The sequence below is a fragment of the Bacillus sp. IBL03825 genome, from assembly GCF_024712505.1.
Taxonomy (GTDB): domain Bacteria; phylum Bacillota; class Bacilli; order Bacillales; family Bacillaceae_G; genus Bacillus_A; species Bacillus_A wiedmannii.
In genome coordinates this window covers 3,031,690-3,147,032 of record NZ_JAMXKE010000001.1, presented here as the reverse complement: position 1 = coordinate 3,147,032, position 115,343 = coordinate 3,031,690, and the positions used below count along the sequence as shown (strand labels likewise).

The following is a 115,343-nucleotide window of genomic DNA, read 5'->3' as shown; positions in this document are numbered from 1 at the left end:
AGTTGTAACTACATACTCCATTATATATGATATGGTGAAGCAAATTGGTGGAGATAAAGTTGAGATTCATAGTCTTGTTCCAATTGGAGCTAACCCACATGAATATGATCCACTACCAAAAGATGTTATGAAAATGACAGATGCAGATATGGTGTTTTACAATGGGTTAAACCTAGAAGAGGGCGGAGCATGGTTTAAAAAACTATTAAAAACGGCAAATAAATCAGAGAAAGATGCACCTGTTTATAAAGTAAGTGAAGGTGTAGAAGCTATTTATTTAGAAACAAAAGGATTAGAAAAAGAACCAGATCCACATGCTTGGATGAATATTAAAAATGGTATTGTATACGCTGAAAATGTGAAGAAGGCATTAATTAAAGAAGATCCTAAAAATAAAGAGTTCTATACTAAAAATGCCGACAAGTATGTAGCGGAACTTCAAAAATTACATGATGAGACAGTCAACAGAATTCATCAAATCCCTGAAGAAAAACGTTTCTTAATTTCTAGTGAAGGTGCATTTAAATATTTTGGAAAAGCATATGGCATTAAGACGGGATACATTTGGGAAATCAACTCAGAAAATCAAGGTACACCAGATCAAATTAGAGATGTTGTAAGTGTAATTCAAACAAACAAAGTGCCAGCTTTATTTGTTGAAACAAGTGTAGATCGACGTAGCATGGAAACTGTTTCAAAAGAAACAAACGTACCAATTGCAGGTACAATTTTTACAGATTCACTAGGTAAATCAGGTGAGGATGGAGATACTTACTTGAAAATGATGAAATGGAATACAGATACCATTATTAAAGGGTTACAAAAGTAAAACTTAGCTAGTGTAACTATTGAAGTTTTATACGATAAGAAAGAGCCAACTCATGTGAATTGGCTCTTTTTTTATGTACCATGTTTTATTAATAATTGGACTGAATATGACCTAGTTTTATTCCCTTCGTGCCAGCTTCCAAAATGAGAGGAGTTCAACATAATGGACATAAACGTTGCTTATACATGTAAAGTAAGATGTCATAAAATGAATAAAGACTGCTAATTTTTGCGCACTTTGATTATGTAGAAATAGGGGGGATGACATGAAAGATAATACGCCTAAAAAAATTTTATTTATCCAATCAGGAATTCCTTTTTATTACCCAATGATCGAAGAAGCAATTTTGAATAGTTTACAAAAGGTAAACAGTAATACAATTATGGTGAACCCAGAACGAGCGGTAGAAACTGCATTAAAAATGAAACCGGATTTTATTTTGGTACTAAGTGGTTTAAACGAGGGATGTATTAGTGTCATGCCAGTCCTAAAGAGTGCAGGTTTTACTACTGGACTTTGGTTGACAGATGATCCGTATTATACGGATGTAACACAAAATCTTGTTCCGTATTATGATTACATATTTACGCAAGATTTAAATTGTATCAAGTTTTATAGGGGGTTAGGATGTAATAATGTGTTTCATCTCCCGTTAGCAGCAAATCAAGATGTGTTTAAGCCTTCTCAAAAAGAAGATACATATAAGTATGATCTTAGTTTTATAGGTACAGCATTTGAAAATAGAATTAACTTTGTTGATTCTATTTCAGAGTATTTAGTAGAAAAAAACATAAAAATTGTGGGATTCGGTTGGGAGAAGTTAAAGAATTATGAAAGGTTAAAGAATAAAATACAAATCTTGCCACTTGCAAAGTATGAAGATGCATTACAATTTTACGTATCAACTAAAATCAATATAAATTTACACCGTTCACCAAATGATCAGGAATTGAATTGTAATGCTGCAAACATCCAAGCATATTCAGTAAACAATAGGACGTTTGAAATTAATGCTGTAGGTTCTTTTCAATTAACTGATATACGCCCAGATGTAGCAAAGCATTACATACCAGGTGTTGAAATAGAAACCTTTTACAGTGCACCAGATTTTATACAAAAAGCAGAGTATTATTTGGAACATGTACAAGAAAGAAAACAAATTGCAAAAAATGGACTGGATAGAACTTTAAAAAATCACACATATGATAAACGCATATTACAACTATTAAACTATATTAATTTCATAGGCGTGAAGATGTAGTTTAACCATTAACTGAAATGATAAGCGTTTCGTGCTTTCAACGAGAGTTAACTCTCGGATTCTATAAAATCATTTACGAAAAAGGGATTTGGATAATTTTGCTGAATTTATTCATTTAGAAAAAACAATTTTGCATTCAAACTAATTTACATCTGATAATTAGAGGAGATTAAAATGAATTACTTTTTTGTAGAATTTGGTGAGTATGAAGCAAGTGTTTGTGAATGGGGAGATAAAAGTAATCCTCAAATCATTTGTTTTCATGGTTTAGGAAGTACAAAATTAAGTTTTATCGAAATAGCGGAACTTTTAAAGGATGATTATCATATTGTATCGTTTGATCTACCTGGACATGGGAAAACACGAAGTTTTGAGAAGGATGAAGATTACGGTGCATCTCATTTAACAAAATGGGTAGTAGCATTACTTGAAGGGATAGGAAAAGAAACATTTCATATAGTAGCACATTCATGGGGAGCAAGTGTTGCGCTTCACTATGCAGCAGAATGTACAGAAAAAGTGAATAAAATGGTTTTGTTAGATGGTGGTTATCATCATGGTAAAATGAATGCAAATTATTTTGCGGAGCTATATAAAGGTGCGAAAGAAGGAGAGTGCCCACCTCGGTCATTAGAAGAAGAAATCACCCATTATGAGAAAGATTTTGATGAATATATTTTTGACAGTAAAGAAGCGTTCATCCAATCAGAAAAAATGGTTTACACTAGATGGTCGCCATTAATAGAGCGTGCGGTTTATGATTTAATGAGAGAAGAAGATAATAAAGTGAAATGGCATGCTACTGGCGATACCGCTAGAAGTGTAATTAAGTTTCAATATACAGTGTATAAGACATTGAAATCTCATAAAATTAAAAGCGATATTTTACTATTGTATTGTGATCTTCCACATAATTATTTAGAAATAAGAGAATTGCAGATTGCGGAATTTAGGAAGCATATTGATATTACGACTAAGCTTTATACAGATACAGGGCACCTAATGCATTGGGATAGACCGGAAGAGATTGCCGAGGATGTTTTACATTGGTTCATATAAAGGAGGTCCGTTGTTCGAATTTGAGCAACGGATTTTCTTTTGAAAAATTTAATGTAGTTGTCATAATCAGTTCCTTGTAAATAGACATAATAAAAACTAGTTATAAGTTCAAAAGGAAAAAAGTGATGAAAATAAAGAATTAACAAAGCAAGCCAATGCATTGCAAGGTGAGATTCAACAAGAATTTTTAGCTACATTTAATAAGTTGAACATGAATGATATTACTGGCGATGTAAAAGAAGCCCGTAAATCTTTAGATGATCTTATGGCTTGGATACAACAATCTGACCTATTAAAATCTCAAAAGGATTTTGTTGATACGTTACCTGAAAAAGAAACAAGTATCTCTAAACTAGAGGAAAGTAAAAAATAAAGAAAAGAGGTTGCCTAAAAGTAACTACTCAGCGACTTTTGGGACAACCTCTTCTTTTTGTTGTAGATTTTCAAGAAAAATTTAGAATAAAATAAAAAATATAATCACCTACCTATTATTCACTAATGAAAAGAGGCTAGCGAAATGCAACTGAAGTATGGGAAGCACATTAATATATTATCTATTGTTCTAACTTTGTTCTCTTTTTCTGTAATTGTAAGTTTCTCTACCTGGTTGAGTGGATATTCAATTCCCAACCTTTCTACAATGCTTAAGGTAACAATGTTGAGTGCATTTATTCTTGGCATTATAGGGTTTAGACAAGAGAAAAGCGCACTAGCGATTATAATTATGGGAATATGTGCCTTTGCTCTAGTCGTTCTATATACTTATGCGGTTATAAGTTTTCTTGAGCATTAAACACCATAAAAAAGAAACGAACATTTTTGTTCGTTTCTTTTTTTGGGATGATTATTATAAAATAGCCTCTTCTAATGATTGAGTGCTGAATCCAAGAATTAATTTTTGAATGTTATTTTCATGATCTTTTACAATGATATATGGAACGCCCTGTACGTTAAAGGGTTCAACCTCTTCTTTTTCTTATGGGGTATTAGGGGTACCACCCCATGCCCATCAAGCTAATATTTTATAGTACCCCCAGAACCAAATTTTTATCTCTCTACAGTTATTTATGTGAATTCAACTCGATTTTTTGTTTTGTGGGATAATTAGTTTTTTAACTTGATGGCGATAGGGAAAATGCTTTTCGTGTAAGCGTCAAATATTCCCCACCTACTATTTTTATTGTATATTTTAGAGTTACTTGATGTTTACTCTATTCGGGGTACCGCCACATCACCATCAAGCTAAGAAAAGCAAATACCCGAAAATGAGAAAATTGACGTCTCCAGATTAAAACGTACAATTTTCTCGTTTTGGGGGTATTTTAAAATTTCAACTTGATGATGGGGTATGCCCTACTAAACATAAAGTTCGATTCTCTTTTTATCACTTTTTTTAAAAGTACTCGCTGCAATTGTTTTTCCTATTTTTAATTTTTACTAAACAAAGATAACATTATAGCTTTAACTCTTTAAACACTTTGTTACCTGTATACTAATTTTAGTAAGATATTCCTCCTTATTATTAGTTCTTAATGGATTGTAGAAGTAATCTTCATAGGCATTTCCTTCAATAACATAGCCCTCTGATTTGATAAATTCCGTGATATTGTGGTATGCGGATTCAATATCTTTATAAGATCCTTGGTGATAATATATGACATAAATTCCTCCTGGTTTTGATTGACCTGTTTCTAAATCACTATAACAAAATAAGTGATCTACCTCCTCATATCTTTCTTGAATCAGGCTCTCTCTTGTTATCACAGATCCAATAGGAGCAGGAACAAACAAGCCTATTTGCTTGCTAAAATGTTTTACCCAATCGAAATCGGTCATGCTATTTTTCGAATTTACATCGCTTAAGAAAATAGATTTTTTCTGTGTCTTTTGGATATAAACCTTCCCAACTTCAACGTTTTTTCTTTCTTCTTCCATTGAAATAATACCCTTAAAGAAACGACGAATTTGAATTAATTTCTCAATTTCTTCTTCCACCAGAACTGTCTGCTGTTTTGCCATTTCAACAAGTTTGTAAGTGTTGGGAGAATTAAGATATTCTTTTAGTTCCTCAATCGAAACTCCCACTTTCCGAAGAGATTGGAGTGTTGAGAATGTATTAATTTGATCGTAGGTATAATATCGATAACCATTGGGAAGTTTACCGGCAGGTTTAAAAAGATTGATTCTATCATAATAAAACAAGGTGTCTTTTTTCACCCCAAAATAACTAGCAAATTCTCCTGTACTTAAGGTTTTAAGGTTTTTTCTCTCCAAGTTAAAAACTCCTCTTGACTATAGACTAACTCCACACTTCATACTAGCATAAGCAAACGCATGTTAATACAGGAGGTTTTTATTATGGATTATTTTCACCCCCTCGTCTGGCAGCTGCTCGGTGGTACGACCTTCGCCCGCACAGCTAGCTTTATGACGATACCATTTTTAGCACTTTATTTACAAAATGATTTACATGCCTCACCAATTATGATTGGTTTAGCAGTCGGTATTTCACAATTGACTGCGACATTTGGTGGCTTCTTCGGTGGTTTCTTTACTGACCGGTTTGGCCGAAAAAAAATTATCATCATATCGATGTTCTGTTGGAGTATAGTCTTTTATGGCTTTGCATTCGCAAACTCTGTTTGGATATTCGTTCTATGCAATGCTCTCAACGGTATCTGTCGTGCATTTTTTGAACCAGCTTCACAAGCTTTGATGATTGACTATACTGACGAAGATAGGCGTCGTCGCCTATTTTCAATTCGATATACTGCCATCAATTTATCAGCTGTGATCGGCCTTTTGCTCGGTATTGTCATTTCAAAAGCATCATCAATAAGTTTTCCATTCCTTATTACTGCAACGATGTACTTATTGTATGCGATTTTCTTAGTCATCACTTTACGACGTATAGAGGAGCAGAATACGGTCAATGTTACGCAAGATATTGGCGACTTGATGCGTGTTCTTTTACAAGATAGCACACTTATGTTGCTCATTATTGCGAGTGTTATTTGCAATTTCGTATATATGCAAACAGAGGCAACAATGCCACAATTGCTTAATTTAACTATGGCAGACGGAGTAGCATTATATTCAGTTCTAATTGTGATTAATGCTGCAACAATCGTAATTCTTCAATTGCCACTCGGCATTTTAAGCGAAAAAGTAGCAATCAAAACAAGTCTTATTTTCGGGGGCGGACTATTAGCACTTGGTATGTTAATCTTCCACTTCGCTGATAATTGGACACTTTTTATTGTCGGTATGGTTGTGTTCTCACTTGGTGAAATTTTTGTTTTCCCAATGACGAGTGCTATAGTCGAAATGATTGCACCCGCGCATCAAAAAGCAACATATCTTGGTTTTATGCAATTTCAAAACTTAGGTGGCTTCTTAGGCCCAGTGCTTGGTGGCTGGTTGATTATCCATTTTGCACCACAATTGTATTTGGTGATGGTTAGCCTATGCTTAGTAGTTATTATTTGCTACATAGCAGCTTTACGTGGCAAATCATTTCGAATGTCTTAATACAAATAAAAACTGTGACTACATGAGGTACGGTCACATTACCATAAAGCTAAGGTTTCACACTATTCATTAAGCAAAAAAGACGTTATTCTTACTGTAGAATTATAGGAAAGGATGGCGTTTTTTGTATGTCTAATTCTGTATCTGACGACTTACAATTATTTGCACAGGAGATAAAGAGTCTTTTATCCCCAAATACCTTACAGAATCTAGCTAGAGATGTTGGATTTGTACAGCGAACAAGTAAGTATCAAGCACAAGAGTTAGTAGCTTTATGCGTATGGCTAAGCCAAAGTGTAGCAAAAACTTCCTTAACCCAGTTATGTAGTTGTTTAGAAGTATCAACAGAAGTACTCATCAGTCCTGAAGGACTAAATCAAAGATTTAACGCCGCAGCCGTCCAGTTTCTACAACAAGTTTTAGCCAAACTTCTAAACCAAAAGTTATCTTCAGCTAAGCTAATTTCTTCTCCATATACTTCTATTTTCAAGCGTATTCGTATCTTAGATTCAACTGCATTTCAACTCCCGGATGTATTTTCATCGGTTTATCCAGGTGCAGGAGGATGCAGCCATACAGCTGGGATAAAAATTCAGCTTGAGTATGATTTGTTAAGCGGACAGTTCCTACATATTCATACAGGTCCAGGTAAACAACATGATCGCACTTACGGCTCTCTGTGTGCCCCAACTGTGGCAGCGAATGATTTATGTATCCGAGATTTAGGTTATTTTCATTTAAAAGACCTTCAATATATACAAGATCAAGAGGCCTACTATATTTCTCGTATCAAGTCGAATACACGTATTTATCAAAAAAATCCTAACCCTGATTATTTTCAAGATGGAAGAATTAAGAAAGGTACAGAGTATATACAGTTAGATATGGAGACGGTAATGAACTCCCTTCAGCCAGGACAAACATGGGAAATAGCTAATGCTTATGTAGGAATGATTGATAAAGTGTCAGCTCGTGTAATTGTCCATCGATTAACAAAACAACAGCAACAAAAACGATTACAAGATCAAGCTGTAAGAGAAAAAAAGAAAGGAATGAAGTATTCTCCTCGTAGTAAACGACTCAGTGGTATCAATGTATATATGACAAACACTTCTACAGATATTGTCCCGATGGGACAGGTACATGACTGGTATTCTTTGCGTTGGCAAATCGAAATTTTATTTAAAACGTGGAAGTCATTCTTTCAAATCCATCATTGTAAAAAGATAAAATCAGAACGATTGGAGTGCCATTTATATGGCCAATTGATTGCCATTCTACTCTGTTCTTCTATCATGTTTCAAATGCGCCAATTGCTCCTCATGAAGAAAAAACGAGAGCTTAGTGAGTATAAAGCCATATATATGATTAAAGACTATTTTCTTCTTCTATTCCAAACTATACAAAAAAACACCCAAGAGCTATCAAAGGTGTTACTCCGCCTGTTCAATCTCCTACAGCAAAACGGGCGGAAATCTCATCGATATGAGAAAAAAACGGTCTTTGATATATTAGGTGTCGTTTACAATTGTACCATGTCTGATAATCAAGCCGCTTAATTCAAAAAAGTGAAACCCGTTAGGGTTTATTTCGTATGCAAATCTTTCAATCACCTACACTTGCCCTTTAGAAAAAGAAACAATCTCGCCTAAAATTGACTTTGCATAAGCTTAGCTTGATAGCGATGGGGTACCACCCCATATTAGAAAAAACGATATTTTGATGCAAAGTTATCGTGCAAGCAAGAGCATTAAAGTTCTATCGCCAATTCTTTTTTTGATATAATAGATGTGAAGCAGAAAATAGATAGAAAGATACTGCTAGTCATTTATACTTAAAATGTAGGGAGCTTGAACAGAGTTATGGGGACAGAAAAAGAAATTAGTTCCGCTAAATTAATATGGAAGATGACGCGCCCGCATACATTAACGGCGACGTTTTCTCCTGTAATTTTAGGAACAGTAGCATCACTGTATGTTACAGACATTCATTGGCTTTTATTTATTGCGATGATGGTTGCATGTTTAGCATTGCAAATAGCAACGAACTTATTTAATGAGTACTATGATTTCAAACGTGGATTAGATACCGCTGATTCTGTTGGCATCGGTGGTGGAATTGTCCGTCATGGATTGAAACCAAAAAATGTGTTAACAGTTGCGCTTTTATTGTATGTAGTAGCAGCACTTATTGGAGTTTATATTTGTATGAATAGCAGCTGGTGGTTAGTCGTTATTGGTTTAATTGGGATGGCGGTTGGCTACTTATATACAGGTGGTCCATTACCAATTGCGTACACTCCGTTTGGAGAATTAGTTTCTGGATTGTTAATGGGGACATGTTTTGTACTCATTGCTTTCTTTATTCAAACGAATACGATAACGATTGAAAGTGTATTGATTTCCATTCCAATTGGAATTTTAGTCGGTGCAATTAACATGTCTAATAACATCCGAGATATCGAAGAAGATATTAAAGGTGGAAGAAAGACATTAGTAATCCTCCTCGGGAGAGAAAAAGCAATAGTAACACTAGCTGTAGCCTTTTTCATTGCTTATTTATGGATCGCGGTGATTGTATTGATGGGTTATATAAGCCCTTGGGCATTAGTTATGTTCCTAGGTTTGAGAAAGCCAATCTCTGCTATTCAAAGCTTCCAAAAAGGAGCAAAAGATCCCGGGTATATGCGCATCGCAATGAAATCAACAGCGATGACAAATACGATTTTCGGCTTCTTATTATCAGCAGGATTATTAATTAGCTACTTGTTTTAAATGAAAACTATTGTTAAATAACTTAACCCCAATTTCTCAATTTTAATATGGAGAGATTGGGGTTTTATTTTGAGTTTTTTAACGTTATAAACTATTCTCATTTGAAATGCATATACCAATAAATTGCAATTTCATCACTTGTCATATCCAAACCTTTATAAACAAGAAAATCAAATCCGCCTATTACAAATCCACATTTTTCATAGAACTTACATGCTGCGACATTATTATTTTGCGTTTCAAGCATGATACCGGGCATGTTGCCTTCTTTTGCCCATTGCTTTGCTTGATCAACTAATCTTTTACCAACCCCGAGTGTACGATGTTTTTTATCCACCGTTATATCTTCTATGTAAGCATAGTGATTCCAATTCTTTTTCAATACTATTAATCCGATGATTTGGTTATGTAACAGTGCTATGTAAATTACTTGATTGGGCTTATTTATATATTCATTGTACGCCAGTTCTTCATTATCATTTTGTAAATAACTTTTTTCATAACTCGGAACGTCTTCTACTGTATATTCTATGCGTCTACTTACTTTTGAAAGAGAAAGAATTAACCGAGCATTCACTATAAAACTGTCATCAATCTCTGGGTGATTGTCTAAATCATTTGTTTCTAACTTTCTAATTAAAAGGCTCATCGTGATACCTCCAAATCATATTATTTTTTCTGGCTCTTTATGTGATTCAAATTTATTCCAATTACAAAATTATAATGGAATTTCAATAGTAAGGCTATCTCTGCATTTTATCTTTATACCGTCATGCTATTATCTAGATATAACTATGTTGTATGTAGTAGTGACGGAAATAGTGAAAGATTTCTAATTGGTTAACATATAAAATGAACTATTTCTTCCTAACCATAAAATGAATCGTGGAGAAGATAAAGGATGCAAAAAACAATATTAATTGTAGAAGATGAAGATATTTTACGTGAGATTATGAAGGATTACTTATTAAACGAAGGGTATAACGTCTTAGAGGCGATTGATGGGAAAGAAGCATTATCTATATTTGAAGAGCATGAGGTACATTTAATTATTCTAGACATTATGTTACCAGAATTAGATGGTTGGGCGGTCTGTCGGCGAATTCGGAAGAAATCTAATGTACCTATTATTATGTTAAAGGCTCGGATAGATGAGGATGATACTCAACTCGGATTTGAACTAGGAGCAGATGATCGCACTATTAATAGTCATATTCGTAATTTTTGTCATAAATTAGGACAAAAAGCAGCTTGTATTGTAACTGTTGTGCGTGCTGGTAATAAATTTGAGGGACAAGTATGAAAAAAGGAATTGTATTAAAGTTATTTATTTTAACAACAGCATTATGCACACTTATTTTAGTAACTATTTTTATTGGACAAACTATATTTTTTAAGCAATACTACGCAAATCGAAAAGTTAATGATATTAAAACAAATATTCAATCCTTTGAAAAAGCATATGTAAAAGCTGGAGATGATGCGAAAGCAATTCAAGAATTGGAACAAAATTTCTATCAAGAGAATGCGACATGGATTACAACGTTAGATCGTGTAGGTAATATAAAATATGCAAATGATTTTTCTATAGAAATTCAATTAGACCCTAACGAAAATAAGAGATTTTCTGAACGTTCCATTCACATACCGTTGTATAGTTTTATCAATTTAGAAGATATACAAAGGATGAAATATAGTTTAGAACAAGGGAGTCATATTATTATCGATGGAGTACAGAAGGGGGATATAGTAGTCCCTGCGATGTTAACAATAAAAGAGAAGAATGTCGGGCTAGAGAACAAGCAACTGTCAGAAAGATTGTATGGGCCAAAAGCTGTATCTTCAAAAGAAAGTTCACAATTATATTTAGCAGGAATCATTCAAAACGTGCAATTACCGGAGGGGACTGTAGGAACGAATTTTATATATGGAAATCGTGTGCTTATAGATAGAATAAAACAATTTCAGGTTGATTTATTATTGGATCAAAAATTTAATGATGTTACTTCTATAGAAATAATGGATTACGAAGAAAATGATATTAAATATAAACTATTAATCAAGCCGACAAAAGACGCAGAGGGTAAGATAAACTATATATTTGCTATGACATCATTGCAACCAGTTGATGAAGCAGTGCAAATGATAAAGGATTATTACGTATATTTAATTATCTTTGTACTGATTTTAATTGTTTTAATATCGTTCTATTACTCAAAAAAAATCGCCAAGCCATTATTACAAATAAATGATACTACAAAAAAAATTGCGGGTTTAGATTTCTCAGAGACGATATCTATTACTACAAGGGATGAGATAGGTGATTTATCACAAAATATTAACACACTTTCTAAAGCTTTGCATTCGTATATTCATCAATTACAGCAAGATATAGAGAAAGAAAAGCAATTAGAAAATACACGTAAAGAATTTATCGCGGGTGTTTCACATGAGTTAAAAACACCTTTAAGTATTATGAAGAGCTGTATTTCAATTTTGGAGGATGGTGTTGCTAGTAATAAAAAGGAGTATTACTTTAAAGCAATGTCAAAAGAAGTAGATAAAATGGATATGCTCATCATTGATATGCTGGAGTTAGCAAAATTCGAATCTGGTACGTATAAAATGGAAATGGATGTTTTCTATATTGATGAGATGATTGATTATATATGTGAACAATTAAGCCCGGATATAACAGCTAAGCAATTACATGTTTATAAAGAACTTTCTAAAATTGAAGTTGTTGCAAACCAACATCGCATAGAACAAGTTATAACTAACTTTATTACGAATGCAATTCGTTACACACCAGAACAGGAGACTATCATTATTTCTACAATAGAAGAGAATGAACGTGTAAAAGTATGTGTAGAAAATAAAGGAGCACATATTGAACTAGAACATTTAGAAAAAATATGGGATCGTTTTTATCGAGGAGATACGTCACGTCAACGTTCAAAAGGTGGAACAGGATTAGGCCTTGCTATTTCAAAGAATATTTTAGAGCTACATGGTGCGGGATATGGTGTTTTGAATACAGAAGATGGCGTATTATTTTTCTTCTATTTGAATAAAAACGTGTAGAATTTCCGTTCTACACGTTTTTATCATTTTTAAACAAAATCGACATTATCTGCATTTTATCTTTATTAGCATTCATTACTATTTTCATTAGAAACGGAATGAAAAGCTGATAAGGAGATTATTAAAATGAAAAAAAGAGTGATATTGCTTTTGCTTATTATAATAATAATGGGTACAGGCGTTAGTTTCATACATGCTAAAGGGTACAAAAATATATCAAAAGAGAATCTAAGATTAAAAGGAAAAATAATTGTAATTGATCCGGGACACGGTGGAGGAGATAGAGGGACGAAAGGAAAGAAATTTGGAACGATTGAAAAAGAACTTAATTTAAAAGTAGCACAAAATATAAAGAAAGAATTAGAAGAAAGAACGGATGCAAAAGTTATATTAACACGTGAAAAAGATACGAGTTTACTTCCAGAAACAAAACAAAGGGAAGAATTGCAAGCTCGTGTCAAAGTAGCGAAAGAATATGCGGCGGATCTTTATATTAGCATTCATCATGATGCTTTTGAGGATACAAATGTAAAAGGAATAACAACTCATTATGGATCTAATAAAAGGAAAGATAAAAAATTAGCTAAGATCGTACAAGAAGCCATTTTTGATCAAAATATAGACAGCCGAGATAGAGGCGTTCATGGCAGTGATTTTCTTGTCTTACGAGAAAATCCTTCTCCATCTATCTTAATTGAATTAGGATTTACATCTAATGCGAGTGATGAAAAAAGAATGAATTCAGAAGAATTCCAAGCGAAATCGCAAAAAGGTATTGTGGACGGCATTATTAATTATTTTATTATGTAATAAAATAGGCAAATAGAAAATTACTATTCTTTCTAAATCTTAATTAGGAAGAGTAGTATTTTTTATTTTGGGTGTATATCCATTTTTCAAATTAGAAACAAATATTTTTCTAAAGAGTGAATGCAATATGCTATTCTTTAACTGATTTCGACATTATCTGCATTTTATCTTTATCCGTCTCTATTAATCTATTTATTGTAAATACCGGTTGAAACGAATGATTCAGTCGAGTAAAGGCTCAACCTTTTAAATAATGAATATGAAAATTAATAGGGAAAGGATCGAAAAATAATGAAAGAATCACAAAGTAAGAAAAAAACAAGTCGATTAACTAAGGTAATAATATCTCTAGGAGTTGTTTTAGCAACGACCTTTTTCACATTCTTTTTAATAGGGGAATGGAACTCTATCTCAGCGAAGGGAGTAGCTAAGGAAAATATGAAACAAGTTAATACGCAACAACAAGAAAAGAAAAAGGAAACACCACCGACAAAACAAAAAAGACCTGATGGAAAACCGGTAGGAAAAGTTGTTTATTTAACATTTGATGATGGTCCTAGCGAATTAACTGGGAAATTTTTAGATGTACTAAAAGAACAAAATGTTGCCTCTACATTTTTTATGCAAGGTAGCAATTTACAAAATACAGGTTTTCAGGAAAATGTAAAAAGAGCGGTAAAAGAAGGACATTATATTGGTGCTCATAGTATGACACATAACAGTGATAAGCTATACAAAAAAGGACAATTTGTACCGGAGATGAAAGAAACGTTAGCTCTTATCCATAATATTACGGGTACAACTCCTAAACTAGTTCGTCCGCCATATGGATCTGCACCAGGATTAAAGGGTGAGGAAATTCGTAATCAAATTGTAGAAGCAGCAATAAAAGTTTGGGATTGGACAATAGACTCAAATGATTGGAAATTAAAAGATAATCCAACTCAGATTATCGAAAATGTAAAGAAACAAACAACAGAAGAAGTAGAAGTTGTTTTAATGCATGAAAAGGCGCAAACATTACAAGCTCTTCCTGAAATTATTAAATTTTATAAAGAGCAAGGGTATGAATTTGGGGTATATAATGATGAAGATCATTTTCGTTTAAACTTCCAGAAAGATCAACGTCTATAGTATAAACATAGTTATCTTAAAAGGTGTTTTCTATTACTAAATCAATAACTAAAAATAGAGCCGATTTCCTATAAGATAAAGAAATCGGCTCTATTTTTAGTAGTTGCTATTATTTTTTATGTATGCCCAGATGTTTAATGGATAAATTTACTTAATAGCATCATGGACAAAAACGGAAAAAGATTTTAGAGATAAAATATCTTATCGCTGATGCTGAAACAAAGACCACCCTTTGGACTGGAGAAGATAAAGGAATGAAAAAAATAAGCTGATTGAATCAACTTATTTTTTATTTACTATCTTCAATTGTCCTATTATTTCTTCCGGAATATCCCCTTCAGAAATAATATCGTAAGAATACTGGGAAATATAAGTGTGTAAATTAATTATGAATATATTTTATTCACTAAAAATAATCCCTTGATAAATAAACAGAATTATTGTAAAGTAGTGATAATTAAAATGTATATTGTTTGAAAGCGATGAAAGGAAATAGTAACAAGTATTTTTTCTTTTAGAGAGTCGGTGGGTGGTGTAAACCGATAGAAGGAACTTGTGAATCCGTCCTTGAGCGAAATGTGGAACACTTCAATGTGAAGTTAATAATCGTTTCCGGATAAAAGCCGTTAATAATTTAAGTGGAGAGCATATATTTTTGTGCTTTCAACTAGGGTGGCAACGCGGGTTAACTCTCGTCCCTTTTATAGGGACGGGAGTTTTTTGTGTTTTTGTAGTACACAACCTAATTTTAAAAAGATTAGTTACTTAATTAGAGGAGAGATAAGCCATGTTAGATGTAAAAGTATTACGTACAAATGTAGAAGGGGTAAAGAAAAAATTAATTACTCGTGGTGGAGAGTTTCTTGAATTAAATAAATTTGAAGAATTAGATCTAAAGCGTCGTGAATTGTTAATAGGAGCAGAAGAGTTAAAAAGTAAACGTAATGAAATATCTGAACGTATTGCGAATTTAAAGCGTGAAAAACAAGATGCCGATGAACTTATTAGTGAAATGCGTGAAGTGGGAGACAATATTAAATCGTTAGATGATGAATTGCGTTATGTAGAAGAAGAGGTAAATACAATATTGTTAGCATTACCAAATCTACCTCATGAAACAGTGCCTGTTGGGGAATCAGAAGATGATAATGTTGAAATACGTAAGTGGGGAGAAATAAGTGAATTTTCATTTGAAGCAAAACCACATTGGGAAGTTGCTGAAAAATTAGGATTACTAGATTTTGAGCGTGCAGCAAAAGTAACGGGAAGCCGCTTCGTCTATTACAATGGATTGGGAGCACGTTTAGAGCGAGCGGTAGCCAACTTTATGTTAGATTTACATGTTGAAGAACACGGATATACAGAAGTGATTCCGCCATTTATCGTAAATAGCGATAGTTTATTAGGAACAGGACAGTTCCCAAAATTTAAAGAAGATGTATTCACCTTAAAAGACACAAATTATTCTTTAATTCCAACGGCGGAAGTACCATTAGCAAACTATTATCGTGATGAAATTTTAAAAGGTGAAGAGTTACCTATTAATTTTACGGCGAATACTCCATGTTTCCGTTCTGAAGCCGGTAGTGCAGGACGCGATACGAGAGGGTTAATTCGTCAGCACCAATTTAGTAAAGTTGAAATGGTTAAATATACAAAACCTGAAGATTCATACGATGAGTTAGAAAAATTAACAACAAATGCCGAAAAGGTTCTGCAATTGTTACAGTTACCTTATCGTGTAATCGTATTATGTACTGCTGATATGGCATTTCCAGCTGCAAAAACTTATGACATTGAAGTTTGGTTACCAAGCTATGGCGTATATCGTGAAATTTCTTCTTGCTCAAATTGTGAAGATTTCCAAGCGCGTCGTGCAAGTATACGTTTCCGTCGTACAAATGGAGCTAAACCAGAATTGGTGCACACACTAAATGGCTCTGGATTGGCTATTGGACGTACAGTAGCAGCTATTTTAGAAAACTACCAACAAGAAGATGGCTCTGTTATAGTTCCAGAAGTATTGCGTCCATACATGAGAGGAATAGAAATTATTAAATGAGAAAGACATTGATTTGAGATGAAGTTTAATAGCTTATAAAAGTTTTGGGGAATAAAGAATTATTTAAGATGATGAAGCCGGGAAGAGATTCTTTTAGAAGGTCACATATCAAGATTAAATAATTTTACTGTGTAAATACTTTTTCATAATAAATATAAAAGGTTAAGGAGATATTGTTAATGTGCAATCGATATAGATTAATAGAGGAATTTAATAATGTAGAATTTGATAAAAGTTTAAAATGGTTTTCTCCACCTAAAGATTGGGAGATTAATAGGAATAAATCGAAGTTAATAATCAAACCTGATAAAGAGACAGATTTCTGGCAAAAAACACACTATGAATTTCAAGTTGATAATGGTCATTTTTTATACTATGAACTAAATGGAGATTTTAGATTGATCACGAAAGTAAACTCTAAACCAGCAAACAGATATGATCAAGCAGGTTTAATGGTTCGATTTTCAAAAGATACGTGGTTGAAGACATCTGTTGAGTATATACCGGATGACAATAGTAAATTAGGTGTTGTTGTAACAAAAAATGGATACTCTGATTGGTCTAGTCAGGAATTTTTGGAAGATTTGAATTCCCTTTACTATCGAATAACAAGAAAGGGTAATAATTACTATGTTGATTATTCAATAGACGGCGTTTCATGGAAGCAAATAAGAATGACTCACCTTTTTGAGGAAAAAGATTATATGAAAGTTGGTATTTATACTTGCAGTCCACAAGGAGAGGGATATGAAGCTGAGTTTGAATTTATTAGGATTGAGAATGTAGATGATAATACAAAGGTATATTAAAGGTATAAAGCCATCATAATTTTTATAGATGTATTGAATAAAAAGTTAATTCAATCGGGAATTGAAAAGTAATTAAATTTCTGTATAAAATACAATGAGTATACAAAAACGAAGAAGGTATTTTGAACAAAACAATTACAAATATTTGGTTTAACTGTTATGATTACGGGTGTTATTTTAATCCGGATAGTTTAAAATATTCATCAATATGTTTTTTAGGAAACAATGAATTCTTCCATAAAAGAAACCCATCCATTTTGTTTAATCTTTTTTCAAAATGGATGGGTTTTTTATCGTTTTTATTGCATTTGCAACAAAAATACGTAATAAGGAGCTACTTATGAAGGGAATTCTTCGCGAAATTGGAATGATAGCAAGGGCTTTAAATTCTATAAGTAATATAGAATTTAAAGAATATGAGCTGACAAAAGGGCAGTATTTGTACCTTGTACGAATATGTGAAAACCCAGGTGTCATTCAAGAAAAGCTATCTGAGATGATAAAAGTGGATCGAACAACAGCATCTCGTGCTATAAAAAAACTTGAAATGAATGGTTTTATTGAAAAGAAAGAAGATGAACATAACAAAAAAATAAAAAAACTCTTTCCAACTGAGAAAGGGGAAAATGTGTATCCCTTTATAAAAAGAGAAAATGATTATTCCAATGCCGTTGCATTGGAGGGATTTTCCGAAAAAGAAGTAGAAACTATTTTCAAGCTTCTTCAAAGAGTAAGAGGAAATGTAGAAAAAGACTGGGATTTTGTAAAAAAGGGGAACAAGAGAATTTATTGATTATATAAAGGAGTGACATATGTAGATGACTATAAAAAAGTGTACTCTTGAAGATTTACATAAGCTTCAAGAAATTAGTTATGAAACATTCGATGAGACATTTAAGCATCAAAATTCACCCGAAAATATGAATGCCTATTTAGAAAAGGCATTAAACTTAAAACAATTAGAAAAAGAATTAGCCAATCTTTCTTCGCAATTCTATTTTATGTATTTTAATAATGAAGTCGCTGGATATGTAAAGGTAAATACGAATGACGCTCAGTCTGAAGAAATGGGTGATGAATCACTTGAAATCGAGAGGATCTATATAAAAAGCACGTTTCAAAAACATGGGCTTGGTAAACATCTATTAAATAGAGCGATTGAAATTGCAATTGAACATAATAAAAAGAAAATCTGGCTAGGCGTTTGGGAAAAGAATGAAAATGCTATTGCTTTTTATAAGAAAATGGGGTTTGTCCAAGTTGGAGCCGACTCTTTTTATATGGGTGATGAAGAACAAATAGACTTTATAATGACTAAAACACTTAAATAACTTTGTTAAAAGGGGGTATATTCCAAAAAAATTTAAGATCAGAGATTTTGATGAGATTTTTTAAAAAAACTCTTTTGGTACGATTGTCATAACAGAACAAGGGAAACCAATTGCCATTCATTTGCCTTTGGGGTTAAATAAAAAAGGTGATGATTACTATATTATTGGGCATATGGCCTATGGAAATAATCGGTTGGAAATATTCGGGGATCATGGAGATGTGCTTGGTGTGTTTCAAGGACCACACGCTTATATTTCCTCTTTTCGGTATAGAAAGGAAGAAGTTCCAACATGGAATTATCAGGCCATTCATGTATAGGGTACAGCAAGCATTTTAGAGATAGATGAATTAATAGAAGAACTAGCAATGATGCTAAAAAAGTATGAAGAAAATCGTGAAAATATAGTTTTATGGGATGAACTTTCTCCTTAGTTATTAGAACGAGAAGTAAAAGGAATTGTTGGATTTAAAATTAAAGTGCAAGAAGTTCAAGCTGCATATAATTTAAGCCAGAATCGTAAGGAGAAAGATTATTCTAATATCGTTGATAAATTGCAAGCGAAAAAATCCTGATTCTCAGTAAATGGCAAAGGTGATGAAAAAGAGGGTTAAAATTATAAATCAGTGCTATAGGACACTTTATGATTTTTTAAGATATAGTTACTTTAATTGAATGAGAAATATAAAAAGTAGATTTCCTGTACGTTAAGTGAAGTGGCATTTCATTCACATAATCCGTATTATCTGAAGTTAATAAAGTCTATTACACTCTCTTCTTTAAGAACGTTTCCATAATATCTTTCTTGAATCTTTCATAATCAAACTGAAAAGCTACATTATGCGTTTTATAGCCTGGATTAGTAACAAAACGAAAGTCTGCAATACTTTGACCAAATCCTTCTCCTTGATCAGGAATTACTTTAATGGGTACTCTTGAAAGACCAACAGCCTCTTGATTCAGCAAATACCACACTGTTACAAAATCATGCATAGGGCTTCCACTTATACCAGGATTAGACTTGGAATAGAAATTATAATAATAGTCTAACATAGGTTTGAGGATGAGCCCTGCAAGATCCTGTGTATTTCGATGAAATGCATCGATTTGTTGGACCATTTCGGGTGTAACAATCGCATGTTGAGTCACATTTAACGGGATAATTGTCAAATTCTGTGCATGCTGCAGAATTAAGTTTGCTGCATAAGGGTCGGCGTAAAAGTTAGCTTCAGCTACAGCAGTTACGTTACCTGGATAGAAAAAAGCTCCCCCCATGCAAATGCATTCTCTTACGTTTCGCATTATTTCTAAATTCAATACAAAAGTCGTAGCTAGCGAAGAAAGTCTTCCTAAATTGATAATTGTAAGATCTTCCAAATTTGATTCTATAACTTGATAAATATCATTTAAAGGATAAACTGGATATGAAATTTCAGGTGGAATAATAGGCCCTAATCCAACTTTTCCATGTACCTCAGGGAAATACTGAATCAAGATACCTGTCAATGGTACAGAAGCACCAAGGAATACAGGTATCTCTTCTCTTCCCGCAATGTATTTCAAATAGTTAATATTTCTTATTACATTTTCTCTTGATACATTTCCATAATCGGCTACAATTCCTACAAGTTGAATATCTTTACGAAAAAAGGTGTACAGTATAGCAAACGCATCGTCAATCCCCAAATCTGTAAACAGGAGAACCTTTTTTTGCATAACTTTTCCTCCAAAATTTATATAATCCTACTTTCACTAATGATGAAGTAATCAGGCTAAGCTTGTGTATATATATTTTATGTATTCTGAAAGAGTACATTCTATTCACTTGAAATAGTCTTGCTCATCTAAATTTGATATTATGTTCAAACGTAAGCTTCCGTTCTTAAGTTGATAGTCATCTGGTACTATCCCAATATACGTAGCGAAATAGGAATTAAATGCTAGATAGTTATTTATTTAGCTCCATTTGTATTAATCGTCATTATTCTTGCACTGAAATATTTAATGAACGTTGCAGATACGACAAAAGCAAGATTGGATATTTGTAAGTGTCATTTTATCAACGATTGATTTTGGTTGTATTTTATTTGAATTTAGTAGTGCAGGAAGTAAGGGATGGGATCATCCGATTGTTATTACAACAATTATTACCGGGGTACTTGTTACACTTTATTTTGCTTACGCCAAATAAAGTGTAACGATCCACTATTAAATTTATCCGTATTTAAGTATAAAATTTTTACTCTTACATCAATGATAAACGTACTCATCACGATGATTATGTATGCTGATTTAATTCTTTTACCGATATACTTACAAAACGGAAGAGGCTTTACCGCATTTGAATCAGGTTTACTTCTATTATCTGGAGCTGTTATTAATGCATTCTTATCACCTATTACAGGTAAAATGTATGATAAATACGGAGCAAAACCACTCTTTATTACAGGGTTAATATATTATTTCGATGTGGGGTGTAATTGATTTAACTGAATCCACAACGTATATGTATGTAATGGTGCGCACTATTATTTTACGAATTGGGTTAAGCTTTATTTCGATGCCATTAAATACAGCAGGACTAAATGCTTTACCTAGAGAATTAGGTTCACATGGTTCAGCGGTAAATAATACGATTCGTCAATTAGCCGGTGCTATTGGAACAGCAGTTGTTATTACTATATATACGACTCAAGCAACTTCACATGCTGCAGAGTTATCTTTGGAAAAAGGAAACATTACAGCTATTCAACTAGCGAAATTATCTTCTATTTTCGGCTCAAGTGATGCGTATCTATTTATGTTATTCTTATCTTTCGTAGCATTAATCTTTGCATGTTTTATGCCTAAAAAAGTGGCAACTCAAAAATTTGAAAGTGAAGCACATAATTAGAATAGTTTATAGAGTTGTTTAGAAAGTATATGATGAGAGAAAAAGCAAGTGATCTAATATGGAGGTCATTTGCTTTTTCTTTTTATTTGTTTAGGAATTTAACTTTATCTTGTAGAGATATCAAAGGAGAAATGAAAAATTACACCTACAACAATTAAAAGATTGATTATGCATGTAGAGCTCTTATTATTTGTCCTAATCTCATTTTAGAATAAATAACTTATAGAAAAAATTGAATAATTTTCATGTGGAGGGAGATTTTAAGAAGGATGTCGAGGGTATATTTTCCTGTTGTTTTTTAGATAAATGATTACTTAGCCAGAAACTACTTAGTGGAACGGTTTGTAAAGATTTTCTGTCAAGAAATCACTAACACTTAGCTCCAAGTATAAAACATAAACCATTCGATAAATGGGGTAGTGTGATGAAAAAACTTAGTAGAAAACATTTGAGAAAAGATATTCAGGAACTTGAGAATGCAAGTATGCAGATACACTCTAATCAAGATCGTGAGCTTGATCAGAGTGTATCTGCGAATGAAGAAGTTTTGAAACAAGTTTTTGACAATTGTTCCGATATTGTTTTTCGTCCAATATTTATAAATAGCCAAATTAAAATTCTTTTTATTTATATAGATGGATTGGTAGACACCGGTATTGTGGAACAAGTTGTTTTGAAACCAATGATGTTCGAGGGGATGCCTAGTGGACTAAAGGTTATGGATTCAGTAGGAGAAATTATACAAAATCAGCTTATTGCAGTTTCTCAAGTAAAGACGATTTCTAAAGTTCGTGAGGTTATAGAAGCAGTATTGAAAGCGAATATCGTCATTTTGACAGAAGGAGAGAGTCAAGCTCTGGTCGCTGACTTAAAAGGGTTTGAAAAACGGAGTATTGAAGAGCCAGCTGCCGAGATTTCTGTTCGTGGCCCTCGGGACGGGTTTACGGAAACTTTAAGGGTCAATACGAGCCTTATTCGCCGAAGAATTCGGAGCCAAAAACTAAAAATGGAACCTTATTCGATTGGGGAATTGTCACAGACAGATGTGGTGATTACCTATATTGAAGGAATTGCTCCCGATTCGGTTTTAGATGAAGTTCGCCAAAGGGTACAGCGAATTCAAATTGATGGGGTGTTAGAGTCAGCTTTTATTGAAGAGTTTATTGAGGACCAACCTTTTTCTCCTTTTCCACAAATTCAAAATACTGAGCGACCAGATGCGGTGTGTGCAAGTTTATTAGAAGGGAAAGTGGCAATTTTAGTGGATAACACACCTTTCGTTTTAATCGTTCCTATGACATTTTGGACTGGTCTCCAGGCAGCAGAGGATTATTATGAACGATCCATCTACACAACTTTTGTTAGATGGATACGTTTAATATTAATCAATATTTCATTATTTCTCCCTTCTCTCTATGTCGCTATTACAACCTTTCATCCGAAACTAATCCCAACAAATTTGCTTATTAGTATTGCAGCTGCAAGAGAAGGTATTCCTTTCCCAGCTGTTATAGAAGCGCTGATGATGGAATTTTTATTTGAAGGTTTGAGGGAAGCGGGCGTTCGGTTACCAAAACCCGTTGGATCAGCAGTTAGCATTGTAGGGGCACTTGTTATCGGACAAGCTGCGGTGCAAGCAGGTATTATTTCAGCACCATTGGTTATTGTTGTGGCGACAACCGGAATTGCTTCGTTTGCGTTCCCGCGCTATAACTTAGGAACAGCTTACCGGATGCTGCGCTTTCCGATGCTACTATTGGCAGGGATGCTTGGGCTGTATGGTATTGCTATAAGTACCCTTGCGATTTTAATTCATTTAACAAACATACGTTCATTCGGCGTTCCGTATTTAAGTCCGGTTGCGCCTCAGACTCCGCGTGATTTAAAGGATGTTTTGCTTCGAACACCTCGTTGGAACATGACACATCGTCCTATAATGGTATCTGGTAAGGAGAAAATCCGTTTTCCAGATGGACAACAACCAGGTGCAAAACGGGGAGGGGAAACAGAATGAGCCTACACAAGGCACTTTGTATGATACTAGTAGTTTCTTTATGTTTCTTGACGGGATGCTGGGATCGTACAGAGTTAAATGATCTGGCAATAGAATTAGGATGGGGACTTGATCAAGCGAAGAATAATAAGGTTGAAATTAGCGCCCAGTTTATTATCCCTTCAAAAATGGGAATGGGACAGAGCGGAAGAAGTAATGCAGGAAAATCAGTTTTTCTTGAATCAGGAACTGGAAAGGATACACATGAAGCTGTACAAATGATGCAAACAAAAATGTCGAGGGAAATCTTTCGAGGGCATCAGCGTGTAATATTAATTGGAGAAAAATTAGCTAAAAATGGTCTCGCTCCAGTTTTGGATGCATATAGTCGCGATCCTGATATTCGGTTACGAGCAGATGCGTTAGTAGTAAAGGGAAATACTGCAAAAGAGTTCCTGAAAGCATCTATCCCTTTAGAGGCTATCCCGGCACTTGGGGCACTTAAAGAGCATATGCAAATAGAGGCATTGGGAGATACATCGTTATTAAATTTTCTTATTGCTGGTACGAGTGATGGAATCACCCCAATCTTGCCAGTTATTAAACTAAATATGTCTCATAAAAAAGGTGAAAACGAGGTCAAAGGGTTTCAAATTGTAGGAGGTGCTATATTTAACAACGATCTTAAGTTGGTAGGATACTTTAATATGCAGGAATGGTTAGCTACTCTTTGGATAGTGAATCGTTTAAGTAAACAGACGATTACAGCAACTGCCTCTAAAGGGAATGGTAGTACGAGTTTATATATGACAAAAATCAAAAGAAAAATTATACCGACTATAAAAGGGGCCACAATTAAGTGTGACGTTGTTTTTTTAGGTGAAGGAACGATTCAGGAGAACAATACGAATTTAGATCTTTCGCAGCCAAAAAATCTTACTTTTTTAGAACGTGTAATGGAAAAACAATCTGAAAAACAAGCTCTCCAAACTATTAAAAAGGTTCAAAAACAATACGGAACCGATATCTTTGGATTTGGAGAAGCTATTCATCAAAAATATCCATCCGAATGGAAAGAGCTAAAAAAGAATTGGAGTAAGCAGTTTCGAAAAGTGCAGGTTTCTGTTCATGCAAAGCTTACTATTCGGCGAGTAGGACTGACTGGACAGCCGTTGCAGTTAAAGAAAAATGAAATAAAAAAATAAGGAGGAATATAGCGTGTGAGAAATTCGATGAAAATCTCTGGCAGACAAATCTTTTGGATGATGTTCACATTTGAAGTGGGCCAATCACTCCTTCTAGTTATTCCAGCGACGATTCGCACTGCCAAACAAGATGCTTGGATCTCGCTCTTTATTGCAGGGTGTGTAGGGATTGCTCTTACTTTTTTGGCAACTACACTTGGCTCGCTTTATCCGAAGCAAACCCTAATTGAATTTAGTCAAACCATTCTTGGCAAATGGCTAGGAAAACTACTGATGATTCCTTACTTCTTTGGATGGTACATGATAATTTGGATAACGGTCCGTGAATTTGGTGAGTTCATTAGTATCGCTTTGTTTCATAATACACCTTTGTGGATTATTGTCTTTACTGCTATGTTATTGCTCATTTTTATCATTTATCAAGGTGGGGTGGAAGGTATTGGGCGCTTAAGTGAAATCATTGGGCCAATGGTACTTTTAATGATAACGTTTGTAATCATTTTGAATGTTGGCAATATGAATTTGGATTATATGCTTCCTATTTATCATGATTCTGGATGGTTTCCCATCCTTAAAGGTTCCTATACTCCTGTAGCCGCGTTTTTTGGAGAGGCTGTCATGATGACAATGTTTGTTTTCTTTATGGACAAACCCGAACAAGCGCCATCACGGGCGATGTGGGGAGTAGGACTGGCTGTTTTTATGGTAACGATTGGAACATTAGCGGTCATTTTAACATTCGGTCCGAATTTGCCTTCAAGTTTTTTGTATCCGGTTTACGATTTGAGTCGGTACATATCCGTCATGGAATTCATTCAAAATGTAGATATTCTGATTGTTATTATTTGGTTTTTTAGTATTTTTGTTAAACTGGCGTTATACATGTTTCTCGCTTGTTATGGAACAGCACAAATGTTTCATTTGAAGGATTGGCGAAAAGTAGCTTTGGTTCTTGCTCCTATTTCGTTCATCATAGCTGTGTCGGTTAAAAATATCCAGACATTTACTCATTATTACTACATATTTTTCGTAATTCCTATTGCATTTCCTATCTATGAACTAGGAATTCCCTTACTGTTATTGGTGGTTGGCAAAATTCGAAGGAAATATGCATAAATCCAATCGGTAATATGTTCGAATGAAGATATGCTTCGTTTTTTGACTAAAATAAAAGGAGAAATAGTCTGCTCACAAGCGTAGGCTATTTCGTTATTTATGCATTGAAAGAACATGCGAACCATATAGAATTTCTAAGACTTTCTATTGAAAAAAGGGAGTGTTTATGAAAAATCCAGTTTCATAGTATGTTTTATGTTTGGAGTAATTTAATCACTATTGATCGTATTTAGTATGATGCGTTAGAAAAACGGTCTTGGAAACCTTCTAGTATGACAATCAGAATTATATGGGCTGTATTTGCTACGTACTTATCCTAGAAAATATAGTATAAATTAAAGACGTAAATGAAAACTTGAGCATAATAAAAATGCTCGAGTTTTTATGTTGATTAATGATAATCTAAAATATAGAATATACACATCTCAGGGAGGTCATACATATGAAGAAATGGATGAAAATTATTTTGTACTCTTTATTAGGTATTTTACTTATGGGGAGCATTACTTTTTTTACTTGGTCCCAATTTACTTACAAACCAACGAAAGAGGCTTTGTCGTTAGTAGATGATAAAAAAGATGAAGATAATATAGTATTTGGACAGAAGGATGCTAAGGTAGGGATTATTTTTTATCAAGGAGCTAAAGTAGAAGTAGAGGCTTATAGTTACTTAGGGGAAGCTCTTGCAAAAGATGGTCATTTTGTAGTAATGCCTAAGTTACCACTAAACTTAGCGATACTCGGAATCAATGAGGTAGACATTGTAATTGAACAGTATCCGGAAGTTCAAAAATGGTACGTTGCTGGACATTCAATGGGGGGAGCTATGATTTCTAAATATGCCTTTCACAATGAAGACAAGGTAGACGGGATCATTTTCTTAGGTTCGTATCCTGCAGATGACTTCTCTACGAAATCGATTCCGATGTTATCAATTTATGGAGAAGTAGATGCTTTAGCAACAGTAGAAAAAATAGAGAACAATAAAAAGTTAATGTCAAAGAATACAACTATGCACATGATAAAAGGGGGAAACCATGCTCATTTTGGCATGTATGGTGAGCAAAAAGGTGATAATGCGAGCTTAATTACATCAAAAGCACAACGAGATGAAACAGTGAAAGTAATTGAACAATGGTTAGTGAAACAATGATAAGGAATTTAATAAATTTACTGAAAGAATTCTTCTTCCTTAAGATAGCCCAATGGTAGGTGGGAGAGGTGATCAAGAGCCAGCTCATACGAGTAGGCTCTTTTTATTTATCTGCTATCTCCAATTGTCCCTTTACTTTCCCTGGTATATCTTTTTCTGAAATAACGTCGTAAGAATACACATACTTTCCTTTTACATGAATTTTTAAGTAAGTTTTTTTTATAAAATCATTAGGGGTGCTAGTGCCTACTGTATATTCTTTCTCATTCCTTGCTTCATCTACACCTTTTAGGGCGTACATAGCTCGTCCTTTATGATGATAATCTGGAACACCATATCCTTTCGCAATGGCATATACATTTTTTTCTTCAGCAATCGGATTAAATCTATCCAAATCCCCGCGTAATATGAAAGGTAATAAATATATCGGTAGGCCTAATCCTATTATGCAAAGTACAAATTTCTTCATGATTGTTTCTCCTCTTATTGTATTTACATTTTTGAGTATAGAAAAAAATTCTTATAAATATAGAGGGGAATTTCTTAAGGTTTTCTTAATAAAGTTTAACCGTGTGAAAAAAGATTAACTTGAGTATTAAGCTTACGGAATGAATAGCCAAATAACCTGTTTTCTTTATTTTTTGATGGTAGGTTATTTGGTTTTATATTGGTATGAGTGAATTGAGAAATAAGTGAGATTTAGGAACTAGAATAAATGTATCTTACAGTAATAAGAGAATTATCTAAATAAATTATAGTGAGAACAATTAAAGAAAGCATCTAGTGGGGTGCTTTTTCTTTTGGAATAGAGAATCCAGTGGGGCAGTTACATGTAATGCAGCGCTGTGCTTCTATGTCATTGGAAAACCCAATGATAAAAAAGAGGCTTGCCTTCCAAACAAATTGTTATTTGTAACACTGTTATCAAAGCAAAGTTCTCATGACATCTCTTTGATATTCAAAAATATTAATAACCTATTGCATGAAGTTTTTTGAAAATTTAGGTTTAACATCTTTAAAATAGGTGTATTACATATTACATAACAACTAAATAAAAAATCTAAAGGAGGAAAAATACAATGCATAAGAATGAAAGAAAACCGGTGGTTCATGAATATCAAAATGAACAGGAAGTAGTTATGAAAGTAAAAGAGCTAGAATTGCAAGGGATTCGCCAAGATGACATTTATGTCTTGGCACATGAAAAACATCTAACAAAAAAGATTGCAGATGATACAAACATAAATACGATTGGAGTAAAAGAACAAGGAATGGGCACAAGTATTATCAACTTTTTCTCCAAAAAAGGGGACGAACTTCGAAATCAAATGGAGGAAATGGGGTTGTCGAAGGAGGAAGCTAACTTATATGAAGAAAAATTAGATCAAGGGAGAATTTTACTCCTAGTAACAGCTGAAACACCAACGGCGAGTGATAGGCAGCCACAAAATTATCATTCTCTCTAATAGATTGCAACATCTGATAAATAGATAAGTTAATTATTTTAGGTTGTAGCATGGAAGAAAATAAAAGTAGAGAAGGGTGAGAAAAATGAAACATACAATATTTAAATATGCTGTGATTGGGATTACGACCGGAGTTATGGTCTCTCTATTAAAAAAAGAAAATCGGAAAGCTATACAAACAAAAGGAAAAAGCGTAAAAGACAAACTACAAGAAGGAAGCATAAAGGAAACATTGGGGAAGGTAACTGAGACAAGTAAACAATTCTCTGTAATTGCAGCTAATGTTGCAAAACAAACATTACCACAACTGCTTACAGCCACACCAGTTGTCATTTCTACTATTAAAGATTTAACAGAAAACGAAAATGACAAAAAGAAAAAAGATGAAAAGAATTACGAAATCAATCAAAATAGTAAGGACATAGACGGTGAAAAAAAGAAAAATGAAAAGAAATATATGAAAGAAGGGAAAGAAGAGAGTGCTTAGATTTAATTCTAAAAAGAGAAAGTGAGGAAAAAAGTATGAAATCTCTGTATGCAATTGATGTAGGAATTGGCTTTACCAAACGGGCATATCGAAAGGATGTAGATTCTGAGGTGACGATTAAGAGTGAAGCTTCCACACTAGCCCGTGTACCTAATCATGCTGAAAGTGAAGATTTAACAAAGGTAAGTTTTATAGACTTAGACTTTGCATACTACATGGGAAATGAAGCACATCAATCTGACGCTTCATTTCTTCCTCCATTTGACGAAGAAATAGAAAATTATTATGAAAGCGAACAGTTTAAACAACAAATATTTGGTTGCATTGCAAAGGATTATAAAGAAAATGTCGTGTTACCTTTAGTTGTTACCGGGCTTCCCGTTACTTGTTTTGGTAGTCAGCATGAGCAATTACAAAATGTATTAAAAAAAGAAACTTCCGTGCAAATTGATGGGAAATTTATTAATATTACGGTGGAAAATGCTTTGATTCTTCAGCAACCGGTCGCTTTACATGCCTATTTCTTAAAAGAGGGAATCATTCAGGAACAAGATCGTATCTTAATTATTGATGGTGGATTTCGTACATTAGAAATGACAGATATGAAACAGAATGTCATTTTAAATCATTATGAGACGGAACTAGGATGTAGCAAGCCTTTGAAAAATATTAAGAATATCCTGCAGAATCATGCGGGGGAAAGTAATCACTTGCATATTAACGACATGCCAAAAATATTAGAAAAAGGATATGGAGGTCGAGAAGAAAATCCTCAGACAAGTCAGGTTGATACTTTGATTCAAAAAGAGTTGGATACACACTTCCAAGACGTTATGCGTGTATTACAAGAACAATTTAAGTTAGACCAGTATGAAACTATTATTTGGACAGGAGGAATAGTAGATATCCACAAAAAACGAATTGAAAAAATGCAAGGTGAAATTTCTTCTTTCCGTATGGTAGACGCTTCGAAAGAGGCTGCACTTCATGGATACTATATGATTGGAAGTCAAGTATTTGACGACATCACCAATCAATCTGCATATGAATCCAAATTGTAATAACGACCAAAATGGAGTTCGTTGAATAGACGTGCCAAATTATGTGGCTTCTTTTCCACATATAAATAAGAAAAGATAAAAAGTGCTTGTATAGAGGAAATGTTTAAAATTTAGAATACAAATAACTAATATATAGGGGGTCTTCCTTGTAACAGAATAAGACCTCCTATATATTAGTTTGTAATTTAGATGATCTAAAAAATTTTCCTCGAAGACATGAATACCTACATACAAATTTCATATTACGGATATTATTCGATCAAACATAAAACTATTCAGAAAGGAAGAATAATATGGAATGCATAAAAATGCCGAAATGGAATTGGTATCATGTGAAAACTAGTGAGCTTGAAAAACTTTCTTCTATAATCCCTCGTGATGTAACATCTTATTTCTCTCAATTTGTAAAGAAAATAAGTTCTCCTTGTGAAAATGGATTATATGTTTATACGTTATCACCAAGTCAAACTTGTGTATATGGTTCGTTTTTATATGATCAAGATAAAAAGGACGCCAAAATTCAAAAATTTCTTCATTATTTCGTAGCTCATGGAATATTGATAACAGTCCAGGAAAAAGAGGAAGAGGATTTCCAAAAGTTAATACATAATTTCCCTATGGGTACAAAAAATTGTAATAGTTCCGCTGAAGGATTATGTGCCATCTTATCAATGTTTATATCTCACTATTTGCGAGAGGTTGACTATTTTGAAAACCATTTTAAAAATGTATTATGGGATTTTTATCATCATAATAACATAGCAGTTTTAGAAAAAATTTATCATATTCGTCATGAATTATTTATGAACACACATGTGTTTCGTTTAATACAAGAGGTATTACAAGGCTTGGAGGAAGCTTGGTTAGAAAATATAACAAAAACTCTTTGTTATAAACAAACACACTTGAAATTAGAGCGTGGATTACAACTTGTTAAAGAGTATCAAGAAGAATTAGACACGATGATTCATTTACAAGAAGTGGTTTCTTCTCATCGTGGGAATGAAATTATGAAAGCTCTTACTGTATTAACTGCTGTGAGTACGCCTTTGACAGCCTTAGGAGCATTGTGGGGTATGAATTTTAAATACATGCCTGAACTAGAATGGAAATATAGCTATTTAATCGCTCTCTTATTTATTATTTTCACAACAGGGGGTATGTATTTATATATGCAAGTCAAAGGATGGACAGGTGATTTATTACGAGTAAAGAAAAAGAAATCTTTTTTTAAATCTAATTAGTCCTGTTTTTAAAAAATATGATAGATATTAACCTAGATATATGGTTAGTAATATTTATTAATTGGGGTAGTGCCATATATCCACCAAGCTAATATTTTGATGTCCACCAAAACAAAAATTTTATCTCTTCACAGATAGTTGTCTATGAGAATTGAGGTCATTATTTTGTTTTTGGATATTTGCTTTTCTTAGCTTGATGGCAATGTGGTTCTACCTCTTATAAATGTTACAAAAATCCTTCAAATAGCTCTAACTTGCACAATGCTTCCCGTTAATATAATACGCTGATTCTGTGAAAACCGTAAATACAACCTCTACTTCTGGAAGTCCAAAATCCATTACATATGTAGTAATGGCCTTGGCAAATCGATCACGAATTTCCTGTCCACGCTCGAACCATTTCACTTCAATAAGAGGAAACGCTTCTATTTCTTCTCCATTGAATACAAACGTAGAACTTGGTAGTTCCAACGTAAAATTATCCGTACCACACTCACAGATCTCTGCGAGCTCTTCTACTAATGGCTTGCTTATGCGTTTTAATTGTTCAGTAGTAATTCCACAAAACACAACATGCGGCATGTAAATCCCTCCGTTAGATAGCTTTATATTTGCTCACATCATAACACAATTTATTTTGCTGTACTAACATCTATTGGTACATTTCAATGACATTCTTAAGAATAATCATATGTTATTGAAACAATACATGTATTGTAACTATTTAAAATATTTGAGAGCTCGGTAATGGGGTAAATAAAAAAAGCCTTATCATTCTCCCTGTAAGGAGGCATGAGGGGAGGCCTCTATTAGGAAAGGGATGGTACGCTTATATATTTTAAAAAGAAAAGACACCCTAAGATGCCTTCCTCCGACTTGATAACCACTTTAATTTTAATAACATTGGATTCCCATCCGAATACTATTTTACCACGTTAAGTAATGTTGGTCATTGAGAAAGTCAAATACGTAGCGTTCATATATAGTGACCTCTAGGAGTATGCAAGATTTAATACAGTTTTTTTATTGATCCAACAACAAAAAAGAACCATAAAACCGTGCCAGGATAGGAATGTATAAAAAATGCATAGATCGATAGAAAAAGAAAGGAGGTTCCCTTGTAAGGGGAAGATTCCTCCTTGTCCTTACTACTGATAATAGGACATTATGTCGACTCGATATGAATAGAATATACACTCACAGATCATAACAAATTATTCTTACGAATGGTATAATTAGGAGAAGAAGGTTGAATTTCTAACTTTCAATAAAGCTGCTTAACTGTAGACTAAATAAATGAAAAACAATATATTTATAGGTTAGTAACCAGATCTTGTTAAGTCGTATGTCCTATTTTTAGTTTAGCGTTGCCCAGAATGTACACCAATTAATCTCGCGAATTACAAGAAAACTATTATTGAAATGAGGCGTGCATTGTGAAGTTGGACGTGAATGAGTTAGCAGAGTATCTTGCCAATACTCCTTTCCGAGTAGAAGGAGTATATCGTTATGCTAAAAATCCAGGTGTGCCTTATGCTGAGTCTACAGATTATTTCCCCGGATTTGTATTTCCGCTTACAGGGAAGACGCAATTTCAATTTAATGGTACGCCGTATACCCTTTCCCCAGGAAAAGTTATACATGGGGGTGCAAAAATGACATTAGCCCATAAAATGCTTGGTGAAATAAACTGGGAATATATTCTTGTTTTATATCGGATAAGCAATTCAGAACGAGAAGACTCTGGCTTTACTCATCAGCATTTTGAATTATTAACAGGACAATCTCCTCGTCTTGTCGAATTACTTATGCGTCTTTGGGATGTGTCTAATCAGCGTGGAGGCATTTCGATGTTTCAGACAGAAATGCTGTTTCGCGAAGCGTTGAATGAAGCTTTATTAAGTGTTGTCAATAGAGAAAACAACCATGAGTCGCATACTTTATTCGAACGAATATCTAGTTACGTTCATAAATGCTATTATAAAGATATTACAATACTCGAGCTTACAGAACAAAATAATATTAATCGAAATCGTCTTTCTTACGTGTTTAGAAAGCATGCAGGTATGGGGCCAGCAGAATATTTATTGAACTATCGTATAAAGATGGCTCAAAAAATGTTATGTACAAGTGGTGTGCCTGTACAACAAATTGCGCAGGCTGTTGGAATCGCAGACCCTTTTTATTTTAGTAGAGTTTTCAAGAAGCGAGTTGGCATTTCGCCTACTAAATATCGCGAGAAGTTCATCAATAATCCATACTAATGTCAACAGGGGTCCATTCTTATTTGAAAATCACTGTTCTATACTTATGGAGAGTTAAAGGAAACATTGGATTGAAAGAACTTTCATTGAAATCACTCTTTTGAACTATCTGAATGAAAAGTTCTGGCCTGAGCATTTTCTTTTTAAGCGTAATGACGACTTTTTTACTTAGATTACTGTAATATAGTGGAAGTTAAAAGTGAGGAGGGATTATTATCCATTACCAACCTATTAAACTAAATGACGAGTTATCTAAAATTAACGATTATTGGTATCCACGAGTGATTGGTGAAATGAATGATGATCAAATTCAGCTTTTTAAGGCCAATGGAGATTTTATATGGCATGAGCATCCTAATACGGATAAGCTATTTATCGTGCTTGAAGGGGAGATGTTCATCGATTTTCGTGATGGACAGGTGAAAATTTCTAAGGGCGAGATGTTCATTGTCCCGAGAGGCGTTGAGCATAAACCTTTCACTGAAAAGGAATCCCACATCATGTTGGTAGAGCCTAAAAGGGAAATGGATTGATAATTGTATCTAATGTTTCGTTGGCAGATAAGAAAGTGTAGATAAAATTGAGAAGTTAGGATTTAAATGCTCTATTATGGAATAAAGCATGCATCTTTAATTGATACCCTATTATAGAAATATTATGCAGTAACCTTTTCCTTATTAATTCGCCCGTATTCCTATTCTAATATCTAACATAAAAATACATCACTATTAAATAGTGATGTATTTTTATGTTAGAAAGAATCGTTATACGCAACCGTAACCTTTTGAATCTTCGCATCATTAATTGCAGCTTCTGCTTTTGTTAAACTTAATTCTGGAAAAGACAAAGTTGTTATACCTAAAGTTCCCAAAAGAATAGTACTAGATAAAATTATTTTTTGAACATTACAAATCCTCCTAATATTGGTATTTTACATACGTTTAAACATTAATATATTATGTTAAATAATTACATATTCAGAATTTGATAAATAAACATCTGATTATTCTTATGATTCAAAAATACCTTTATATAATAAATGAAAAAACAGCTGACTTCTTACATAAAGTAACTAACTGTAGAGAAAGAAAATTTTAGCTTGATGGGCATGGGGTAACGCCCACATTTTAACCAAAATATATGCTAAGCAAATTTTGAAACAAAAAAGCCGATTTTTACTCAGTTAAGAGTACATCGGCTCGTGAATATTTAGCAGTAATTTCGTACTGTGTGCATAAAGATCTTTCCGTTATCGCTCACTTAGATAGAATTCAGTTTCACTTAGTTTTCTACCAATAATTTTTAAAAAAAGTTTAACGGCTTGATAATTAAAGTTAAATGATTTATATTTGTATTAAATGATAGTATTATCTATCAAAAATGACTTTATACAGAGAAAGGTGTGATTGAAATTGTTAAACGCCTCATTGGTGGAAAGCCTTTAGGTGCAGCAGCATTGAAAAGATTGGGAAGAAATGAGTGAGCTTATACAATAAAGAACGCTATAAATTTAAGTAGTGCTTGATACCCTTGAATTGGATTATTTGGTAAAAACATCGAAACTCATTGAAATATTTTCTCGTCTAGTAACTAAATTAATTTTAAGAGATAACTAATGAATTGAAAAAATCCATTAGTTGTTATCGAGTCTTGATGAAAAACGTAAAAATAGACAAGAGAAAATCCTGAAAAACCTATTCACAAAGTATGGTATGAAGGCAAGCTAGTAAGGGGAATTCAAAAATTATTGGATAAAAGCGAGGTAAATAATATGACTTTTGAAGAAAAATTACAAGCATATGCAGAACTTACGGTGAAAATTGGTGTCAATATTCAACCAGGACAATACTTATTAGTCAATACATCAGTGGATGCATTGGATTTCGTTCGTTTAGTTGTGAAAGAGGCCTATAAGGCTGGGGCAGGGCGTGTTCATGTTAATTTTTCTGATGAGGAAATGGATCGTGCTTACTTTGATTATGCCTCAGATGAGGAATTTAATCGTTTCCCAGAATGGATAGTCAAAATGAATGATGAGCTGATTGAACGTAAAGGCGCACTATTAATAATAGATGCTACAGACCCTGATAAATTTACAGGTATTTCAGCTGGTCGTCTAGCTACCTATCAAAAGGTATCAGGAGCTGCTCTAGGAAACAATCGCAACGCCGTAATGAAGGATTTAATAGCTTGGTCGATGGTAGCAGTTCCTTCATCAAAGTGGGCATCGAAGGTGTTCCCAAATTTAGCAGCTGAGGATCAAGTACCAGCATTATGGGATGCTATTTTTAAAGCTGTTCGTATCGGTGAAGGAAATGCGGTTGAAAAATGGCGTGAACATGTAACAAATTTAGAGTCTCGTGCGGTCATATTAAACAATAAAAAATATGCGATGCTTCACTATACAGCGTCAGGTACTGATTTAACAATTGCATTAGCACCACAGCATAAATGGATTACTGGAGGTGGTAAAACGCCAGATGATACTATCTTTATAGCTAATATGCCGACGGAAGAGGTTTATACGTTACCGATGAAACAAGGTGTAAATGGCTATGTAAGCAATACAAAACCATTAGTTTATCAAGGGAATATTATCGACGGCTTTAAACTGACATTTGAAGAAGGAAAAATTATTAAAGCTGAAGCACAGATAGGACATGATTTATTACAGGAGCTTATTAATGTGGATGAAGGCTCTTGCTATTTAGGTGAGATAGCACTTGTACCACATGAATCGCCAATTTCAGCATCGGGGATTTTATATTTTAATACATTGTTTGATGAAAATGCATCGAACCATTTAGCGATTGGTAAAGCTTATCCAACTTGCTTAGAGGATGGAAGGGATTTAGAAAACGATCAACTCGAAACGTTAGGTGCAAATATTTCAGTAACACATGAGGACTTTATGATTGGCAGCAGTGAGATGGACATCGATGGTATTTTACCAGATGGAACTGTAGAGCCAATTTTCCGTAAAGGTAGCTGGGCATTTTAAGTTTTTAATTTGAAGAAAGGAGTATATGAAACAATTATTAAGGATAATTGGTGCAACTATATAGGCGTTTCATCTGTTTTTGCTCAGATTGAAAATTACCTCTTTAATTAGATGTAAAATGCATTCAAAGGAGATAGGCCAATGAATTTCTGGGAAATCGTTTTGATAGTTGTGAATTTTAGTCTTTTAAGTTGGATACTGTTAGTAGGTAGAGAAACGAAAAAGTGGTCTAAATTAGCTACTTTGCTTGCTGTTGTAATGGTTACAGTTCAGCTATTGGTAGAAGGTTTTAGATGGCAGATGATTCCGGCATATGCATCCCCAGTTATCTTGATTTTATGCTATTTATTAGCTGGGCGGAAAAAGGGCTTTAGAAGCCGGGGTATATTCATAGTTAAAACTTTGTTGTTGTGCATCTATTTGTCTGTAGCAGTTGCACTACCTTTACTTATGCCAGTATTTTCATTTCAAGAACCTACTGGCCCACATAGGGTCGGTACGAAGCTATATCATTGGGTTGATCATCAAAGACATGAACCATATTCGAAAAATCCAACAGATCGACGCGAATTGATGGTGCAAATTTGGTATCCTGCAGCTGAAAAAAGCAAGGGGGATCAAGAACCTTATATTCGTAACATAAATGAACTCTCTAAGGGATTGGAAAAAACATTGTCCATTCCTGCATTTGCATTCAGCCACTTAGAATTGGTAAAATCTCATTCGTTTATGGATTTACAACTCTCAGACTCAGAGAATCAATATCCTATATTACTTTTCTCTCATGGTTTTAATGGTTTTCGTAATCAAAACACGTTTGAAGTTGAGGAGTTGGCTAGTCAAGGCTATATTGTTCTAAGTATCGATCATACCTTTGATACTGCAGCTACCGTCTTTCCAGATGGTCGAGTTGCTTACGTACAGCCCTTCAATTTAACTGATGACGCAGGGGATAGCCACATAAAATTATGGGAGGAAGATGTCACCTTTGTGCTTAATCAGATAGAGAAACTTAACCAAAACGATGAGACCGGCTTCTTTACAGGAAGGCTTGATACCTCGCGAATTGGAATGTTTGGGCACTCTTACGGTGGAGCTACCGCAGCACAAATACTTGCAAAAGATTCTCGTGTCAAAGCAGCTATCAATATGGATGGCGCTTTGTATGGGGAAATTTTACCTGAAAGTGGGATTGGAAAACCATTTCTGCTCATGAGTGCCGTAGAGCCTGATGAGGCAGATCCCGATAAAGTGACGGAGCGATATGGGCGTGGGTTAGCTGGCGGTGGTATGTCAATGGTCATTCCTCATACAGATCATACAAGCTTCACTGATTTACATTTGTTCTCCCCACTGTTGCAGAGCCCAGGTGAAAATCCAAAGGAAGTTCATCGCATTATCAACGAATTCAGCCTGGCATTTTTTGACCAGTATGTAAAACAGAAGGATGATGGCTCAACCCTTAAAAGGCTGATGACCAAATACCCGGAAGTGAATTTTAAAGTAAACCGATAACTTTATGCAGAAAGTACCTTCATTATAAAATATTCAGTAATTAAATGAAGTGCAAATAGATTTAATATAAGTAGAAAAATTACTGTAATTATTAATTATTCATGAAAAAATGCTGGAAAAATTAGCGAGAAGGATAACTGTATTAGTGAAAAAATAAAATATCACAAGGGAACATCGTGATAAATAGCTTAAGAAACCCAGCTAATGTGATCATTTTCTCTACTAAGAAAGCGACTCGTACCATTTCCTTTGGCTTTTGTATTTATTACATCAAAAAATTAATTTCTTCATCGGCATCTAAATAATGAAATGCTAAAAATGAAACATTCAAAGTACTATCAGTTTCAGTAATATAATTCTTTTGGAAAGCTACATTCAGCAGCTGGACACTTTGTTTGAGATTGTTTATCATAATATCAAATGATATATTTATCTATCAAAAAATGACGACTTTATATATAAAAAGGGAGAGATTGACGATGAAGAAAGACTTATCAACGTTAAAGGAAGCGAGATTTAACGCAATTCTTGATTCGGCTACTATATTGCTTGTTGAAAATCCTACTGCTTCGATGAATGAAATTGCGGAATATGCGGGAATTGGCATTGCTACACTCCATCGCTACGTCGAAAGCAGAGAGAGATTGATGCTATTCTTGGGCCATCGAGCTATACAATTGGTAAGTGATACCGTAAACCAGATTCCACTGGATGAGGATAGAAGCGAGAACTATATTCCAGAACTCATTGAATCGTTAATCCCTTTAGGTGACAAAATCTATTTTCTAGGTCATGATGCATCTGTATTTAACAATAAAGAATTAGGTGAAGCCGAAGAGAAGCTGAGGGAACCCTTACGACGCGTTATTGAGCTGTTACAACAAAAAGGTTACTTTCAGCAAACAGTTAGCAGCGAATGGATTTTGAATACGCTTTATGCTCTGCTTTTCCATACTTGGGAACAGGTACATGAAGGAAATGTGGCTAAAAAATCTGCTGCAGAGCTTGTTTTAAATACATTTTATTATGGTTTCAAAGCTAAGGATGAGTCGAGAGGGAAGTGAAATGATACAAATCCATGATAATTAACATCAATAATATAGAAAGCGAAAAGGAGTACTGGGAAATGAATAAAATATCTATTGTAAAGGCTGTTCATCAATCTATGGTCGGTGCCCAGCTAAATGTAATGGCATTGGAATACATGGCATTTGCACTTGCAGGATCTGAGGAGAAGAACACAGTCGAAGGGACTTTTTGTAAGCTATGGTGGCAGGGGAACAACCGTTTTAGTCATCAATACGCTTATGAAGCTCAAATGGACGGGAAAACTTTAGGGATGATTACTTGCTATCCCGTACCCGTTTTAAATCGTCTTGCCTGGCCCACTTTTAAACAGCTGCTTTCATTCCGAAAGTTGGATTTTGTTGTTTATAACATTCGGAATATCAAAATGCTTTATTCCATGATTACCTTGAAGGAGGGAGAAGATGACGAGTTTCACATCGGAACAATCGCTTTATTGCCCGAAAGTCGTGGACTGGGGATAGGTACCAGACTACTTGAGTTTGCCGAGGAACAGGCTTCCCTGCAAGGCTTTGCCAAATGCTCTCTGACGGTAAAGAAAGAGAACCAACTTGCTATTAAATTGTATCAGAGGTTAGGCTACCAGATTACAAGTGAAATTAATAAACCAAAGTTATCGTTGTACAGAATGGTCAAAAACGTAGGACGTTAAAACCTTTTATAAAAAAGTTTTAACGTATTAGTATAGTACCAGGGGCACCGCCACATCACTATTAAGCTAAGCTCATTCAATGTTAATTATAGTAGAGGCTGTTTCTTTCGAAATAGAGTAGATAAGTGGTTAAAAGAAGCAGGCATTTATCCAAAGCGAGTGATAGAATTTGGTACAATTGAAGCGATTAATGGTTGTGTGAAGGCTAGAATGGGCATTGCTGTCATGGTCAAATCAATTTTGAAAGACCATGAGCAATCTTTAACCATGACTGATTTACCTGAGAAATATTCTAAAGTACCAACTTTTTATATTATGAGAAAAGATGTATTTTTTTCTGCTGCTTTACAGAGATTTGTTGAGATGATAAAAGAAAAAACTGTGTAACCTAATTTTGATTATTGAAGATCGTTTTAGTGCGGCATAAAATGTAGAACCCCACATCCATCAACTTAAAAAGTTTTTTACGACCCCAAATAAGATTTTTGTACATTTTTACCCAGAAATATCAATTTTACTGTTTTTGAGGTGTTTTTTTCACTAGCTTGATAGCGATGTGGCAGGACCCCATCACTATCAAGCTAAGATTAAATAAAAATCAATTAAACTAGACCTTTTTTCTGTTTTCTAAAAATTCAATATAAACTATTTGAATATTCTTACTATTAATTTAAAAATAGAAACAATCTCACCTGAAATTAAACGTATATAACCTTATGTTGATGGGCATAGGGTCCCACCAACATAACGAGAATTTCGTACGCTAAGGATTTTCTAAGTTGAAAAACTTAAGTTTACCGCGAGTTAGGAGGGTTCCTTAAACGACCATTTTTGGTGTGAAAAGAATTTCTTTTTATTTCTTGACTATGAAGTAACCACATAGTTTATAGTATAAATATTATTCCTTAATAGGAGGCAATATAATTAGATGGATAGCTATAAGTTAACTAAAAGTGATGTAATTAAGATTTTTAATACAACGAAAGAAACACTTCGATTCTATGAAGAAAAAGGATTAGTTCAGCCAAAGGTAGGTAAAAATAAGTATAGGCTTTATGGAAATGAAGAACTACAGAGAATTAGCCAAATCTTCTTTTGTAAAGATATAGGTTTTTCAATTGAAGAAATTGATTTAGTAATAAATAAGAGAAAAATAATAAACAATATAAATATCTTACAGAACAAAAAAGATGAAATTGAAACTGAAATTTATCGATATATGGAAATGCAAAAGAAAATTACTAGGATCCTCGATCTCCTACAAAATAGAAGTAAAAACTTCAATGAAATTCAGAGTGTCTATTTTGAGGAAAGAAAATATTATCACATCAAAGGAGAAAATTTTAATAGTGTAAAATCCTTTTTTGATAAATTCCGTTCTATTTTTAAGCAAGGTGAATTTTTTCAAGAACAATTTATAACAATGTGTCCTATTAAGAATTTATTCAATGATGATCTGGGACTATCAGTTTATTATCCTGTTTTGAATGATACAGAGATAGAGCATGTTGATATTCTTAGTATACCTGCAGGTAATTATCTTTGTGTTGATTACGTATGTACAGAAGAGCATATCGATGAAGTACGACATCAAATATATACAAATATTACAGACTATATAGAGAGAAATGGTTTACAGTTTAGATCATGTAATGTAATTGAATCAGATTTACATGAATTGAATCTGTTTTATTCAGAAGGACAGATAATTATGAATATGCAGATTCCTGTTGAAGAAAAATCAAAACACCAAAAGAAGTAAGCATTTATATATTCAACACTATTTACAAGGAAGGCGTAAAAATCGGCTCAGTAAAAAATGTCCGCATTTTACAAACTATAATCGACGATTAAATACAAAAATACATTGCTAGTAGAATATAAAGCATGAAAAGCACACATTTCGATAGGACGGAGCACTGAAAAGTGGAATTAATTTTACATTATGCGGGGGTTAATTTAAACGATAAATATTTTGGAATGTTACATATAGAAAAATCTAAATAGTCATTCAAAAAAACTGTGCATAAAAACCCGCATTATAACAAGTTTTTAGCACAGTTTTTTTTATTTTATGCCTTTCATTAAAACTTGAATCTTTGGGGCCATAAAATATAAAATTACACTTAAAATGATTGAAAGGCCACCAATTGCACCGAAATAAATAATTTCTGTTTCAGGATTATATAATCGAACTATTTGAGCATTTATAGCTTGTGCAGCTGCACTAGTTAAGAACCACAGACTCATTGTTTGAGCAGAGAAGGCAGCTGGTGCTAATTTGGTTGTAATTGATAGACCTACAGGTGATAAACAAAGTTCCCCGATTACTACTAATAGGAAGCTAATCGCTAACCACATAGGGCTTACAAGGGATTCTGTACCATGGATATATGCAGGGATAATCATAACTAAGAAGGATAAACCAGCAAATAGTAAACCAATAGCAAATTTATTAGCCGTACTTGGTTGACGTGAATTAAGCTTTATCCATAACCAAGCAAATACTGGTGCTAACAAAACAATATAAATTGGGTTTAATGATTGAAACCATGAAGATTGAAGTTCAATCCCGGCCAATTTTAATTGAGTACGCTGATCAGCATAAGAAGCTAAAATGATAGCTCCTTGTTCTTGAATGGCCCAAAACATTGTAGCAGCTATAAATAATGGTATGTAAGCAATTAAACGAGACTTTTCAATTTTTGTAGTTTTCGGGCTACGATACATAAAAATAAAGTAACCAGTTGGAATGAGAATACCTAAGATACTTACTAATAAAGTGAATCTATTAATAGTTAAAATACCTGTTGGTATCGTTAAAATACAAAATAGTACTATAGCTATTGTACCAATACTAAACTGTATAATAACTTTTTTTCTTTCGATGTCTGTTAAAGGATTTGGTACTTGTGTTCCTGCTAAACCAAGATTTTTCTTTTTTGTAAGAACGAAAATAATTAAGCCTAATAGCATACCAATTGCAGCAACACCAAAACCTAGGTGGAAGTTATACTTTTGACCAAGTGTCCCTATAATAAAAGGAGATAAAAGAGCTCCTAAATTAATACCCATATAGAAAATACTGAAACCTGAGTCACGTCGAGTATCTGTTTCACTATATAAATCACCAACAATGCTAGATACATTAGGTTTTAATAAACCTGTACCAAGTACTAAAAACACCATAGATATGAATAAAGTACTTATAGTCCCTGGTAGTGCTAAAATCAGGTGACCTATCATAATTAAAACTCCACCCCAAAAAATCGTTCTACTTGAACCTAATAGACGATCTGCAATCCAGCCACCAATAATGCCAGACATGTAAACGAGAGATCCATAGATGGCCATAATTGACGCTGCGGTCGCATGATCCATCCCTAAACCACCTTGTGAGATTGAATAATACATATAGTAAAGTAATATTGCTCTCATCCCATAGTAAGAGAATCGCTCCCAAAACTCTGTAAAGAATAGGGTAAACAGCCCCTTAGGGTGTCCGAAAAAACCGCTTTGCGGAACAGTACGAATAATATCACTTTTACTAAGCTTCTCCATACGAATGCACTCCTTATATTTAAATATAACAATACTAAATTAGTATAAACTAATAATTAGAAAATTAAAATAAAAATTTACTTATTTAATTATTAGAATTTTTATAAAAAACAAATTTTGTGTTGATTTTAATTTGGGTTTTAATTATATTATTTAATATAGATATATTGATTGAAAATGATGATAGTGTATAAATATTAATACAAAATGTAGGAGGATTTATATATTGTTAATGAAAGAAGTTGCTATAGAAGATATTTATCAGGAAATATTAGATGGAAAAAGAAATAAATTCCCTCCAAATACATGGAAAGAAGATAAAGATAATAAAATGGCGCGGAGGGTAATAACATATTTGCTTTACAGTATTTTAAAATGGAATAAGGAAGACATAAGAATAAAATGGAACACTAAATTACTTGTAAAGTATAGGCTACGAGGATTACTCAAACATAGGTATGAAAATAGCCCGTTTAAAGCAATTAATGATTTGTATCCAAATCAGTTCAAAGAATGGGAATTTGGTATGACTCCTTTAAATTTTTGGACTAAAGAAAAAGCATTAACAATTTTGAAATGGATTATTGAGGAAAAAGAGGGCCTTTCACAAGAAAAGATTTTAGGAGTATACGGGAAAAAATGGTTGAAACAAAATAAGCTTAGTGCACCTCTGGCTATGTATTGGAATAGTAGCCCGTATGCAATGATTAATGATCTTTATCCAAGGCGTTTTAAAGAATGGGAATTTGGTATGACTCCTAATAACTTCTGGACTAAAGAAAAAGCATTAGAAGCATTGAAATGGACCATTGAAGAAAAAGAGAGAGTAACTCCTAAACAATTGCTTGATATATACAATATAAAGTGGTTAAAAACCCATGGATTAGCATCAGTATGTCAAATGTTTTGGGGGAATAGTCCGTTCAGAATGATTAATGATTTGTATAGAGACCGTTTTAAAGAATGGGAATTTAAAGTTACTCCTGTTGGATATTGGTCTAAACGTAAAGCATTAGAGGCGTTAAGGTGGACTATTGAAGAAAAAGAAAAATTGGATGAAAAACAGCTATTAAAAGTATTTAATCAAAAATGGCTAATAAAACAAAAATTATGGACACCGTTAAAACGCTATTGGAAAGGAAGTCCATATGAAATGCTTATTGCTCTATATCCTAATCGTTTCTCAAAAAATATGTTAAAAGGATATATTTAAAAGTAATGTTTAAATTCATAATAATTGAGAAAGTTTATGATATAACATTCGGTTATTAATTTGGAGGAAGACACCTTAAAGGTGTCTTTTTTATATATATAAAAGTAAAATATCACTTTGTGTAAAAATTTCAAAATACTAGAGGGATTTCTATTCGTAATTAAATAAAATCATTCATTAATTGTTCTATCTCTTTTCCTATTAGAACCAAATTTTTGCTAATTCAGATACTCCTTTTATTATCTCTTCCTCAGATAAATTACCAAATCCAAGTTGAATATGCGGATATTCTGGTGAATATTCTGAGAAATATTTTGAACAAGGATATACTATAATGCCGTGATTATGTGCTCTTTCAATTAGCATTTTTTCACTCATTTTTGTTTTCACTTCAATAATAACGAAAATGCCGGAGCTACCACCTTTAATCTTGACATATTTCTTAAAGTGCTTTGATAATTCCTTATTTAATAGATTCATTTTACGTTTATACAAAGCTTTCATCTTTCTTAAGTGCGAGTACCAATATCCTTCATCCATAAAAGTTGCCAATGTTTGCTGATGAATAGATGAGGATGTTTGTTCAAGTAAAGGGAGTATCTTTTTATATTCATTAATTAGCCGCTTAGGCAAAACCATATAACTGACACGGACAGAGGGGAGGAGTGCCTTTGAAAAAGTTCCTAAATAAACCACCCTATCATTAGAATCCAAACTTTGAAGAGACGGTATAGGTTGATGGATATATCGAAATTCACTATCATAATCATCCTCGATAATATAGCCTTCCATCTTTTTGGCCCATTCAATTAACTTTAGTCTTTCATTGACAGGGATAGTCACCCCATACGGAAAGTGATGAGTAGGAGTCACATATAAAAGTCTAGAAGGCGATTTTAAAAGTAGATCGACTTGGATACCTCGTTCTTTTACAGGAATTGGATCAATAATAAATGATTGAAGAAAAAAAAGTTCCCTTGCCATGTTATATCCAGGGTCTTCTACGGCCAGATAATTATAGTCTTGCTTTAACATCAGTGACAAAAGTAATAACAAATGTTGTGTGCTACTACCAATAATAATTTGTTCTGTAGAAGTATTAACTCCTCTTGATTGAAATAAGTAATCTGCTAGTGCTTTCCTTAATTTAATGTCGCCTTGCTTTTCTCCGTATGAAAACATGCTAGAGTCTTTAATAATTTTGTTAGTAATCATTCTCCATTTTTTCAAAGGGAAGTTTTCTTGATCCACTGTCCCAATCTTAAAATCAATAGTTTTCATGGCAGTATGCTTTGTTTCATGATGCGGTTCTCTGATAGGTTGAAAATTTAGTGTTTCATCCGATATAATAGCCTCTACAAAAAATCCTTTTTTGTTCTCACTTCGAATATATCCTTCTGATTGTAATTGTTCATAGGCAACCTGAGTTGTGTTTCTGCTGACCTCTAATTGGATAGCAAGTTGTCTAATTGATGGCAACTTTTTACCTTTTTCTAATTTTCCAGATAAAATCTGAGTTCGTATATATTGATAAACTTGTTGATACATAGGATTTTCACTTTTTCGATTTATATTAAATATTAGTTCCTTCATTATTGGAACACCTCATCTGTCATTTGTATTTATTGTAAACTGTCCCTTTTAGAAATGACAGTATAAATAAATAATGAATTCATACAAAATTTAATCTAGGAGAAAGTTTATGACAATATTTATGTACATATTTTGTTTGATTGTATGGGGAATCAACTTTATTGCGGTAAAAATTCAAGGAACTCCTGTCAGCTTAGAACTATCCTTAACTTATCGTTTGGTTATGACAGCTTTTTTATTTTTGATTCTTATTTGGTTCCTTCGCCCAAGAGGGATGCCAACAAAAAAAGATATTCCATTTATAATGATTTTTGGTGTATGTAACTTTGCATTAAGCTATTTATGCCTTTATTACGCTACAATTTTAAGTTCTGCGGCAATTGTAACGTTAATTTTTTCATTAAAGGTGATTTTGACCCCAATCGCTCTTCGAATTTTTTTAAAAGAAAAGTTACATTCACGCGTTTTGGTTGGAGGAATTTTAGGTGTATTAGGAGTATGCATTCTCATCTATCCGAATTTAAATAATTTTCAAGGTTTTAATGATATAAAAGGAATTATGGTCGCAATCTTAGGTACGCTTCTTACAGCAATAGGTGATGCGAGCTCGGCACGAAATGCAAAACACAAGGTGAATCCTATCTATGCAAATACAATTGGATTTACAGTAGGTAGTATATTGATGGGGGGAATTGTATTATTTCAAGGGGAAAAATTTACGTTTCCCACATCGTTTTCATATGTATGTATGTTGCTATATTTAACTCTGTTTGCTTCTTTTGTAGCATGGTTATTCTATTTGAAGCTTGTAGAAAAAATCGGAGGAGCTCGAAGTGGGTATATGGTGGCGCTATTCCCTGTAATTGGAGGAATAGCTTCCGTTTTAATCGGTGAGTCAGATCCATCCCCGTATTTGTTTGTTGGTTGTTTTTCTAGCTGTATTGGAGCTGCTATTGCATTAGGGTTTAGAACTCAAAAGCAAGATCCGAAATTAACACCAAAAAGGGTTAATTAAGAAAGGAATAAGTATAATGGATTTGAAAATAGAGCCCATATACTTTTTGTTTTTTATGTATGAATTGTGTACGTTCTTTTGAAAAAAAGACATTATAAGACGATCCAAAAATGGGCAGATAGGGATTTGTTTTTTCAAATCTAAAGAAATTATGTATCAGCTTTTTGCAAATATAGCATATTATCCGTTTGATTTAATATATATTATTTCATACTCTTTTTTTAAACTTTTATTTTTAAAAAAATTTTAGATTGAGTGGATACATAATAGTGGAGATAAAATTCAGGGAGCGTACAAGAAGTAAATACGTTTGTTAATCGAAAAAGCCCTACAGAGGACGTAGGGCAAGTCTAAGGGTATTCAAGAATTGTCGATTCTAAAAGTAAAGGACTTCTTGGAATATAATAAGTCTAACATATAATTCGTTAAAACCCTATATAATAATGTTGCAGAAATGTGAATTGTTGATTCTAAAGTACCGGCATTTAAAGCTGAAAAAAATTAAGAGAAGCGGTGAAATAATTATACATAGTAAAAAAGGATTTGATATTCATATCAGATCCTTTTTTCATTATTGGTTTTGTATAATTGCTCATCGAGGCTACTTAACAAAGGTTTAGAAACTAGATATTTTTCAGGTACTACAATCTAAAAATAATAATTTTCTTTGTTGGTGGTATTCACTTTTCCTAGCTTAACGGATATGGGTGCACTATAGCATAAAAAGAAAATTAGCTGTTTAGTATTAAATAAAATTAGTATCAATACAATCTTGGTCCTTTAAGGAAACCAAATTAGAGAGCAACATTTCAAAGAGTATCCTGTGATATAACTAAGTAGAATTTTAAACAAGGGGATGATGAGATGAATAAATTGAAGGGGAAAGTTGCATTAGTAACAGGGGCTAGTAGGGGAATAGGACGAAGTATTGCCTTACATTTGGCACAGGCTGGTGCGTTAGTTGTAGTTCACTATAGTAAAAGAAAAGAAGAAGCAGAAAGTATAGTGGATAAAATTAAACAAGATGGCGGTGCCGCATTTGCAATCAGTGCAGATTTAAGTACTTTTAACGGCATTAATAACTTGTATTTAATGATGGATCAATCTCTTCAAAAACATATAGGTAATACTACATTTGATATTCTTGTAAACAATGCTGGAATTGGGCAGATTTTAACGTTAGAGGAATCTACAGAGGAGTCTTTTGATGAGGTTATGAATATTAATGTGAAGGCTCCATTTTTCATTATTCAAAAGGCTTTGCCACGTTTAAAAGATGGAGGAAGGATTATCAATATTTCATCATTTGTTACACGAGTAGCCACCCCAAGTGTTTTTGCCTACAGTATATCTAAGGGGGCAATTAATACACTCACTCATACTTTAGCACAACAACTTGGTGCTCGTGGTATTACAGTAAATGCAATTCTCCCGGGTATAATTAATACAGAAATGAACGCTGAGACATTGAGGAATAAAGATGGCCAAAAATATGCTGCAGGTTTATCGACTTTTAATAGGTGGGGAGAACCTAATGATATAGCTGATATTGTAGGTTTTCTTTCTTCATCAGACAGCCGTTGGATAACTGGTGAGTTAATCGATGCAAGTGGTGGATCTTGCTTATAATGCTAGAAGAAAAGCCGGCTTAAATAGAGTTGGATTTGCAACTTTATTTTTTATTTGCTAAATAACCGAACTACGCACCATTTATTAGCTCTTACAAAAGCCACCTTGAAACGAGTCCAAGTGTTGAAAGTCCATAAAGGTAGAGAACCAATTATGCTGTAGTAGGATTAATGGTAAGTGCAAATAGTAAAAATGCAATGAATATGCACAATTTCATATATAAATAGGTACTTTTTGTTAACTCTTTCACAGGGAAGAAAGTATATGAAATTAGTATGATAGAATCAATTTGTATTAAATATAAAGGGGATGATTGTATGCTAAAAAGGATGATCCTAGGGGTTTCGTCATTAGTAGTGGGGGCAACAGTTGGCATAGCGACAGATGTATCTGCGGCACCTGCACCACCATTAACATCATTAAATGTAGTAAAAGTTGAATCTCAATTAGGCGGAGTTGAATTTATCGGTCCAAACAATTTTAGTACAGTTAAAGATCATGGAGGAAGCTATTTATACATTTATACAAATGAAATGGGATATGGTAGAAATCCGATTGCTCAAATGAGTGGTCAAAAACTAAAAAAAGTAGATTCTAAGATGATTGATATTAATGGTGATAGAACAGTTGATGGATGGGAATATAAATGGGATGCTTCGGGACAACAAAATGGACAATTCAAATATCAAAACACATCTACAAATACACCTTGGAATACATTATCTACTTCATTAAATATTAAATAAGCTAACAGAAGAATTTAATGTTAATTTTTGGTCGGTTGCAATATTTAATGTTTAGGTAATTAAAGGAGTCTACGTTTTTTGTGGGCTCTTTTAATCTATTGAAAAGACACGTGCAAATTGATAAGCTATTTTATCTAATTATCACGATGTATGTTTACATAATGTTATTTCCGTAAACAAATTTATAGTTAATAGCGCGAGTAATTAAGGAAATAAATCTATTGAAAAATCATGAAATATCAAAGGAGTCTTTCAGCATAAAAATCTAAAACTATATATTTATGAATTTTTATAATATTTTTAGCCAACATTTAGTCACAAATCATACGATTTTCTTACTAAATACTATAATTTAATTAGTAATAGTAGTGAAAAAAACATTAAACATAACTAGGTAGTATAGCTAATGTTATTTTTTTACATAATTTGTTTAATAGTATGTACATCGTTATTATTCAATGTAACTAAAATAATTTAAAAGGAGATAGGAAGTTATGTTTAAAGAACAAACAAATAGAAGACTAAAAAAGATTGTTATAATTACTGCGGCTTGCACCATGATGTCAATGTATGGAGCACCAATTTCTAGTACAGAGGCAGCAATCCGATCTCATGCTCCATCGGTTTATGTAACACCACAAAATACTGCTGCTTCAGATATCATTAGCATAGACTGGTCACCAGTCCAAACAGCACCTTATACGTATTGGGCTGTGCATAACTGGAATCAGGGGGGAGAGGGTGGTGGTTATGCTGGCTTCCAACAACAAAGTGGCTTTGATCAAACCGGTAAACGTACTCTTCATTTTGCGCTTTGGGATCCAATAGCATCAAACCAAGCAATAAAAGCTGAATATTTATCGCCGACTTCAGAAGCCGGTAGATTTGGTGGAGAAGGAACAGGTCTGAAGGTACAAACAACTTATAATTGGAAAGATAGTGAATGGTATCGAATGACTCTACGTTCTTGGCAAGAAGATGGCCATACAAAGTTTGGCCAATGGATAAAAGATAATAAATTAAATCAATGGAAGTTAGTTGCTATTATGGATCATCCAGTTGCAAATGTTGCATTTAACTATGGTCTATCGATGTTTCAAGAGGACTGGGCTGGTAATGGACAAGATGTAAGAGAAGCACGCCTTAAAAATGGATACAGCAGAAAAGTTTCAGATCAACAATGGAATTCTTGGAATAATCAGCGTATCTCTGGGCAACATGATACGTCCTATCAATACGATGGAGGTGCAACTTCAGAATATCTCTGGGTTAAGGCAGGAGGAAATACTCAATCAACTATTGGTACTGGAAAAAGTTTCAATCTAAATCAGCCTAGTCAACCAGAAATGGGAATTTTAGATTTTGATATTCAAAATATTCGCTTTGAAGATGAGAAATTAAATGTTTCTTGGAAATTGAAAGAACAAAGTACTCCACAATTTAAAGGGAAAATTGAAATCTATGACAATGAAAAGTTAATGGGACAACCTTTGAAAGTAATTGATAATATTAAGTCCTACGAAACTGAGATAAGTCAAACTATGCAATTACCTCAAACGGCTTTTGCCAAAATTACATTAACAGACATATTTGATCGAACTGTAGAGAAAAAAGTAGGAATTACAAATGGAAATTCTGATATTTTAGTAGGGAACCAATTTGCATGGTCCCTAAAAGGATATAGTGATCGAGAAATTGCAAAAGTAGATTATAATAAGGCGGCAGAAGAGTTGAAAATTAAATTAGAAGCTGGTGTACCGCATTCTTACTTCAATAGCACATATGCAAGTATTAAGGTCCAAAACTCATCTGGTAGCGTATTATACAATAAGGAAATCGTGGGGAATAGACAACAAAATACCGAAAGCCAAACTGTGTCTGTAAAAGTGGGGGATTACATTGAATTAACTCATCTAGAAGGAGACGCAGTAAAGGAAAAGACACGCGCAACATTAACGAATCTTGAAAATAACAAAAATGAGACTATTGGAAAGACAGCAAGGTATCTGGTTACTAAAGAGGGATTAAAGAAAGTTGAAAAAATGCCAGAGACAACAATTCTAGATGGAAAACAATTTGCATGGTCATTAAAAGGATATAGTGATCGAGAAATTGCAAAAGTAGATTATAATAAAACAGCAGAAGAGCTGAAAATCAAATTAGAAGCTGGCGTACCGCATTCTTACTTTAATAGTACATATGCAAGTATTAAAGTCCAAGGCTCATCCGGTAGCGTTATGTACAATAAGGAAATCATGGGAAATAGACAACAAAATGCTGAAACCCAAACAGTACCTATAAAAGTGGGAGATTATATAGAATTTACTCATATAGAAGGGGAAGCAGCAAAGGAAAAAACGCGAGCGACTTTAACTAACCTTGAGAATGGAAAACAGGAATATATAGGTAAGAAAAGAACATATCAGGTCACATCCACAGGATTAATAAGAAAATAGATGTATAAAAAAGTTGGGGGAATCCCCAACTTTTTCTATAGAAATGGAAGAATAACAGTTTCTGTAACATCAAATGGCCAATACTTCTCAAAATACATAAAAAGCATCACAATACTGTGATGGAAAAATAGAAAATAATAACCGGAATTGTCAAAAAATATGTGTAAGTTTTTGAAATGAACAAATAGAATAGCAAATATTAAGATTAGTTTTATCTTATTTATCTTCTTTTGACTTTTGACTTTCGGCTTGTGTAATAATTAAATCGAAAGGTCGTGAAAGAATGAAGATAGCTGTGATACAAGCAAGTACCCAAACTAGCAAAAATGAACTGATATTTGAAGAAACAAAAAGGGCTGTGGCGAAGCATGGATATGAAGTGTTGAATTTCGGCGTTACTATTGAGGAATCGGAGTTAAGCTATATCCAAGTGTCCTTAGCTGTTGGTCTACTTTTAAACTCAGGTGCAGTTGATTTTGTCGTCACTGGATGTAGTAGCGGTGTTGGTATGTCGATTGCCTGTAATATACTTCCGAATGTCATTAGTGGTTATCTGCCAACTCCAACAGATGCGTTTCTGTTTGGTAGGATAAATAACGGAAACTGTGCATCACTGCCACTTGGATTGAATTTCGGTTGGGCGGGCGAACTAAATCTTCGCTTCACGCTTGAGAAACTTTTTGAAGAACCGTTCAATACTGGGTATCCTCAAGAATCCGCCGAACGAAAGAAACGTGATGCAGAACTTTTTAAAACAATCAAGAGTGTTTCACATCATGGCATCGTTCAGATTCTGAGTCAGTTAGATGTAGCAGTTATTAATCCTGTTCTTCAAAAACAAGATTTAGTGGAATTCCTCTTGCGGAATGGCACCAACACAGATATATCAAAGTTTCTTATCGAACAAAGGACGGATTTAAATCACGGTAGATAAATACTGTATTTTTTAATAAGTTTGGCAATTTTAATGTTAACCATAAGTTGATTCAATACCATTGGCCAATTGGGGAATATGACTGCCATTCCATTTGTTTTGGGGTTCTTTTACAGTCCTTCTCCAACGAAAAAGCCCATCGCCTTTAGGCATGGGATGAAAGTGAGGTTGGATACGGAGTGCTACTAAATAACCGCAAGGTTTGTGGTACTTTAGGTATCCAAAGTGTGGATATCCATTACGACGATTTTCCTGTTCTTTTCACTTTTTGAGTTTAAATCTAAACCAAGAAGGTGATTCATTTCGCCTTGAACCATTGCCTCAAACATAGGTCCAACAACGTCTTTCAAAGCCTCTTACATATCTTCAACAGTTTCCGATTGGTAAGCTTTAAAAATTGATTGAGCTAAATTTACGGATTTTGGATCTCTTTTCTATCTAACAATAAGTGTAACCATTTCCTCATAGAAATTTTAGAAAAAGAAAAACCGTGAAGCGCCCCTCTATCTAGGATAGTAGGTTATTTACACGGTTTATATTACACTCTCCAATAATCGATGATTATTTATTCGTAGCTTTTAAAGTATCTAACACGACTTTGGTTGTGTCTGCAATAAGTTTATCATCGTATTCTGCATCTTCTTTATCATGATTAGAAAGGATGGCAAGAACAATTGGCTTTTTATTTGGTGGCCAAATAATTGCAATATCATTCCTTGTCCCATAAGACCCTGCACCAGTTTTATCAGCTACATCCCATCCTTTTGGTACGCCTGCACGAATTAATTTATCCCCAGTTGTGTTTCTCTTCATCCAATCTACTAATAGTTCACGTTTCTCAGATGGTAGTACAGTTCCTAATGTAAAAGATTGAAGCGTCTTAGCGATTGCTTCTGGTGTACTCGTATCATGTGTTTCTCCTGGATTTACTTCATTTAATTCAGGTTCAAATCTCTCGGAATTAGTAACAGTATCACCAATTTCCCTCAATATTTTTTCAAATGCGGATGGACCACCTAACTTTTTAAGAATTAAATTATGTGCCGTACTATCACTATATCGAACAGAAGCATCTGCAAGTTCTTTTAACGTCATTCCTGTATCCAAATGCTTTTCAGTAATTGGATTATAATTAGAAAGGTCTTCTCGCTTATACGTAATCCTTTCATCAAGAGCTTCTATTGAGTTCTGACGTAAAAGAGCTCCCGCTGCTAATGATTTAGATGTAGAGGCAAATGCAAAGCGATCATTTGCATGGTAAGCAACGGTTTGATTCGTACCTGTGTCCAGTGCATAAATACCAAGCTTAGCGTTATATTCTTTTTCAAGTTTAGTAAAAGAATCATTACCAGTATTTTCTTGTTTAATTTGATTTGTTTGTTTAGGTGATTCAGATGGAGTATTACTATTAGAACAGCCTATTAATGTAACGCATGAAAGTAATACCACAGGTGCAATCTTTTTGTAATGTGAAATGGTAAAGAACTTGTTTAAAACGAACATAAATTTTCAACCTCTTTCAAGAATATATGGTTTTTGTTTTGGTATTTTAAATACCGATGTTATTTAAAGTGTGTATAGGATAACAATACTTTTGAAGTTGAATTTTAATAGGTTAAGCAGAATTTAAATATTCAGACGAATGAACAGACGTTGTTTGGATTGTTTCTTTTTTTAATTACACTTGTAATCGTTCACCTGTGAAAGTATTAAACTCGTAACATTTAAATACAGTATTTCAATACACACTTTTTTACATCACTTTACTTTTGGTAATAATATGTCCTTTCATATTTTTAGGAATACACGTAATAGACACTCTAAATAATAAATTTGTTCCATTTTAAGAATAGGAAGAACTTGTTGAATGGTAAAGAAAATACGATGAATTGCAAATGAAATCTATACGGAAATCTAGTAGCAAATAGTCCAGTGCATATGAAAAATTCCTCAATGCTATCTCTCAAAAAAATTATGTTTCTCGGCCTAATAGACTGTATTTTCAGAAACATTTCAAGTGTGTAAGAAAAATGAAAGATAATTCAATATGAGAAAACCAACCATACTACTACAATGAAAAACAGAAACATGTTTAAAAATCCTGAAGTACGATAGCAAGTTATTTTAGCGCTTAATACATTCGACCAAGTATGACAGCCTTAAATAATAAAAGCTGAAACAAATTATTAATGAGTAGTACATTAATCGTATTTTAAATAAATCAAAATGTAGGAAGGCAATAGTTATCAAATCTCATTCTTAGTAAATAAAAATGGAGGGAATTTCTCATATGAAAATAGTAGAAGTAAAAGAACTTAGTAAAGAATACACAGGAAATGTTTCACACACGGCACTTTCAAATATTAATTTAACAATAACAGAGGGAGAATTTGTTGGGGTCATGGGTCCTTCGGGTAGTGGAAAAACAACGTTATTGAATATGATATCTACTATTGACTCGCCAACATCAGGTAATGTATTTATTAATAGTAAAAATCCATATCAGCTTTCGGTCAATGATTTGGCCTTATTTCGCAGACAGGAATTAGGGTTCGTCTTTCAATCCTTTAACCTGCTGCATACATTAACAGTAAAAGAGAATATGGTTCTTCCGCTTGTATTAGATGGCATGAATGTGAAAAGAATAAATAAACGAGTAGAATCTATTTCGGAAAAATTAGGTATTAACGAAATTTTAAATAAACGAACATATGAAATATCAGGAGGACAAGCGCAGCGAACAGCGATAGCCCGTGCACTCATTCACTCTCCTAAATTAGTTCTTGCCGATGAACCGACAGGGAACTTAGACTCTAAATCCTCTCAAGATGTAATGGAGATATTAACACTATTAAATAAAGAAGAAAAGGCAACAATGATGTTAGTAACGCACGATCCAGTTGCTGCTAGTTACTGTGAGCGCATTATATTTATTAAAGATGGACAGTTATACAATGAAGTTTGCTGCAACGGTGATCGCCCACTATTTTATAAAAATATTGTGGACAGTCTTTCTAGGTTAGGAGGTAATAAAAATGACATTTCGACAGCTCGCATTTAATAATGTTATACGGAATAAACGAATATATCTTGGGCATTTTTTTAGTAGCACATTTGCGGTAATGATTTTCTTCACTTATGGCTTACTTGTCTTTCATCCAAACCTACAAGGCGAGCTGACTCATGTAAGCACCATATTGAGTACGTTTGGGAAGATAGGATTTCAACTATCGTATTACTTAATCTTTGTCTTTTCATTCTTATTTATTTTCTATTCAGTTAGTGCCTTTTTAAAAAATAGAAAAAAAGAGTTTGGATTATTAATGTTACATGGAATGTCTCATCGGCAGCTTCATCAATTAATTTTTTTCGAAAATATGTTGATTGGAATTCCTTCTATACTAGTAGGAATTGGGCTTGGGGTAGTTTTTTCTAAATTGTTCTTACTAGTTACTGGGTCCTTATTGGGAGTAGGGCATAGGTTAGCATTTTACTTTCCATTAAAGGCTATGGGAATAACAGCTATCTCCTTTTTTGTTCTATTTCTACTTATTTCATTATTTACATCGAAAATGATGAAAATAAATGAGCTTGTAGAACTCATAAAATCAGAGGAAAAACCAAAAGCTGAGCCGAAAGTTTCCGTCTGGATATCCATGTTGGTCCTAATTTTATTTGGGGCAGGTTACTCCTGTGTTCACCACAGTATCGTTGCAGTGAATTACATGGATTTAGATCAATTATTACTACTTGTAGGGGTAGGTGTCTTATTAATTGTTTTTGGAACCTATTTTTTCTTTAATCAATTGTGTGTATATGTGTTATATACTTTAAAAAATAGAGAAACTACATTCTTTAAAAGAACCAATCTTCTTGTTATTTCAGAATTGATGTATCGAATGAAAGATAATGCGAGAACATTCTTTATCGTTACAATTATATCTGCTGTTTCTTTTACAGCAATTGGAGTTTGTACAGCTATTGGAAATCCAGAACTAGCAAAACATGAGACCCCATATGCATTTACGTATCGATCGGATAAGGGGAATATACAAGAAAAAGCCCATATTGAAGAGATAAAGAAGCAATTAAAAGAATATGGATTTTCTTATAAACTTGTTGCAACAGAATTTAAAAGGACACTAAACGGATTGGCGTTAATTAATGTATCTACGTATAATGAATATGCAAAACAATTAGGGTATGAAATAGAGAAATTAACAAATGAAAATGATAGTATTGCTATACGACAAAATAAGAACGAGAAAAGCGCGGAGGATATAAAAACTTTTGAAATAATACATGGTGAAATAGAGGTCCCACTCTCTGTGCAAAAAACAATTTATATCCCAGAATTATCGTTAATCGAAAAGCCTATTATTGTCTCTGATGATGTTTATAATAAGGTCAAAAATGCTCAACAAGAAAACGTACTCCGAGATTACACCATATACGGTTTTATCGTTAAAAATTGGTCTGAAACGAATGAAGTTTCTACTAAACTTATGAAGATTATTGGTAAGAATCAAGAGGATTATTATATGTTTTCATCTTTGTATTTAAGATGGCTTGAATTGAAACAACAAAACGGATTACTTTCTATCTCAAGTATAATGGTGGGGATTGTATTTTTCGTATTTACGCTAAGCTTTTTATATTTCCGTCTATTTACTGATTTAGAACGTGATCAAGAGCAATATCAAATGATTTCAAAATTAGGATTAAGTCAAAGTGAGTTAAAGCAAATCGTGACAAGACAAATGATGCTACTATTTTTCTTACCGATTATAGTGGCTATGGTTCATAGTAGTTTTGCATTTCTAACGTTTCATCAATTAGGACAAACAGTAAGTAAGCAAATGTCCGTTATTCAAAGTTCAATTGTTGTATTAATAAGCTTTATTTGTATACAAATTATTTACTTCTTTATTATTAGAAATCACTATTTAAAACGCATATATACAAAAATGTATTCATAGAAAAAGAATGTATAAAATATAAGTAAAAGCATCCTTATATTGTAAGGATGCTTTTGTATTTACTTCAGTACAGAAGGCGTCGTCTTTTCTAACCAAAGAATGCCATCATATTGTTCTGTGAGAATCAGGATTTCTTCTTTATCTTTTATTCCCCAATAACTTGCTGCAGTAGGAGTAAACATCCATGAAGTTTCTGGTAGGTTACTTTCTCCCTTTAGGTTAATAAAAACATGGGGACTTCCCACCGTGCTGATAATTTTTTCAACGCTTTGTTCTTCATGTTCATTATGTACAGGAATAATATCTTCATTACCATCATCCCAACTGCTTCCACTATACGCAAATACACCAATCGTGTACATTTGGTCTTTGATGCGTTGCGGAAGATAATCCATCATATTTGGGCCAACATAATTGTATTGCTGCACCTTCGTAAAGTCTAATATCATTTTTGAATTTTGTTTTCGAATATGATAATTATGCCCTCACACAATAATTTTTTTGTTTTTATACTGCATTTCGGTGAGCCATGCAAAATTTTGTGCCATTTTTTGATCTCGGATATAGGTGGCGTAGTCTGCAATTTTAGGTGAGTAGATACCTCCTTTAACTTTCATTAAAGCATCTAAATGCGTTTTAATCGCATCAATCCGTATACTTTGTCTACATTTAAATATATCTAGTTAATAAACAGCTTTATTAACGTTATGCAGGGACAACTAACAATGCAACCAGGAGCAGTGGTAGATCATAAAAAACATGAGCAATTACGCTTGCCCATATAGAATTGGCTTTAAATGCAATCCAGTTGAAGGGCAATCTTCCTAGACCAAGTTACAAAAAGAATTTGAATTAAATTCCCCTCATAGGTAGAGTAATGCGCCATACCAAACAAAAATACACCAACAAGTGTTATAAGAATCATCGACCATTTTTCGCATACCCCTTGTTTTTTCAAAAAGTATATCCCCAGGATAGATGGAACTAAAATTAAACATTCTTCTCCTAACAAACTGCATATAATTTGCAACAGGTGATACATAAATTGGAGTGGGCTATTATCTAATCAAGGTTTATTTGGTATGCGTATTTTAAAAACAAATAAACAAAATATCAAGCATGTAGGCGACAAGAACGGAAGTTCATAGAAAACCCAACCTTAGCTTGATGGGCATGGGGTCTCGCCAACATAACGCGAATTTCGTACGCTAAAGAATTACTAAGTTAAAAACTGTTTTTTCGGTACGTTAACAAAGTTCCATTTAAAATTGTCGTTTTACACCTTCACGTTTTGAGGAAGAAGTACTTTGTCGGAAAACAATAAAATCTTATTAATTTTTATAATTGGTAGAATTTTTATAGAAATAATCCTCTTAATATATTAAAATAACATTGTATTATGTCAGATTTTAATTAGGGGAGAGAAATTTTATGTTGAAAAAAATTATTCCAGTTGCTTTAGCACTAAGTACAGTTACTTTTACTAGTGTATTTGCTGCGCCTTCAGCCCAAGCAAGTACAGGACCAAACCGCTACATAGATGTGCAAATGCTCGGTATTAACGATTTTCATGGGCAACTAGACACTGTAAAAAAAATTAACAATAAAGATGCAGGGGGAATTGAGTACTTAGGAGCTTATTTACGTGATCGTGAAAAACAAAATCCGAATACATTAAAGGTACATGCTGGCGATGTTGTTGGAGCAAGTACTCCTGTTTCAGCATTATTACAAGACGAACCTACGATTGAATTTCTAAATGATTTGAAATTCGATGTTGGAACTATAGGAAATCATGAATTTGATGAAGGTGTTGCAGAAATGAACCGCCTTATTTATGGTGGGTACCATGAGAAAACAGGGAATTTTAAAGGAGCAAAATTCCCATATGTTGCTGCAAATTTCTATAATAAATCCACCGGTCGCTTATTTTTACCACCATTCACTATAAAAAAGGTACAAGGAGTTCCTGTTGGATTTATAGGAGTCGTAACAACGGATGTTCCTAACCTTGTTATGCCTACTATGCTAAAGAATGTAGAAATTACAGATGAAGTTGAAGCTATTAACAAATCCGTAAAGCAATTAAAAAAACTAGGCGTTAAATCTATCGTTGTTCTTGCGCATAACGGAGGTACAACAGATGGGAACGGCGTAACAAATGGTGATATCGTCCGATTAGCAAATGAGACTGATCCAGAAGTGGATGTTATTTTTGGTGGGCATAGCCACACTTATGTAAATGGAACTGTTAATAATAAACTTGTCGTACAAGCAAATTCTTATGGTATGGCTTTTGCTGATGTTGATGTAAAGATTGATCGTAAAACACAAGATATTGTTGAGAAAAAAGCAGAAATTGTTACAACTTACCATGAAGGCATGGAGCCTGATAAAAAAATAAAGAAGAAGATGGAGAAATATCAAGCGAAAATCGCACCTCTTGTCAATGAAGTTGTAGGTAAGTCTATTGCTCCACTAGATCGCAAACTCAATACGGCTGGTGAATCTACTCTCGGAAATTTAGTTGCTGATGCCCAGCGTACAACAATGCAATCTCAAATTGCACTTATGAATCCTGGTGGTATTCGTAATGACTTAGATGCTGGTGATATTACATGGGGAGAGATATATGGTATTCAACCATTCGGAAATCAATTAATAAAAGTAAATTTAACAGGCCAAGACATTCGTGATATTTTAAATCAACAATGGCAAAAAGACATAACAAGAATGCTTCAAATTTCAGGGATCCAATACACTTGGGATGCGAACAAGCCTAATGGAGAAAAAGTAACAAGTATTCGCTTAACAAATGGAGAAGAAATCATTCCTTCTAAAACTTACAGCGTCGTTGCTAACGCATTTTTAGCTTCAGGTGGAGATGGATTTGTATCCTTTAAAAACGGTAAAGATGCTGAAACAGGACCGACTGATTTTGAAGCATTAGTAGATTATATAAAGAAATCAAAAGAACCAATTCAGTCTATTATTGATGGAAGAATTCAAAAGATAAATTAGTTTTTTATTAATCTCAAAAACAAATAGATTACCTGTACGCTATAATTTTTCGTGTGCAGGTAATCTATTTTTTTGCGCTTTCGGGCACAGATACTACTTCAATCCTATCATTATAGAAACGATTTCGAATGTAAGGAATTCGTAAGGGATAGGTAAGGAAAAAGAGATTTTCATTGTGTAGGATAAAAATATAAGGAGGCGTGAAGGGGGGATAAGTACGGCCTACATATAAAATAATTAGTAACAAGAGTGTTTTGTGAAAATAATGAGTACAATGATTGCAAATGTATTGTTGCTTTTTATCATTGGGAGAATGGATAGCTGTGTGGTTCGTATATGACACTGCTATCAACTATCTATACAATTTTAATAGAAGAGAGGAATACTTTATGAAAACACGCAGTAAAATTACATGTGCAAGTCTAGCACTTTTAATAGCTGGAAGTTCCCTGTTATATATACCACCAGCCTCAATTGTAAAAGCAGAACCCGTGCAAAATGTATCTAGTTCGTTACATACAAATACTCAAAGCGATCGTACTTCCGTTAAGAAAGCAATGCGGGATACACTGCAACTTGGATACCCGGGAATACTCGCTCAAATTTCTAAGGGGGGGAAAACTTGGAGTTATACTGCTGGGGTAGCGGATCTGAGAACTAAGAAACCAATGAAAGAAGATTTTCGCTTTCGCATTGGCAGTGTGACGAAAACGTTCATTGCAACAGTTCTACTTCAATTATCTGGAGAGGACCGTTTGAATCTAGACGACTCTATTGAAAAATGGTTGCCTGGTGTCATTCAAGGAAACGGATATGATGGTAACCAGATTACGATCCGGCAACTATTGAATCATACAAGTGGTATTGCTGACTATATAAATTCAAAAGACTTTGATATTACGGATATAAAAAAATCGTATACGGCTGAAGAATTTGTAAAGATGGGGATTTCCCTTCCTCCAAACTTTGCTCCAGGGAAGGGGTGGTCTTATTCAAACACAGGATACGTAATACTGGGGATCCTTATTGAAAAAGTAACAGGAAACAGCTATGCGGAAGAGGTTGAAAATCGGATTATTGAACCGCTTGATTTGTCAAATACATTCCTACCTGGCAATTCAAACGTGATTCCAGGCACCAAGCATGCACGTGGCTATTTGCAACTAGACGGAGCAAGTGAGCTAAAAGACGTTACTTATATTAACCCAGGTAGCTCGGATGGAGATATGATTTCTAATGCTGACGACTTAAACAAATTCTTCTCTTATTTACTCAGTGGCAAACTACTGAAGGAACAGCAACTAAAACAAATGCTTACTACAGTTCCTACAGAAAGAGAGGGAACTAGATATGGCCTTGGAATCCTTGAAATTAAGCTTCCGAACGGTGTTTCGGTATGGGGACACAGGGGTGCTGTTCCAGGGTTTTCCACTTTTGTTGGTGGAACACTTGGAGGGAAACATACATTTGCTATCAATGCGAACAGTTTAAACATTCATAATCCGGAATTTTTTAAAGATATTTTACTTGCTGAATTTAGCAAGTAGGCAAAAAGGAAAAACGGATAAATTTTGTCATTTATAATTCCAATCGGAATGGATTACCGCTTGAAATGAGTATAGAGGGAATTAAGTATATAGAAACAATCAAACCAACTATAAGAGATGGCTAAGTAAAAGGATTGGTTTATACATTGGTCGATTAAAAGAGCAACACATATAATGAGTGATTATTTTATATACTATTGTATTTGTATAGGTATTGTAACTAATTGTAAATTTATATAAGGTGCGAAGTCTAATTTAAGACTTCGCACTTTTTCCGTTTAACAGTTTTTATTGTGAAGCTATTAACAATAGAAAAAAGGAGGATGTAACTAGCTATGCGGATGAATCTTGGTACATGCGCTATATAGGAGATTTTGCTGAAAAAATATACAAGAAAAAATTAAAATTAGAAGAATATATGCATGAGAGGCAAGAAAGCTGAAGTAAAATAAAAATCTTTGCTTTTTATTTTATCATCTTCACACATATAAGAAACAAAGGAATTTATATAAAGTATGTTTTGAGAATAAAGGTTTAATTGGTTTGTTTTAGTAGTTTTATACTTATGAGTTAATTGGAAATTATAGCGGTTTTGTATACATAGTTTTTCTTGCCTTAATTGATAGCGCATAGATATGACGGTTATTTTAACCAAAATTTTCATGAAAATACCTTTAAAAAGAACGTTAGTTCGTATATAATAAGAACAAACGTTCTTTTGTTAGGAGTGATAACCTTGTATGATTATTCTCTTTTACCGAATCGTATTATTCTTTGTGTAGATCTTCGTAGCTTTTATGCAAGCGTATCATGTATTAAAAAAGGACTGGATCCACGATATACAAAATTGGCTGTTGTAGGAGACGTACACCGGAGTGGATCGATCGTATTGGCAGCAACACCACCATTAAAAGCGTTAGGAATAAAGAAGATGGCAAGATTGTATGAAATACCGAAGCGACCAGATATTATTATTGTGAATCCAATTATGCATACGTATATGAAGTGTTCAACTTATATAACAGGTTTAGCTTTACAGTATGTTGCACCGGAAGATTTTCATCAATATAGTATCGATGAGTTTTTTATGGACATGACCGCAAGTATTCATTTGTTTGCGAGTAATCCGTGTGAGTTTGCATTAAAGTTCAAGCGAGAAATATATGAACGTACACGGATCGAAAGTACGATTGGTATTGGGCCAAATTTATTATTGAGTAAAGTAGCGATGGATGTGGAAGCAAAAAAGAATAAAGATGGAATAGCGCAGTGGACGTATGACGATATACCCGAGAAGTTATGGAGTATTAGACCCCTCAGTAAATTTTGGGGTATATCGTATAAAACGGAAATGAAATTAAATCAAAAAGGTATATATATGATTGGGGATTTAGCGCAGTACCCATTGAAGTATTTAAAACAATCATTTGGTGTAATAGGAGAAGAATTACACTTGCATAGTAACGGAATTGATTTGAGCAGAATAGCAGAGAAATATGTTCCAGCGACAACATCTATAGCGAAAAGCCAAATATTATTTCGTGATTATTCAATAGAAGAGTTCATCGTTATTTTATTAGAGCATATAGAAGAAGTTTGTTACAGGTTGAGAAGAGAAAAGAAATACGCGCAAACGATTCATTTCTCAGTCGGATATAGCAAGGAGTATGGTGGAGGAATAAAAAAGGTACATACGTTAAACAGAGCAACAAATTTAACGATGGATATTTACAATGTTTGTACATATTTTTTACACGAACGGCACACAGGAGAGCCGATTCGATCGATAAGTATTTCCTTAACAAATTTAATACATGAAGGAGAAGAGCAAATTTCACTTTTCGATAACATTATACAAAGAGAAAAAGAAATGCGATTAACGAAGGTGATGGACGAAATTCGAACACGATTTGGTAAGAACAGTATTTTACGTGGAATTTCCTATACAAACGTCGCAACAGCAAGATATAGAAACACATTATTAGGAGGGCACAAATCGTGAAGAATGCTAATATGCCAAAAGGAAGAGGAATGGTAAAGTGGCAACCGTTTGCTAGTATGCCAGAGCAGTTCGCCTGTATTAAAGAAATGATACAGGGGCAAACAAAAGTCACGCGTCCCATCTTAACGCAAGATGCAAAAGAAATGATTGAAAACAAGCTGTTAATCTCATATTTAGGTGAGGAAGAGATTTTACTTACATATTATAGAGGTGGATACTTATATAAAAATTACATAACTGTAGTTGATATAAATCCCTTGAATGGGTTGATTACTTGCACGGATGCTTTTTGTAATAAGAAGATTTTTAAGTTTGGTGATGTAATTGAAATTGATTAGAACTTTTTAGCTGATGTATTTTTGTACTATTTACAAAGAAATGCTCATTTACTTCAAGTGTTATTTCTATTTTTATGCAAAACCCAAAGTTACAAAAGAAGTTCATAATATAAAGTGTAAGTACCATGGGTTTTCAAGTTATAAAACACGTACTTCCGACTAATATATTAAAACTTAAAGAACCTAAAAAATAAGAATGATCACTACTAAATAGGCATTCAAAATACGAATTCATATTTTGAATGCCTATTTGAAAATTTTCGAAGTCAATATAGTTTGTGTCAAACATTGAAGAGTCCTTTTATAGGTGTAAAAATATATATATTTCTCATGTACCTGTCCCTGAAATGAATGGGTATTTTATCTATATTCTAAGTAATATTTTCTGTTAAGTAAAAAAGAACCCTAAGGTTCTTTTTGTTTTTATGTTATTGTTTGTTACTTATAAGTACAATGTAATTTTTTATTTAAAAAGCATTGGTAAAAATCCAATAATGTCGAAAGCAAGGTGGCAAATCCAACTTACCCAAACACTCTTTGAATTTTTCCATATATAATTCAGTAATAACCTAACAGGGACTATAGTTATCAATAATTGCATTGGCACGAAACCATAAGCAGGAATATGCCACAAGGCAAACAGAACGCTACATATTATTGATGCTGTACCAAATTTTAATCCTAATTTCTGTAATGCGATGATTATGTTAGTACATAGCAATTCTTCACCCATTAACATGAATGGTACACGGGTCAAAATCATCGAAACGCTTATTACTTGAGCAACAGAATTTGTAGTTGGAGGTTCAAAAATATAGCTATATAGTGTGCCTGAACCCATGCCCACTATGATTGTTAAAGGTACACCCCAGAGTAATGTTTTAAATTTAAAATGTTTGAATTGCTCTAAAGATATTTTTCCTAAAAAATAGTATCCTATAATTCCACATAATACAAGATTCCATGAAGCTTCAAGAATCATTTCTAATAATTCAGGTATATTACCTACTATAAGTGCAATACATTGATATACAATTCCTGAAATAATTAATAATCCTAAAGCCAAAAGAGATTTTGAATCAATTTTCTTTTTTGTTTCTATAATCTTTGTTTCCACAACAACCCCTTCTTTCTTATTATTTCATTAATTACAAATATATAATAACATATATTATCCCTAATTAATGGTAATTCAGAAGGGTGCCATAACTTTTGTATAATATCGTTGTATAAATGCAGTAAAGCGATTTTTTAAACAAACTTAATAGGCTTATTTAGCATGCCTACTTTTTTATCGTTGCTAGTATGCCAGAGCAGTTCGCCTGTATTAAAGAAATGATACATGAGCAAATGAAAGTCCCGCGTCCAATCTTAACGCAAGATGCAAAAGAAATGATTGAAAATAAGCTGTTAATTTTGTATTTAGGTGAGGAGGAGGTTTTACAATACATAGTATAGTGGTGGCTACTTATATAAAAATTACATAACTGTAGTTGATATAAATCCATTAAATGAGTCGATTACTTGTACCGATGCTTTTCGTAATCAAAGGATATTAAAGTTTGGTGATATAATTGAGATTGATTAAAGTATGTTTTTAGGTAACAGGCTCATCTTTAAGCTTATGCCTAGAACGATTCGTTCATCTACCAATCGTTCTGGTGGGGAAATATGGAATGTTATGCATTTGTATGTTCTTAGAGAAAGGTTAATAATCTTATTTTTAATGAATGTACCGAAATAAATTTTTTCCTTAAGCGTGTGAAAAGCGATAGCCCCACTGTTCATTATTTAAGCTATATTATTAGCTACTTATTATTTTGAGTTTAGGTGTATATCTTTTAAGAGGATATACCAAGTTCTTTTATTTAGATAATTACTTGAAACTTGAATGGGAAAAACATGATCAAGCCCCCATTCTAATTCGTTTATTTCATTTTCAAGTCCTGTTGGATAGAGGAAAAGGATCTTAAAATTATTTTTAACAATATTTGATAAAACTGTTTGTAATTCTAGCGCTTCAGTCAAGTTTCCGCCCCATCTAACAAATAAAATGGATTGTGAATTATGCATTTTTTTGTAAAGATTATCAATTCTTCGATCTAATTTTTGTTTAAAATCATGGTATGTGATGAACCAATCTTCATTTGGAATAACAGGGAAATCATGATAAGATGTCACGTTATATTTTGTATCTTTTATAATATGAGAAAAAACAGGTTGTATCACGCCATCATTAAACACAACATTTTGATCCGGCATTGCGTGCATGTTTTTTAACTCCATAAAGTCTATAAAATTATTTTTCAATAATTCGTTGATAGAAGAAAGATTCGGTGATACAAACCAATCTAGAGGACCTGAATATTTCCGCAACCTATATTTTTTTAGATGAATAGCAGTATAACAATTTTCTCCTAAACTAATAACATCATCATAAATTCCTTGAAGCTTTTTCATTTCCAATACAATCATCCTTTTTCAGAAAAATTAGTAGGTATATATAAATTCTAAAAAGCATTATTATGACACCGAACATGCTTTTGAAAAATAGGAGAACTGATTCATTATAAATAATATATGTATGTATAAAAACTCCTGTGAAAAGGCTCACAGGAGGATAAAATAAAGCATATTTCGGGTTAGATACCATTTGTTGAGGTAAGAATTGTGTGTGATAATGAATGGCGTTTCTATATATAAAGGGGAAAAAGCAGAAATACATTGAAGTTAGTTGTGAATAAATAATAATTTAAAATTGAGCGGAAATAAGAAGCCCCAGTTGCTGTTGTTCAACTGGGGCTTCTTATTAATCTCTTCCTAACTTAATTATATCATGTAAATCAAGTTCGAAATAGACTGTTTATTCGTATTTACTACTGCTACAATCAAGAACACATGCATAGTAAGGAGAGATGGTAAATGAGTTCTTTCGTTCTCGATTTTCAGGAAATAAAAAACGCGCAGCTTTCACTCGTTGGTGGAAAAGGATTAAATTTAGGGGAGTTATCCAAAATTCAAGGGATACAAGTGCCAGAAGGATTTTGTGTTACAACGGTAGGATATGAAAAGGCCATCGAGCAAAATGAAGAGCTTCAAACTTTGTTGCAGCAGCTAACAAAGTTGAAACGTGAAGAGCGAGCTCAAATTGGTGAAATCAGTAAGGAAATTAGAGAAAGCATTATGGCAGTGGAAATTCCAGTTGATGTAGTGGAATCAGTAGCTCATTATCTCTCACGTTTTGGAAATGAACATGCGTATGCGGTGCGTTCTAGTGCTACGGCTGAAGATTTACCGTATGCCTCGTTTGCTGGTCAACAAGATACGTATTTAAATATTATCGGAGAAGAAGCGATTTTGCAGCATGTAAGAAAGTGCTGGGCTTCTTTATTTACAGAGCGAGCAGTTATGTACCGCATGCAAAATGGTTTTGAACATAATCAAGTTTCTATATGTGTTGTCGTTCAAAAAATGGTTTTCCCTAAGGCTTCGGGTATTTTATTTACGGCTGATCCGGTTACCTCTAACCGAAAGGTGTTATCCATTGATGCCAGTTTTGGACTTGGTGAGGCGTTAGTATCAGGACTGGTTTCTGCCGATAATTATAAAGTAAAAGAAGGCGAAATTACCGGAAAGATGATAGCGACTAAAAAATTAGCTATTTATGCTTTAAAAGAGGGCGGAACGGAGACGAAACAGATTGATCCGGCTCAGCAAAAAATTCAAACATTGTCTGAACAACAAATTTTACAACTAGCACAGATCGGAAGACAGATTGAAGCCTATTTTGGTTGTCCACAAGATATTGAATGGTGTTTAGTGGATGATACATTTTATATTGTCCAAAGTCGCCCAATCACGACTTTATATCCAATACCAGAAGTAAATGATGGGGAAAATCATGTGTATGTATCGGTTGGTCACCAGCAAATGATGACCGATCCTTTGAAGCCATTAGGAATGTCTTTATTCCAGTTAACATCTTTTGGACAGAGGTTTCAAGCTGGAGGAAGGTTGTTTGTAGATGTTGCACAAAGATTGGCTTCGCCTACTAGTAGAGAACTTTTATTAAATATGATAGGGAATTCGGAACCACTTATTAAAGATGCATTAACGACTGTAGTCGAGCGAGATGATTTTATTACATTGTTACGAGAAGATGAAAAAGAAAAGAGTGTTGGTAAAAGTGGACCACCTGCAAGTTCGCAACCACAAGTCGAAAACAATCCAGCAATCGTTACGGATTTAATAAAGAGGAATCAAGCATCAATCGAAGAGTTAAAACGAAACATGCAAACGAAATCAGGAGTGGATGTACTTGATTTTATTTTGGAAGATATTCAGCAATTAAAGAAAATATTATTTCATCCACAAAGTATGGCTGTCATTATGGCAGGTATGGATGCTTCAACATGGATCAATGAAAAAATGGAGCAATGGCTAGGCGAAAAGAATGCAGCAGACACACTTTCTCAATCCGTACAAAATAATATTACGTCTGAAATGGGGCTAGCATTACTCGATGTTGCTGATGTGATTCGGCCATATCCAGAAGTTATTGCGTATTTACAACATGTAGAAAATGATAACTTTTTAGATGAATTAGTTCAATTTAAAGGCGGAGAAAAAGCTCGAGATGCCATTCTAACTTTTCTAAATAAATACGGAATGAGATGTAGCGGAGAAATCGATATTACGAAAACGCGCTGGAGTGAAAAGCCAACAACCATGATCCCAATAATTTTAAATAATATAAGAGACTTTGAAGTTGGTGCGAGTAAGCGGAAGTTTGAAGAGGGACTGCAAGAAGCTTTGAAAAAAGAAGAAGAGTTAGTAGATCGATTGCAACACTTGCCGGATGGTACACAAAAAGTAGAAGAGACGAAGCGAATGATTCGTAACATCCGTAATTGTATCGGTTATCGTGAATATCCAAAATACGGCATGATTAATCGTTATTTCATATATAAGCAGGCATTACTGAAAGAAGCGGAGCAACTTGTGCAAAATAACGTTATTAATGAAATAGAAGATATATATTATCTAACTTTTGAAGAACTTCACGAAGTCGTTCGCACGAATAAACTAGATTACGAGCTTATTCATAAGCAAAAAAATGATTACAAATTATATGAAAAACTAACGCCTCCGCGTGTGATGACGTCTGATGGAGAAATCATTACAGGTAAATATAAACGAGAAAACCTCCCAGCTGACGCGATTGTAGGTTTGCCTGTTTCTTCAGGAGTTATAGAGGGAAGAGCTCGCGTTATTTTAAACATGGAAGATGCGAATTTAGAAGATGGAGATATATTAGTTACTGCTTTTACTGACCCGGGCTGGACACCGTTATTTGTGTCTATAAAAGGATTAGTTACCGAAGTTGGCGGGCTCATGACGCACGGGGCAGTGATTGCACGTGAATACGGATTACCAGCAGTCGTTGGAGTAGAGAATGCTACGAAATTAATAAAAGACGGTCAACGAATTCGTGTACATGGAACAGAAGGGTATATTGAAGTGTTGTAATGAAACAAAAGATCATCCGCTATTATAGTGGATGATCTTTTATTATATAGCTGACTTATTTCTTTAAACCAGCTGCATAAAAAGGTCCATGAACTGCGATTGTTGATAAAATACGAGCAATTTCCTCAGGTGTTTCTTTTTGCCCGGTATTTAACCATTGCTGAATGACACCTATATGAGCAGATGCCATATAAGAAGCTAAATATTGGCTTGGGACAAGTAAATTCTCCTTATTAATGAGAGCACCATTTGTATCTTCAAATAGTGTTTTCCACATAAAGTCTTTCAGTTTTGTTTGGAAAGATAAATCACCTTTTGGACTTAATACAGCTTTCATAAAATCACTATTTTCATTTAGAAATTCAAGAATAGAAGTGATAAGTATAAACGGCATTGTTGGGGAAGGATTTGACCCAAGATCAGCAATAACTTCAGGTAATCTCTGTTTGGCAATGCTAGAAAACTCATACATAATTTCTTCTTGGCATTTCGTCATTAAATCAAATTTATCTTGATAATGCGCATAGAAAGTACCGCGATTCATGTTTGCTTTCGTTGTAATATCTTTCACTGTAATGGCGTCAAAACCTTTTTCTTCAATTAATTCGACCAATGCATTTCGTATCGCAGTTTTCGTACGAATAACGCGTAAATCTAAATTACTATCACGCAAAGTATGTCCCTCCTTCTTTTTAGCCAACACATTTCAAAGATGTGTCTTATAACCGACACATTCACGATTTTTGATTATTGTATAAGGTTCAACTCGAACATATAATTCAAATATAAATAAACAACACGTTGTTGGTTATTATAAATCAAATTATAGGAGGAGAAAAGAAAATGTTTAAAAATAAACTTTTATTATTATCACCGGTTATTGCACTACTTGTAGTTTTTATTTTTTCATTAACGTTATTTCCAAACGTTCAACCTCAGCCGAAAAATTTGCCAATCGCAATTGTAAATGAGGATCAAGGAGTAGAAATTCCGAATCAATCGAAGATGAATATGGGGCAAACGATTGTTGATAATATGAAAAAGACATCAAAATCAGAGGAAGAACCTGCGGTGAAGTGGGTAGAAGTAAAAAATAAAGAAGCAGTTCAAAATGGCTTAAATAATCAAGAATATTACGCAGCATTAGTTATTCCGAAAGACTTTAGCACAAAACAAGCATCATTACGAACACCACAGCCATCTTCGCCAGAGATAGAAATATTCATAAACCAAGGAATGAATACAGCGGCATCAACTATGGCAGGACAAATGTTAAATACGATTGTTGATAATATGAACAATACTGTTCGCACACAACTATTAGAAGGATTGAAAGCAAAAGGAGCTACATTAACAGCAGACCAAGTTTCAAATGTAGTCACACCAATTGCAAAGAAAGTGACAAACGTAAATGAAATCGGAAAAAATAGTGCGAACGGTAACTCGCCGATGTCTTTATTCCAGCCGTTATGGATTGCAAGTTTAGCGAGCGCAGCAATTATCTTTATTGCGATAAGTAAAATGCTAGTAGGTACAAGAAAAGAAAACTTCGTATTAAAACTAAAACAAATAATAACAGGAGCTGTCGCGGCACTTGTAATTGGGTTTGGCCTTACATGGATTGCGGATGGAATGGTAGGATTAAACATTTCGAATTTCACTGATACGGCACTGTTTTTATCTATTACATCCTTTAGTTTCTTCTTAATGATATCGGCGGTACTTTCATTAGTTGGACTAAAGGGAATCGGTGTATTCGCTCTCTTACTATTCTTCGGTGCACCGTTATTATCGTTAGCACCGGAAATGTTGTCGCCATTTTACCAAGACTGGGTGTACGCATGGTTGCCAATGCGATTTATGATCGAAGGACTTAGAGAAATATTCTTCTTCGGAAAAGGGCTAAGCTGGAGTACACCCCTTACTGTGCTCGTTTGGATTGGCGTAGTAAGTATCGTTATTATTTTAGCGACTGCTTTCAAACGTAGTGTAATAAAGGAACATAAAACGGAATTACACGCATAAAAGATAAAAACGTTTCACTAGGAGTGAAGCGTTTTTTGATTTTTATTAACTTATAGGGAAATCAGGCAGGATAGGTTTTTCTATATTTTTAAGAGAATAGAAGAATTCAGATTTTCGACTTCTCTCTGTATACATGCTCCTGCTATTTCAAATTGCATAAAATATTATGCGAAATAATGGAGGGGATACGATGTATAATTCGAATTATTATGATTCGTATAGGCAAAATGATAAGTTGATTCGTGATATTGAGAAAGCAATTAATGGAGAGTTTAGTGCTATAAATTGCTATGCGAAATTAGCGAACATGGCTCCAAATGCGGCGGAACGAAATCAAATTCTTGAAATTCGTAACGATGAAATAAAGCATTTTCATCATTTTGTACAAATCTATACAAATTTAACTGGTCAGCAGCCTAAACCACAAATCATGGAAGAATGCCCGAATACGTACTTACAAGGATTAGAATTCGCTATACAAGATGAACAAAAGACTGTAGATTTTTACTTAGAAATTGCAGATGAAACATCGGATGCACATATGAAAGAGTTGTTACGCAGAATAGCTGCAGATGAACAAAATCATGCGGTGTGGTTTTTATATTATTTTGTGAAGTCGAAGTGAATGTTTAAGGAATTAAAACCGTTTCACTAGTAGTGGGCGGTTTTTTTGATGGAATACAAGTTGTAAAATAGATATCTTTGAAGGTGTAGTGGTTAATCTTGGTATATAATGTATAAAACGAAAATTAATAAAGAGAGAAGTAAGCATATGAAAGGAGAACAGAAATATGGAGAGAAATACAGTTAAAGAATATACAATTCGAACTGCTACTGAAGAGGAAAGCAATAGTATCATCACTCTATTAAAAGAAGTAGCACAGTGGCTACAACATAAAGAAGTGAATCAATGGCAGTATCTTTTAGGAGGAGAAGCTACAGTTGAAATATTAGAAGGCATAAGAGAGAAGTATACGTATGTTGTTATGAAAGAAGAGGAAATTGTCGGTACGATTACAGTATCTCCTAAACAAAATGATTGGGATGAACATATCTTTGGTAAAGAGGAAGTTTCTAATTCGTTATATATTCATAGATTTGCGGTGAAAAGAGAGTATAAGGGGAATGGAATAGGAGAACACATTTTACAGTGGATAGATGAGAATATGCAAAGTGATAAACAGTATTTGAAGTTAGATTGTGTTGGACATAACCGTACATTGAATGACTTTTATAAGAAAAATGGTTTTGAATATATCGGTAGTAAGGATGGACATAGTAAGTTTCAAAAGAGAAGAGGGTAGTGAATGAATCAAATTCATACTGATTTAGTTAAAAGGTTGATAGGGGAACAGTTTCCTGAATGGGCATATTTAGACGTGAAGCCTGTAAAGTTTAGTGGGCATGATAATAGAACGTTTCACCTAGGGGATGAGATGAGTGTCAGATTACCAAGTGATGCAGCATATGCACCGCAAGTAGAGAAAGAAAATAAGTGGCTACCTATATTAAGTAAGGAGCTTTCTTTACCGATTTCTACACCAGTTGCGAAAGGTAATCCATCTGAATCGTATCCATGGCCTTGGTCTGTTAATAAATGGATAGAGGGAGAAACCGTTACGAAACAAAATGTTCGTGATTTAAATGAATTTGCAACGGACTTAGGATCATTTTTAGGAGAATTGCAATCCATTGATGCGAGTAACGGACCGATCGCTGGAGCGCATAATTTTTACCGAGGTGGGCTTATATCTGTATATGACGAAGAGGCGAGAGGTGCTATCGAAAATAATAAGGATGTTTTTGATGAAACAATATTAAAGCATCTTTGGGATGTAGCACTTCAGTCAACGTGGGAGCGTAAACCAGTTTGGGTTCATGGAGATGTTACACCAGGAAACTTACTCGTTAAAGATGGAAAGCTTTGTGCCGTAATTGATTTTGGTATTTTAGGAGTAGGAGATCCGGCTTGTGATGCAGCGATGGCATGGACATTTTTTGATAAGAATAGCAGAAACATATTTAAAGACGTATTGCGCATAGATGAAGAAACGTGGAATAGAGCAAGAGGATGGGCACTTTGGAAAGCGTTAATTACATATGATGCAAATAAGACTAGTAATAAAATAGTGGCAGAGGAATCGTATCGTGTTATTCAAGTGATTGTGGATGATTATGAGAGATAGTAGAAAAAGCCTATTTTAAAATAGGCTTTTTCATATGATGAAATATTAGAAATGGAAAGAAGGAATCCAATATGATTATACAGAATATTTAGATAATAGGAGGTGTCGAATTTTGAGTGAAATTGAATTAAAAAGGAATGTAATTAAGACTGGGAGTGAGAAGGGGGGGATTCTCCGGTTTATACTCGCTAGTCTAGTTGGGGTGTTTATGTTTTTCGTACCAGTTACGATAAACGGTGCTTCGTCCATTATGATTGATCATATCGTATCATGGATCAGGACTTCGGTTCCGAGCGTCGTACCTTATTATGCACTACTCGTTATGATAATAGGTGCGATTTATCCGTTTTATACGAAAAAGTGGAATGCATCTATCGTAGACATTTGTTTTTCGATTTTAAAAGTAGTTGGTGTTGTCTTTGGCGTATTGTATTGCTTGAAAGTAGGGCCAGCTTGGTTCTTTGCGCCAGATGTAGGGCCGTTTTTGTATGAAAAACTAGTCATATCGGTAAGTTTACTCGTGCCAATTGGCTCGGCTTTTTTAGCGTTATTAGTCGGGTACGGATTACTTGAATTTATCGGTACGTTTTGCCGTCCCATTATGAGACCGTTATGGAATACACCAGGACGATCAGCAATCGATGCGGTTGCATCCTTTGTAGGGAGTTATTCACTCGCTTTATTAATTACAAATCGCGTGTATAAAGAAGGAAAGTATACGACAAAAGAAGCAGCGATCATCGCTACAGGTTTTTCTACAGTATCCGCAACATTTATGATCATCATCGCAAAAACATTAGACATTATGCATTTATGGAATGTTTATTTTTGGACTACTCTCGTTGTAACATTCATCGTAACTGCTATCACCGTAAGAATCCCGCCTCTTAGTAGAAAACCAGATACATATGTAACGGAAGAAGGGTTTCCAGAACCTGTTTATAAAGAGAAAATGCTAGAACGTGCTTGGGAAGATGCGTTAGAAGTATCAAAGTCTGCACCGAGTATTATGAAAAATATCGCAGTGAATTTAAAAGATGGATTTATTATGACGATGGGAATTTTACCATCCATTATGTCAGTAGGATTAATTGGTATCGTCTTAGCGAAATTCACGCCAATATTTGATTGGATCAGTTATATTTTCTATCCATTTACATGGCTATTACAATTACCAGAAGCAGAACTAGCTGCTAAAGCGGCATCCGTTGGTATCGCAGAAATGTTTTTACCTTCTCTTTTAGTTGTAAGTGCACCACTTGTGACAAAGTTTGTCATTGCGGTTGTTTCGGTATCATCTATATTGTTCTTCTCAGCTTCCATTCCTTGTATTTTATCGACAGACATTCCGTTAAAAGTATCAGAACTTATTATTCTCTACGTACAAAGAACGATTTTAACGTTACTTATTATTACACCGATTGCTTATTTGTTGCTTTAAAGTTTTTAACAGATAAAGCTATAAATAAAGAAGCCTTTTTACAGAAGGCTTCTTTTGTTTAAAAGCGGGCTACTCCCACATTACTATCAAGCTAAGAAAATCAAATATCCTAAAACGTGAAAATATACTATTTTCTGTTTTTGTGATGTTTTTATTTATTTTTTGAATATGACGTCATGCTTCTTAAGAAGATTCCTAGTCCTGCAAAAAAGAAACCTAAGCATAATAAGCTGCCTGGCGTTCCCCAAGTAATTTGATCTAGCATTTTTATCCCCTCCCGTTTATCATTATATAGAATTTATTGGGAATTATCAAAATTTTCCTTTTTAAAGGTTATTGATGAGCCTTCCTACCTTATACGAGAAGATTATATCTGAAAAGGAATTCTTTTAAAAATATTCTATTATTATTATAAAGCGTTTTCGTTTCGTATGATATAGTAACAACAAAGGGGGCTTACAAATGGAAATCATTCACGAAAGAGCAAAGTTACGGATAATAGATAGTGATGATGTCGAAACTTTGTTTTCGATTGTAGAAGGAAATCGGGATATTTGGGCGTATTTAATTTCTAAAATGGATAATGTGCAAGATATGCAACAATACGTTCAAAAAGCGATACAGGGTTATGGGAAGGGTACTCAAATACCTTTCGTTGTAGTGGATCAACAGACGAATACGATTGTAGGAAGTACACGTCTATATAATATTTCAGTAGAAGATAAAACAGTCGAGTTAGGACAAACGTGGTATCATCCAAGTGTGCAACGTACGAGTATCAATACAGAGTGTAAGTATATGCTTCTCCAGTATGCTTTTGAAAAACTGCGTATGCTGAGGGTACAAATTAAGACAGATGCAAGAAACGAAAATGCACAACGAGCAATTGAAAGGTTAGGTGCAGTTAAAGAAGGTGTGCTTAGAAATGAAAGGGAATTGCCAAGTGGACATGTGAGAGATGCGGTTGTGTATAGTATTATCGTAAGCGAATGGCCAGTTGTGAAAGCACGTTTATTAGAAAATTTAGAGTTGTATAAAGAAAAGTTATAATTCGTGTTTTGAAAGGTATATTGTTCGTGATGTATGAAAAATATACCTTTTTTCTTACAAAATGCTACTTTATTTTAATTCCTTTTGTTTCATCGTTCCCTTCTGAGAAAAAATTCGTTACAATGTAGTTGTATGGTAATAAACTTATGAATTTAAAACATGTAATGAAAACCGCAAATAAAAATGAATTGATAATCCTCAATTTTAAATGAAAACCCTTTTATACATAAATAACAAGTAAAGTTCCTTCTTTTAAATAAACTCAAACGAAACGATTTGATATAAATGTTTTTTTATAGAAGTATGGATGATGTACGGAGGCAATTACAAATGAAAGAAAATAAGAAGAGTAAGAAAAGACGAATCTTTCAAGTATTTTTACTAATGATTTGTTCTGCTATTTTATATGTAAGTTATGCAGCTTACGATATTTGGAGTTATCGTTTTAAAACAAATGATGGCGTGAAAACGGATGCTGGTATCGTACTAGGAGCAGCTTCTTGGAACGGAAAACCATCTCCTGTATTTAAAGAAAGAATTAATCATGCGATTTCTTTATATAAGAACGGAGATATTAAAAAGATTATTTTTACAGGTGGTACAAAGTTCGAGGCAGAACTTGAGGAAGCGCGTACTGCAAGAGTATATGCAATGAAACAAGGTGTAAAAGAGGAAGATATTTTAATTGAAACAAAATCCCTTTTCACAGAAGAAAACTTAAAGAATGCGAAGGAAGTTGGAATAGAGAACGGAATACGCACATACACGATTGTAAGTGATCCACTTCATATGAAACGCGCAATGAGAATCGCAAAACATATTAATATTGAAGCGTATGCTTCACCAACGCCGACATCAGCATATAAAACGTTAGATACAGAAATTCCATTCTTCTTTAAAGAATTATTCTCGTACATTGGATATGTAACCTCTTTGCCATTAAAGGCATTGAAGGGAGACTAATATAAGAAAAGAACCTATCTTTAAATAGGAACTTTTCTTATTAGTCAAAAACATTGTATTTTTATCGGAATAGTGAAACAATAGAGAGGTAGCTTCATATAATCATAATGAAAAAGTGAGCGGTTGATGAATCGAGCATAAAGGAGATTATAGTATGGCACTCTCATTTGTTGAAACAGAAGAACAATATTTCATTATTGCACAAATAAATAAATTGCTTCCAAAGTTCATGGAAAGGGAGCATCAACTAAGTGAATTAGGGTCATTTCCGTATGAAAATATGAGTGATTTGAAAGATATCGGATATACGAAATTAACGTTACCAAAGGAATTTGGTGGTAGTGCGATTTCTTTATATGACTTCGTTTTATTTCAAGAGAAAATCGCGGAAGGCTGCGGAGCTACTGCATTATCAATTGGCTGGCATATTGGCATTGTGAAAGAGCTAGCGGAAAATCACTCTTGGAATGATGAGATGTTCAAATGGTTTTGCGAAGAAGTGCGTAACGGTGCACTCTTTAACCGGGCAGCAACAGAACCAAAAACAGGGAGTCCGACGCGTGGCGGTAAACCAGAAACAATAGCGGTTCAACAAGGCGAGAAGTGGATTATAAATGGAAGAAAAACTTTTACAACGATGGCGCCAATACTTGATTATTTTATTATTTCAGCGAGTATTGAAGGCCGAGAAGAAGTTGGTGAGTTTGTCATTCCGAGAAATACGCTCGGTGTATCCATTGAAGAAACGTGGGATAGCGTTGCGATGCGAGGGACTGCTAGTCATGACCTTGTCTTACAAAATGTAGAGATAGAAAGTCGCTTTTTTACAGATGTAAAGGGCGGGAAAGTGAAACAAAAGGGTATTGGCTGGTTGCTACATATACCAGCATGTTATTTAGGAATTGCACAATCAGCAAGAAATTATGCAGTTCAGTTTGCGGGATCATACAAGCCAAATAGTTTAAATCATTCTATTAGTTTATTGCCGAATGTTAGAAGATTAGTTGGAGAATTAGAACTTGAGCTTATGCAAGCTCGCGTCTTTTTATATCAAATTGCGAAAAAGTACGATGAAGCAGAGGATAAACTATCATTGCAAGCCGAATTAGCAGCAGTGAAATATGCTGTAACGAATGCGGCAATATCAATTGTAGATAAAGCAATGCGCATCGTAGGAGCAAAAAGTTTATCAGAAAAAAATCCACTTCATCGCTACTATTTAAACGTCAGAGCAGGATTGCACAATCCGCCGATGGATGATGCAACACTGTCTATGCTGGCGGATGCGGCGTTTCGGTTGTAGTTTTTAAAAATTTACATTTTATTGTTTATGGACAATATAGTTGTTTTGAAAGCACATGTTTGGTTACTAATCGAACATGTGCTTTTTATGTGTACAAAGTACCAAATTGAGATGTAGATTTTTAGTATAAATGGTTATCATGATTTTGGATTGTTATTGGCTGAAAGAATATGTATTGCAATGTTAGTTTGCCAACTTTTAATCCCAGATTAAAGGTCTTTCCAAGTTTACCATTCGTAAATATTGTAAAAATTGACCTGCATGGACCGCATCATGATAGGCAATTCGTAATAGCATGTCGCCTAAATATCTTTCATAGCCAACATCGCTTCGATCAATACGGGTTGAATCTAGCTCAGCTATGCTTATGGATTGAACATATTCTATGAAGTCAGTAAAGTATGATTGTGCCAATTCAATTTCTTTTTTTACACATGTAATGGGCTCGTCATCATACGTAAAATGTATATCATTTATTGAGCCGTTGTTTTTTAAAATCATATGATAATAAAAAGTTGAGCTCCATACATGACGAATCATCTCACCAAAGGACATAGCTTCATGATCAGGCTTCCAATTAAGAAAATTATCGGGAAGAGAATTCCATAATTTTTCTGAGCGCCTTCTCGTTTCTTTCAAATTTAATATACTAAGATCAATTGCATTCATAATACATTCTCCTTTACTATTAAACTTAAAATAATTGTATCAGTTTAATAGTTAGGGTATCATCGAAATATGAATGTATATCCGAATATCTCATATATAGCTAAACTAATTGCTGAACCTACAAGAGCAATTATCTTAGATTGTCTAATGAATAATCAGGCACTACCTGCTAGCGAATTGGCTTATATGGCAAAGGTGTCACATCCAACGATTAGTTCTCATCTTTCTAAATTAGTAGAGGGGAATCTACTTACAGTTGAACAACATGGTAGACATCGTTACTATCGACTTGCTAATCAAGAGGTAGCAGAAGTTCTTGAAAAGTTAGGAACAATTGCACCAACAGTCCAAGTTCGGTCTTTAAAACAATCGGATCAGCTAAAACAAATTCGTTATGCGCGAACTTGCTATGATCATCTTGCAGGCAGACTCGGTGTAGAGATAACTGAAAAATTACTACATGGGGAATTTATAATTTTAAAGGAAGGAGAATACATTGTAACGGAACAAGGTAAGGGGTGGTTTCTGAATTTTGGAATAAATATTGAAACGGCAGAGATAAAAAGGAGAGTATTTGCAAAACCTTGTCTTGATTGGAGTGAACGACGCTACCATATTTCTGGTTGGTTAGGATCTGCAATAGCAAAACTATTTTTTGAACAGGAATTGATTACAAAAACGGATAAGAGTCGGGCTGTCCATCTTACAAAAAAAGGTGTGAAGCTATTGAAAGATCAATTAGACATTGACATGGAAAATAAAAAAGTCAATCAAAATGCAATGCCTCCGGTCAAATAGATAGTATTAAATAACCTGAGTTCTATATTTATATAGACTCAGGTTATTTAATTTCTTTTAAAACCTTTGATGATATTTGCGTACAGCAACTTTAAGCTCATTCACTTTACAGAAAGAGGTTAAATGAAAACATAGTAGTTGAGGCAGTTCTATTAAATTATTAATCATATTACTTAAAAATTATGCGTAAGAATATAGTAAATGAAGGGAGATATAAAATGAATAAAGTGAAACTGAAAGTATTAAATGTAAGGTATATAGTGATATGTATTTTATTCACTATTATATGTATCCTCACTTCATTCTTCATTTCTAGTAATTCAAGCGTATTTAAATCATTTTATATAAATCAGTTATTAGGAACGAATTCTACTAAAGGACTTATGTATATGATAGGAAGTGAAAATCGTTATTTTGCAGAAGAATTTCATAAAGAAAAAGGACGAGCGTCTTTAGAATCTTTTTTACTATCACTTTCTACAAACATTAATGTAAATGATCTCCGAAGTTTATTAACCCGGGAACTTCCTAATATGAATCAATTTTATTCGGAAATATTAATTGCTGGGGAAGGAACGGATTATACGAACATTCCTGAAGAATCCAGTATTCCTTTAGATAACATTAAAGATAAAGGTACTGCTATTGAACACCCAAAGAGTGGGAAAGAAAACAATTCTACTGGTGAAAATTCAAATACACAAAATAAAGTTTTTATTTATCATACACATAGTTGGGAAGCGTTTATTCCTCTTATTCCAGGTGCTACGATACCTGATGATGCTTCCAGTACAAATAATGAAGTGAATATTACGTTTGTTGGAAACTATTTAAAACAAAAGTTAGAAGAAAAAGGAATAGGTGTTTCACATGATACGACAAATATGAGGGATTTTCTGCGAAATAAAAATTTAAATTGGGCCCAATCTTACAAAGGATCCCGTCAAATATTACAAGATAAATTAGCACAAGATAAAAATATTATGTTCCCAATGGACCTTCATAGAGATGATGCCCGAAAAAATATTACAACAAAAAATATTAACGGAAAGAATTATGCTAGGCTCTATTTTATTTTAGGACGAGAAAATCCTAACTATGAAAAAAATAAAAAAATAGTAACGACAATAAATTCATATTTAGATGAGAAGTATTACGGTTTAAGCCGAGGGATTTTTATTAAAGATCGTAAAAGCGGGAACGGAGTATATAATCAAGACCTTTCTCCGAATGCATTACTTATTGAAATGGGAGGGGTAGATAATACACCAGAAGAATTGTATGCGTCAGTTGACGCATTAGTAGAAGCATTTAGCCACTATTATAATGAAGTAACTAAGAAAAATAACTAAAAAAAAGGAGCGATACCTAGTCCGAAGTGCTAGGTATCGCTCCTTTTTTTTGTAGAATATAAAATTACCAATAAACGCAATCAATAAAAAAATCTTTCTTTTCATTCTTCTTTTTACAGTTTTATAGGAGAAAGCTAGGTTTCTTATTTTTACTAATGTTATAATAAGAAAAAAGCACGAAAAGAGGTCATCTCATGCTAGAGGTTATTGCAACATGTTTAGAAGATGTGAAACGAATTGAACGAGCTGGTGGGAAGCGAATTGAATTAATTACATCTTATACAGAAGGCGGTTTAACGCCGAGTTATGCATTTATTAAAAAAGCGGTAGAAGCGGTACATATACCGATTCACGTTATGATTCGTCCGCATGCGAAGTCTTTTACATATACGGAAGAAGAAATTGAAATGATGAAGGAAGATATTATCATTGCGCAGAAGTTAGGTGCAGCTGGTGTTGTATTAGGCGTATTAAACGAACGAAATGAAGTGGATGACGAGAAATTAGCGGATTTACTATCTGTTGTAGATGGAATAAATGTAACGTACCACCGTGCAATAGATGATATAGAAAATCCAGTAGAAGCGATGGAAACTTTAAAGAAGTTTCATAAAGTGACTCACGTTTTAACTTCAGGTGGACAAGGAAATATAGTAGAGAATATACCGGTGCTTACAGAAATGCAAAAGGTAAGCGATGGTCAAATTCAGCTTGTAGTTGGAGCTGGCGTGACGAAAGAAAATATAAAGCAATTGCTAGATGAAACTGGAATCACGCAAGCTCATGTCGGTACAGCGGTAAGAGAAGGGAAATCATGTTTTTCTGAAATTGATCCGAATTTAGTACAAGAATTAGTTCAAATAATAAAATAAGCACATAAGAAAGAGGAGAAACGATGAAGGAAAATACGAAGAAAGAATTATTCTCATGGGCTAAAACGATAGGATTTACCCTTGTCCTAATTGCTATTATTCGCGGTGTTTTATTTACACCCTCATTAGTACAAGGTGAATCGATGATGCCCACTTTAGAAAATAACGAACGAGTTCTTGTGAATAAGATCGGTTATAGTATAAGTGGATTAGATCGCTTTGATATTATCGTCTTCCACGGAAAAGAAGGGTACGATTTAGTAAAACGAGTAATTGGTTTACCAGGCGATACAGTTGAGTATAAAAACGATGTTTTATATGTAAACGGAAAAGCGATGGAAGAACCATATTTAAAAGAGTTTAAAGAAAAAGCAGCAGGCCGTGTATTAACTCCAGACTTTACGTTAGAACAAATCACAGGAAAAACGAAAGTGCCAGAAGGCCAAGTGTTTGTTTTAGGAGATAATCGTGAAGTTTCGAAAGATGGTCGTATGTTCGGATTCATTTCAGAAGATGAGATTGTCGGAAAAGGACAAGCTGTTTTCTGGCCGTTGAAACAAGTAAGAGCGTTATAAAACAAAAAGTATGGAAGAAATATTCTTCCATACTTTTTTTGTGCCTTATTTATATGTTAGGTTTTGCTATAACTTGAACTTTTGAAAGAGAACCATCATTATTTCTAAATTTTATCTTGTATTCACCTTCAGGAAGCCAATCACTCCAATTTATACTAAATTCATTGATCGCTTGTTCCCCAGGTTTTAAAGTTCCGTCAATCATCCAAGAATCTTTAGCATTATATAAAGTGTAACTAAAAGGAGAATCACCTATATTTTTTACAAGAACACTTAATTCATCTCCATGAGAATAGTTAAAGCCAGAAATACTTGATCCGAAAAAATGAATTTCTTCGTTCGCTATTTTATGATGTTGGGCAATTTTAGCGGTTGAATGAGTATCTTCATTTGTCGCAAATGTTACCTTATAACCTATACAAAAAGACAACATAATAGCAGGAATCACTAGCAGCTTTTTCAAAAGAAACACTCCTTACATTTTGTTTTGTGTATATTATAATAATCGAAATATAGTGGAGATGTAATAGTTTGATGTAAAAATTTACAAATGCATTTAATTGTTTACGTTTTTAAAATTACTGACAAAATATATCAGGTCACATACTTAAAAAAATATTGATAGAATTGAAAGAATATTTTATAATTTTAAATTATATGTTTGTTTCGAAAAACGGAATTTAAGTTCCGTAATTCGGAACAAGAGGGAGATAGAATGAGTATAAATAAAACGGCAGTTAAGACAATGGATATTTTAGAGTTGTTTTATGAGCATGAAGAGTTAAGTTTAACAGAGATGGTTCAGCTTACGAGTATGCCGAAAACATCTGTTTATCGTTTAATTGGCTCGTTAGAAGAAATGGAGTTATTACAAAAAAATGAGAAGGGGAAGTATCGTCTCGGAGTCGTTTTTTTACGGTTCGGTCAACTTGTGTCACAAAGATTATCCGTAAGAAATATTGCGATTCCATATATGAAAGAGCTTAGAAATAGTTTAGGGCAGGCAGTTAATTTAATTATTCAAGATGGTAATGACGCGATTTATGTGGAAAAGATGGAAGGCGTTCAGCCTGTACGCGTGTATACCGCGGTTGGAAGAAGAGCACCGCTTTATGCTGGTGCATGTCCGAGAATTTTACTATCGTATTTCTCTGAGAAAGAGACATGGAAGTACATAGAGGAAACGGATTTAAAACAGTTTGCAGATGGAACAATCGTGGATAAGGAGCAATTGTTAGAAGTGTTAAAAATGGCGAAAAAGGAAGGTCACACAATTAGCTACTCGGAGTTAGAAAATCATACAGCGGCTATAGCAGCGCCCATTTTTGCAAGCGATGGAACAGTTATAGCGGGTATTAGTATTTCAGGTTTAGCAATTGAGTATAGCGAAAGTAACATTTCATATTTTATTGCGAAGGTGAAAGAAACAGCACATCGCATTTCGAAAGAACTCGGCTTTTTGGCATAGAAAGAGGGAGTGGGATGAAATTTTCTGCATTAGGAGATCAAGCAATGATTGTTACATTTGGTGAAGAAATTGGGATGGAGACATACGAAAAAGTGCAGCGATTATTTCAAGCGTTGAGACGGCACCCGTTTACAGGAATGGTTGAGTGTGTACCATCTTTCACTTCATTAGCGGTCTACTACAATGTATACGAAGTATGGAAGCGAAATGGGAGAAGTGAAGGATCATATCATTACGTTTGCCAATATATAAAAGAGCTGTGTAATTCGTATAAAGAAGAAGTGAACCAAGATGTGAAACATATTTCTATACCTGTTTGCTACGGGGGAGAATATGGACCTGATTTAGAAGAGGTCGCGCATTGTAGAGGATTACGAGCGGAGGATGTGATTCGCATACATAGCGAGACAACATATTTTGTGTATATGTTAGGTTTTACACCAGGGTTCCCGTATTTAGGAGGACTATCAAAAGAACTAGAAACACCTAGAAAAGAAACACCACGGTTACAAATACCTGCTGGTTCGGTAGGTATTGGTGGAAATCAAACAGGTATATATCCACTTGAAACACCAGGAGGATGGAATATTATTGGCCGAACTCCTATTTCATTATTTAATCCAGAAGAAGAAACACCGACATATATTCAAAGTGGTATGTATTTACGATTTATCCCAATAACGAAGGAAGAGTATGTATCACTTGAGGGGGCTAAAGAATGGATGTAGAGGTTTTGCATGCGGGAATGTTTACAACAGTCCAAGATTTAGGGCGATCTCATTATCAACAATACGGTGTACCAGTTGGCGGGGCCATGGATCAAAGTGCACTTCGGATGATTAATATGTTAGTCGGTAATGAAGAGAATGAAGCGGGACTTGAAATGACAATTATGGGACCTAAATTGTTAATAAAGAAAACGACTTTACTTGCGATTGGCGGAGCAAATATGGAGCCGTTATTGAATGGAGAGCGTATTCCATTATGGCGTCCCATTTTAGCGGAAGAAGGTAGCATGCTTTGTTTTGGGAAAGTGAAAAGTGGTTGCAGAGCGTATGTGACTTTTGCAGGTGGTATACAGATTGATCGTACAATGGGAAGCAAAAGTACTTACATACGTGCTGCGATTGGTGGTATTGAAGGAAGAATGCTGAAAAAAGGAGATTATTTTCAAATTGGTACACACACAGAAATGGCAAGGCGTTTCATTCAAGACTTACAAAAGGATGAGCGAGTCAAAACGAAATGGGCAATTAGCAGCGGCGTACTGCCAAAGTATAAGAAATATCCTAAGCTTCGCGTTATAACTGATTTTGAATATGATCAATTTACAGAAGAAAGTATAAGGGCATTTTTCACGAAAGAGTATAAAGTATCTAATTACGCTGATCGTATGGGCTATAGAGTTGAAGGAGAAGTTTTAAATAGGATTGAAGAAAAAGAGATTTTATCGAGTCCGGTTACATTTGGGACCATTCAAGTTCCTAATGGAGGACAGCCGATTATATTAATGGCAGATAGGCAAACGACAGGTGGCTATCCGAGAATGGGAAATATTATTTCAGTAGATTTACCACTTCTTGCTCAGTTAAAACCGGGGGATTATGTTTCTTTTGAGAAAATTACGCTGGAAGAAGCGGAACAATTGTACATAGAACAAGAAGTAAATATGAATCTATTAAAGAAATTCATCACTTTACGAAGCTGACATTAGGAGGGGAATATCGTGACGACAATCGATTTAAATTGTGATTTAGGAGAAAGTTTTGGAGCTTATAAAATGGGGAATGATGATGAAATTCTTCCGTTCGTTTCCTCTATAAACGTTGCTTGCGGTTTTCATGCGGGTGATCCGACTGTAATGAGGAAAACGGTCGAAAAGGCACTGCAGCATAACGTAGCAATTGGCGCGCATCCTGGTTTTCCTGATTTAATTGGATTTGGAAGAAGAAACATGAATGTTTCAGCGAGTGAAGTATACGATTACGTTTTATATCAAATCGGTGCATTAGATGCTTTTGTGAAAGCGGCAGGCGGGAACATGCATCATGTAAAACCGCACGGTGCCCTATATAATATGGCGGCGACAAATCCGGAAATTGCAGATGCAATCGCAAAAGCAATTTATCATAGTAATCCCAAGCTATTACTTTACGGATTAGCAAATAGCGAGGCGTTTATACAGGCTGCGGAAAAATACAATATAACTCTCGTACAAGAAGCTTTTGCTGATCGTACGTATAAGCAAGATGGAACGTTAACGAGCCGGACAGAAGAAAATGCACTTATAAAAAATGAAGAAGAAGCGATAAAGCAAGTGCTTCAAATGGTGAAAGAAGGCTACGTAAACGCGGTGAACGGAGAGAAAGTAGCAGTTCAAGCACAAACAATTTGTTTACATGGTGATGGAGAGAAAGCAGTCCAATTTGCGAGAAAAATATACAGAACATTCGAATTTAATGGTATTTCTATTTGTGCACCGAAATAAAAAATAGGGGGAAGTGCTGGAATGATTAAATTAATCGGGATACTACTTGTTGCAGTGGGCTTTTTATTTAGATTAAATACATTATTAGTAGTTATGGTTGCAGGTATTGTTACTGGTATGGTTTCAGGATTAAGCTTTTATGATGTGATTAGCATGTTCGGTAAATTTTTCATAGAAAATAGATATATGTCTATGCCGATTATACTAACTTTACCGGTAATCGGAATTTTAGAGCGTTACGGTTTAAAAGAAAGAGCAGAAGCACTTATAACGAAATCAAAAGGCGCAACAACTGGAAGAGTGTTAATGTCATATTTTACGATAAGAGAATCATCAGCAGCACTTGGACTGAATATTGGTGGTCATGCACAAACAGTAAGGCCACTCGTTGCACCGATGGCAGAAGGGGCTGCGCAAGGTAAATATGGTAAGTTACCTGAAAAGTTAAGAGAAAAGATTAAAGCAAACGCAGCAGCTGCGGAAAATACAGCTTGGTTTTTCGGAGAGGATATATTTATCGCGACTGGTGCGATTTTATTAATGAAAGGATTCTTCGATTCAGTAGGTATGCATGTCGGTGTGTGGGATATGGCGCTTTGGGGTATTCCAACTGCAATATCTGCGCTTATTGTCAGCTGGATCAGATTTAGAAGATTTGATAAATATATAGCGAAAACGATGACATCAAAAGAAAAAGAAGAGAAGGAGGCAATATAAAATGAACATCATCACAATGGATACAATTTATTACGTATTAGGTATAATCGTTGCCTTTATCGCTGTTCGTATTGCATTTGATCGTGAACATCCAAATCGATGGGGTTCTAGCTTATTTTGGGCATTATTTGCAGTTACGTTTTTATTCGGAAATATAATCCCTTCGTTTTACGTTGGTTGTATTGTGCTCGCTATGGTCGTGTTAGCTTCACTAAATAAAGTAACAAAATCAGAAGAGAAAGAAGTACCTGTACAAGAACGTGTGAAACATGCTGAGAAATTAAAAAATAAAATTTTTATGCCTGCACTATTAATTCCTATTTTTACAATTATCGGTACGTTAACGTTAGGGAAAATCAAATGGGGAAATGTTTCCCTTGTTGATCCAGATAAAGTAACGCTAGTAGCATTAGCACTAGGGGCATTACTTGCATTCGTTGCAGCGATGCGTATTACAAAATCGAAAATAACAACGCCTGTACAAGAAGGAAGCAGACTATTACAAGCTGTCGGCTGGGCTGTTATTTTACCACAGATGTTAGCGGCACTTGGCGGTATTTTCGCAAAGTCTGGCGTTGGACAAGTCGTTTCTGATTTAGTCGGTCAAGTATTACCGACAGAGTATCCGTTCGTAGCTGTTATGGCGTATTGTTTAGGAATGATGCTCTTTACAGTCGTAATGGGAAATGCATTCGCAGCGTTTGCCGTTATTACTGGCGGAATTGGTTTACCTTTAATTGTTCAAATGCATGGTGGGAATCCAGCAATTATGGCAGCACTCGGTATGTTTGCTGGATATTGCGGAACGCTACTTACGCCAATGGCAGCAAACTTTAATATCGTTCCGGCGATGCTTTTAGAGCTAAAAGATAAAAATGCAGTTATTAAAGCACAATTACCAATTGCTCTTTCAATCTTTATCATAAATATGTTTATTATGTACGGCCTTGTATATCGTTTCTAATTAGGAGGGAAAACTATGAAAACAGTATTACTAACAGGATTTGATCCGTTCGGCGGAGAAAGCATCAACCCAGCTTGGGAAGTCGCAAAAAGTTTACATGAAAAAACAATTGGAGAGTACAAGATTATTAGCAAACAAGTCCCAACGGTATTTCATAAATCAATCAGCGTATTAAAAGAGTATATAGAAGAACTAAACCCTGAAATGATTATATGTATTGGACAAGCTGGAGGCAGACCAGATATTACGATAGAGCGTGTCGCAATTAATATTGATGATGCAAGAATTGCCGACAATGAAGGGAACCAGCCGGTAGATGTACCGGTTGTGGAAGAAGGACCGGCTGCCTATTGGTCTACGCTTCCGATGAAAGCAATTGTAAAAAGACTTCAAGAAGAAGGCATACCGGCTTCCGTTTCACAAACAGCAGGTACATTCGTTTGTAATCATTTATTCTACGGTCTCATGCATGAATTAGAGAAACATGGTAAGAAAATAAAAGGTGGATTTGTTCATATTCCATTCTTACCAGAACAAGCGAGCAATTATCCAGGCCAACCGAGTATGTCACTTTCTACTATTCGTAAAGGGATAGAATCAGCAGTAGAGGTAACGACGACAGTTGAGGTCGATATTGTAGAAATTGGGGGTACGACGCATTAAATAAAACGAATCATACAACACCTCCTGTAAACAACTGGTATAATAAGTATAGCAATATACATAGAGGTGATTTTTGTGCAACAATTTGAAGAAGTACGTTCAATTTTAGAGCAAGCGAAGAAAATTACAGTGTTAACAGGTGCAGGAGCAAGTACGGAAAGTGGTATCCCAGATTTTCGTTCAGCAAATGGATTGTATGCTGATGCGAATGTGGAGATGTATTTATCAAGGGGATATTATAATAGAAGTCCGAAAGAATTTTGGAAGCATTATAAAGAAATCTTTCAAATTAATACGTTTCATCAATATAAACCAAATCGCGGGCATCGCTTTTTAGCTGAATTAGAAGAACAAGGGAAAGATATTACGATTTTAACGCAAAATATTGATGGTTTACATCAACTAGGTGGTAGTAAACATGTCATTGATTTACATGGAACACTTCAAACAGCACACTGTCCGAAGTGTAAAGCGGGATATGATTTGCGGTATATGATTGATCATGAAGTGCCTCGCTGCGAGAAGTGTAATTTCATTTTAAATCCAGACGTTGTTTTATACGGAGATACATTGCCGCAATATCAAAATGCGATACAACGTTTATATGAAACAGATGTGCTTATCGTTATGGGAACGTCATTAAAAGTACAACCTGTCGCTTCATTCCCGGAAATCGCAAAGAGGGAGATAGGGGCAACGACAATTTTAGTAAATGAAGAGTTAACAGGACAAGAATATAACTTTGATTTTGTTTTTCAAAATAAGATTGGTGAGTTTGTTGAAGGGTTAGCCTCAATGAAATAAGTTATCGAAAAAACTGAGGTATCCACCTCAGTTTTTTATTTGGATAATCACAGTTTAAAGCACTTCGATAATGTAGTAACCACATCTCTATAATTAATAAAAAAGCGTTTCGTAGGTAAAATAGCAGAGTAAGAAGTAGTATTACCTTTAACGAATACACAGTCGTCATAAAGTAAGCTAATATGTAGATGTTGTAAAGGCTCTATTTGGTGTTGCTTTACGTATAAAACCAAATCATTATAAAGTTGCTAACTATACTCACTTACAGAATGTTCTAATGAAAGCTGACCTGCTATGCTAGTCCACCATACTTTAAAACTACATACTAACTCTTGAAAGGAGTCCTCATTACATAATTGAGTGTCAAAGAGCTTCTCATAAAAGATATGGTTTTCCTCATAAAAAATCTGTAAATCATATCTCTCATTAGCAATTTGTTTACGGAGTGTATGCCATAATTCTTTGAAATTATCTTCAAAGTCAGTAGAAAAATTTACTTGTTTTGCTATGTAAGGAAACCGCAAATTTTCTTTATTCTCTTTTTGGTTGAGATAAATATTTTGAATATAAATCATAAAGTTTAAACAATATGACGTATTAGTATGTATTGTAAATGAATCTGTCATTTCATTTTCTCCTTAGTGGTGTCTTTTATTGTTAGTATACAAAGAAATGTAAATGAATGGTATGAAAAAACAATTGTATACACTCTTTCTTTTAGAATAACATTCATGTTATTTCTTAATAAGGGAATGGTAATAAATAGGGTATAAAATTAAAATACTGAAAATTAAATCTTTTATTTCTTTAGTAATTAATATAAAATTCTATATATATCATATAAATAAATTTGATACATAATGGTTCTGTGTAGAAATGTTAATAGAATGAAGCGAGGGAGCGAAATGAGACAGAAAAAGGAGCAGAAGAAACAATCGAAAAAGAAAAAGACCCACATTCCATTTCGATTAAATGTACTATTTTTTATCGTCTTTCTTTTATTTTCAGCTATTATAATTCAATTAGGTAAAGTACAAATCATTGATGGAGAAACGTATAGAAATGAAGTGAACAAAAAGGAAGATGTAACGGTAAGCACTCCTGTTCCTAGAGGGAAAATGTTTGATCGGCAAGGTCAAGTGATTGTAAATAATAAACCACTACGAACCGTTACATATACGAAAATGAAAGGAGTAGATTCGAAAGAAGTTTTACAAGTAGCGAGACAGTTAGCTCAGCTAATAGAAATGTCGCCAGAAGATATAGCTAAGTTAACAGAAACAGATAAAAAAGATTTTTGGATGCAGTTAAATGAAAAACGAGCAGCAGAAAAAGTAACGAAAGAAGATGAGAGTACATTTAGGAAGCAAGAGATAGAGGGGAAAGAATTAGATAAAAAAGTTGAAGAGTTGCGCCGTGAAAGAATTACGCAAGAAGAATTAAGCGAACTATCAAAAGAGGATCTAGAAGTACTAGCAATTAAAAGTAGGATGAATGCGGGATATAAAATGACGCCGCAAATCGTTAAAAAAGATGTAAGCCAAAATGAATATGCAATCGTAAGTGAAAGATTGGCAATTTTGCCAGGAGTGGATACGACAGTGGATTGGGAACGTGAATACCCAAATGATAAAATACTTCGTTCCATACTTGGTAGCGTTTCTACTGAAAATGAGGGCTTACCGAGAGAACAGTTAGATTATTATTTAGTGCGTGATTATAACCGAAATGACCGTATTGGTAAGAGCTACATCGAGAAACAGTACGAAGATGCATTACATGGAACGAAAGAACAGTCTAAAAACATTACGGATAAAGCAGGAAATATTATTCGGACGGAAAAAGTGACTGAAGGAAAAAGCGGAAATAATTTAATGTTAACTGTTGATATGGAGTTACAGAAAAAAGTAGAGGAAAGTCTTGAAAAGAATTTACGAGCATTTCATTCTGCAGAGCCGATGATGGATCGTGCGTTTGTAGTAATGATGAACCCGAAAAATGGCCAAATTTTATCAATGGCAGGAAAGAAAATTGTAAATAAAGATGGCGGCATGCAAATAGAAGACTTCGCTTTAGGGACGATGACAAGTTCTTATGAATTAGGGTCAACTGTGAAAGGGGCTACATTATTAGCCGGATATCAAACTGAAACAATAAAGCCGTATACGCATTTCTTCGATGCACCAATGTATTTTAAAGGAAGTGTCAAGCCAAAGAAATCGTGGAAAGATTTTGGTGATATTGATGATTTAAGAGCTTTACAAGTTTCATCAAACGTTTATATGTTTAATACAGCATTAAAAATGGCAGGTGTAAATTATGTACCAAACAATCCGCTAGATATTAAAAAAGAAACATTTAATAAAATACGCTACTACTTTAGACAGTTTGGCTTAGGCGTACCGACTGGAATTGACTTACCGAATGAATCGATTGGTCAAATGGGTAGAACAGATAACATACCTGGCTTTTTACTTGATTACGCGATTGGACAGTATGATACATATACGCCGCTTCAACTTGCTCAATATATGTCAACAATTGCAAACGGTGGTTACCGAATGAAACCACAAATTGTACAAGAAGTGAGAGAGCAACCACATAGACCAGAGGATGTTGGAAAAGTTGTTCGGTCTATTGAACCAGTTATTTTAAATCGAGTGGATATGGACACTTCATACATTAATCATGTAAAAGAAGGATTTAGAAGAGTTTTTCAAGAAACTGACGGAACAGGTACGGCAACGTTTAAAGGATTACCGTATAAACCAGCTGGAAAAACAGGAACAGCTGAAACTGTATATGGTGGAGAAAGTGATATTGGAAGAGATGAAAACAATAACCGAAAAAAATGTTATAATTTAACTCTTGCCGGTTATGCACCATATGATGCTGATCCGGAAGTAGCTTTTTCAGTTGTTGTACCTTGGGTGAATGATGACAAATCAGGAATTAATTCCGCGATTGGTAAAGAGATTTTGGATGCGTATTTTGAATTGAAAACGAAAAGAGCGGGTGGAAATCCAGTCCCAGTAGAACAGCCGAACAAGGCCCAGTAAAAATAGTATCACTGCATGGAGACATATTGTGCAGTGATATATTTTTTGAGTTAAAAAGCGTTTAAATAAGGTGGGAATGGATATGAAACAGGAGATTAAAAGAGGCTGGGGGAAATACATACTCTTCGTGTTTGTTTTGGTAGTAGCCTATCATTCTTTTACTTTATGTAAAGTGGAAGGGAAATCGATGCAACCGACTTTATATGAAGAAGACTACGTATTTGTAAATAAAGCAGCAGTACATTTTTCTAATTTAGAGCACGGAGAAATTGTCATTATAAAGGAAGAGGATGAGTCGAAATATTATGTAAAACGAGTAATAGGACTTCCTGGTGACGTAATTAACATAACGAATGGATCAGTATATGTGAATGATAAAAAGCAAGAAGAACCGTATACAAATAAAGATTTATCCAATAATACGCAAGTGTTTTATAACTTTCAAAAGACAAAAATCCCGCCAAATAAGTTATTTGTAATGGGAGATAATCGTGAACTTAGTAGAGATAGTCGAAACGGCTTAGGATATATTGAAGAAGATAATATAATAGGCAAAGTGGAATTTGTATATTATCCTTTTTCAAAAATGAAGATTATAGAATAAGTGGGGTTATATACAACCCCACTTATTAAAGTTTCACTTTATCTTCTTTAAAAAACCTTTTGGATTAAATGAGATGAAAAACTTATGCTTAGATTCATCGATTATGAAATTGTTATTTTTAGTTAAAAACTCTTCTACAGCTTCCATTGGACCTGCCCCCCAATCGGGCGAAACAGGATTTCCATTAATAGATGTATCCTCTACAATAATATAACTGCCAGTAGTAACGATAGACTTATAAAGTAAAAGTTCTTTTGAGACATGCTCTTTACTATGATCAGAATCTAAAATAACTAAAATTACATCATCAGGTTTGCGCATACTTAAAATGGTTTGGACGGCCTGTACAGAAACAGAAGAAGATGTTACATACGTAATGCGGTCATGAGATGGACGATTTGGTTGTGGGAATATATCAATAGTAAGAACGTGACCTTTTCCAATTAGATCTAATATAGAAGCTAAATACAACGCACTACCACCATAACAAGTACCACATTCAATAATTAAATCGGGTTTTAATTCGTAAATAATTTCTTGATACAAAAAAAGATCAGTGGGAAGTTTGAGAATGGGGACCCCAAGCCAATGTGTATCATATAACCAGACTCGACTATCGTAATATTGTTTTAAAAATTCGCTACTTATGTTATCGATTTTGAACACTCCTTTCTGAAACGAAAGTTGTACAATATATTATGTGAAATATAATTATAAGGAGAATGTTTTTTAATAAAAATGAGCAAAATACCTCATTAAAAACCAATTTTTTGTATAATAAAAAACTTAATTCAGCAAGGTCTAATCAAAATGCAATTTAAATATGTAGATGAGGGGAAAAGGAACGTATGTATAAGTACACAATTTGCTTCATTAGAAAAGGAAATGAAAATGATGTGAAGGAGATAACTTAAATTACGGCATTCAAAAGTGAAGAAGAACTGAATAAAGCTTTCGAGGCAGCTAAAGCGACTCTAGCAATAGAAGGTATGATTATTACAAAAGAAATGGAAAAAGTTATAAAAGAAAAGTTAGCTGGAAAGATAACGCGCAAGCAACTTATTACATTAGCTGATGCGATTGCGAGACGTGAACGTACTTAACAATCTAGAAGCCACCACAAAATTTTTAAAAATAAACGGGAAAAAAGAGATGATAGATCCAACTCTCAGGCTCTAGACAAACTATTTTTTGGAGAGTTCAGATACTAAAAAATAGTTTGTCTCTTGCTTTATGGCTAATTTATCCAACAATATATATATGTAGTACGTTCTATGCTACAATTTATTATAGGGGAGGAAGGTATCTTATGAAAATATCTGTTTATGTTGCAAGTGCATTTAGCAAGGATCATAAAGGCGGAAATAAAGCAGGAGTGGTATTTATAGAGAATACATTGACCACTACTCAAAAAATGGCAATAGCCAAACAACTGGGCTATGCGGAAACCGCATTTATATCAGAATCTGAAATTGCTGATTATAAAATTGAGTATTTTACACCAAAAGAGGAAGTTGATTTATGTGGTCATGCGACAATTGCCTCTTTCACGATACTGATGCATGTAAATAAACTTTTCAAGAATCGCTATACGATTGAAACGAACAGCGGTGTTCTTACTATTACCATAAAAGATGACATCATATTCATGGAACAAAACGAACCGATATTCTATGATGTTATATCTCCAAATGAGTTTATCGACTGCTTTGACATTAAAGATATAGACAATACATACCCAATTCAAATTGTCTCCACGGGCTTAAAAGATATTTTAGTTCCTATAAAAAGCGAAACACAATTACATACAATGCAACCTAATTTTGAAAAAATTAAAGAAATCAGCAAGTATTATAATGTTGTCGGGATGCATCTATATACTTTTAATGACAATCGAATTATATGCAGAAATTTTGCTCCACTATACGACATTAATGAAGAAGCAGCGACTGGAACTTCAAACGGTGCATTAGCTTGCTATCTTTATGAACAGCGCTACTTACAAAAAGAAGTCTATGTATTTGAACAAGGTTATTCTTTACACTCGCCTTCCGAAATATTAGTTAAATTAGCAACCAATAGCGAGAATAAAATAGAAAAAGTTTATGTTGGTGGCAAAGGCTATTACTGTGAAACGAAGTGTTTAAATATAGAAAATATTGAGTGGAAATAAAAAAAGAGATGGTAGATCCATCTCTTTTTCAAATGCTCCATGATTAACTGCGAATCGCCTTAATCATAAAACGATGTTGCTTCACATCAAAATAACCTTTTTGTAAGATGATTTCATGTATACGATATAATTCCTCATAATAACCTTCGACAGTAAAATCAGGAATTTGCCACGGAATCGCTTTTAAATAATAGACGATAGCGCCAATGTCGTAAAAGCGTTGAAAAGGGAACTCTTCTTTTGCTTCTAAAATAGTAAATCCATTTTCCTTTAACTCACTACATACCGTTTCAAGCGACCAACTTGCAAATTCGCTATTTAGCGGTGTGCTAAACTGTTCATTTAGTTCCGCACAATCGAGACCACCAACTTGTTGTGTAAGAAATATTCCATTAGGAGAAAGGATTCTGTTTACCTCAGAGGCAGCATATGATTCATGTTGATTTATGATTAAATCAAACTGACCATCTTGAAATGGTAAAGCAGTATCATCTGTTACCTCTATAACTGTAACCCCTAAAGGTTCTAATTTCTTCCGAGCAATTGGCACGTTTGGAGCATAGCCCTCAGTCGCAAAAATAGTTGATGGGAACGGTTGTAACATAGATAAAAACTCTCCGCCGCCAGTACCCATATCGAGCATTGATTCTGCACGCTGCATAAGTTGAAAAGCAGTGCTGCCGTACGACCATGATAAAGGCTCGCTCTTCATTCGACCAGTTTCTGAAATAAAAGAAAAATCCCAACCGCTAAAATTTGTATTAGCACTTTCTAATAAAGTTAAAAATAATAAATCACGTTTCATAATTATATCCTCCTATTTTGTAAGTAAATGATATGATGAGAAAAGAAAAAAGGAGGACCTCTTATTAAAGTGGAACGGTTTTACGTTTCATGTTCGAATAGATTCATATAAATTCGCTCCTTGTTAGAGTGGTTATTTGTATATTCGGGATAATCGAGTGGAAATCCTTTGAAGTTATAAGGGAAGGCAGTTGTTTAATGGAAAACTGGATGGAGTTTACAGACAAAGAGGACGATCAAATTTGGAAAAGAGCTTATAGAAAGCTTTGAACGAAATAAGCCGGAAATTTTTCGAAATATTTTTAAGACAAGGATAATATTTGAAAGCGAAAACCGCTTATACTTGATTCTTGAAGCATAAGCGGTTTTGTTTAAAATACTCAAAAACAAAAATCTTTTGGCAAAGTACCATTTTTAATAATCGTTCGTAACCCATGTTTTATAATCCAAGGGTTAACAGGATGTTGTTTATCACGTAATTGCTGTAACCATTGAAAAACGAGTTCTTTATCTTCTTTCGTAATATCGTTAATATGATTGGCTACAGATTTTTGGACATATTTAGAAGGATCATTCATTAATGGTTCAAGAAGTTGTAAATTGTTCTTAAAGTCACCCTTCAGAGCTCCCATTTTTTTAGCCCAAGGAAGTCTTGGTCTTGTACCTTCGGAAACTAATCTTCTAATATGGCTGTTTTCGTCATGAATCCACTGTTGTAATATGTGTAGTGTGTCTTCATGGTATGTTTCGAGAAAAGGCCGAATGGCATATTCAGCAGTATTTCTTTTTGTTATTTCATACATGGCGTTACATGAGGCTTCAAAATGGTTAAGTCCATATTTTTCAACGTATTTTGCAATAGGCATGTACATATATCCGTTTGTAAAAGTACCTACTTCTGTTGTATTTTCTGGTCCCAATGTTTTCAGTAAAATATGTATTGCTTCATTAAAATCTTTTTGTAATACATTGTGTAATTCATCTGCTATTACTTCAATACGTTGCTTTAATTCTAATTTTTCAACTTTACATGTTACGGAAGATACGAAGTTTCTTTTCGGAAAATTAGGATCGTGTTTACAAATAGAATCAGCCATACTTTCTGCTAATTCTTCATTAAATAAAAATTTTAACGGAACATATTTACCCATGTTTTCACCTCATTGATCAGTTAAAAACAATTTTTATTTTTTAATCGACAGCCCATAAACTAAAGTCTCACTCGGAGTCGTAATACTAAAACCAGTCGTCTTATAATCAAGTTTCACCGTATCACCAGTATAGTCTTTCGTAAATGAATCCATTTGTACGGTAAAATCAGCATCTTCATATACAACGTCATCTGCATTATATGTATCCCAAATTAAATCCACATCAACGAAAATACTACAAGAGTTTGTCATTGTCCCTCTAATGCGAATAATCTTTTTGTCTTCACGTTCTAATCTATGTATAGCTGCTTTTGCTTCATCAGTAATGCGAATGTTCATCGTATCCCAACCTTTATTTATATTTCCTTTATTATTGCAAAAACAGGAGCAATAGGGAAGGGAGAAGCATTGGAATAAAAAACGAGCAAACATATTTGTTTGCTCGTTTCACTTTATTTCAATTCACATTTATCGAGCGGAATCACTTTCGTTTTCTTCGTAAATTTATATCCTAACCATAGTACTAAGAAGAGTGGTAAACCGATGTAAGAAACGAGTACACCGTTCCAATCGATTGATTCGCCCATAAATGCGCCGTAGTTTTGACCTAAAATTACGATGACACAAAGTGCAAATGCGAAAATTGGACCGAACGGGAACCATTTTGCTCTATATGGTAAGTCTTTCAAATCTTTTCCTTGTGCGATATATGCTTTACGGAAACGGTAATGACTAATTGCAATTCCGACCCATGCGATAAAGCCAGACATTCCAGATGCGTTTAATAACCAAATGTATACAACACCGTCACCGAATAAAGAGGCAATGAAAGCGATACTACCGACAATTGACGTTACGATTAATGCGTTAACAGGTACACCGCGGCTATCTAATTTACCAAGAAACTTTGGTGCTTTTCCTTGGCGAGCTAAGTCCCAAAGCATACGAGTTGATGCATACATACCAGAGTTACCAGCAGACAATACTGCCGTTAAAATAACAGCGTTCATAACAGAAGCAGCAAAGGCAACGCCCGCTTTTTCAAAAATAAGTGTAAATGGACTTACTGTTACATCGCTTGCAGCAAGGCTTTCAGTCGTATAAGGAATTAATAAACCGATAACGAGAATCGCAAGGATATAGAATAAAAGAATACGCCAAAAGATAGAACGAATTGCTTTTGGAATGTTACGCTCTGGATCAGCAGTTTCACCAGCAGCTACACCTAATAATTCAGTTCCTTGGAATGAGAACCCAGCAGCCATAAATACACCGATAATTGCCATAATGCCCCCATTAAATGGTGCATCTGCAACAGTGAAGTTTTTAAAGCCAACAGATTCGCCGCCCATAATTCCGAAAATCATCATAAAGCCGACAATTAAAAAGATAATAATAGTAACTACTTTAATAAGTGCGAACCAATATTCAGATTCACCAAACCCTTTAACAGATAAATAGTTTAAAAGGAAAATAATAGCTAAACATAATCCACTCCAAATAAGAGAAGGGGTATCTGGGAACCAAAATTTCATAATTAATGTTACAGCAGCGAGTTCAGCGGCAATTGTAATGGCCCAGTTATACCAATAGTTCCATCCAAGTGCAAAGCCAAGTGATGGATCAACAAATTTTGTTGCATACGTGCTAAAAGATCCGGTAACAGGCATGTAAGCCGCGAGTTCAGCTAAGCTTGTCATTAAAAAGTAAACCATAATTCCAATTGCGGCGTATGCGACTAGTGCACCGCCAGGACCAGCTGTATGGATGACACCACCGCTGGCAAGAAATAGTCCGGTACCGATTGTACCACCGAGAGAAATCATCGTAAGGTGACGAGATTTTAATCCGCGTTTTAATTCACCTTGTCCTTGTGTAGTTTGCGTTTTAGAGGTAGATTGATTTGTTGCGCTATTCATGTTCAACACTCCTTTTCTTGTAGGTTAGGAAGGAGCGGGGGAGAAAAATACAAAAAACCGCCAAAGGAATTAGGCGGAACGTTTCACAAATAACCACCCCATCATACCCTTCCGTTAAGATAGCACCCCACGTTTACACGGTAATTTTGTAAACGTGACAGTTCTGTTCCTTTCGGAGACAGCCCCAGCTCATATTTCCAGAGAAGAAATATAAACTTCGGCAACTTTTCCTTTCAAACGGAGTTGGTGACATTCTCTGTGTCTCGTCCGTTTTACTCATAAAAGTCGCAACCTCTACCTCATCGGATTGATGAGGATTTGATATATTGCTAAGATTTTTAATATATGGCAATTGTAATGACTTTCTGAATATATTGCAAGATATTTTGTTAGAAAAAGTCAAAAAATATCGGTTATTGTATAGGAAACGCTTGCAAAACTCCACCCGAACCTACTGTTATGTAACAAAAAACAAATAAAGAAATTGTTATACAAATGTTTCGCAAAAAATATTGAAAAACCCTTTAAAAATAAAAGAAAATTCCGAAAATATAATTCGACATTCATAATAAGGTCATATTTTTTGTTATAATTAAAATAACGTTTAAGCAAAAAAGGGGAAATTAACATGAAATTAGAAACAGAAAGACTCTATATAGTACCGTGTACAGAAGAGATTATGCAAGTTGCTAACGAGCAAGGATATAACAGTGGTCCGCATATTGTAGGGCATGTAGAAAATGTAAAACAAAATAAGGTTTTATTACCTTGGGGCGCGTGGTATGTCATTCGCAAAGAAGATGACATCGTTCTAGGTGATATAGGATTTAAAGGGAAACCAAATGAGGAACATACAGTAGAAATTGGTTACGGATTTATTGAGAAATATTGGAATAAAGGGTATGCGAAAGAAGCTGTAAGAGAATTAATAAATTGGGCTTTTCAAACAGGAGAAGTAGAAACGATTATTGCGGAGACACTTCTTGAAAATGAAAGCTCGATTCGTGTATTAGAGAAATTACATATGAAGAGAATTAGCACTACAGAAACGATGATTAATTGGAAAATAGAAAAATAAAAAATACCGCTCGAAGTATATCGGGCGGTATTTTTATCGTTATGGTAGCATTTGTTTTTGATCATTCGGATATCCGGTTGTCGATGCGTTAGAACGCTTGGAATGATTGCGAACAGCAATGAAAATAGAAATAATAACGACAAGACCAACTGCCACGTAAGAAAGTGAAATAATAGTAGGGTCCACTTTAAATGTAGTAAGCAGTGTACGAATGTTTGTAAAGATAATAAGGCCACCAACTAATACGCCAAGTAAATGAGAAGGAACGATGCGTACTAACCATGCAGCGATTGGTGCCGCAACGATACCACCGAGCATGAGAGAAAATACCCAAACCCAACTTACTTGTTCCCAGCCAAGTGAAATGAAGAATCCGATTGTTGCAGCGAGTGAAACCGGAAACTCGCTCGTATCTACAGATCCGATAACTTTTCTAGCTTCATTTCCTCTTGCTAGAAGCACAGGTGTCGTAATCGGGCCCCAGCCACCACCACCAGTTGAATCAACGAATCCAGCAAATAAACCAAGCGGAACAAGTTGTTTTGCAGACATACGTTTTTTTGAAGTGACAATTTGTTTTTGAATGAGGAATCGTAATAAAATATAAACCCCTAAAGTAAATAAAAATACGGAAATGTACGGCTTAATTACATCCCCAGGTAAATTGCTTAAAAAACATGCTCCAATAAATGCGCCAATTGCTCCTGGTAATGTAAGCCTGGAAACGGTATATTTATCAACGTTTCCAAATTTGATGTGAGATGCACCAGAAGCGGCGGTTGTAACGACTTCAGCTAAGTGAACAGATGCGGAAGCTACAGCCGGTGCGATACCAAACATTAATAATAGTGAGGTAGATGTTACCCCGTACGCCATTCCAAGTGCCCCATCAATCAATTGAGCGAAAAATCCAATAATAGCAAAGACAATTAATTTCTGCATAAATAATCCCCCTGTAATAATAAATGAAAAAGGCACTTTTCCCGTATGAGAAAAGTGCCTTTGGTTTTTCCAATCAGCAATAATTAAATTTGTTTCATTATAATACATATTAATCGTATAAATCAACTAGGTTTTAAAGTTTTTTGAATTGAATGAAAGAAAAATAAAATATACAATAAAAGGATGGAGAGAAAGGGGAGAAAGACATGTTACGATTCGATCATCTCGTACACGCGGTACATGGTACACCGGAGGAAGCGGCAAAACAAATGCAGGAGCATGGATTTCATACTGCAGTAGGCGGAGAGCATATTACTTGGGGTACTTGGAATAGTTTATGTTATTTTGATTTATCCTATATAGAATTTTTAGCAGTGCAGCATGAAGAAAAAGCGAAGAAAGCAGACAATCCATTAGTACAAGAAACAGTAGTGAAATTAGAAGACGGAGAAGGAATGCTACAAATCGCAATTCGAACAGATGCCATTGAAGACCTAGCAAATAATTTTAGTAAGCACGGTTTACATACGATAGGACCATTTGAAGGGAAACGTATAAGAAAAGATGGCCGTCTTTTAGAGTGGAAAATGTTATTTGTAAAGCAAGAGGAAAACGGACCGAAATTACCTTTCTTTATAGAATGGAATGAAACGGACGAAGAAAGAAGAAACGATTTACGTAACATAGGGACGATCACTGAACATAAAAATAAAGTACAACAAATTGAAACGATTCATTACGCAGTGAAAAATGTTCGAGAAACAGTACGGAAATGGAAAGAAGTAATGGGGCTAACTGCAAGCTCAATCACAAAGAATGAAGAATGGAATGCGGAGTGTCAAAGCGTATCATTTGGTGATGTTCATGTGCAGTTTTGTGAACCAATAGGAGAAGGGTTAGTACTAGAACGTTTGAAGCGTCATGGCGAATATCCATTTGCAGTGGAGTTTAAAGGTGAAAATAAACGAGAGCATGAAGTGTTAGGTAGTTTGTACATATATTGATAGAGGTGAACGTTGTGAAGGAAATGCTTAGAGAGATAGAGAGACAACTAGAATGGCCTCGTATTGTAAAGTGTACAGCTATTTCAAAAGGTTTTTCACATGAAGAAAAATATAAAGTTGAATTAAAGAACGAAGAAACTTATTTTGTGAAAGTATGTGATGCTGTTCATTTTGAACGTAAACAAGAAGAATATACGTATATGAAACAATTAGAGTTATTACATATTCCAACGCCCAAGTTAATTCATTTCATAAAACTTGAGGAATTAAATAAATGTGTACAAGTATTTGAATGGGCCCAAGGTGTAAATGGTGAAGAAGGTTTAGGGAAGCTATCGGTGGAAGAACAGTATAATGCAGGAAGAAAAGCAGGAGAAGTACTAAAGAGGATCCACTCAATTGGAAGAGAAAGTGCAAGTAATAAATGGGAAACGGTTCGATGGAATAAATACGAAAGATACGTAGAAGCGTTAGCAAACTATGAAATAGACTTCCTTAATTTGAAGCCAGTATTAAGTTTTGTAGGGGAGCATAAACAATTATTGAAAAATCGCCCTATTACCTTTTTACACGATGACTTCCATCCAGCAAATAGTATGATTCATAATAAGAAATTTATCGTTATCGATTTTGGAGGATATGATTTTGGTGACCCAATACACGATTTTTATAACGTAGCGATTTTTACTACAAGAATAAGTAAACCATTTGCGGTTGGACAAGTTCACGGTTATTGCGGAGGCGATCCGTCAATCCACTTTTGGAAACTGTATTCATTATATGCAGCGATGACATTCCCAGCGGATATCGTATGGACAAACCGAACTACACCACATTTAGTAGAGGATATGAAAGAAAGATTGAACCGAATTATAGAAGATCATAATCATTTTTCATCTTATATTCCAAAATGGTATCAATCACAACATGAGGATATAATAAACAATAAATAACGGAGGGATTCATTTGGATAAAATTGCGGTAATTTCAGATATACATGGTAATATTCCGGCATTAGAATCAGTACTGAAAGATATTAAATTAAGAGGAATTGAACGTATTATTTGTCTTGGAGATTTAGTAGGAAAAGGTCCGCATTCTAGCGAAGTAATTGAAATCGTTCGTAAAGAATGTGAAGGAACCGTAATGGGGAACTGGGATGATTTCATTACAAAACCGACTGAATTTGAAGCGTTAAAATGGCATCAAAAACAATTGTCAGAAGAACAAAATGAGTATTTAAGAAGCTTACCATTTTCAATCGAGTTTTATATGAGTGGGAAACTGATTCGTATGTTCCACGCTTCACCGAGAAGTTTGTATGAAAGAATTCAACCACATGCAACAAGAGAAGAGCGTATTAGTATGTTCGAAAATAGTGAGCTCACAGAGAATATAGAAGGGGAAAGAAAACCAGATGTCGTTTGTTACGGTGACGTTCACCAAGCATTCGTTCAAAATTTCAGAGGGAAAACGTTATGTAATGCTGGTAGCGTAGGTAATCCTCTGGAAATTACACAAGCTTCTTATTTAATATTCGAAGGAACTTACAATGAAAAAGAAGCAGCGAGCTTTTCCATTCAACTCGTACGTGTACCGTATGATATTGAATTAGCTATCAGACTAGCAGAAGAACTCGATATGCCAGAAATTGAAGAATACAAACAAGAATTACGGACTGCATTGTATCGAGGGTTTAAGGGAAAGTAAGCCAATCATAATATATCAACGATTCGAAATAGGATATCGACTTACCGACAAATAATGAAACGAATTGTTACCTATAATTATATTATGTAAACTGATTGTAGGAGGAAATATCTTGAACCGAATACAACGCATGAAAGAAATTGTAGATCATATTTTAAAATTAAACTTAACCCATCCAACAAGAGTTGGAGTAAGTGGTATTACAGCTTCAGGAAAAACAACACTTGCAAACGAACTAGCTGAAGAAATAAAAAAACGAGGATTACCAGTAACACGCGCCAGCATTGATGATTTTCATAATCCAAGAGTGATTCGATACGCGCAAGGAAAAGAATCTGCAAGAGGGTATTATGAAGATGCACACGATTATACAGCTTTTAAAGAAAGATTATTAAAGCTTTTAGGACCTAATGGGAATTTACAATATGAAACGATTTCTCATAACTTAATAACGGATATGCCTGTACATAATGAGCCGTTATTGGCTCAACCTAATATGGTACTAATAGTAGATGGGACGTTTCTATTGAAAAAAGACGTAGAGCATTTATTTGACTATAAAATTTTCTTAAATACAGATTTTGAGATTGCGAGAAAACGTGGTACAAAGCGGGAAACAGAAGCTTTTGGAAGTTATGAAGAAGCAGAGAAAATGTTTTTAAACAGATATCATGCTGCCTGTAAGATGTATATAGATGAGCATAATCCGAAAAGTTGTGCGGATGTTGTATTTCAGAATAGTGATTTTCATGATCCCGTAGTTGTATTTAAAGGAATTTAAAATCGTTTATATAGCAAAAAATCGTGAAAGGAGATGTTTTGGATGGATAAAAAAGATAGTCCGAACGATTGGCCTGTGTGGGCGAATGAGTCAGTAGAGATAGTTAATGCAAATCCTGATTGGCAAGATAAAGGCCGATGTGAAGAACAGCAACTTTATGAACTGCTTGCTTCTCTCGGTATAAGCAAAGTAATACATATAGGAAGTACATCCATACCTGGTTTACCTGCAAAGCCTATCATTGATTTAATGGCTGAAATAGACTCATTTGATAGAGTACTACATATTTCAGCGAAATTGGCCATATATAATTGGCATTATGTAAGCCCAGAATTAGATGAAAGACCTTGGAGAAGGTTCTTTGTGAGAGTTAAGAATAATAGGCGTGTAGCACACCTGCATTTAATGGTTAAAGGAACTGAGCGATGGGAGCATCAACTTTTATTTCGTAACCGCTTACGAGAAAATCCACAATTAGTTTATGAGTATTCAAATCTTAAACAAGATTTAGCTAAAAGATTTAACCAAGATAGAGAAGCCTATACAAAAGCTAAAACAAAGTTTATTAAGCAAGTTCTAAAATGATGCAACCTTTGATTGTAACTACGTTTGAATATAAATGAAAAAAATACTTTATTTTATAGCCTAAACTTACATGAAATGCATGTAAATAAAGTGAGAGACTGTGATGTTCTAAAGTATTTCCTTTTATTTATCATGATAAATTTTATATAATTGAATCAAGTTCATATAAGGATAGGCAATTACAGGGGATAAGGCGAAAATATGTTAATAAAGTAAAAAGGGGACAGGAAATATAATGAATGAAGTACTAGAACTAAAAGAAGAACTACTACAAATTAAAAATAATAATTATGCTGTACCAGAAGACGTAGATGCGTATCCATATGCGCAGTGGATGTTAGATTATATCGGTTCACCTGATGCTGAATTACGTGATGATTTAATTTATAGTACGCTTCACACATGGATTACAAATGATGTATTTAGACAAAAAGAGTTACGAGGATTAATGTTACAAGCAATTAGTCCTGATTATTTATTTTATAAAATTGGTGAAAAGGGCACAGACTCTGTATTTAAACGTGCATTCTCCGTATTAATTCCGCCACTTATTTTATCTGTTCATGAAAGAGAACCATTGTTATCCGAAGAACAACTATACAGTGTGGCAGAACAAGTACTGGAATATATATATTTAGAAGAAGATGTAAGAGGTTACGTAGAAGGAAAAGGTTGGGCACACTCTACGGCGCACGCGGCTGATGCACTAGATGCGTTAGCACGTACAATACAAAATCGTGAGTTTTCATATGCAATACTAGCTGCTGTTCGTCAGAAGGTTCGCTTACATGACTACGTATACATCCACTTTGAGGATGAGAGATTAGTAGCACCAATTATGTCGTTACGTAACCAAGATATTTTAACTGGAGAAGAGTGGAGTAATTGGCTACATAGTATAGCAACTGTTGAAGATATCCGACATCCGCAGCATGCTATTTTAGTACAAAATATTAGAACTTTCTTAAGAAGTTTTTATTTTAGAGTTTTAGAGGCAGAAGGTAGTACAGCCTTTACAGATGATATATTGGAGACTTTGAAGGGTTTGCGTAGGTATTAAAAATGGTCCATCCTTAGAAACAATGAATAGATATTAATTTTGAAAATTTATAAGAAATTTATTTTTATATTGTACCCTTTCAATATAGTTTGAAAGGGGTGTCAAATGAAAAAATTATTAAAGTCAGTGAAAATAATATTTTTAATGTGTGTTAGTATGATTTTCTTTGGAACAGGCGCTGTATTTATATATCATAACTATCAATTAAAAATGGAATCGAAATTAATGAACAATGAAGGCGAACTTGTTAATTTCGACAATAAAAAAGTGAATGTTTATAATGAGGGGAGCGGGGAGGATACGTTTGTATTTATGGCCGGATCTGGAATTGCCGCTCCTGTTTATGAATTGAAAGGCTTATATAGTAAATTTTCGAAAGAAAACAAGATTTCTGTAATTGAGAGAGCGGGTTATGGATACAGTGATGTTTTTCAAGATGATAGAGATATTGATACGATATTAGAACAAACGAGAGAAGCGCTTATTCGAAGTGGAAATAAACCACCTTACATTTTAGTACCACACTCTCTATCGGGTATAGAGGCTATTTATTGGGCACAAAAATATCCAAGTGAAGTAAAAGGGATTATTGCGTTAGATATTGGTTTACCTAAACAGTACGTGACTAATAAAATAGGTATGGTTGATTCATTAAAAATAAAAGGGATGAATATTTTAACGAAAATTGGTTTTCAGAGATTAGCTCCCTCTATTACTTATAATCCCGAAGTCATTCGTCAGTCCTTTTTAAACGAACAGGAAAAAGATATTTATAAAGCGCTTACGTATAAGAGGGCTTTTAATGATGATATGAAGCAAGAACTTTTACAAAGCTACAATAACGGTAAAAAATCAAATTCTTTATCGATCCCAAAAGAAACACCTATGTTATTTATAGATGCGATTGCTAGGCGATATAAAGATTCGAAGTATACAAAGCAAAAAAACGAAGATTATAAGGAGTTTGCTAGCAAGTTATTATTAGCTGATGTAAAAATAATTGAAGGTACACATAGTATTTATTTATATGCTCCTGATGAAATATACAAAATTGCTATGGATTTTATTAAGAATAAAGTAGTGAAGAACAAAGCAATTGTTATTTTAGCGATGAAAGGTCTACATAATGAAAGTATATAACATATTAATTGTTGAAGACGATTTGATTATAGGAGATTTATTACAAAAAATTTTACAGCGTGAGAAGTATAATGTGTGTTGGGAGAAAGAGGGAAGGAAAGTTCTTGATATAATTCATGTAATAGATTTAGTCATAATGGATGTTATGTTACCAGGCGAAGATGGTTATCAAATTACAAAGAAAATAAAAAATCTAGGATTAAATATTCCAATTATATTTCTATCAGCTAGGAATGATATGGATAGTAAACTAAAAGGTTTGACCATTGGAGAAGAATACATGATAAAACCTTTTGATCCTAGAGAGTTGTTGTTAAGGATTAAGAAAATGTTAGATAATCAATATGGTACGTTCACGCAAATTAACCATTTATTTATAGATGCAGAATATAAAAGAGTTTTTATGAATGATTTGCGTAATGAAGTTGCTTTTACAGCAATTGAACGAAAAATATTCTTCTATTTATATGAAAATAGAGATAGAATTTTATCTAAAGAACACTTCTATGATTACCTATGGCAACTCGAAGATAGAAATCAAAATATCATGAACGTACATATAAAGAAAATTAGAACCAAAATTGATGATAAAACAGGTGATATTATTCAGAACATATATGGAGAAGGGTATAGATTAAATACCTATATGAAGAAATGAACTTAAAGAAAAAATATCAGTTACTATTATTCTCTGCTATTATTAGCGTACCACTATTATTGTTGTCAATTAGTATCTTTGCATCAGTTATTTATAATGTTGTCTTTAAAATTAAAAATCAGAACATTCCTTTTCACGAATCCTATGCATATCCTACGATGTTAATAATATTTTTATTATCACTATTAATATTAGCTTTTGTATTTTCAAAATCGATTAACACAGTATTAAATAAAATTAATGTATTAAATCAAACGATTCGAGATTTAGCTAGTGATAAGAAAATCCCTAATATAATAAATGTTAAAAGCGATGATGAAATGGGAGAGCTGATTAAATCAGTGAACTTGCTTATAGAAAGAACAACTTATAGAGAATTAGAACTACAACAGCAGGAACAAATAAAAAAGGAACTATTAAATAAATTACGGCATGATATTAATACACCCTTAACAGCGGTCAGATTACAATTATATTATTTAGAAGGTGAGTACAAGGAACAAGCACCAGTACTTGAATCAATGTATGAGCAGATACAATATATAAGTGATTTAACTAACGAATTTAATATTCAATCTACAGAGACTTTAGAGAATACTTATATTGTGAATGATGAAGTTAATATACATAATTTAATAGAAAATATGATTAAAAAATGGAGCTATTTGTATAGCATTCATAAAATTGAATTAGTATATAATCCACAAGATAAAGAGTTGATATGGAATAGTAATGAGTTATGGATTCAAAGGTTATTTGATAATATTTTTCAAAATGTCCTTAAACATTCAAAAGCTAAAAAAATCAAAATTATTATAGATGAAGATATGGTTTCCTTTAGAGATAATGGGATTGGGTTTGATATAAATAGTAAAGGTACGGGACTTGGTTTGAAAAATATTGAAGATATATCAAAGATGTTCGATATAAAATACACTTTACAATCAAATAGTGAGGGTACTATGTTTTCATTTGAAAATACAAAAGTTTAGAGCAAATTACATAAAATCACCCCCTCCCAACCATACTAATAAAATGTGTTGGAGGTGAATGTTATGGATAAAAAAGACTTTGAAAAAGTTTACAATGATTACTTACATCAAGGAGAAGAGCAAGCGCAATTTGAAGTAGACCATGAAGTCAACTCAGGAGCAGAACAAATTGTTGCCGTTCGTAAAAATGATGATGGTGATTTAATAGCGTTTAAAACAAGTAGCGGGAGAGAGTTAGATTATGTAGCTGCTCTTAGTGAAGCAAAATCAGGGAAGTTAGCTCATGTGGACGTATTTCATAAGTATGGTAGAGATATTATACGTAGTGAACCGGATGGAATAAAAGAAAATAACTTAGATAATTTACCTTCATTTTAAAAGGGTAAACTTCAAGAAGAGAATGTTCATTTGGATATTCTCTTCTTTGTTTTGCGAAGTTTTCCTAGCAAATAGACGATTCATTTTTAAAGTGCGATCATACTTTTAAAGAGCTCTCTAAATTTCTCTTTATCTTCTGCTGTAAATGGTTTCGGTCCCTTTGTACGTTTACCACTTTTTCGAACCATTGCACTTAAATATCGTGTTTGTAACAATTGTTCAATGTTATCATTCGTATACTTATAGCCTTTATGATGTAGCACGATACAGCCTTTTGCTAAAGCAAGCGAAGCAAGACCGTAATCTTGCGTTACGATTAAATCTTCTTTTTTTGCTAACTGCATTATGCGGTAATCCGCAGCATCTGCTCCGGAATCAACATAAATTGTTTCCACACCTTTTGGTTGTTCTGCATTAGAATAATGAGAAAAACTAGTAACGAGGGTTACAGGGATTTCTGCATTCGTAGCCTCTAAAATAATTACATCTTTTACAGGACAAGCATCTGCATCAACGTAAATTTTCATTTTTATCACTCCTATAACTAGGTTCGTGTTGATAATAATGGTAGATTTTTCTTTTGTCAAACGATAAAGCTTTATGTAAAGTCATTTTCCACAAACTAAAATAGCTTCTCGCAAACGAGAAATACCTTCCTCAATTTGATTAATATTCACTTTTCCATAAGATAAACGAATATAACCATCTTTCGCACCGAAAATACTACCGGGCATAAAGGCGATTTCTTGTTTTAAACTTTGCATAATGAGTTGTTTTTCGTTTATCGGTTCTTTTAATTTCCCCCATATGTATATACCGCCAGTCGGGTTTGAAAAAGAGATTTTATCGTGAAGTTGCTCATTTAGGGCGCGAACGATAACGTCTCTTTTTTCTGCTAATTGTTTTCGTAACGGTACGATATGAGACTGAAATGGTACAGTTTCGAAAAATTGTTGCATAAGCCACTGCGGGAAAATGCTCATACCTAATTCCATTTGGTGCCTTGCGTCAGATAACCTTTCTACTACAGACTGCGGAGCGACAAGCCAGCCAACTCGTAAACCTGGTGCAATCATTTTAGATAAGGAATGTACATAAATGACAGTTCCGTTTTCATCAATCGATTTTAAAGTAGGGCAAGGTTGTTTCTTTTCTAACGTAAGTAAGCTGGACGGATCATCTTCCACAATCGCAATTCGTAAGTTTGCGCAAAGTGATAACAGTTTTTTTCTACGGTTTGGATGAAGCATTGTGCCCGTAGGATTTTGGAAGTTTGGATTTAAAAATATCATTTTAATACGGTGCTTTCTATATAACTCTTGCACATCGTCTGGGTTAATACCGTGTTCATCGACAGGTAATGGGAAAATACGAATACCTGCTGATTGGAATAACGGTAAGGAATAACAGTGTGAAGGACTTTCGAAAGCAACTGCATCACCTGGATTTAATAAACATTGTACGATAAGGTGAAGTGCTTGCTGTGCGCCAGATGTAATCATTATGGATTGTTCAGTCGCTTCAACTTTTAAATATTCTTTCATATATTTTACGACCGCTTGTCTTAGCGGGAGATAGCCTTGCGGATGATCATAACTTAATGAATGCGTTAACGGTTGTTCTCGTAAAATTGTCTGTAGTTGATCGTGAGGATAAAGGTTACAACCGAGCTCGCCGTTTGCGAAATCAATGATATTTTCATTTTGTTGTACTTCTGCCCGAATATGGCGAAGTAACGGTAAGTTTGGTAAAAAAGTACCACCTTCTACGAAATTTCTCCAATTCGGAGTTAATGTTGGAGAAACGCCCCACATATGTGTACTTACACGTGTCCCTTTACCAGTCGTACTTTCCACAATCCCCATAGCACGTAGTTCATTATAAGCAGTCGTTACCGTACTTCGGTTTACATTTAACTGCGTAGCTAATTTCCGTTCGGAAGGGAGGAAGCTTCCAGGAGGAAGTTCTCCGTATGTAATACGTTTCTCAATAAAGTCAACTACTTGCTGATAAATTGGGATTTTACTGTCGTTATCTAGCTTCCATTCCATACAAACGCCTCCGCATCTCTTATATACATTAAGTATAACAAATTGGCTGGGGAAAAAAACAGCCAATTGGACGGTGCTATATCCAGCCAATTTTACTATGCTAAATATGGAAGGGGAGATTCGGATGAAACGATGGCAAATGGAGTGGCTCCTAGTATCAGTAGCATTAGTATGGGGAGCAAATTATACAATTGGAAAGTATGGCGTGGCATATATGTCATCCATTCAATTTAATAGTTTACGATTTTTAGTAGCATCTCCGGTATTATTACTTATTACATTTTTAATGGAACGCTCATTACGTATTGAAAGAAAAGATTGGTTACGACTAGTAGCAGTCGGTATCGTTGGTACGGCAATGTATCAAACGATGTTTATGCTATCTGTGAAATATACTTCAGCAACGAACGCCTCATTATTAATTGCGATGTCACCTATTTTTACAGGGATATTAGCAGTATTGCACAAACAAGAACGTTTTTCGATGAAAGTACAAATAGGTTCAATAATAGCGTTTATTGGTGCAGCATTCGTTTTATTAACAGGACATATAGGAGGAGCTACTTACGAATATGCGTGGCTCGGAAATGTAATTGGATTAGTCGCAGCAATTGCGTGGGGATGGTATCCAATATTAGCGCAACCTCTTATTACAAAGTACTCCGCAATGAGAGTTACATCATGGTCTACTTTAATTGGAATTGTACCACTAGTTATATACTGTTTATTCAATGTAAACTCTTTAACATGGCCAGTAGATACGCCAAGCTGGGGTTCACTAGCATATTCAATCATCTTTGCGACCATCTTCGGACTAGCAATGTGGTATGTCGGTATTAGTCAAATAGGCTCAACGAAAGTAATGGTTTATATGTATCTCGTACCATTGTTCGCAGTTATCTTTGCGGCAGTTACAATTGGAGAGCAAATTAATATGATGCAGCTCGTTGGCGGTCTTATTATCTTTATCGGTTTATATGTTGTAAAAAAAGGCGGAATCAAAAAGCCTGCACTTAATTTGAAAAAAGTAAGTTAGTAGTAAAAAGGATCTCTTTCATATAGAAGGAGATCCCTTTTGTTTTCGTAATAAAAGAGCTTGCTCAACGGCCCATTTTTGATGATCATGAATGAGAAGCTCTACAGCAAGTAAAGGAGACATCCACCTTAGAACATGATCATCCTCACAGTTTTCAGTTTGTTTCTGCACCATGTTCGCAATATAAAAGAACCCGTCATTTAAATAATATATATCTTCCTTTTCTGCATAAAAATATCGAGCCGCATTACCGATATATTGATCAATTTCAATTGCCCATCCTAATTCCTCTAGTAGTTCACGGTGCAAACACTCTTCTTTTGTTTCATTACCTTCCATACCACCACCAGGTAAAAAGTAACGGTCTGCTTTTTGGATAACAGCAATCATTGAAGAAGATGAATGGAAAATAACTGCATAACAACTAGGTCTTAATACATAATGAACGGTACGCTTTTTCGAGCTAAACGTAAGTTTTGAAATCATAAAACACGACCTTTCTCTATAAAATACATAAAAGGTATATTAAGGTAAATGCAGAATGATATAAGTATAATCTTAATAGATTGGAGTGGTAACAACATGATAAATCGAAAATGTTCAAGGTGTAAAGAGATAACGGGTACAATACATGGGGGTAAAAAAATTAAGGAAGAATTTTTATGTGAGGACTGTTTGCAAAAAGGAATTGCGAGCGGGGAAATCGAATTATCACAAGTGGAGAAAGAACAAACTTCGTATCTTTCTATAAAAATATTAAAAATAATGAGTGTTATTTATTTAATAGTATCAATTATAACTGCTTTTTCTGCTGGAGCATTTATACAGGATCCAGGGCTTGGTGGAATATCTTTTTCAATAACAGGTGCAGTTGGTGTTATGATAATTGGATCGATATTTCAGTCTGTTCTTGTATTTTGTGGAATATGGGTATTCATCCTTTTAGTAGAAACGGTTATTAAAATTTATGAAAAAATGAAGTGAGTGAAAGGGAGAAACATATGCAAGTAAGAAACATCCAAGGGGAAGATTATGTAAAGATTCATTCTGTTTTAAATGATTGGTGGGGCGGTAGAGATATGGCTGCTATGTTGCCAAAACTGTTCTTCGTTCATTTTCAAGAAACGAGTTTTATCATTGAAGAAGATGGCGAAACGTTAGGTTTCTTATGTGGATTCTTTTCACAAACATATAAAGATGAAGCATATGTTCATTTTATCGGTGTCAATCCGAAGTATAGAAGAAGAGGAATCGCATCGACATTGTATTCTTATTTCTTTGATATCGCTCGTGCAAATAATCGTAAAGTTGTAAAAGCAATTACGTCACCAATTAACAAAAAGTCGATACAGTTTCATCAAGAAATCGGTTTTCGAATTGATGCCGGGGATGATGAGATAGAGGGTGTATCGGTACATACAAATTATGATGGGAATGGCGGTAGTAGAGTTTTGTTTTTGAAAAATGTATAAAAGTAGGCTAGCTTAACGTTAGCCTT

At 34.1% G+C, this 115,343-nt stretch carries 106 protein-coding genes, 7 pseudogenes, 1 riboswitch and 1 other annotated feature (1 of these 115 running past the window's edge); of the genes and pseudogenes, 86 read left to right on the top strand and 27 right to left on the bottom strand.

The genetic code is table 11. From position 1 onward, the window contains the following. The 5 genes from mntA to NHG49_RS16095 all read left to right on the top strand — a co-directional run. Positions 1–829, top strand: the 3' portion of a protein-coding gene (gene mntA, locus NHG49_RS16115) for a manganese ABC transporter substrate-binding protein/adhesin MntA (RefSeq protein WP_064475757.1). It extends 107 nt beyond the left edge of the window; only the last 829 of its 936 coding nucleotides appear in the window; the start codon falls outside the window, past its left edge; its stop codon occupies positions 827–829. A gap of 265 nt (positions 830–1,094) precedes the next feature. Beyond that, a complete protein-coding gene (locus tag NHG49_RS16110; protein ID WP_064475756.1) occupies positions 1,095–2,090 on the top strand; it encodes a CgeB family protein in 996 nt (331 codons plus the stop codon). 174 nt (positions 2,091–2,264) lie between these two features. After that, positions 2,265–3,149 carry an alpha/beta hydrolase gene (locus tag NHG49_RS16105; RefSeq protein WP_149174073.1) on the top strand — a complete coding sequence of 295 codons (885 nt, stop codon included), beginning with the start codon at positions 2,265–2,267 and terminating at the stop codon, positions 3,147–3,149. A 160-nt stretch (positions 3,150–3,309) separates the two neighbouring features. Then, complete coding sequence (locus tag NHG49_RS16100) at positions 3,310–3,522, top strand: hypothetical protein (protein WP_064475754.1); 213 nt, start codon at positions 3,310–3,312, stop codon at positions 3,520–3,522. A 144-nt stretch (positions 3,523–3,666) separates the two neighbouring features. Next, positions 3,667–3,942 (top strand): hypothetical protein, encoded by a 276-nt coding sequence (locus NHG49_RS16095; RefSeq protein WP_001176332.1) that lies wholly within the window; start codon positions 3,667–3,669, stop codon positions 3,940–3,942. A 668-nt stretch (positions 3,943–4,610) separates the two neighbouring features. Here NHG49_RS16095 and NHG49_RS16090 read toward each other — a convergent pair. After that, on the bottom strand, positions 4,611–5,423 hold the full coding sequence (locus NHG49_RS16090; protein WP_000440177.1) for a MerR family transcriptional regulator: 813 nt from the start codon (positions 5,421–5,423) through the stop codon (positions 4,611–4,613). 84 nt (positions 5,424–5,507) lie between these two features. Between NHG49_RS16090 and NHG49_RS16085 the strand changes: the two genes are divergently transcribed. From NHG49_RS16085 to menA, 3 genes are all read left to right on the top strand, one after another. Then, positions 5,508–6,680: an MDR family MFS transporter gene (locus NHG49_RS16085; protein ID WP_000384374.1), complete on the top strand. Its 1,173-nt coding sequence runs from the start codon at positions 5,508–5,510 to the stop codon at positions 6,678–6,680. A 128-nt stretch (positions 6,681–6,808) separates the two neighbouring features. Further along, a complete protein-coding gene (locus NHG49_RS16080; RefSeq protein ID WP_000072035.1) occupies positions 6,809–8,239 on the top strand; it encodes an IS4 family transposase in 1,431 nt (476 codons plus the stop codon). A gap of 303 nt (positions 8,240–8,542) precedes the next feature. Then, positions 8,543–9,454, top strand: a complete 912-nt coding sequence (gene menA / locus NHG49_RS16075) for a 1,4-dihydroxy-2-naphthoate polyprenyltransferase (protein ID WP_098102413.1) — start codon at positions 8,543–8,545, stop codon at positions 9,452–9,454. Positions 9,455–9,551: 97 nt separating this feature from the next. Here the strand turns inward: menA and satA are convergent, their stop codons facing one another. Next, the gene (satA, locus tag NHG49_RS16070) at positions 9,552–10,103 is read right to left on the bottom strand and encodes a streptothricin N-acetyltransferase SatA (RefSeq protein ID WP_098102414.1); all 552 of its coding nucleotides are present in this window, start codon (positions 10,101–10,103) and stop codon (positions 9,552–9,554) included. A gap of 252 nt (positions 10,104–10,355) precedes the next feature. On the opposite strand from satA, the gene NHG49_RS16065 reads away from it, so the two are divergent. From NHG49_RS16065 to NHG49_RS16025, 9 genes and pseudogenes are all read left to right on the top strand, one after another. Then, positions 10,356–10,757 carry a response regulator gene (locus tag NHG49_RS16065; RefSeq protein WP_064475752.1) on the top strand — a complete coding sequence of 134 codons (402 nt, stop codon included), beginning with the start codon at positions 10,356–10,358 and terminating at the stop codon, positions 10,755–10,757. Next, the gene (locus tag NHG49_RS16060) at positions 10,754–12,538 is read left to right on the top strand and encodes a sensor histidine kinase (RefSeq protein ID WP_088046756.1); all 1,785 of its coding nucleotides are present in this window, start codon (positions 10,754–10,756) and stop codon (positions 12,536–12,538) included. Before NHG49_RS16065 ends, NHG49_RS16060 begins: the two co-directional genes overlap by 4 nt. Positions 12,539–12,664: 126 nt before the next feature. Then, entirely contained in the window at positions 12,665–13,348 is a 684-nt protein-coding gene (locus NHG49_RS16055; protein ID WP_098102415.1) for an N-acetylmuramoyl-L-alanine amidase family protein, read from the top strand. Positions 13,349–13,639: 291 nt separating this feature from the next. Continuing rightward, entirely contained in the window at positions 13,640–14,482 is an 843-nt protein-coding gene (locus tag NHG49_RS16050) for a polysaccharide deacetylase family protein (RefSeq protein ID WP_064475750.1), read from the top strand. A 473-nt stretch (positions 14,483–14,955) separates the two neighbouring features. Beyond that, positions 14,956–15,185: a binding site (T-box leader), on the top strand. A gap of 84 nt (positions 15,186–15,269) precedes the next feature. Further along, positions 15,270–16,544 carry a serine--tRNA ligase gene (serS, locus tag NHG49_RS16045; RefSeq protein ID WP_064475749.1) on the top strand — a complete coding sequence of 425 codons (1,275 nt, stop codon included), beginning with the start codon at positions 15,270–15,272 and terminating at the stop codon, positions 16,542–16,544. 179 nt (positions 16,545–16,723) lie between these two features. Continuing rightward, positions 16,724–17,353 carry a DUF1349 domain-containing protein gene (locus NHG49_RS16040; RefSeq protein ID WP_098655037.1) on the top strand — a complete coding sequence of 210 codons (630 nt, stop codon included), beginning with the start codon at positions 16,724–16,726 and terminating at the stop codon, positions 17,351–17,353. Between the two features lie 340 nt (positions 17,354–17,693). Continuing rightward, complete coding sequence (locus tag NHG49_RS16035) at positions 17,694–18,146, top strand: MarR family winged helix-turn-helix transcriptional regulator (protein ID WP_064475747.1); 453 nt, start codon at positions 17,694–17,696, stop codon at positions 18,144–18,146. A gap of 25 nt (positions 18,147–18,171) precedes the next feature. Further along, positions 18,172–18,684, top strand: coding sequence for a spermidine/spermine N(1)-acetyltransferase (gene paiA / locus NHG49_RS16030; RefSeq protein WP_258126266.1), 513 nt, complete (start codon positions 18,172–18,174; stop codon positions 18,682–18,684). Between the two features lie 82 nt (positions 18,685–18,766). Beyond that, a pseudogene (locus NHG49_RS16025) lies at positions 18,767–19,268 on the top strand (FMN-binding negative transcriptional regulator). 180 nt (positions 19,269–19,448) lie between these two features. Here the strand turns inward: NHG49_RS16025 and NHG49_RS16020 are convergent. Further along, on the bottom strand, positions 19,449–20,399 hold the full coding sequence (locus tag NHG49_RS16020; RefSeq protein ID WP_064475746.1) for a nucleoside hydrolase: 951 nt from the start codon (positions 20,397–20,399) through the stop codon (positions 19,449–19,451). Positions 20,400–20,627: 228 nt separating this feature from the next. Here NHG49_RS16020 and NHG49_RS16015 point away from each other — a divergent pair. From NHG49_RS16015 to NHG49_RS15995, 5 genes and pseudogenes are all read left to right on the top strand, one after another. Then, positions 20,628–21,576: pseudogene (locus NHG49_RS16015) on the top strand (MFS transporter); the annotation flags it as partial. A gap of 421 nt (positions 21,577–21,997) precedes the next feature. After that, positions 21,998–23,590 carry a spore germination protein gene (locus NHG49_RS16010; protein ID WP_149174194.1) on the top strand — a complete coding sequence of 531 codons (1,593 nt, stop codon included), beginning with the start codon at positions 21,998–22,000 and terminating at the stop codon, positions 23,588–23,590. Next, positions 23,587–24,774 carry a Ger(x)C family spore germination protein gene (locus NHG49_RS16005; RefSeq protein ID WP_258126261.1) on the top strand — a complete coding sequence of 396 codons (1,188 nt, stop codon included), beginning with the start codon at positions 23,587–23,589 and terminating at the stop codon, positions 24,772–24,774. The genes NHG49_RS16010 and NHG49_RS16005 overlap by 4 nt, the downstream gene beginning before the upstream one ends. Before the next feature lie 27 nt (positions 24,775–24,801). After that, positions 24,802–25,890 (top strand): GerAB/ArcD/ProY family transporter, encoded by a 1,089-nt coding sequence (locus tag NHG49_RS16000; RefSeq protein ID WP_064475976.1) that lies wholly within the window; start codon positions 24,802–24,804, stop codon positions 25,888–25,890. 442 nt (positions 25,891–26,332) lie between these two features. Then, entirely contained in the window at positions 26,333–27,043 is a 711-nt protein-coding gene (locus NHG49_RS15995; RefSeq protein ID WP_064475743.1) for an alpha/beta hydrolase, read from the top strand. Positions 27,044–27,146: 103 nt separating this feature from the next. Here the strand turns inward: NHG49_RS15995 and NHG49_RS15990 are convergent, their stop codons facing one another. Beyond that, positions 27,147–27,512, bottom strand: coding sequence for a YxeA family protein (locus NHG49_RS15990; protein ID WP_000714941.1), 366 nt, complete (start codon positions 27,510–27,512; stop codon positions 27,147–27,149). Positions 27,513–27,906: 394 nt separating this feature from the next. After that, a pseudogene (locus tag NHG49_RS31455) lies at positions 27,907–28,011 on the bottom strand (acyl dehydratase); the annotation flags it as partial. Positions 28,012–28,122: 111 nt separating this feature from the next. Here NHG49_RS31455 and NHG49_RS15985 point away from each other — a divergent pair. The 4 genes from NHG49_RS15985 (at position 28,123) to NHG49_RS15970 (ending at position 31,301) form a co-directional block, all read left to right on the top strand. Continuing rightward, the gene (locus NHG49_RS15985) at positions 28,123–28,509 is read left to right on the top strand and encodes a YflT domain-containing protein (RefSeq protein ID WP_000549435.1); all 387 of its coding nucleotides are present in this window, start codon (positions 28,123–28,125) and stop codon (positions 28,507–28,509) included. A gap of 85 nt (positions 28,510–28,594) precedes the next feature. Then, a complete protein-coding gene (locus tag NHG49_RS15980) occupies positions 28,595–28,996 on the top strand; it encodes a peptidase U61 (RefSeq protein ID WP_149174195.1) in 402 nt (133 codons plus the stop codon). 35 nt (positions 28,997–29,031) lie between these two features. After that, the gene (locus NHG49_RS15975; RefSeq protein WP_064475741.1) at positions 29,032–30,057 is read left to right on the top strand and encodes a ParM/StbA family protein; all 1,026 of its coding nucleotides are present in this window, start codon (positions 29,032–29,034) and stop codon (positions 30,055–30,057) included. A gap of 293 nt (positions 30,058–30,350) precedes the next feature. Beyond that, positions 30,351–31,301 (top strand): magnesium transporter CorA family protein, encoded by a 951-nt coding sequence (locus NHG49_RS15970; RefSeq protein WP_258126259.1) that lies wholly within the window; start codon positions 30,351–30,353, stop codon positions 31,299–31,301. A 249-nt stretch (positions 31,302–31,550) separates the two neighbouring features. On the opposite strand, the gene NHG49_RS15965 is transcribed toward NHG49_RS15970, so the two are convergent. Then, complete coding sequence (locus NHG49_RS15965) at positions 31,551–31,883, bottom strand: DUF1904 domain-containing protein (RefSeq protein ID WP_258126258.1); 333 nt, start codon at positions 31,881–31,883, stop codon at positions 31,551–31,553. Positions 31,884–32,737: 854 nt separating this feature from the next. On the opposite strand from NHG49_RS15965, the gene NHG49_RS15960 reads away from it, so the two are divergent. The 8 genes from NHG49_RS15960 (at position 32,738) to NHG49_RS15925 (ending at position 41,581) form a co-directional block, all read left to right on the top strand. Beyond that, positions 32,738–33,565: a helix-turn-helix transcriptional regulator gene (locus NHG49_RS15960; protein WP_064475739.1), complete on the top strand. Its 828-nt coding sequence runs from the start codon at positions 32,738–32,740 to the stop codon at positions 33,563–33,565. A 293-nt stretch (positions 33,566–33,858) separates the two neighbouring features. Further along, positions 33,859–34,098 (top strand): cupin domain-containing protein, encoded by a 240-nt coding sequence (locus NHG49_RS15955; RefSeq protein ID WP_000997182.1) that lies wholly within the window; start codon positions 33,859–33,861, stop codon positions 34,096–34,098. Positions 34,099–35,336: 1,238 nt separating this feature from the next. After that, positions 35,337–36,566, top strand: coding sequence for an aminopeptidase (locus NHG49_RS15950; RefSeq protein WP_064475975.1), 1,230 nt, complete (start codon positions 35,337–35,339; stop codon positions 36,564–36,566). A 141-nt stretch (positions 36,567–36,707) separates the two neighbouring features. After that, a complete protein-coding gene (locus NHG49_RS15945; RefSeq protein WP_064475738.1) occupies positions 36,708–38,081 on the top strand; it encodes an alpha/beta hydrolase family protein in 1,374 nt (457 codons plus the stop codon). Positions 38,082–38,560: 479 nt separating this feature from the next. Then, positions 38,561–39,145: a TetR/AcrR family transcriptional regulator gene (locus tag NHG49_RS15940; RefSeq protein ID WP_064475737.1), complete on the top strand. Its 585-nt coding sequence runs from the start codon at positions 38,561–38,563 to the stop codon at positions 39,143–39,145. Positions 39,146–39,207: 62 nt separating this feature from the next. Next, entirely contained in the window at positions 39,208–39,819 is a 612-nt protein-coding gene (locus NHG49_RS15935; RefSeq protein WP_064475736.1) for a GNAT family N-acetyltransferase, read from the top strand. 54 nt (positions 39,820–39,873) lie between these two features. Beyond that, positions 39,874–40,206, top strand: a complete 333-nt coding sequence (locus tag NHG49_RS15930; RefSeq protein WP_308665615.1) for a LysR substrate-binding domain-containing protein — start codon at positions 39,874–39,876, stop codon at positions 40,204–40,206. A gap of 541 nt (positions 40,207–40,747) precedes the next feature. Next, positions 40,748–41,581, top strand: coding sequence for a MerR family transcriptional regulator (locus tag NHG49_RS15925; protein ID WP_154131982.1), 834 nt, complete (start codon positions 40,748–40,750; stop codon positions 41,579–41,581). 305 nt (positions 41,582–41,886) lie between these two features. Here the strand turns inward: NHG49_RS15925 and NHG49_RS15920 are convergent, their stop codons facing one another. Then, positions 41,887–43,380, bottom strand: coding sequence for a peptide MFS transporter (locus NHG49_RS15920; RefSeq protein ID WP_064475734.1), 1,494 nt, complete (start codon positions 43,378–43,380; stop codon positions 41,887–41,889). A 226-nt stretch (positions 43,381–43,606) separates the two neighbouring features. On the opposite strand from NHG49_RS15920, the gene NHG49_RS15915 reads away from it, so the two are divergent. Continuing rightward, on the top strand, positions 43,607–44,593 hold the full coding sequence (locus NHG49_RS15915; protein WP_064475733.1) for a DUF4046 domain-containing protein: 987 nt from the start codon (positions 43,607–43,609) through the stop codon (positions 44,591–44,593). Between the two features lie 201 nt (positions 44,594–44,794). On the opposite strand, the gene pdxR (NHG49_RS15910) is transcribed toward NHG49_RS15915, so the two are convergent. Beyond that, complete coding sequence (gene pdxR / locus NHG49_RS15910; RefSeq protein WP_258126257.1) at positions 44,795–46,186, bottom strand: MocR-like pyridoxine biosynthesis transcription factor PdxR; 1,392 nt, start codon at positions 46,184–46,186, stop codon at positions 44,795–44,797. Between the two features lie 109 nt (positions 46,187–46,295). Between pdxR (NHG49_RS15910) and NHG49_RS15905 the strand changes: the two genes are divergently transcribed. From NHG49_RS15905 to NHG49_RS15885, 5 genes are all read left to right on the top strand, one after another. Next, positions 46,296–47,201, top strand: a complete 906-nt coding sequence (locus NHG49_RS15905) for a DMT family transporter (protein ID WP_258126256.1) — start codon at positions 46,296–46,298, stop codon at positions 47,199–47,201. Positions 47,202–48,065: 864 nt separating this feature from the next. Beyond that, the gene (locus tag NHG49_RS15900) at positions 48,066–48,830 is read left to right on the top strand and encodes an SDR family oxidoreductase (RefSeq protein WP_064475730.1); all 765 of its coding nucleotides are present in this window, start codon (positions 48,066–48,068) and stop codon (positions 48,828–48,830) included. Positions 48,831–49,147: 317 nt separating this feature from the next. Then, a complete protein-coding gene (locus tag NHG49_RS15895; protein WP_064475729.1) occupies positions 49,148–49,576 on the top strand; it encodes a DUF4879 domain-containing protein in 429 nt (142 codons plus the stop codon). Between the two features lie 494 nt (positions 49,577–50,070). Continuing rightward, on the top strand, positions 50,071–52,032 hold the full coding sequence (locus NHG49_RS15890) for a DUF3472 domain-containing protein (RefSeq protein WP_064475728.1): 1,962 nt from the start codon (positions 50,071–50,073) through the stop codon (positions 52,030–52,032). A gap of 283 nt (positions 52,033–52,315) precedes the next feature. Next, positions 52,316–52,966, top strand: a complete 651-nt coding sequence (locus tag NHG49_RS15885; protein ID WP_064475727.1) for an RpiB/LacA/LacB family sugar-phosphate isomerase — start codon at positions 52,316–52,318, stop codon at positions 52,964–52,966. A 231-nt stretch (positions 52,967–53,197) separates the two neighbouring features. Here the strand turns inward: NHG49_RS15885 and NHG49_RS31700 are convergent. Continuing rightward, positions 53,198–53,364, bottom strand: a pseudogene (locus tag NHG49_RS31700) (IS256 family transposase); the annotation flags it as partial. 163 nt (positions 53,365–53,527) lie between these two features. After that, the gene (gene blaIII, locus NHG49_RS15880) at positions 53,528–54,469 is read right to left on the bottom strand and encodes a class A beta-lactamase BlaIII (protein ID WP_064475726.1); all 942 of its coding nucleotides are present in this window, start codon (positions 54,467–54,469) and stop codon (positions 53,528–53,530) included. A 787-nt stretch (positions 54,470–55,256) separates the two neighbouring features. Between blaIII and NHG49_RS15875 the strand changes: the two genes are divergently transcribed. Then, positions 55,257–56,027, top strand: a complete 771-nt coding sequence (locus NHG49_RS15875) for an ABC transporter ATP-binding protein (RefSeq protein ID WP_064475725.1) — start codon at positions 55,257–55,259, stop codon at positions 56,025–56,027. After that, positions 56,002–57,945 carry an ABC transporter permease gene (locus tag NHG49_RS15870; protein ID WP_064475724.1) on the top strand — a complete coding sequence of 648 codons (1,944 nt, stop codon included), beginning with the start codon at positions 56,002–56,004 and terminating at the stop codon, positions 57,943–57,945. Before NHG49_RS15875 ends, NHG49_RS15870 begins: the two co-directional genes overlap by 26 nt. A 59-nt stretch (positions 57,946–58,004) precedes the next feature. Here NHG49_RS15870 and NHG49_RS15865 read toward each other — a convergent pair. After that, a pseudogene (locus NHG49_RS15865) lies at positions 58,005–58,604 on the bottom strand (erythromycin esterase family protein); the annotation flags it as partial. A gap of 134 nt (positions 58,605–58,738) precedes the next feature. Then, positions 58,739–58,903 (bottom strand): hypothetical protein, encoded by a 165-nt coding sequence (locus tag NHG49_RS15860; RefSeq protein ID WP_241753394.1) that lies wholly within the window; start codon positions 58,901–58,903, stop codon positions 58,739–58,741. A 473-nt stretch (positions 58,904–59,376) separates the two neighbouring features. On the opposite strand from NHG49_RS15860, the gene NHG49_RS15855 reads away from it, so the two are divergent. The 4 genes from NHG49_RS15855 (at position 59,377) to NHG49_RS15840 (ending at position 64,853) form a co-directional block, all read left to right on the top strand. After that, positions 59,377–60,966 (top strand): bifunctional metallophosphatase/5'-nucleotidase, encoded by a 1,590-nt coding sequence (locus tag NHG49_RS15855; RefSeq protein WP_064475723.1) that lies wholly within the window; start codon positions 59,377–59,379, stop codon positions 60,964–60,966. A gap of 389 nt (positions 60,967–61,355) precedes the next feature. Further along, positions 61,356–62,513, top strand: coding sequence for a serine hydrolase domain-containing protein (locus tag NHG49_RS15850; RefSeq protein WP_258126254.1), 1,158 nt, complete (start codon positions 61,356–61,358; stop codon positions 62,511–62,513). A gap of 736 nt (positions 62,514–63,249) precedes the next feature. Beyond that, positions 63,250–64,515, top strand: coding sequence for a Y-family DNA polymerase (locus NHG49_RS15845; RefSeq protein ID WP_242289388.1), 1,266 nt, complete (start codon positions 63,250–63,252; stop codon positions 64,513–64,515). Then, positions 64,512–64,853, top strand: coding sequence for a YolD-like family protein (locus NHG49_RS15840; RefSeq protein WP_064469872.1), 342 nt, complete (start codon positions 64,512–64,514; stop codon positions 64,851–64,853). The genes NHG49_RS15845 and NHG49_RS15840 overlap by 4 nt, the downstream gene beginning before the upstream one ends. A gap of 463 nt (positions 64,854–65,316) precedes the next feature. Here the strand turns inward: NHG49_RS15840 and NHG49_RS15835 are convergent, their stop codons facing one another. After that, positions 65,317–65,970, bottom strand: coding sequence for a CPBP family intramembrane glutamic endopeptidase (locus tag NHG49_RS15835; RefSeq protein ID WP_000448285.1), 654 nt, complete (start codon positions 65,968–65,970; stop codon positions 65,317–65,319). A gap of 188 nt (positions 65,971–66,158) precedes the next feature. On the opposite strand from NHG49_RS15835, the pseudogene NHG49_RS15830 reads away from it, so the two are divergent. Next, positions 66,159–66,441 (top strand): annotated as a pseudogene (locus NHG49_RS15830) (YolD-like family protein). A 227-nt stretch (positions 66,442–66,668) separates the two neighbouring features. On the opposite strand, the gene NHG49_RS15825 reads toward NHG49_RS15830, so the two are convergent. Beyond that, positions 66,669–67,328, bottom strand: coding sequence for a DUF1796 family putative cysteine peptidase (locus tag NHG49_RS15825; RefSeq protein ID WP_064475720.1), 660 nt, complete (start codon positions 67,326–67,328; stop codon positions 66,669–66,671). A 447-nt stretch (positions 67,329–67,775) separates the two neighbouring features. On the opposite strand from NHG49_RS15825, the gene ppsA reads away from it, so the two are divergent. Continuing rightward, positions 67,776–70,382 (top strand): phosphoenolpyruvate synthase, encoded by a 2,607-nt coding sequence (gene ppsA, locus NHG49_RS15820; RefSeq protein ID WP_258126253.1) that lies wholly within the window; start codon positions 67,776–67,778, stop codon positions 70,380–70,382. 55 nt (positions 70,383–70,437) lie between these two features. Here ppsA and NHG49_RS15815 read toward each other — a convergent pair whose 3' ends face one another. After that, positions 70,438–71,055: a TetR/AcrR family transcriptional regulator gene (locus tag NHG49_RS15815; protein WP_098102038.1), complete on the bottom strand. Its 618-nt coding sequence runs from the start codon at positions 71,053–71,055 to the stop codon at positions 70,438–70,440. A 131-nt stretch (positions 71,056–71,186) separates the two neighbouring features. Between NHG49_RS15815 and NHG49_RS15810 the strand changes: the two genes are divergently transcribed. The 8 genes from NHG49_RS15810 (at position 71,187) to NHG49_RS15775 (ending at position 79,350) form a co-directional block, all read left to right on the top strand. Further along, positions 71,187–72,407 carry a YhgE/Pip domain-containing protein gene (locus NHG49_RS15810; RefSeq protein WP_258126855.1) on the top strand — a complete coding sequence of 407 codons (1,221 nt, stop codon included), beginning with the start codon at positions 71,187–71,189 and terminating at the stop codon, positions 72,405–72,407. A gap of 190 nt (positions 72,408–72,597) precedes the next feature. After that, on the top strand, positions 72,598–73,032 hold the full coding sequence (locus NHG49_RS15805; protein WP_000282819.1) for a ferritin-like domain-containing protein: 435 nt from the start codon (positions 72,598–72,600) through the stop codon (positions 73,030–73,032). A gap of 166 nt (positions 73,033–73,198) precedes the next feature. Next, the gene (locus NHG49_RS15800; protein ID WP_064475715.1) at positions 73,199–73,711 is read left to right on the top strand and encodes a GNAT family N-acetyltransferase; all 513 of its coding nucleotides are present in this window, start codon (positions 73,199–73,201) and stop codon (positions 73,709–73,711) included. A 3-nt stretch (positions 73,712–73,714) separates the two neighbouring features. Next, the gene (locus tag NHG49_RS15795; protein ID WP_258126251.1) at positions 73,715–74,593 is read left to right on the top strand and encodes an aminoglycoside phosphotransferase family protein; all 879 of its coding nucleotides are present in this window, start codon (positions 73,715–73,717) and stop codon (positions 74,591–74,593) included. Positions 74,594–74,705: 112 nt separating this feature from the next. After that, on the top strand, positions 74,706–76,034 hold the full coding sequence (locus tag NHG49_RS15790) for a YjiH family protein (RefSeq protein ID WP_001289383.1): 1,329 nt from the start codon (positions 74,706–74,708) through the stop codon (positions 76,032–76,034). Positions 76,035–76,496: 462 nt separating this feature from the next. Beyond that, positions 76,497–77,084: a GNAT family N-acetyltransferase gene (locus tag NHG49_RS15785; RefSeq protein WP_258126249.1), complete on the top strand. Its 588-nt coding sequence runs from the start codon at positions 76,497–76,499 to the stop codon at positions 77,082–77,084. 330 nt (positions 77,085–77,414) lie between these two features. After that, on the top strand, positions 77,415–78,047 hold the full coding sequence (locus NHG49_RS15780; protein WP_000662228.1) for a YdcF family protein: 633 nt from the start codon (positions 77,415–77,417) through the stop codon (positions 78,045–78,047). A 154-nt stretch (positions 78,048–78,201) separates the two neighbouring features. Then, positions 78,202–79,350, top strand: coding sequence for an acyl-CoA dehydrogenase family protein (locus tag NHG49_RS15775; protein ID WP_222659917.1), 1,149 nt, complete (start codon positions 78,202–78,204; stop codon positions 79,348–79,350). Between the two features lie 198 nt (positions 79,351–79,548). Here NHG49_RS15775 and NHG49_RS15770 read toward each other — a convergent pair whose 3' ends face one another. Continuing rightward, entirely contained in the window at positions 79,549–80,019 is a 471-nt protein-coding gene (locus NHG49_RS15770; RefSeq protein WP_258126247.1) for a DinB family protein, read from the bottom strand. 69 nt (positions 80,020–80,088) lie between these two features. On the opposite strand from NHG49_RS15770, the gene NHG49_RS15765 reads away from it, so the two are divergent. The 4 genes from NHG49_RS15765 to lepB (NHG49_RS15750) all read left to right on the top strand — a co-directional run bounded on the left by NHG49_RS15765 (position 80,089) and on the right by lepB (NHG49_RS15750) (position 83,616). Then, positions 80,089–80,817, top strand: coding sequence for an ArsR/SmtB family transcription factor (locus NHG49_RS15765; RefSeq protein ID WP_258126246.1), 729 nt, complete (start codon positions 80,089–80,091; stop codon positions 80,815–80,817). A 218-nt stretch (positions 80,818–81,035) separates the two neighbouring features. Further along, complete coding sequence (locus NHG49_RS15760; RefSeq protein ID WP_064475705.1) at positions 81,036–82,169, top strand: stage II sporulation protein P; 1,134 nt, start codon at positions 81,036–81,038, stop codon at positions 82,167–82,169. 194 nt (positions 82,170–82,363) lie between these two features. Further along, a complete protein-coding gene (locus NHG49_RS15755) occupies positions 82,364–83,041 on the top strand; it encodes a copper homeostasis protein CutC (protein WP_064475704.1) in 678 nt (225 codons plus the stop codon). 23 nt (positions 83,042–83,064) lie between these two features. Further along, positions 83,065–83,616: a signal peptidase I gene (gene lepB / locus NHG49_RS15750; RefSeq protein WP_000662489.1), complete on the top strand. Its 552-nt coding sequence runs from the start codon at positions 83,065–83,067 to the stop codon at positions 83,614–83,616. A 49-nt stretch (positions 83,617–83,665) separates the two neighbouring features. On the opposite strand, the gene NHG49_RS15745 is transcribed toward lepB (NHG49_RS15750), so the two are convergent. Next, on the bottom strand, positions 83,666–84,079 hold the full coding sequence (locus NHG49_RS15745) for a hypothetical protein (RefSeq protein WP_064475703.1): 414 nt from the start codon (positions 84,077–84,079) through the stop codon (positions 83,666–83,668). A 252-nt stretch (positions 84,080–84,331) separates the two neighbouring features. Here NHG49_RS15745 and NHG49_RS15740 point away from each other — a divergent pair, with 252 nt between their 5' ends. The 8 genes from NHG49_RS15740 (at position 84,332) to NHG49_RS15705 (ending at position 90,720) form a co-directional block, all read left to right on the top strand. Beyond that, positions 84,332–85,084 (top strand): IclR family transcriptional regulator, encoded by a 753-nt coding sequence (locus NHG49_RS15740; RefSeq protein ID WP_258126243.1) that lies wholly within the window; start codon positions 84,332–84,334, stop codon positions 85,082–85,084. A gap of 14 nt (positions 85,085–85,098) precedes the next feature. Continuing rightward, positions 85,099–85,812: a 5-oxoprolinase subunit PxpB gene (pxpB, locus tag NHG49_RS15735; RefSeq protein ID WP_222655293.1), complete on the top strand. Its 714-nt coding sequence runs from the start codon at positions 85,099–85,101 to the stop codon at positions 85,810–85,812. After that, positions 85,803–86,792, top strand: coding sequence for a 5-oxoprolinase subunit C family protein (locus NHG49_RS15730; protein ID WP_064475700.1), 990 nt, complete (start codon positions 85,803–85,805; stop codon positions 86,790–86,792). The genes pxpB and NHG49_RS15730 overlap by 10 nt, the downstream gene beginning before the upstream one ends. 18 nt (positions 86,793–86,810) lie before the next feature. Beyond that, positions 86,811–87,572 (top strand): 5-oxoprolinase subunit PxpA, encoded by a 762-nt coding sequence (gene pxpA, locus NHG49_RS15725; protein WP_064475699.1) that lies wholly within the window; start codon positions 86,811–86,813, stop codon positions 87,570–87,572. A gap of 21 nt (positions 87,573–87,593) precedes the next feature. Then, the gene (locus NHG49_RS15720; RefSeq protein ID WP_000593388.1) at positions 87,594–88,289 is read left to right on the top strand and encodes a DUF969 domain-containing protein; all 696 of its coding nucleotides are present in this window, start codon (positions 87,594–87,596) and stop codon (positions 88,287–88,289) included. 1 nt (position 88,290) lies between these two features. After that, complete coding sequence (locus NHG49_RS15715) at positions 88,291–89,253, top strand: DUF979 domain-containing protein (RefSeq protein WP_258126241.1); 963 nt, start codon at positions 88,291–88,293, stop codon at positions 89,251–89,253. Positions 89,254–89,268: 15 nt separating this feature from the next. Then, positions 89,269–89,916 carry a pyroglutamyl-peptidase I gene (pcp, locus tag NHG49_RS15710; protein ID WP_064475697.1) on the top strand — a complete coding sequence of 216 codons (648 nt, stop codon included), beginning with the start codon at positions 89,269–89,271 and terminating at the stop codon, positions 89,914–89,916. A gap of 75 nt (positions 89,917–89,991) precedes the next feature. Then, entirely contained in the window at positions 89,992–90,720 is a 729-nt protein-coding gene (locus NHG49_RS15705) for an NAD-dependent protein deacylase (protein ID WP_142315012.1), read from the top strand. A 47-nt stretch (positions 90,721–90,767) separates the two neighbouring features. Here the strand turns inward: NHG49_RS15705 and NHG49_RS15700 are convergent. Then, positions 90,768–91,346 (bottom strand): annotated as a pseudogene (locus NHG49_RS15700) (hypothetical protein). Positions 91,347–91,625: 279 nt separating this feature from the next. Between NHG49_RS15700 and NHG49_RS15695 the strand changes: the two are divergent. Both NHG49_RS15695 and lepB (NHG49_RS15690) read left to right on the top strand, forming a co-directional pair. After that, a complete protein-coding gene (locus tag NHG49_RS15695; RefSeq protein WP_103656002.1) occupies positions 91,626–93,779 on the top strand; it encodes a peptidoglycan D,D-transpeptidase FtsI family protein in 2,154 nt (717 codons plus the stop codon). Positions 93,780–93,861: 82 nt separating this feature from the next. Continuing rightward, positions 93,862–94,383 carry a signal peptidase I gene (lepB, locus tag NHG49_RS15690; RefSeq protein WP_258126239.1) on the top strand — a complete coding sequence of 174 codons (522 nt, stop codon included), beginning with the start codon at positions 93,862–93,864 and terminating at the stop codon, positions 94,381–94,383. Between the two features lie 33 nt (positions 94,384–94,416). On the opposite strand, the gene NHG49_RS15685 is transcribed toward lepB (NHG49_RS15690), so the two are convergent. Then, positions 94,417–95,049 (bottom strand): cephalosporin hydroxylase family protein, encoded by a 633-nt coding sequence (locus NHG49_RS15685; protein ID WP_081257278.1) that lies wholly within the window; start codon positions 95,047–95,049, stop codon positions 94,417–94,419. 248 nt (positions 95,050–95,297) lie between these two features. Between NHG49_RS15685 and NHG49_RS15680 the strand changes: the two genes are divergently transcribed. Both NHG49_RS15680 and NHG49_RS15675 read left to right on the top strand, forming a co-directional pair. Next, positions 95,298–95,486 carry a hypothetical protein gene (locus NHG49_RS15680; protein WP_064475691.1) on the top strand — a complete coding sequence of 63 codons (189 nt, stop codon included), beginning with the start codon at positions 95,298–95,300 and terminating at the stop codon, positions 95,484–95,486. A 206-nt stretch (positions 95,487–95,692) separates the two neighbouring features. Then, positions 95,693–96,556 (top strand): PhzF family phenazine biosynthesis protein, encoded by an 864-nt coding sequence (locus NHG49_RS15675; protein WP_258126238.1) that lies wholly within the window; start codon positions 95,693–95,695, stop codon positions 96,554–96,556. Between the two features lie 43 nt (positions 96,557–96,599). On the opposite strand, the gene NHG49_RS15670 is transcribed toward NHG49_RS15675, so the two are convergent. From NHG49_RS15670 to NHG49_RS15655, 4 genes are all read right to left on the bottom strand, one after another. Beyond that, the gene (locus NHG49_RS15670; protein WP_258126236.1) at positions 96,600–97,361 is read right to left on the bottom strand and encodes a class I SAM-dependent methyltransferase; all 762 of its coding nucleotides are present in this window, start codon (positions 97,359–97,361) and stop codon (positions 96,600–96,602) included. Positions 97,362–97,740: 379 nt separating this feature from the next. Continuing rightward, positions 97,741–98,511: a DNA alkylation repair protein gene (locus NHG49_RS15665; protein WP_222655296.1), complete on the bottom strand. Its 771-nt coding sequence runs from the start codon at positions 98,509–98,511 to the stop codon at positions 97,741–97,743. A 33-nt stretch (positions 98,512–98,544) separates the two neighbouring features. Next, positions 98,545–98,850: an iron-sulfur cluster biosynthesis family protein gene (locus NHG49_RS15660; protein ID WP_064475687.1), complete on the bottom strand. Its 306-nt coding sequence runs from the start codon at positions 98,848–98,850 to the stop codon at positions 98,545–98,547. A 113-nt stretch (positions 98,851–98,963) separates the two neighbouring features. Next, positions 98,964–100,430 (bottom strand): amino acid permease, encoded by a 1,467-nt coding sequence (locus tag NHG49_RS15655; protein WP_001083398.1) that lies wholly within the window; start codon positions 100,428–100,430, stop codon positions 98,964–98,966. A gap of 112 nt (positions 100,431–100,542) precedes the next feature. After that, positions 100,543–100,735: riboswitch (Lysine riboswitch) on the bottom strand. Positions 100,736–101,058: 323 nt separating this feature from the next. Between NHG49_RS15655 and NHG49_RS15650 the strand changes: the two genes are divergently transcribed. After that, positions 101,059–101,508, top strand: a complete 450-nt coding sequence (locus NHG49_RS15650) for a GNAT family N-acetyltransferase (RefSeq protein WP_222655297.1) — start codon at positions 101,059–101,061, stop codon at positions 101,506–101,508. Between the two features lie 39 nt (positions 101,509–101,547). On the opposite strand, the gene NHG49_RS15645 is transcribed toward NHG49_RS15650, so the two are convergent. Then, positions 101,548–102,558 (bottom strand): sulfite exporter TauE/SafE family protein, encoded by a 1,011-nt coding sequence (locus NHG49_RS15645; RefSeq protein WP_064475974.1) that lies wholly within the window; start codon positions 102,556–102,558, stop codon positions 101,548–101,550. 98 nt (positions 102,559–102,656) lie between these two features. On the opposite strand from NHG49_RS15645, the gene NHG49_RS15640 reads away from it, so the two are divergent. The 10 genes from NHG49_RS15640 to NHG49_RS15595 all read left to right on the top strand — a co-directional run bounded on the left by NHG49_RS15640 (position 102,657) and on the right by NHG49_RS15595 (position 110,758). Continuing rightward, the gene (locus NHG49_RS15640) at positions 102,657–103,454 is read left to right on the top strand and encodes a VOC family protein (protein ID WP_098111786.1); all 798 of its coding nucleotides are present in this window, start codon (positions 102,657–102,659) and stop codon (positions 103,452–103,454) included. Positions 103,455–103,468: 14 nt separating this feature from the next. Beyond that, positions 103,469–104,407, top strand: coding sequence for an aminoglycoside phosphotransferase family protein (locus tag NHG49_RS15635; RefSeq protein WP_103656004.1), 939 nt, complete (start codon positions 103,469–103,471; stop codon positions 104,405–104,407). A 13-nt stretch (positions 104,408–104,420) separates the two neighbouring features. Continuing rightward, entirely contained in the window at positions 104,421–105,164 is a 744-nt protein-coding gene (locus tag NHG49_RS15630; protein WP_098111784.1) for a metallophosphoesterase family protein, read from the top strand. A 112-nt stretch (positions 105,165–105,276) separates the two neighbouring features. Further along, on the top strand, positions 105,277–105,945 hold the full coding sequence (locus NHG49_RS15625; RefSeq protein WP_258126234.1) for a nucleoside/nucleotide kinase family protein: 669 nt from the start codon (positions 105,277–105,279) through the stop codon (positions 105,943–105,945). A 42-nt stretch (positions 105,946–105,987) separates the two neighbouring features. Then, positions 105,988–106,530, top strand: coding sequence for a GrpB family protein (locus NHG49_RS15620; protein WP_258126233.1), 543 nt, complete (start codon positions 105,988–105,990; stop codon positions 106,528–106,530). A 235-nt stretch (positions 106,531–106,765) separates the two neighbouring features. Beyond that, positions 106,766–107,590: a DUF2785 domain-containing protein gene (locus tag NHG49_RS15615; RefSeq protein WP_258126231.1), complete on the top strand. Its 825-nt coding sequence runs from the start codon at positions 106,766–106,768 to the stop codon at positions 107,588–107,590. Between the two features lie 105 nt (positions 107,591–107,695). Then, positions 107,696–108,730: an alpha/beta fold hydrolase gene (locus NHG49_RS15610; protein ID WP_088048311.1), complete on the top strand. Its 1,035-nt coding sequence runs from the start codon at positions 107,696–107,698 to the stop codon at positions 108,728–108,730. Further along, positions 108,717–109,388, top strand: coding sequence for a response regulator transcription factor (locus NHG49_RS15605; protein WP_088048312.1), 672 nt, complete (start codon positions 108,717–108,719; stop codon positions 109,386–109,388). The genes NHG49_RS15610 and NHG49_RS15605 overlap by 14 nt, the downstream gene beginning before the upstream one ends. Continuing rightward, positions 109,385–110,380, top strand: coding sequence for a sensor histidine kinase (locus tag NHG49_RS15600; protein WP_088048313.1), 996 nt, complete (start codon positions 109,385–109,387; stop codon positions 110,378–110,380). Before NHG49_RS15605 ends, NHG49_RS15600 begins: the two co-directional genes overlap by 4 nt. Before the next feature lie 63 nt (positions 110,381–110,443). Next, entirely contained in the window at positions 110,444–110,758 is a 315-nt protein-coding gene (locus NHG49_RS15595) for a DUF3892 domain-containing protein (protein WP_098111782.1), read from the top strand. 86 nt (positions 110,759–110,844) lie between these two features. On the opposite strand, the gene NHG49_RS15590 is transcribed toward NHG49_RS15595, so the two are convergent. After that, positions 110,845–111,285, bottom strand: a complete 441-nt coding sequence (locus tag NHG49_RS15590; protein ID WP_064475674.1) for a YaiI/YqxD family protein — start codon at positions 111,283–111,285, stop codon at positions 110,845–110,847. Between the two features lie 81 nt (positions 111,286–111,366). Continuing rightward, the gene (gene pdxR, locus NHG49_RS15585) at positions 111,367–112,809 is read right to left on the bottom strand and encodes a MocR-like pyridoxine biosynthesis transcription factor PdxR (RefSeq protein WP_258126228.1); all 1,443 of its coding nucleotides are present in this window, start codon (positions 112,807–112,809) and stop codon (positions 111,367–111,369) included. Positions 112,810–112,933: 124 nt separating this feature from the next. On the opposite strand from pdxR (NHG49_RS15585), the gene NHG49_RS15580 reads away from it, so the two are divergent. Beyond that, positions 112,934–113,845, top strand: a complete 912-nt coding sequence (locus NHG49_RS15580) for a DMT family transporter (RefSeq protein WP_088048314.1) — start codon at positions 112,934–112,936, stop codon at positions 113,843–113,845. A gap of 18 nt (positions 113,846–113,863) precedes the next feature. Here the strand turns inward: NHG49_RS15580 and NHG49_RS15575 are convergent, their stop codons facing one another. Continuing rightward, positions 113,864–114,331: an NUDIX hydrolase gene (locus NHG49_RS15575; RefSeq protein ID WP_098111781.1), complete on the bottom strand. Its 468-nt coding sequence runs from the start codon at positions 114,329–114,331 to the stop codon at positions 113,864–113,866. A 96-nt stretch (positions 114,332–114,427) separates the two neighbouring features. On the opposite strand from NHG49_RS15575, the gene NHG49_RS15570 reads away from it, so the two are divergent. Continuing rightward, the gene (locus NHG49_RS15570) at positions 114,428–114,829 is read left to right on the top strand and encodes a DUF3980 domain-containing protein (RefSeq protein ID WP_000610481.1); all 402 of its coding nucleotides are present in this window, start codon (positions 114,428–114,430) and stop codon (positions 114,827–114,829) included. Between the two features lie 17 nt (positions 114,830–114,846). After that, the gene (locus NHG49_RS15565; RefSeq protein ID WP_088048315.1) at positions 114,847–115,317 is read left to right on the top strand and encodes a GNAT family N-acetyltransferase; all 471 of its coding nucleotides are present in this window, start codon (positions 114,847–114,849) and stop codon (positions 115,315–115,317) included. Positions 115,318–115,343 lie beyond the last annotated feature (26 nt).

Coding starts and splice junctions, on each gene's coding strand:
- NHG49_RS16110 (WP_064475756.1), top strand. CDS start 1,095: ATGAAAGATAATACGCCTAAAAAAATTTTATTTATCCAATCAGGAATT.
- NHG49_RS16105 (WP_149174073.1), top strand. CDS start 2,265: ATGAATTACTTTTTTGTAGAATTTGGTGAGTATGAAGCAAGTGTTTGT.
- NHG49_RS16095 (WP_001176332.1), top strand. CDS start 3,667: ATGCAACTGAAGTATGGGAAGCACATTAATATATTATCTATTGTTCTA.
- NHG49_RS16085 (WP_000384374.1), top strand. CDS start 5,508: ATGGATTATTTTCACCCCCTCGTCTGGCAGCTGCTCGGTGGTACGACC.
- NHG49_RS16080 (WP_000072035.1), top strand. CDS start 6,809: ATGTCTAATTCTGTATCTGACGACTTACAATTATTTGCACAGGAGATA.
- menA (WP_098102413.1), top strand. CDS start 8,543: ATGGGGACAGAAAAAGAAATTAGTTCCGCTAAATTAATATGGAAGATG.
- satA (WP_098102414.1), bottom strand. CDS start 10,103: ATGAGCCTTTTAATTAGAAAGTTAGAAACAAATGATTTAGACAATCAC.
- NHG49_RS16065 (WP_064475752.1), top strand. CDS start 10,356: ATGCAAAAAACAATATTAATTGTAGAAGATGAAGATATTTTACGTGAG.
- NHG49_RS16060 (WP_088046756.1), top strand. CDS start 10,754: ATGAAAAAAGGAATTGTATTAAAGTTATTTATTTTAACAACAGCATTA.
- NHG49_RS16055 (WP_098102415.1), top strand. CDS start 12,665: ATGAAAAAAAGAGTGATATTGCTTTTGCTTATTATAATAATAATGGGT.
- NHG49_RS16050 (WP_064475750.1), top strand. CDS start 13,640: ATGAAAGAATCACAAAGTAAGAAAAAAACAAGTCGATTAACTAAGGTA.
- serS (WP_064475749.1), top strand. CDS start 15,270: ATGTTAGATGTAAAAGTATTACGTACAAATGTAGAAGGGGTAAAGAAA.
- NHG49_RS16040 (WP_098655037.1), top strand. CDS start 16,724: ATGTGCAATCGATATAGATTAATAGAGGAATTTAATAATGTAGAATTT.
- NHG49_RS16035 (WP_064475747.1), top strand. CDS start 17,694: ATGAAGGGAATTCTTCGCGAAATTGGAATGATAGCAAGGGCTTTAAAT.
- paiA (WP_258126266.1), top strand. CDS start 18,172: ATGACTATAAAAAAGTGTACTCTTGAAGATTTACATAAGCTTCAAGAA.
- NHG49_RS16020 (WP_064475746.1), bottom strand. CDS start 20,399: ATGCAAAAAAAGGTTCTCCTGTTTACAGATTTGGGGATTGACGATGCG.
- NHG49_RS16005 (WP_258126261.1), top strand. CDS start 23,587: ATGAGCCTACACAAGGCACTTTGTATGATACTAGTAGTTTCTTTATGT.
- NHG49_RS16000 (WP_064475976.1), top strand. CDS start 24,802: ATGAAAATCTCTGGCAGACAAATCTTTTGGATGATGTTCACATTTGAA.
- NHG49_RS15995 (WP_064475743.1), top strand. CDS start 26,333: ATGAAGAAATGGATGAAAATTATTTTGTACTCTTTATTAGGTATTTTA.
- NHG49_RS15990 (WP_000714941.1), bottom strand. CDS start 27,512: ATGAAGAAATTTGTACTTTGCATAATAGGATTAGGCCTACCGATATAT.
- NHG49_RS15985 (WP_000549435.1), top strand. CDS start 28,123: ATGCATAAGAATGAAAGAAAACCGGTGGTTCATGAATATCAAAATGAA.
- NHG49_RS15980 (WP_149174195.1), top strand. CDS start 28,595: ATGAAACATACAATATTTAAATATGCTGTGATTGGGATTACGACCGGA.
- NHG49_RS15975 (WP_064475741.1), top strand. CDS start 29,032: ATGAAATCTCTGTATGCAATTGATGTAGGAATTGGCTTTACCAAACGG.
- NHG49_RS15970 (WP_258126259.1), top strand. CDS start 30,351: ATGGAATGCATAAAAATGCCGAAATGGAATTGGTATCATGTGAAAACT.
- NHG49_RS15965 (WP_258126258.1), bottom strand. CDS start 31,883: ATGCCGCATGTTGTGTTTTGTGGAATTACTACTGAACAATTAAAACGC.
- NHG49_RS15955 (WP_000997182.1), top strand. CDS start 33,859: ATGAATGATGATCAAATTCAGCTTTTTAAGGCCAATGGAGATTTTATA.
- NHG49_RS15950 (WP_064475975.1), top strand. CDS start 35,337: ATGACTTTTGAAGAAAAATTACAAGCATATGCAGAACTTACGGTGAAA.
- NHG49_RS15945 (WP_064475738.1), top strand. CDS start 36,708: ATGAATTTCTGGGAAATCGTTTTGATAGTTGTGAATTTTAGTCTTTTA.
- NHG49_RS15940 (WP_064475737.1), top strand. CDS start 38,561: ATGAAGAAAGACTTATCAACGTTAAAGGAAGCGAGATTTAACGCAATT.
- NHG49_RS15935 (WP_064475736.1), top strand. CDS start 39,208: ATGAATAAAATATCTATTGTAAAGGCTGTTCATCAATCTATGGTCGGT.
- NHG49_RS15925 (WP_154131982.1), top strand. CDS start 40,748: ATGGATAGCTATAAGTTAACTAAAAGTGATGTAATTAAGATTTTTAAT.
- NHG49_RS15920 (WP_064475734.1), bottom strand. CDS start 43,380: ATGGAGAAGCTTAGTAAAAGTGATATTATTCGTACTGTTCCGCAAAGC.
- pdxR (WP_258126257.1), bottom strand. CDS start 46,186: ATGAAGGAACTAATATTTAATATAAATCGAAAAAGTGAAAATCCTATG.
- NHG49_RS15905 (WP_258126256.1), top strand. CDS start 46,296: ATGACAATATTTATGTACATATTTTGTTTGATTGTATGGGGAATCAAC.
- NHG49_RS15900 (WP_064475730.1), top strand. CDS start 48,066: ATGAATAAATTGAAGGGGAAAGTTGCATTAGTAACAGGGGCTAGTAGG.
- NHG49_RS15895 (WP_064475729.1), top strand. CDS start 49,148: ATGCTAAAAAGGATGATCCTAGGGGTTTCGTCATTAGTAGTGGGGGCA.
- NHG49_RS15890 (WP_064475728.1), top strand. CDS start 50,071: ATGTTTAAAGAACAAACAAATAGAAGACTAAAAAAGATTGTTATAATT.
- NHG49_RS15885 (WP_064475727.1), top strand. CDS start 52,316: ATGAAGATAGCTGTGATACAAGCAAGTACCCAAACTAGCAAAAATGAA.
- blaIII (WP_064475726.1), bottom strand. CDS start 54,469: ATGTTCGTTTTAAACAAGTTCTTTACCATTTCACATTACAAAAAGATT.
- NHG49_RS15875 (WP_064475725.1), top strand. CDS start 55,257: ATGAAAATAGTAGAAGTAAAAGAACTTAGTAAAGAATACACAGGAAAT.
- NHG49_RS15870 (WP_064475724.1), top strand. CDS start 56,002: ATGACATTTCGACAGCTCGCATTTAATAATGTTATACGGAATAAACGA.
- NHG49_RS15855 (WP_064475723.1), top strand. CDS start 59,377: ATGTTGAAAAAAATTATTCCAGTTGCTTTAGCACTAAGTACAGTTACT.
- NHG49_RS15850 (WP_258126254.1), top strand. CDS start 61,356: ATGAAAACACGCAGTAAAATTACATGTGCAAGTCTAGCACTTTTAATA.
- NHG49_RS15825 (WP_064475720.1), bottom strand. CDS start 67,328: ATGATTGTATTGGAAATGAAAAAGCTTCAAGGAATTTATGATGATGTT.
- ppsA (WP_258126253.1), top strand. CDS start 67,776: ATGAGTTCTTTCGTTCTCGATTTTCAGGAAATAAAAAACGCGCAGCTT.
- NHG49_RS15805 (WP_000282819.1), top strand. CDS start 72,598: ATGTATAATTCGAATTATTATGATTCGTATAGGCAAAATGATAAGTTG.
- NHG49_RS15800 (WP_064475715.1), top strand. CDS start 73,199: ATGGAGAGAAATACAGTTAAAGAATATACAATTCGAACTGCTACTGAA.
- NHG49_RS15795 (WP_258126251.1), top strand. CDS start 73,715: ATGAATCAAATTCATACTGATTTAGTTAAAAGGTTGATAGGGGAACAG.
- NHG49_RS15785 (WP_258126249.1), top strand. CDS start 76,497: ATGGAAATCATTCACGAAAGAGCAAAGTTACGGATAATAGATAGTGAT.
- NHG49_RS15780 (WP_000662228.1), top strand. CDS start 77,415: ATGAAAGAAAATAAGAAGAGTAAGAAAAGACGAATCTTTCAAGTATTT.
- NHG49_RS15775 (WP_222659917.1), top strand. CDS start 78,202: ATGGCACTCTCATTTGTTGAAACAGAAGAACAATATTTCATTATTGCA.
- NHG49_RS15770 (WP_258126247.1), bottom strand. CDS start 80,019: ATGAATGCAATTGATCTTAGTATATTAAATTTGAAAGAAACGAGAAGG.
- NHG49_RS15765 (WP_258126246.1), top strand. CDS start 80,089: ATGAATGTATATCCGAATATCTCATATATAGCTAAACTAATTGCTGAA.
- NHG49_RS15760 (WP_064475705.1), top strand. CDS start 81,036: ATGAATAAAGTGAAACTGAAAGTATTAAATGTAAGGTATATAGTGATA.
- NHG49_RS15755 (WP_064475704.1), top strand. CDS start 82,364: ATGCTAGAGGTTATTGCAACATGTTTAGAAGATGTGAAACGAATTGAA.
- lepB (WP_000662489.1), top strand. CDS start 83,065: ATGAAGGAAAATACGAAGAAAGAATTATTCTCATGGGCTAAAACGATA.
- NHG49_RS15740 (WP_258126243.1), top strand. CDS start 84,332: ATGAGTATAAATAAAACGGCAGTTAAGACAATGGATATTTTAGAGTTG.
- pxpB (WP_222655293.1), top strand. CDS start 85,099: ATGAAATTTTCTGCATTAGGAGATCAAGCAATGATTGTTACATTTGGT.
- NHG49_RS15730 (WP_064475700.1), top strand. CDS start 85,803: ATGGATGTAGAGGTTTTGCATGCGGGAATGTTTACAACAGTCCAAGAT.
- NHG49_RS15720 (WP_000593388.1), top strand. CDS start 87,594: ATGATTAAATTAATCGGGATACTACTTGTTGCAGTGGGCTTTTTATTT.
- NHG49_RS15715 (WP_258126241.1), top strand. CDS start 88,291: ATGAACATCATCACAATGGATACAATTTATTACGTATTAGGTATAATC.
- pcp (WP_064475697.1), top strand. CDS start 89,269: ATGAAAACAGTATTACTAACAGGATTTGATCCGTTCGGCGGAGAAAGC.
- NHG49_RS15695 (WP_103656002.1), top strand. CDS start 91,626: ATGAGACAGAAAAAGGAGCAGAAGAAACAATCGAAAAAGAAAAAGACC.
- lepB (WP_258126239.1), top strand. CDS start 93,862: ATGAAACAGGAGATTAAAAGAGGCTGGGGGAAATACATACTCTTCGTG.
- NHG49_RS15675 (WP_258126238.1), top strand. CDS start 95,693: ATGAAAATATCTGTTTATGTTGCAAGTGCATTTAGCAAGGATCATAAA.
- NHG49_RS15670 (WP_258126236.1), bottom strand. CDS start 97,361: ATGAAACGTGATTTATTATTTTTAACTTTATTAGAAAGTGCTAATACA.
- NHG49_RS15665 (WP_222655296.1), bottom strand. CDS start 98,511: ATGGGTAAATATGTTCCGTTAAAATTTTTATTTAATGAAGAATTAGCA.
- NHG49_RS15660 (WP_064475687.1), bottom strand. CDS start 98,850: ATGAACATTCGCATTACTGATGAAGCAAAAGCAGCTATACATAGATTA.
- NHG49_RS15655 (WP_001083398.1), bottom strand. CDS start 100,430: ATGAATAGCGCAACAAATCAATCTACCTCTAAAACGCAAACTACACAA.
- NHG49_RS15650 (WP_222655297.1), top strand. CDS start 101,059: ATGAAATTAGAAACAGAAAGACTCTATATAGTACCGTGTACAGAAGAG.
- NHG49_RS15645 (WP_064475974.1), bottom strand. CDS start 102,558: ATGTATTATAATGAAACAAATTTAATTATTGCTGATTGGAAAAACCAA.
- NHG49_RS15640 (WP_098111786.1), top strand. CDS start 102,657: ATGTTACGATTCGATCATCTCGTACACGCGGTACATGGTACACCGGAG.
- NHG49_RS15620 (WP_258126233.1), top strand. CDS start 105,988: ATGGATAAAAAAGATAGTCCGAACGATTGGCCTGTGTGGGCGAATGAG.
- NHG49_RS15615 (WP_258126231.1), top strand. CDS start 106,766: ATGAATGAAGTACTAGAACTAAAAGAAGAACTACTACAAATTAAAAAT.
- NHG49_RS15610 (WP_088048311.1), top strand. CDS start 107,696: ATGAAAAAATTATTAAAGTCAGTGAAAATAATATTTTTAATGTGTGTT.
- NHG49_RS15605 (WP_088048312.1), top strand. CDS start 108,717: ATGAAAGTATATAACATATTAATTGTTGAAGACGATTTGATTATAGGA.
- NHG49_RS15600 (WP_088048313.1), top strand. CDS start 109,385: ATGAACTTAAAGAAAAAATATCAGTTACTATTATTCTCTGCTATTATT.
- NHG49_RS15595 (WP_098111782.1), top strand. CDS start 110,444: ATGGATAAAAAAGACTTTGAAAAAGTTTACAATGATTACTTACATCAA.
- NHG49_RS15590 (WP_064475674.1), bottom strand. CDS start 111,285: ATGAAAATTTACGTTGATGCAGATGCTTGTCCTGTAAAAGATGTAATT.
- pdxR (WP_258126228.1), bottom strand. CDS start 112,809: ATGGAATGGAAGCTAGATAACGACAGTAAAATCCCAATTTATCAGCAA.
- NHG49_RS15580 (WP_088048314.1), top strand. CDS start 112,934: ATGAAACGATGGCAAATGGAGTGGCTCCTAGTATCAGTAGCATTAGTA.
- NHG49_RS15575 (WP_098111781.1), bottom strand. CDS start 114,331: ATGATTTCAAAACTTACGTTTAGCTCGAAAAAGCGTACCGTTCATTAT.
- NHG49_RS15570 (WP_000610481.1), top strand. CDS start 114,428: ATGATAAATCGAAAATGTTCAAGGTGTAAAGAGATAACGGGTACAATA.
- NHG49_RS15565 (WP_088048315.1), top strand. CDS start 114,847: ATGCAAGTAAGAAACATCCAAGGGGAAGATTATGTAAAGATTCATTCT.